This is a genomic window from Arthrobacter sp. BI5 (assembly GCF_056680065.1).
In genome coordinates this window covers 3,410,533-3,520,710 of the sequence record NZ_CM155264.1, presented here as the reverse complement: position 1 = coordinate 3,520,710, position 110,178 = coordinate 3,410,533, and the positions used below count along the sequence as shown (strand labels likewise).

Genomic DNA, 110,178 nt, shown 5'->3' with positions numbered 1-110,178 from the left:
CGGGTCATGGCCCGCGAATGGGCCTCCCACGGGGTCACGGTCAACGCCATCGCCCCCGGCTACGTGGACACGGAACTGACCAGGGCGCATCTGGACCGCCCCGGGGTGCGCGAGCACTACACCTCGATGGTCCCCGCCGGCCGGCTCGGTACGGTGGACGACCTTACCGGTCCTGTTCTCTACCTGGCTTCCCGCCAGGCGGAGTTTGTCACCGGCCATGTCCTGTACGTGGACGGGGGCAGGACCCTTGTCTGAACCCAGCCGGGGCGGCCGCTTTCCGCTCCTCGCCCCGCATGAACTCTCGGTTCAGCAGCGCGATCTGTATGACGCCATCGCCGGCCCGCCGAGGGGAAACGGGCCGTTTGCCCTTGCCGACGACGCCGGACGCCTCACCGGGCCCTTTAATGCGCTGCTGCACTCGCCTGCGATCGGAAACGCCGTACAGGCACTGGGCGCCGTCCTGCGTTTTGGCGGGTCGCTGCCGGCCCGCACGCGGGAACTGGTCATCTGCGCCGTCGCCGCGGAACTGGAGTCCGCCTACGAATGGTACGCGCACAGCCGGGTTGCCACGGGCGTCGGCATCACCGGCACCGAGCTGAAGCAGCTGCATGACGGCGGAGTCCCGGACACGCTGAGCACGGACGAAAGGGCGGCGCTGGGCCTGACGCGGGCGCTGCTGCGCGGCACCGCCGTTGGCGAGGACATCCACGCGGCCGCCCTCGAACACTTCGGACACGGCGGCATCACGGAGCTCTCCGTGCTGGTGGGCTACTACCGCCTGCTGGCAGGCATCCTCGCCGCCGGAGACGTTCCCGCCCCGCCGGCCGCCACCGGAGAACCCGTACGCCAGACCAATTAACACCCACCAACCCAGTCATCATCATGATCAAAAATAGGGAGAAACAACCATGACCGCTATGACCATCACTGCCCGGAGGCGTATGCAGCGCCTATGCGCAGCAGCAGTTCTTGTACCGGCAGTTTTCCTTTCCGCGTGTGGCAGCCCAGCTCCCAGCGGCGGTGGCGGCGGCGGTGCAGGCGGCCAGGGCGGCACGTTGTCCATCGCCACAGGCGGCACCGGCGGGGTCTACTATCCGCTGGGTGGTGGTTTTGCCACGGTGATCCGGGGCCACGTCAAGGGCTATGACGCCACCGTCCAGGAGACGAACGCATCCGTGGACAACATGCTGCTGCTCGGCAACGGCTCGGCACAACTCGCCTTCGCTGTGGGCGACGTGGTCTCCGATGCCGTCAAGGGCGAGGGTGAATTCAAGGGAAAGCCCCAGGAGATCTGCTCCCTTGGCAACATCTACAACAACTTCATGCAGGCCGTCACCGTCAACGACAAAGGGATCAAGAGCGTAAAGGACATGGCGGGCAAAGTCATCTCGGTCGGCGCGCCCAGCTCCGCCACCGAGGTAGGGGCCCTGCGCATCCTTGAGGCCGCCGGAATTGACCCGAAGTCGGGCATCCAGCGTCGCCAGCTTGGCGCGGCGGAGACCATCGCCGCGCTGCGCGACGGAACAATCGATGCAGGATTCTGGTCCGGCGGACTGCCCACCGGGGCGTTGATCGACCTTGCCGGCGACGGCGACATGAAGCTGCTTCCGATCGGGGAGTACGCGGAGCCGCTCGCGAAGAAGTACGGCGCGTACTACGAGAAGAAGGACATCCCGGCCAACACCTACGAAGGGCAGACCGAGGCCGTTCCGGCGATCGCTTCGCCGAATATCCTGGCCGCCAGCACAAAGATGGACAAGCAGCTTCAGCAGGACATCACCGCCGCCCTCTTTGACAACAAAGAGGCCTTGATTAAAGTCCATCCCGCAGCGCGCGAGATGGATAAGACCACCGCGGGGAAGGTTGCCTTCGTGGAGACCTGCCCAGGTTCGAAGGCTTACTTCGACAAGTCCGGAAGCTAGCACCGCATGCGTAAGCCAGCCGCCGTCGTCGTCGGCCTCGTTTGCCTCGGGATGCTGGGAATGGGCGGCATTGCTGCGGCCGACGGGCCGCCCGAGCCCCAGCGTGCACGCGCCATGGTGATCAGCAACGACGGCGGCGTGCTGGCCAGCGTGCCCTTTGCCGGAGACACCTTCTCGGTGAGTTACCGCAACTCCATCTACGGCACCCTTGCGGAGGAGCGATACACCGTCCAGCACGACGGAAGCTACCGCCTGGTGCAGTTGGCCGCCGACCAGCTGGCAGTGCTTGAAGAGTACTACGCCGTCCCCGGACCACCGTCCGTGGCCGCGGACTCGGACCGTAGGAAATGGGTGACCAACCCTGATCCCGGACACCCCGCGAAATTCAGCCGATTGTCGCTGGCTGCAACAGATCTCGGACGCCGCACCGTCTACATCCCCGGTGCCCCGCCGCTTGAACTATGGAAGTTAGTTGAAGACAGCGACCCGTTCGTTGTGCTATCCATCAAGGAGACCCCATGACTGAGACCCCCAACGGCAACGGAGCCGTTGACGCCCGCACCTCGCCTGAACACCCGGGGAGCACCACGCGGACGGGGAGCACCGTGCGGACGGCCTCGGACACCGCCGACGCCGCCAACCCCCTGAACCTCGCGGAAGATGGGGTGATTGACGAAGAGGCGTTGATCGCGGAGTTTGAGGCAGAGAAACCCGCCCGTCACCTGAGCGGGATGCCTGGCACCGCGGTGAAGATCATCGGTGTGGCTCTGTCCCTGTTCTCTTTGTACTGGGTCTTCAATCCAATGCCCACCCAGTTCTACCTGCCCGCGTTCCTGATGATCGCGCTGCCCATGACGTTCCTGGTGTATCGCGGATGGGGCCGCTCCGCCCTGGCTAAGGATTCAGGACGCAAAGACAACCCGCCCATCCTCGACTGGCTGCTCGCCGCGCTTGCCGTGGTTCCGTTCGCCTACATCATCTCCGATTGGGACGGCTTCTTCCGGCGCGCGATCACGCCGACCTACCTGGACCTGGCCATGGGCGTCATCGCCATCCTGGTCACCTTGGAAGCATCCCGCCGGACGGTCGGCATTCTCGTCCCGCTGGTTGTGCTGGCGTTCTTCGCCTACGCGGCGTTCGGGTCCTTCATCCCTGCCCCGTTCAACACGTCGTCCTTTAATTGGATTCGGCTGGTTGGACACAACGTCATGGGCACACAAGGACTTTTCGGAGTCCCCACGGAGGTCGCGGCCTCGTACATCATCTTGTTCACCATCTACGGGGCCGTCCTCGGCGCCTCGGGTGCAACCAAATTCTTTATCGACCTCTCGTTCGCCGCCTTCGGACAGTCAAAGTCGGGCCCCGGCCGGACCGTGACCCTGGCGGGCTTCCTGCTGGGCACCGTCTCGGGTTCCGGCGTCGCCACCACCGTGACCCTCGGCGGTATCTCCTGGCCCCTGCTGCGCAAGGCTGGCTACCCGAAGGAACACGGCGGCGCCATCCTGGCGGCTGCCGGCATCGGCGCCATCATGTCCCCGCCCACGCTCGGTGCCGCAGCCTTCATCATCGCCGCACTGTTGAACGTCTCATACCTGCAGGTGCTCATCTGGGCCACGATTCCCACCGTCCTCTACTACTTCGGCATCATCCTCGCCATCGAGATGGACGCCCGGCGGTTCAAGACCAGGGCGGTGGATTTCGACGTCAAACCGGTCGGCAAACTGCTGCTGCGGTTTGGGTACCACTTCAGTTCCCTCATCGCGATCGTGGTGTTCATGTCCATGGGCATGACACCGTTCCGGGCCGTGGTGTACGCCACCGGACTTGCGTTTGTGCTTAGTTTCCTGGACCGCCAGTCCTGGCTGACGCCCAAGCGCATCTGGGACGCGCTCGCCGTCGGAGCCATGGGGGCCCTGTCCGTGATCCCCGTCATGGCAGCCGCTGGCTTGATCGTCGGAATCATGACCCTCACGGGCCTGGGTCTGAAGCTTGCGAACATCATTGTGGATTTCGCCGGCGGCAACCTGCTCCTGACGGCCATCTTCTCCGCCATTTCCGTCACCCTCCTGGGACTTGCCGTGCCGGTAACGGCAAGCTTCATCATTTCGTGGGTGATCATCGGACCCGCATTGCAGGACGTCGGCGTTTCGGCATTCGCTGCCGCGATGTTCATCTTCTACTACTCGGTGCTCAGCGAGGTGTCGCCGCCGACGGCACTGTCGCCGTTCGCGGCGTCGGCCATCACCGGCGGCAAACCCATCAAGACGATGTGGTTGACCTGGCGGTACACGCTCTCGGCGTTCCTGGTGCCGTTCATCTTTGTGCTGTCCGAGGGCGGCGTCGGGCTGCTCCTGCAGGGCGACCCAGGGTCGATTGCTCTGGCGTTCACCGTCTCGCTCCTGGCTGTTGCCGCCCTGGCCGTGGCTACCGGGGCCTGGCTCATCGGCCCGGCCCGCTGGCCCGAACGGATTCTTCTCGGCGTCGGGTCACTGCCCATGCTGGTCATGGATCCCCTCTACATCGGCATCGGGGCAGCGATCATCGCCGTAGGCGTCCTGGTACATATCCTCGGGCTACGCCGGCATCGCCCGGACGCGGCGGGTGCAGCCGCGGCCGGATCCCCAACCGGGAAGAACAAGGCTTCCAAGGCTCTTGACCGAAAGGACAACGCACCACTATGACGACACAGATCCCGCACCTCGCCCCCGGGCTCTGGGGAGTCCTGGCCACACCGTTCAGCGGACCGCATTTTGCCGTGGACACCGACTCGCTGCGCCGCGAAGTTGAGCTTTACACCGCAATACCGGCCACCGGAATGGTGGTGCTCGGCGTCTTCGGCGAGGGCGCATCCCTGGATGCCGGGGAGCAGGCCCTCATTGTGCGCACGGTGGCCGAGGCGGGAAAGGGCGCGCCCCTTGTGGTGGGCCTTTCGGCCCGGTCAACGGCCGTGGCGCTGGAGCAAGCCGGGACCGCGGTTAAGGCGGCGGGCAGCACCCTTGCGGCACTCATGGTGCAGGCCAACAGCTCCGATCCGGAGGTGCTCGCCGCCCATCTGACCGCCGTGCACCGGGCCACCGGAGCGGGAATCGTGCTGCAGGACTACCCCGTGGCTTCCGGCGTGAACATCACTTCGGCGCAAATCCTCGAGGTCCTGGCGCAGTGCCCGTTCATCGTGGCCGTCAAGTCGGAGGCCCCGCCGACGGCCTCCGCCATTGCCCGACTGACGCGCGCCACTTCCGTGCCCGTCTACGGCGGACTTGGGGGAGTGGGGCTGCTGGATGAGCTGGCCGCCGGCGCGGCCGGCGCCATGACCGGATTCTCGCACCCCGAAGGACTCCAGGCCGCGTTGACCGCATGGGCCGACGGCGGCTTCCCCGCCGCCCGCGAGGCCTTCGCCCCGTGGCTGCCGCTGGTGAACTTCGAGGCCCAGCCCGGCGTCGGACTGGCCCTGCGCAAGGAAGTACTGCGCCGGCGCGGCATCATCGCCGAATCCATCGTGCGGCCCCCCGCGCCGAAGCTGCCGCAGGAACTGGCTGACCTGATCGATGCCCACCTCGACGCCGTCCGGGTGGTGACCTCCTGATGGAGACCGGTTTGAAGGGGAAAAACGTCCTGGTTCCGGGCGCAAGTTCGGGCATCGGCCTCGCCGTCGCCCGGGCGTTGGCCGCGGAAGGAGCCAACGTCGTGTTGGCGGCGCGGCGCGGGGACCTGGTCCGGGCGGAAGCTGCCCGGCTGGCTTCCGCCGTCGGCATCGGCATCGATCTTACGGACGACGGCGCCCCCTCAGCCCTGGTGGAGGCCGCGGTGGAGGCCTTTGGCCCCATCGACGTGCTCATCCTCAACAGCGGCGGACCGCCTCCCGGCGGTGCGGCGGACGTCTCCGCCGAACAGGCCCTTGACGCCGTACACCAGCTGATGTTGCAGCACATTCGGCTCACCTCCCTTGTGCTTCCGGGCATGCGGGAGCGCGGGTGGGGGCGCGTGGTGGCAGTCGGTTCGAGCGGGGTGCAGCAGCCGCTGCCCAACCTTGCGTTGTCCAACATCGGGCGGGCCGGGCTCGCCGGGTACATGAAGACCCTGGCGGCGGAGGTGGCAAAGGACGGCGTGACCGTCAACATGGTGCTCCCCGGCCGCATCGACACCGACCGCGTCGGCTCACTGGACGCAGCGGCGGCCAAACGCACCGGCCGCTCGCCGGAGGAAGCGAGGGCGGCCTCGGAGGCAACGATCCCCGCCGGCCGGTACGGCACGCCCGAAGAGTTTGCCGCTGTCGTCACCTTCCTCGCGAGCGGACCGGCCTCCTACGTGACCGGGGAGCAGATCCGCTGCGATGGCGGACTCGTCCGTTCCTACTAACCGAAAGAACAATTCCATGACTTCCCGCATCCTCCATCTCTGCACCATCCGCGACGGATCCACCCCTGATGGGGCCGACCCCGGGCAGGCCCGCGAAGAGGCGGCCGTCGTCCACCCGCGACGCGGAGCCGCGTTGGTCCGCGAACTGCTCCCGGGCTTTACCGGCGACATCCTCGATGTCCTGACCGGGGACCTGCTCGGGGAACTCGAAACGGCCGCAGCCAACGCCGATGACGCCGTCTTCCGCGACCCGGAGCACCTCAGCTACGGGGCCCCGTACCGCCGTCCCCGCATGCTGTGGGGGATCGGCCTGAACTACGTGGAGCACGCCTCCGACCTGACCGAAGCCGTGCCCGACGAGCCTGCGTCGTTCATCAAGGGGGACCATACCGTTATCGGCCCGGACGAGAACATTCCGATCCCGGAGCAGAGCCAGCGCACCACCACCGAAGCGGAGATCGCCGTCGTGATTGGTCGATACTGCCGCAATGTCGAGCCCGAGGAGGCGCTGTCCTATCTCGCCGGCGTCGTACCGGTCCTGGACCAGACCGCGGAAGATATCCTGCAGCGCAATCCGCGGTTCCTCACCCGCTCCAAGAACTTTCCGGGGTTCTTCTCCTTCGGACCCCGGATTGTGCCCCTCGCCGAGGTGGAGGAGGCCGCCGGTTCCCTGGGCGAGGTCACGGTATCCACCGTGGTCAACGGGGAGGTGCGCCGCAGCAACACAGTGTCGCATATGCGCTACGACCCGGCCTACCTGATCAGTTTCCACAGCAAGGTCATGCCACTCTTCCCCGGTGACATCATCTCCACAGGAACCCCCGGAGCCGTGCATATCGAACCCGGGGACGTCGCGGAATGCCGCGTGACGGGGCTCGGAACCCTCAGCAATCCCGTGACCGCCTCCAACTGAACCTGCACGACCACAACATAAGGAGGCTGACGCTCGTTGAGCAGCACCCACTCTTTCCCCCACGCCCCTCCCGCCGCCGCACCCCTGAACGGGATCAAGGTGGCGGACTTCTCCCGAGTCCTCGCCGGACCCTTTGCCACCATGATGCTCGCTGACTTTGGCGCCGATGTGATCAAGGTGGAGAGCCCGGGCGGTGACGACACCCGGGCCTGGGTGCCCCCCGTGGACGAACACGGCGCGGGCACGTACTTCTCCAGCGTCAACCGGAACAAACGCTCGGTGGTGTGCGACCTGCGCACCCAGGAAGGACTCGCGCAGGCGCGCGACATAGCGCTCGCGGCAGACGTCGTTGTTGAGAACTTCCGGCCCGGCGTCATGCAGCGTTTCGGCCTGGACTATGACGCCCTCCGTGCGGAGCGCCCGGACCTGGTCTACTGCTCCATCACCGGATTCGGCAGCAAGGGCGGCGCGCACCTGCCCGGATACGACCTCCTGGTCCAGGCCGTGGGGGGACTGATGAGCGTCACCGGATCCCCGGAGTCGGAACCGAGCAAGGTAGGGGTGGCGCTGGTGGATGTGGTGACCGGCCAAAACGCGGTGGTGGGCATCCTGGCCGCGCTGCGGAGCCGCGACCAGACCGGCAGGGGACAGCGGGTGGACGTCAACCTTCTCTCCTCGCTGCTTGCCGGCCTCGTCAACCAGGCCTCCAGCACCCTGGCCACCGGCGAATCCCCGCAACGAATGGGCAACGCCCACCCCAGCATTGCGCCGTACGAGACGCTGCAGACCGCGGACGGGCCGCTCGCCCTGGCGGTCGGAACGGACAAGCAGTTTGCCGCCCTGGCGCGGGTGCTCGGCGTTCCCGAACTGGCCGACGACAGCAGATTCCGCGGGAACTCGAACAGGGTGGCCCACCGGGTCGCGCTGAAGGCGCTGCTTGAGGAGCAGCTCCGGAAAAAGCCAGCGGTTGAATGGTCAGGCCTGCTCAGCGCGGCGGGCGTACCCGCCGGCAAGGTCAACTCGATCGTGGAAGCGATCCAGCTGGCCGCCGACCTGGGGCTGGAACCCGTGGTGGAAATCGCGGACGGATCCAGCCCCCGCACCTCCCGCCAGGTGGCCAACCCGATCCAGCTTTCGGAAACACCCGCCACCTATCGGCGGCTGCCGCCGCTGCTCGGCGAACACAGCGGTGCGAGCTTCCCGGAGCAGAACCGCCGGGCAGCCCTCCAGACCCACCCCACCGGAAAGTAGAACCATGACTGACACTTCAGACCTCATCGGCATCGACACACTGCTCACGGCGGAGGAAGTCGCCGTGCGGGAGAAAGTCCGCGGATTCGTGGACACGGCCATCAAACCCAATATCGCCGACTGGTACGAGCGCGCGGAGTTTCCGCTGGACATAGTCCCGCAGATGGCGGAACTCGGCCTGCTCGGCATGCACATCAAGGGCTACGGGTGCCCGGGCCGGACCTCGGTGGAGTACGGCCTGGCCGCCATGGAACTGGAGGCCGGCGACTCGGGTCTGCGGACGTTTGTCAGCGTCCAGGGTTCGCTGGCCATGAGCGCCATTGCCAAGCACGGATCGGAAGAGCAGAAGCAGGAGTGGCTTCCGCGGATGGCCGCCGGAACCGCCATTGGCTGCTTCGGACTCACCGAGCCTTCCGCCGGATCCGACCCCGGAAACATGCTGACCTTCGCCAAGCGCGACGGCGACGACTGGATCCTCAACGGCTCCAAGCGCTGGATCGGGCTGGCCTCGGTGGCGCAGGTGGCCATCATCTGGGCCATGACCGACGACGGCGTCCGCGGTTTCGTCGTCCCCACCGACACCCCCGGCTTCAAGGCCACCCCCATCCAGCAGAAACTCTCCATGCGCGCGTCCATCCAGTGCGACATCGAACTGACGGACATTCGGCTGCCAGCCAGCGCCATGCTGCCCAACGCCAAGGGCCTCCGCGGCCCGTTCGAGTGCCTCAACGAGGCCCGCTACGGCATCATCTGGGGCGCCATGGGGGCGGCGCGTGACAGCTACCTCACGGCCCGGGACTACTCGCAGCAGCGCATGCAGTTCGGCAAGCCGCTCGCTGGCTACCAGCTGACCCAGGAGAAACTCGTTAACATGGCACTGGAGATCAACAAGGGCACGCTCCTTGCCCTGCAGCTGGGCCGGCTGAAGGACGCCGGAGTGCTCCAGCCGCACCAGATCTCCGTGGGCAAGCTGAACAATTGCCGCGAGGCGATCCAGATCTGCCGCGATGCCCGGGCCATGCTCGGCGGGAACGGCATCACCCTGGACTATTCCCCGCTGCGCCACGCCAACAACCTGGAAAGCGTGCGCACCTACGAGGGTACGGACGAGGTGCACACGCTGATTCTGGGCAACCACATCACCGGTATCGCGGCCTTCCGCTGAGAAGGTCGTGACCCCGGGACCACCCGCGTGTGATCTCCTTTGACCAGGAAGTCCGTGCCTCCTTTTCGGAAAGCACGGACTTCCTGTCGTTGGGCGCCGTCGGTTACCGGGCCCCGGCCCGGCCGGGGACGGAGCGCCCGTCGAGCGCCTGGTTGACAATGTATTCGGCGATGGCCAGGGAGGAAGTGGCTCCCGGGGAGGGCGCGTTGCGGACAAGGACCAGATCCTGGCGGCGGGCAATCACAAAGTCATCCACGAGCGACCCGTCACCGTTCATTGCCTGGGCGCGGACACCCCGCGTGCCGGGAACGATGGACGCACCCTCGAGCGAGGGGACGAAACGCATTGCCTCGGCGATGAACTTGCGTTTGCTGACGACCGTGTGGAACTCCCGCGCCGCCGACGGCACGTTCTTGCGGGCGAAGTTCCAGAAACCCGGGAACAGCGCGTAGTCCAGGACGTCGCGCACATTGACGTCCTTCCAGGAGTACGATTCCCGGCCGAAGGAGATGAATGCGTTTGGTCCCAGCATCATTTCGCCGTCGATTCGCTTGGTGAGGTGCACACCAAGAAAAGGATGCTGCGGATCGGGAACCGGATAAATCAGTCCCTTGACCTGATTGCGTGCCTCCGGGCCGAGCAGAAAGTACTGCCCGAAGAACGGCACGATGCGCGGGGTGGACGGTTCCCCCGTCGACGCGGCCAGCCGGTCGGATTGGAGCCCGGTACAGGCGACCGCGAGGTCGTAATGTTCACTTCCGTCCTTGGTGTGGACCACAACGCCCTGCCCCTGCTGCGCAAGGGAGCTGACTTCCTGTCCCAGCCTGATCTGCCCGCCTGCGTGGCGGACGTCGTCGGCGAGGGCGTTGGTGACAGCGGCGTAGTCAACGATGGCCGTTTCAGGCGAGTGCAGTGCCGAGACCCCGACGGCGTTCGGCTCTACGTCCTTGATCTGCTCTGCGCTCAGCATCCTGGCACCGGGCACACCGTTAGCTTGTGCCCGGACGAAGATGTCTTCAAGCCGCCGGTTTTCTTCGGCAGTCTGAGCGATGACCAGCTTTCCGCACTGATCGTAGGGGAGGTTCTTGGCGGCGCAGTATTCCTTCAGCAAGTCGACTCCACGGCGGCACAGGGTGGCCTTGAGTCCGCCTGGCTCGTAGTAGAGACCGGCATGCACCACTCCGGAGTTGTGGCCCGTCTGGTGGTAGGCCAGTTTCTCCTCCTTCTCGTAGACCGTAACCGACGCGCCGTCGAGCTGGTTAATGAGCTCACGTGCAACGGCGACACCGATGATGCCACCGCCGATGACGGCACAGCGCAATGGCTTCGCGACCATGTAAATCCTCATAACTGGGAGGGAAGTTGTCCATGCGAGAATGTGCTCGTGGACAACCTCGAACGTGCAGACAATCTGACAGATCAGGCCATCACGAGGCTCAGAACTGCGATATTGGGCGGTGAGTTGAAGCCGGGCGAGCTGTACTCCGCCACCCAGCTGGGCGAATGGCTTGGAGTGTCCAGAACGCCAATACGGGAGGCGCTGCAACAGCTGGCGACGACCGGCCTCGTTGTGGTCGAGCGCAATAAAGGGATGAGGGTTCGCTCCACAACTCTCGAAGACCTCGTCGAGGTGTTCCAGGTCCGACTGATGCTCGAGGTACCAGTGGCCCGGCGAGCTGCTGCGGTCCGCACCGCCGCCGATATCTGCAGGGTCACAGAGGCGTTCGACGCTTTTCAGCAGAGCTCCGAAACCGGTGATGCCGCCGCCACCTTGCGAACCGACCGCGACTTCCACCTCGCGTTGCTCAGTACGTCAGGCAATCACAGGGTGGTGAAAATGCTGGAAGACCTCCGTAACGTCGTCCTGCTCACCGGAGTGGAAACAGTTCCCAGGTCGCGGTCCTCCCGTGAAGCCTTTGAAGACCACCGGGACGTCTATGAGGCCTTCGTGGCGGGGGAACCTGAGAAAGCCGGACAGGCCATGCGGCGCCATATTGTCAATACCGCCCGGTTGCTTGTCCCGCGCGAAGCGCAGGAACGCGGCATTTCCGCGGTCGACGTTGAGGCGCTTCTCAACTGGACCTGACTCGCCAAGTCAACGCTAGGAGGAGGGGGCCTGGGATCAGCTACTCTGCAGATCTTCATCAGCACAAGCTACTCCTGTTGCATGTTGCATGCAACAGGGGTCGGTTCCGGTCCGAGGCAAGGTCCCGGTGCTACAGCAGGGGCTTAGGTTGGTCCGTCGGACCCAGCAGTGGTGCGTTCGATGATCTCGTGGGCAATGGCGTGGACCTTGCGGTTTGTGTCCTGGCTCATCTTGTTCATCAGCTCGTACGCCCGGTCGGCGTCGATTCCGGTGCGTCCCATGAGGATGCCCTTGGCCTGCTCGATGGCCGCCCGATTGAGCGCTGACGCGGCGACCGCCTCGGTGGCGAGCTGGTGGCGGTCGGTATGGATGGACTGGGTGAGGTCCACGATCACGCCCCAGACGCCGACGGGCGTGGACCCGTCGAGGATGTAGTCCGCGGAGAAAAGCAACTTGTGCTGCTGGTCCTTGCGGTCGCGGATGGACACGTAGATGGACAACGGGCCGCCGACGGCAGCCACCCGCTCCCAGTAAGCCTGGACCTTGGGCCGGTCCTCAGGCTCGATGTGGGGCAGGGCCATCTCCATGGACGGCACCACGTCGCCCCGCTCGTACCCGTAAATGCGGTACAGACCATCCGACCAACGGAATGCACCGTCCGCGAAGTAATATTCGACCAGCCCGGTGGGGCAGTCGAGGAATTCATCATGGGGAATTCCTCGCGCCACGGATCCGGGATATTTGCTGTTGGGTGTCATTGACGGGGCCGTTCGAAGTGCTATTGCCCCGGCAACCCCTTGCCTGGGCTTGAAAAGACCAGAATATAGCAGGGAGTGGCCGGATGTGGACGTCCGGAATTGTCTGCCGTGAGGATGGATGTAGAGACGAAGAAGGGTGGAGGCGCCGGCATGTACGACCGTGAGCGCGACAGGCGGGATGATGCGGCCTACGCCGAACATAAGAAAGCCGTCGCGGAGGGTGAGAAGCGTGTCCTCCGACGGACAAGGTCCGGAGAGTTGCACAGCTACCCCGTGGAGGAGATCGGGTTCAGCCCGGGCAGGGGGCAGGCGCAGGTAAGCACCTGGCAGGGAATGGCATTGCTTGCCGCGTTTGCCGCTGGCGCAGTTGTCTTCTCGGTGGTGCTCTTTCTGGGGCCGCTCGGACACGGGGAAGCTCCGCTGTGGGGCGCCCTGGTTCTCACTCTTCTGGCAGGTGGTTTTACCTTCTACGCGTTCGGCCTGGCGCGGGACGAATTCAACGCGGCGAGGCTGCGGAAGCTTCGCGGCTCGCCAGCGCCTGGCAGCGGCACGGTCGACACCAGTCTGCTGGAACTGGGGCAGAAAGACTGAACCCAGGGAAACGGATCACCTCGGGATCATGAGGCTGGCTGTTAGTCCCGTTCCGGCCCTAGAGGTAATCCGGGGCCGGCTCCAGGCCGAAATATTGCTCAAGGGTGGGGAAGTCGTTCATCTCCTGGGCGACGACCTTGCCCACATAGCGCAGGTGCCACGGCTCGTAGGTGTAGCCCGTGACGTCTTCGGCACCCGCGGGGTAGCGGATGATGAATCCGTACGTCATGGCGTGCTGCGCCGCCCACTTGCCGGCCGGGGTGGTGGCGAAGCAGGCCTGCAGGGCACAGACTCCGCTGGCGTTGCCGATGTCCATCGCCAGGCCGGTCTGGTGCTCGCTGAAGCCGGGCCGGGCGGCCAACGTATCCGCCGTCGCCTGTCCGTACTGTCGCACGTAGCTGTCATAAAGGCTGGCCTGCTGGCTGTACGAACGGTAACCGCTGACCGGAATGATGTTCACACCGGCACCCTTGGCGGCTTTGGCCAACAGCTTGTAGGCGTCCGCGGCCTCTGACCGCAGCCGTTCCCCCTGGACCCTGACCAGCCGCGCCGGCACGTACGTGGCCGGGTCCAGCGGCCGGTGCTTGTTGACCACCACCTGCAGGCTGGAGGCGGAATCGATGTCGTAGCCCGCCGCCGTCAACGCCGTCACGGGCGGTGCGATCATGCCGAGCGCGAGCATCAGCCCCGCCACCGCGCCTGTCATCCTGCTGATTCTCTTGAGCACCGTTGCCTCCCAGAAATGTCCGGAACAGATGCGGGGAACCCTACAGGTCTGTCCGGCCGGCGTCGAGGGTGTTTGGCTTTGAAGATCCGGGACGAAATCCTCATGTGGTGGCTGCCCAACAGGCCCACCATGATCGTATGAACGCTGAAACCCCGAAGGCACCGGAGCTGAACCTTCCCCAGGCTTTCCTCCTGCTGGCAACGAACGACCAAAACGGCAAACCCGAAGTGCCGGTGTTTGCCCTCAGAACCACGTTGGCCGGGGCCATCCTGGCCGAGCTGGAGCTGGCCGGTGCCATCGGGCTACAGGGAAAGAACGTCCGTGCCACCGCCGCCGCCCCGCCCACCGAGTTCCAGCACGAACTGGGGCTGATCCGCGGCAAATCGCGGCCCCACACGCCCAAGCGCTGGGTCGCCATGCTGGAGGGCCGCGCCGAAGTGCAACGTGTCTACGAGGGGATGGCGTCTTTAGGCATCGTGGAACCCGTCGGCGAGAAACACCTTGGCCTGTTCAAGTCCACGCGGTACCCGGAGAAAGACCACGGCCCGGAAGCTGCGCTGCTGAAAAAGATCGAAGCCGCGCTCAGTGGCGCCCCGGCCGATGCCGGCGGGGCGGCCTCCACGGCAGCGCCCGACGCCGGGACGTCGGGTTCCGCGTCGGCGACCACCGCGGGGGCGCCCGAGGCGCGTGCCCCTGAAACAGGAAGCCCGGAAGCTGGCGCCCCCGACGCCGGCACCCCTGCGGCGAAGGCCCCCGAGGCCGGGAAACGCGTCGCCGCAGCGCCGGATCCCCGAACCACGGCACTGATCGCCCTGCTGCAGGCGGCCGGCCTGTTCGGCAAGCTCTTCCCGGCAGCAGATCGAAGCTACGCCGACGAGCTGGCAAAGGACTACTGGCCAGCCCGGGCCGTGGAGGACGAACTTCGGATGATCAGGCTGGCGCAGGAAGAAGCCGCCACCCTCTGATCCCGCCGGTCCGGGACAGAACACGACGACGGCGGGGGACTCCCGCCGTCGTCGTGCTGCCTGCTGAACTCAGCCCGCCCTCAGGCGCGGCCCTTCAGGATCAGGTTCCAGTACATAAACGGCAACCCGTAGCGCTTCAGCAGCCACATATCGGTGCGTTCCTTGGTGGTGTCGATGAACGGGATGCTGGGTGCGGGCTGGAGGCTGTAATCGAACTCCGCCAGCAGCATCTTCCCCCGCGCCGTCGTCAGCGGGCAGGAGGCGTAGCCTCCGTACTGGGCCGCCGGCACTGCGCCTTCGAGGGCGGCCAGCAGGTTCTTCACCAGCACCGGGGCCTGCTTGCGGATCGCCGCTCCGGTCTTCGAGTTCGGCGTGGACCCGGCGTCGCCCAGGGCGAAAATTTCCGGGTACCGCTTGTGCTGCATGGTGTGTTTGTCCACGTCCACGTAGCCTGCGGGGTTGGCCGGATCGGCCAGCGGGGTGCGCTTGAGCCAGTCCGGTGCCGACTGCGGCGGCACCACGTGGAGCAGGTCGTAGTGCAGCGACTCCTTGGTCCCCGCCGCGTTGTCGGTAATCTCTGCCATCCCGGCAGCGGGGTCCACCGAGGTCAGCTCGCTGTTGAAGCGGACTTCGATGCCGTACTTGGCCACCACCCGCTCAAGCTCGTCGGCGAACACCTTGACCCCGAACATGCCGGGCGTGGGCAGGACCATCACCACCCGGATCTTGTCCAGGATGCCCTGCTTCTGCCAGTAGTCGGCTGCCAGGTACGCGACCTTCTGCGGAGCTCCGGCACACTTGATGGGCCCCGAGGGCTGGGTGAAGATGGCCGTCCCGGACTTCAGGTTCCGGATCAGGTCCCAGGTCTTCGGCGCCAGGTCGAACCGGTAGTTGCTGGATGCCGTCGGGGAGTCCATGGCTTCTGCCATGCCGGGGATCTTGTCCCAGTCCAGCTGGATGCCGGGGCTGACCACCAGATAGTCGTACATGACGGTCCCGCCGGAGGCGAGCTCGACGCTGCGCCGGTCCGGGTCAATGTCGGCCGCGGCGTCCTTGATCCAGGCCACCCCTTGGGGCATGACGGAGGCCTGCGGCCGGACCGTTTCCGCCTGGCTGGCGGAACCTCCGCCGACCAGGGTCCACAAGGGCTGGTAGTAGTGCTGGTCGCTCGGCTCGATCACCCCGATGTCGGTCCGCCCCGCGCGGCGGAGCCGGGCTGCAACGCTCAGCCCCGCGTTGCCGCCTCCGATGATCAGGATCTCGTGGTGCATGCTCATGGATAAGACGCCTCTCTGGGAGCCTGGCGTCGCGTCGCCGCCGACGCCGGGTATATCGGGGGATTGAGCGGGCCGCGGAGGCCGGCGGGGCGGGGCCGGCAGCATCTTCGCCTGCGCGTCCGGACTCCGGGGTCTCCGTGCTTTTCAATCACTGTGATGTCACTCACTATATACCCCCGGGGGTATTTCCGCACACCCTACTCGTTCTTCACGATGTCGACCGAGATTTCCACCGCCGGAACGGTTCCCCTGTTCTCCAGCCAGTGGGTGGTCTCCCGGTCCTCGGGCCAGCCTGCACCCGGACCGTAGTCGGTAGCGACCCCGTTCCGGTGGTCGGAGATGGTTCCCTGCAGGATGTAAACCAGGCCCGGCCGGTCCCGGTGGTCGTGGAGCGGGCCGAAGACGCCTCCCGGCTCGATGGTCACCATCCGCATCCGGAGCTGGCGCCCCGCCATGCCCTCGATCTCGGCGCCAAGGTCGAGCGTTGCAAGTAGCTCCGCCGTCACACCTTTGGTCTGCTGTTTTCCCTGTTCTTCGCTCACCGTGCGCTCCTCTCCGTCGCTGTACCGCTTTCAGCCCGGTTTACTCCGCAGGCGGCTGCGGCATCAAGACCATGCCCGTGCAGGGGCCAGAAACGCCCCCGGCGGATGCCGGGGGCGCTTTCGTGGCTCAGTCGAGCTACTTCGGTGGGCTACTTCGCTGCGGTAACGGTGGCCTCGTAGGTGAGGATTTCGGTGCCATTGCCCTCCTCGCCGTTGTCGGGGGCCACCTTCAGGGTGAGGTGGCCGCCGTCGGCGGTCATTTTGAAGGGGTTGCGGGTGGCCACGTGCCCGGCGGTGGACCACTGCTGGAAGGGGACGTCGCGGATCACGCTGCGGGACTTGAGATCGATCATTGCCATACCGCCGAGTTCATAGGTGGCGCCGGTTCCGCCGGCGGCCGGCGTCTGCGGGAGGTTGGTGACCCCGCCGCACAGCATCTTCGAGTTGGGCACGTACTGGCAGTCCTGGTAATCGATGAAGTAGTTCGGGTTCTGCCAGGTGGAGAGCTGCTTGCCGCGCAGGTCCCATTCGGCAAAGCGCCGCGAGCCCCAGGTGTTGCCGACCAGATGGCCGGTCTGCTTGTCCATCACGATGCCGCCAAAGTGGTCCTTCACCTCGAACTGCTTGTGCACGTCGAGGGTGGTCGCGTCGACCCGGTAGATGATCGCGCTGCTGTCGGGCCGGTACTGGGCAACCGGGACCCAGACGTTGGTGCCGTCGAAGTCGATGCCGCCGGGGTGGTACATGTCGCCCTCGCCCAGGATGATGTCCTTCTGCAGTTTCCCGGCCTTGTCCATAACGAACAGGTGCCCGACTCCCTTGCCCGGCGTGCGGTCGAAACCGTCCTGCGGGGAGGGGAACTTGGTGGTCGGTTCGATGATCTGGACGGCTGAGAGGAAGATGTGGTCCCGGCTGAAGGCGATTCCTTCGGTGTGGTAAGTGGGGAAATCCAGCTTCAGTTTGCCGGTCTGCTGCCAGTTCGTGGCCCGGTCGACGCCGCCGAACGCCGCGGCCAGGGCGGTGTTCGTTTCGCGGTGGGCGCCGGAGCCGGCGTCGCTCCCGCCGTGCCGGGTGCTGGGGCCGGCGGCCTGGGCGGCGGCCGTTCCGCCGATTGCGGACGCTGCCAGGACGATGGCGGCGGCGGCCGTGAGGATGCCTCGGGTGCGAGTAGCGCTCATGGGGGGAGCCTCTCAAAAGTTGGATCTCAACAGGACCCCGCCACCGTACTGACCGGTAATGAACCGTTCGTGGAGTGCCGGTGAACGGCAAGAGGCATCACCGGCTCCTGCCTACCCGAATTTCCTCCATTGACCTTCCGAAACCACCTCGACGGAGCCGTCGACGACCTTGATAGCTGTCTGTTCGTCGATCGCATAGGACGGGACTCCGAGGTCGGCGGCCCACCGCTCTGCCTGCGCCAGGGTGTTGGTCGGGAAAGCGTCCAGATGCGGGAAGATCGAAAAGTCTACCGCCCCCAGGGTGCGATCGTCTTGCGCGGCCGGCCACGCTACGAAGGACTGCCCGATCCGGGGCGTCATCACCATGCTTCCGGCGCTCACCCCCACCCACACCGTGTCAGTCAGCGACGGCAATAGGTCGGCCAGCCCGGACTCCCGCATCCAATGGCAGAGGTACGTCGCGTCACCGCCGTCGACCAGGAGCACGTCGGCCTCCCGGAGCCAGGGGACCCAGCGCTCCGCCCCGATGGTGGGAAGCGCCGTGAGCTCGAGGACGCCGAGCGACGCCCAACCCAGGCCGGCCAAATGTCGCGAGCCAGGCCCGGCGGCCAGGAGGCCCCGGACGGATGCCGGTCCGCACATCGGGTGACCCCACTGCGCTGTCGGGACCACCAGGGCGTGGCTCTGGTCGATCGGCTTGCCGAGAAGCTGTACGAGCGCCGAGTGGATGCTCGGGTTCGTCACGCCGCCGGACGTAAGTAAGAGCTTCACGCGTGCCCCCTGTGGTCGCGATTGTGGATGCCGGGCCTGCCGGACTTCCGAAGAGATGCGGTCATCGGCCCAGTTTGCCAGCGGGGCGAGGCGGGGGCCAGATGCGGGCGCCGCGAGTTTCCCGCACCGTTCGATGACCAGTGTGATGCAGTTCACCCAAATCCGACCGTGAGGATTTCCGCTTGGGCCCCGTCTTACTTATGACGGCGCCTCGGTGCGCCTTCCCCAAACGATCAGGAGTGATAGCCATGACCACCCAGACGCACACCCCCGCAGCCGTCCCGGCCAAGACTGCCCCGTCCGCCGTGGCCAAAACGGCAGCCCAGACAGCCGCCCTGCCCGCCGGCAGCGACAGCCGCGGCGCCACCACGGTCGCCGACGGCGTCGTGGCCAAGATCGCTGGCATCGCCATCCAGGAAATCGAGGGCGTCTACGCCCTCGGCGGCGGAGCGGCCCGGGCGCTGGGCACCCTGAGGGAAAAGGTCGGCCAGAAGGACCTTACCCAGGGCGTCAGCGTTGAAGTCGGGCAGACGCAGGTGGCGGTGGACGTGACCCTCGTGGTCGAGTACCCGCACCCGCTGCAGCAGGTGGCGGACAACGCCCGCGACGCTGTCTACACCGCCGTCGAGGACCTTGTGGGCATGGAGGTGACGGAGGTCAACATCACCATCACCGACATTCACGTCGCCTCGGATGACATGCAGGACGAGGATGCCGACCGTGAGCCGAGGGTCGCGTGAGCCCCACAGTGGCCGGCATGGCCGCCGGCGCGGTACTGGCCGCCGTGGCCCTGGCCTTCGGTTTCTGGGGCTTCCTGCTGACCGCGCTGTTCATGGCAGTCGGGGCCGTGCTGGGCCGCAGTGCCGAAGGCCGGCTGGACCTCGGCGGAGTCATGGACGCCCTGCGCGGCAAGCGCTCCTCCTCATGACGCCCGCCGGCCACACCCGGATCACCCGGACGGCACTGCGGCACACCATCGAAACCGTCACGGCCCAGGCCTTTGGTGTGCCGCGGCGGGACGTCGCCGCCGAGTTGGAGGACGACGCCGGCCGGCTGGGCGCCGCGGTCACCGTCCGCCTCGCGCTCCCGCCCCTGCTGGGTCAGCGCAGCGAGTCCGCACCCGGCAGCCTCTTCGACCGGTCACGGGCCGCGCGGACAGCCATCCTTGCCCGCGGGCAGGAGCTCACCGGGATGACGCTCGGCCGGGTCGACATCAGGCTCAGCGGAGCCAGGCAGTCCGCTGCCGCCAGCCGGGTCGACGCGCCGGGCCGGCAGCCGGCCGCACCACCACGGAACCAACCCCGGGAAAGGAGGACCGCGTGAACCAGGAGCGAGAGATCCGGCGCCTCGTCCGCCGGGAAACCCATCCGTCCCGGGCCGCGGCGTCCATCCTGACAGCCGCCGTCCTGGCCGCCGTCTTCCTCTGGCTGGCACTCGAAACCGTGCTGGCGCTGCTGGGGGAAAACCCGCTGTTGGCCGGCCCCGGCCAGCTGGGGCGCTGGTTGACGGGCCTGCCGGCCACCACCGTCCCGGCCGGGCTGGTTGCCGCCGGCGCCGGCCTGGCGGTTCTGGGGCTCCTGCTGCTCGGCGCCGCACTGGCCGGCGGCCGCCGGCCCCGGCGCGCCCTGCACAGTGACCGCCTCGCCGTCGTGGTCGACGACGAAGTCATTGCCGCCGCGGTTTCGCGGCGGGCGCGGCTCGTCGCGGGCCTCACGCCCGGGCAGGTGACCACCACGGTGTCCGGGCGGGCCGTCCAGGTCCGGGTCCGCCCGACGTCCGGCGTCCCGGTGGACCGGGAGGCGGTCCACGCCGCCGTCGACGGTGAACTGCTCGCCTACCGACTGGACCGTCGCGCCTCACCCGCGGTCCGCGTCATGAATGAAGGAGCGCTGGGACAGTGAGCAACACCAACAGGGCACTCAACCGAATCCTGCTGGCCCTGGTCGGGCTGGTGCTGCTAGCGGCTGGGGCGGCAACCGCTGCTGCCGGGTGGACGCCGGGCGCCGCCGCGGGTTGGGCCGCCGCCGGCTCGTCGCTCATGGACCACGCCCGGGCCGCCCTCGCCACGGCAGCACTGCCCGGTCCGGCCCGCAGCTGGTGGGCCGTGGCTGGCGTCGCCGGCCTCCTCCTGGCCACGGGGCTCTGCATCGCGTGGCTGGTATCCCAGGGCGGCGGGCGGACACCCCGGCTGGCCCGGGAGACCGACGGGGACCGCGGCGTCACGACGGTCGACGCCGGGCTGGTGGCAGCAGCCGTCAGCGACGCCTTGGAAGGCAACAGCCTTGTGCTCGGGGCAACCGTCTCGGCCTGGGAAAGCCGGCGCGGCACCGCCCTGCGTCTGCGGCTGCAGGCACGGAAGGGAGCATCCCCCCGCGAGCTTGCCGATACCGCCGAGGAGCTCACCCGCGGCCTCGACGCCTGGCTGGGTCATCCGGTTCCGGTCCTGGTCCGAATCACCAGCGGAGCCAGGTCGAAGCTGGCAGGACCCGACCGTGCCCGGTAGCCGCCTTTCCGCTGTTCACAGACGAGCAGGCACCCACCCGTACACACCACCGCAGTAACCACAGGAAAGGAATCACCATCATGGGAATCGACGACAAGGTCAACAACACCGTCATCAACCACCTCGGTGCGGCCAAGGAAGGCGCCGGCAAAATGACCGGCAACGAAGAGCTGGAGCGCGAAGGCCAGCACGACCAGGCCCAGGCCAAATTGCAAGAGGCCGGGGAGAAGGTCAAGGACGCCGCTGCCGGCGTCGGCGAAAACCTCAAGGACGCCGCCCGGAAGCTCAAGGAAGGCTTCAGCAAGGACTAGGTCCGCGCGCAGCGCCGGTCCCGCCCCCGGGTGGGACCGGCGCGGCCGCGAGCCCGGCCCTACCCCCTGAACGCCCGCGATGAAAGCGACAGATACGTGACTGGTTCACCCCCGGCACCGCATCACCTGGACCTCGTTCCGGACGCGCTGCTGGCCGGACGGGCCGCCGACGGCGACACGGCCGCGTTTGAAGCCCTCGCCAGGCGCCACGGCCCGCTGATGCGGGCCAGCGCCCGCCGGCTCACCGGGTCCTTCGCCGACGCCGACGACGTCGTGCAGGAATCCCTGATGCAGGCCTGGCGGCAGTTGGACACCCTCCGCGATCCGGCTGCGGTCAAGGGCTGGTTGCTGCGGATCACCGGGAGCCGCAGCATTGACCACCTCCGCAAACGCCGCCTCCACGCGGATCTCAGCGCGGTAGAAAACGCCGTTGAGCCCGAATCCGGCCCGGGCCCGCGGGTGAAAGCAGATCCCGAGTCGGCCGCCGTCAGCGGATCCCGCGTCGAGGCGCTAAAAGCAGCGTTGGCCGCCCTCCCGGAGGAACAGCGGCGGTGCTGGGTGCTGAAGGAATTCAACGACCAAAGCTATGAGGACATTGCGCGAACCCTGAACATCAGCACCGCAAGCGTCCGCGGCCGGCTGGCCCGGGCGCGGATCACCCTGGCGCGCGAAATGGAGGCATGGCGATGAGCACACCCGGCAACACCCTCGACTGCGGGCACAGCCTTGCGGAGCTGAGCGACTACCTGGACACAGGACTGATCGGCGACCCCGAGCATCTCGCGCAATGCCCGGAATGCCAGGCTGGCCTGGCCTCACTGCGCCGGCTCTCCGCCCTGGGGCATGACCTGCTCGACGCCGACATCACCGAGGCCGGCAGCGGAACCGACGACTGGATGCAGGCCGTCCTGGGCAACCTGCGCCTGGAGCTCCGGCCCGGCAGGAGCATTCCGGTCCGCGCCGACAACCCCGCAGACATCCTCGCGCAGACCGAAGGCTCCATCTCCGCGCTCATCCGCTCCATTGCCGACGCCATGCCCGGAACGGCCGCCGGCAAGTGCCGCCTGCTCGGGGACGTCACCGAGCCCGGCGCGCCGGTCACCGTCGCCGTCGAACTGGCTGTCATCTACGGCCATCCGTTGGAGGACAGAGCCGCCGCGCTGCGCTGGCAACTGGCCGAGGCACTCGCCCGGCACACGGAACTGAATATCACCGCGATCGATGTCACAATCACCGATGTGCTGGAACCGCGCCCCGCCGCATCCCGTCCCGCGGCGGCCGCGGACGCACCGACTCCAGAGGAGACGCCATGACCGAGCCTATGGTTACCGGGGCGCTGGCGGCCGAACTGCACCAGGTCATCCTTGCGGTCAACGGGGTGACGGCCGTCTTCCCCGCCCAGCCGCTGTGGCAGACAATCGCCGGGGCCGCGTTCACCGCGGTGACGGCGGAGCCGGTGCCCCCGGTCGCCGTCGCCGTCTCCGGGGACGGCATCACGGCTAAAGCGCGGATCGGCGTGGACGCAACCCACCCCGGGCCGGACGTTGCCAGGGCCGTGGCCGGCGCCATCCGGCAGCACGCCGGTGGACGCCCGTGCGCCGTGGAGGTCGTCGTGGCCCGGCTGGGTTCTAACGGCTGATTCTTTTCAGCGCCCGGTGGGCTTCAGCAGCGGTAGGCCGGTTGGCGGGGTCCGCGTCGGTCATGGAGTGCAGCAGCATGGACCAGCGGCGGCGGACCGTGTCCGGCAGCCGGGGCGCGCGGAGGGTGCGGGCCACCATGGACTCCAGTGCGGGCCCGGGGAAGGCCTTGATGCCGGTGAGGCACTCGAAAGTGACCAGCCCCAGGGCATAAATGTCGCTGGCGCTGGTGGTGGTCGTTCCATGCACCGCCTCAGGACTCAGGTAGTGCGGCGTGCCGGAGCCGGCATGGTTCGGCCGGTGCCTCGAGCTGGTGGCAATACCGAAATCCGTCAGTTTTGCCCGCCCGGTGGGGTCTGTGCCGGCGGAACTGTCCACCAGGATGTTGGCCGGCTTGACGTCGTTGTGGACCACTCCCTTGCGGTGGACGTGGGCCAGCGCGCCCGCGACGTCGCTCATCCAGGCTGCCACGTGGGGCGTCCCCAGGTGCCCATCCTGCAGGACGGACCGCAGGTCGGCTCCGCGCACCAGCTCGGCAACCAGGTAGTCACGGCCGGAGCCGGGGCCTCCGTCTGCCGGCACCCTGCCATGGTCCTTGATCCGGACAATGTTCCGGTGGTGCAGCGGCGTGTGGAGGGCCTGCTCCCGGCTGAACGGCGACGCTGCGTCGCCGGATTCGGTCCGGAAAATCTTGATGGCCACCTCGGTGCCGTGGGTGGTGTCGGTTGCCTGGTAGACATTGGCTTCGGACCCCCTGCCCACCAAGGCGCCCAGCCGGTAGCGCCGGCCCAACAGACGGTCCTCCCGGACGGTTTCGTAGAGGGTGTCCCGGCCGGCTGGGTGGGCGGCGAAGCCGGCCGCACGAGCGGGGCTGGCCCGGGCCACGGCAGGCCGTCGGGTAATGATGGCGGTGAGTGTCACCGGAGGAGATCTTGCAGTTCAGCCGGGGTCAGCCCGGCTGCCAGGCCCAGGGCCGCGTGCTCTGCCCCGAGGTCCGACGCTGTCTTGAGCGCGGTCTCGAAGTGCTCCTGGGCCGCGTCCAGCTCCCATTGGAGGCTCTCGACCCGAGCCGAGGCCAGAAGTACGGCGGCCAGCGGATCGGCGGCAACATCGGCGTCGAGGCGGTAACCGCACCGGCAGGTCCACTCCGCGAAGCCTGACTGCAGCTGCGCCCACGGCAAGGACAACTCCTCTGCCGCCGCCATGTTCATGGCCGTGCCGCAGTGGACGGGAGTCCGGGGTGCAGGGGCGGGGGCTTCCGGGCCGGCGGGCAGAATGTGCCCCGATGTCTTACGATCAACTACGGCCGTCATCAAATCCACCATTCTAGTAACTAGATCACAATGTAGCTAGTCTAACTAGTATTTAGTGGTTGTCCAGTTCCGTCCGGAATTAGCCGCCGGCGACGTCGATGGCGTCCACGGCTTCGCGCATCCGCACCAGGAACTGCAGGACCGCCGTCGTCTCTTCGGGGGTGAGGGATTCGGCAATCTCGATCATCCGTCCGTGCATATTGCCCAGGGTATGACGGACTTCCTCGTCGGCCCCGCGGGTGGGCCGCAGGATGATGGCGCGGCGGTCGGAAGGGTGCGGCTCGCGCGTGATGTAGCCGCTGGAGGCCATGCGGTCCACCAGGGCGGTCATGGAGGCGGAGGTCATGCCCAGTCGAGCGGCGAGTTCTTTAGGCCGGACTTCCTGGCCGGCGGTCTCCGCCTCAAGCAGGTAGCGGAGCGCTAGGAGGTCTGTTTCCCCCATCGCCATGGACGTGCGGGTGCGCCGCCTCATGGCGGTCTCCGACGCCCGGTACTCCCGCAGTGCGTTCAAGACGTCCACAGCGGAGGGCTGCTCGTTTCGCTTGGGCGGGTACCAATAGCCTTCGCTTTCACCAAGGGGAGTCACGCGAATTCCTTCGATAGCCTAGTTGTAAGGTTTTCTAACCAACAGATACTAGCGCAGAATTCCATACGATTGGGCGACGATGCTCCTGTGAGGGTTTTATGCTGTGCCAGGCATCAACCGCTAAGGCCCAAGGCGGCACGCGCGTTGTTCTTGCGTTCAGCGAGTTCCTTGCGCGCGTCCAAGGCTTCGTCCATGCTGACGGCGACAAACCTGGTGGACGTGCCGGGCGCGGCGCGGGCCACCAAATCCATGTCGGCGCTGATGACTGTTCCCACCATGGCGTAGCCGCCGCCGGAAACGGCATCACGGTGCAGGATGATCGGCTGGGTGCCGCCCGGAATCTGGATGGACCCGACGGCGTAGCCGGCATCCACGATGTTGGACGGGTCGGAACCGGCCCCGAACGGCTGTTCCCGTTCCTTCCACTTAACGCCGGGACCGGAGTACCGCAGCCCCATCCGGTCGGCCACCGGAGTCACCTTCCACTCGCCGTTCAGTAGGTTGTCCAGTCCCTCGTCGGTGAGGCGGTGGTCGTAGAGCCCCAGCACAATCCGGACGGTCTGCTCCTTGCCGAAGGCGGGCCGGAACTCTTCCGGAACGGTATCGGCGTCGGGCACGGCTCCGTTGTTGAGCGGGCTGCCGACGGGTATCCGGTCGCCGGCCTCCAGCTTGCGGCCGTGGAATCCGCCGATTGCGCCCAGGCTGTAGGTGGAGCGGCTACCGAGCACCTCGGGGACGTCGATGCCGCCCTGGACCGCGATGTAATACCGGGTGCCGCCCTGGATGACGCCGAAGCTGAGTTCGTCGCCGGCCTTCAGCTGCAGCCGGGTCCACTGCGGCCGGGGTTCGCCGTTGACCTTAACCTCGACCGGTGCCCCGGTGACGGCAAGAACAACATCCTGGTCGGTGGTGAGCGCCGGGCCCAGGTAGGTGCATTCCAGGACCGCTTCCTTGGCGGTGTTGCCCACCAGCGCATTGCCCAGTTCGGCGGAGTACTGGTCCAGTGAACCGCTCTGCGGGATGCCGACGTTGTAGTGGCCGGTGCGTCCTTGGTCCTGGACCGTGGTGGCAAGCCCGGGGCTCTTGATATCAAATGCCATTGAGGGCCTCCATGAGTTCCTTGTTGTAGCCTTCGGGATTCGCCAGCGCTTTGGACAGATCGAACGTCACGGGCGCCTGCCGGTAGCGGAACGTCCCCGCCGCGATCTCGGCCTGGATGCTGTTGTACTCGGCCTCGGTCACGGGCTTGAACTTCACAATGTCGCCCGGCCGGAAGAACACCATAAAGTCCTTGAAATCGGCCAGGGCCTGCGCCGGATCGAAGATCGGAGCGGCAGCGACGCCGAACATCTGGTACCCGCCCGCGCCCCGCACCGAGTAGATGCAGCCGAAGCAGCCGCCGTGGCCCACGGTCAGGGCGGGAGTATCCGTTCGGGGGCTCAGGTATTTGGGGACTTCCAGCTGCTTCTCGCGCTCAACCAGCTGGAAGAGGAACGGCAGGCCGGCGACGAAGCCGACCATGGACACAAGCCAGGGCTGCTCGTGGTGCCGTTTGATGAACTCCGCGGCGTCCTTGAGGTTGTTGACTCTGGCGGCGTAGTCAATGTCGCTGCCGCCCGGCTCCTGGTGGAATCCTTCGCGGAAGCGCTCTGCCACTTCGGCCGTGAAGGGATCGTCGTACCAGACTGGCACCTCGATGATCCGGGTTTCGAGGGCCTGCTGCTGGTGGTGCGCCAGGTCTCCTTCAATGGCCTGGACGGTCTCTTCAAGGGTCGACGGCGGCAGGACGTCGGGATCGAACCTCACCAGCAGCGAGGCGTTGGCAGGGCAGACATCCACGATGCCGGGCAGCTCCAGCTCTGCAAGCTTCTCGGCGATCGACATGACCCTGAAATTGGCGGCCAGGCTCATGGACTCGGAGACCTCGACGAACAGGAACTCGTCTCCGCCCCAGGTGTAGCGGGCCTCCAGCTCGGCGGGTGCGGGGCTGCTCATGGTGCCTCCATCAGATTGTCGACGGTTTCTATGAACTTTGAGTGGTGCTTGACGGCGGCGAATTCGAGCCGGTCCAGGAGCTTCTTGAGCACCGGAATGGTTGTCTTGACCCCTTCGATCCGGGTCCCGTACAGGGCCTCCAGCGCCCCTTCGATGGCGGCTTCGCGGGTGTCCTTGTGGACAATGAGCTTCGCGAGCATGGAATCGTAGTACGGGCTGACCGTGGACCCTGCCTCCACGCCGGCGTCGATGCGGATCCCGTCGCCTGCAGGCCATTCCAGGGCCGTGATCAGGCCCGGGCTGGGGAAGAAGTTGTTGTGCGGGTCCTCGGCGTTGATGCGGCACTCGATGGCGTGGCCGCTGAATTTGATGTCCTCCTGCCGGACCGACATGGCGCCGGTGGAGGCGATGAGCAGCTGTTCACGGACCAGGTCGACGCCGGTGATTTCCTCGGTGATGGGATGCTCCACCTGGATCCGGGTGTTCATTTCGATAAACGCGGCCTCGTGGCCCGCCGGGTCGTAGAGGAACTCGACCGTTCCGGCGCCGCTGTAGCCGCACTCCCGGGCGAGTTCCACCGAGGATTCGCGGATGGTCCGGCGGACGGCGTCGGGAAGGTCCGGGGCCGGGGCTTCCTCAATGACTTTCTGGGAGCGCCGCTGCATGGAGCAGTCGCGGTCTCCGAGATGGATGAAGTTGGTACCGTCGCCAAGGACCTGTACCTCCACATGCCGGGCGTGCTTCACGAAGCGCTCCAGGTAGACGGTCGGATCTCCAAAGACCGATGCCGCTTCGCCGCGGGCCATCTCGATGGTCTCCAGCAGTTCGCCTTCGTTGTGCACAAAACGGATGCCGCGGCCCCCGCCGCCGGCGGAGGCCTTGACCACGAGCGGGTAACCGATGCCGCGGGCCTCTTCCACGGCGTCGGCGTCGGGGTCGAGCGGCCCGTCGGAGCCGCGGAGGATCGGGACTCCTGCCTTGCGGGCAGATTCGCGGGCCAGGGACTTGTTGCCCATCATCTCGATCGCGCCGGCGTCGGGCCCCACCCAGGTGAGGCCCGCTGCTGCGACCTTCCGCGCAAACTCGGCGTTCTCGGAGAGGAATCCGTAGCCGGGGTGGACGGCGTCGCAGCCGTTGTCCACGGCCGCGGCGATCACGGCGTCCTGGTTCAGGTAGCTGGCGGGGGCGGGGGCCGGCCCCACCACAACAAAGTTGTCCGCCGTGCGCGCGGCCAGGGAATCGGCGTCGGGCTCACTGACCACCAGGAGCGTCTCGATGCCCATTTCGCGGGCTGTACGGGCGATCCGCACGGCGATTTCACCGCGGTTCGCGATGAGCAGCTTCTTCATCATTAGCCTTCTCGGATGACGATAATGGTGTCGCCCGGATTGACCATGTCGCCCTCGTTGACCTGGAAGGATTCGAGGGTTCCGGCCACATCGGACTGGATTTCGGTGAACTGCTTCATGATTTCGATGATGCCGACGGTCTGGCCGACTTCGATGGTGTCGCCCTCGTTGGCGAAAGGCGGCTTGCCCGGGCCGGGCTTGCGGTAAAAGACTCCGGGGAGGGGGGAAACAATGTTTGCCATGGGGTGCTCGCTTTCAGATGGTTGGATGATTTGGCTCTAGCCCAGGACCGCACGCACGGCGCTGGCCACGGCAGTGGAATTGGGTGCGTCGGAGTGAACGCAGACGCTCCGGAAGGGGATGTCCAGTTCGGTGCCGTCCACGGCCAGTACCGGCTCGCCGGCCAGGGCACGGCTGACGCGCTCGGCGGCGGCTGCGGGATCGGTGGGAACCGGGCGGCGCTGGATCAGCAGCTCGCCGGCCGGACCGTAGTTGAGGTCGACATAGAGTTCCGGCACGAATTCCACGCCCATCGCCCGGCACACTTTTTCGTGGGCCGTGCCGGCGAGTCCGTAAAACGGGACTCCGTACTGCAGCGCCGCTCCGGCGGCGGCCTGCATCAGTTCCTCGTCGCCGGCCAGCATTCCGTACAGGGCGCCGTGCGGTTTGATGTGGTTCAGCGTGAGCCCGTGCTTGCCGAGGAACGCTGTCAAAGCCCCGGTCTGGTACAGGATGATCGACTCGACCTCGTCGGGGCTGAGTACCATCCGGCGGCGGCCGAAACCTACGACGTCGGGGAGGCCGGGGTGCGAACCGACAGCCACCCCGTGCTCGGCCGCGAGCGCCACCGTGCGGTTCATCACGTCGGGATCGCCCGCGTGGAACCCGCAGGCGACGTTGGCAACGTCGATGATGCGCATGAGTTCTTCGTCGTTGCCGAACTCGTGGAGGCCCAGGCCTTCACCCATGTCGGAGTTCAACAGCACGCGCCCTTGAGCGCGGGGAGCGGTGTCGGGGGTCACATTTGTTTGCATGGTGCAACGCTACTCAGCATCCGGGGCCGCCGATATTGTGCAGTGCGACGAATCGGACGGGCCGACTTATGATGACTGCACTATCTGAAGGGTTTTGCCCGCCGCTTATGGGAGGCTGCCGTGCGCATCTCGGACCTGATCGGCGACGCCGATCTCAACATCCGCCTTCGTGTTCCGGGCGCCGAGGGCCGCCTGAACCGGCCGATCACCTGGTGTGCTCCGACGGAACATATGGACCCCACGCCCTTCCTCAGTGTCAATGCCCTTGTGCTGACCAACGGCATGGGCCTGAACGTCAGGGACTTCAGGATCTGGGACGCCTATGTGGAACGGCTGGTCTCCGTGCCCGTCTCGGGACTCGCGTTTGGCCTGGGCGCCGCGCACCGCGAACTGCCGGAGGGCCTGTTACGGGCCTGCGAGGCGCACGGCCTGCCGCTGCTGGAGCTCCCGCCGGAGGTGCCCTTCGTGCTGGTCATGCGCCACGTGGAGCGGATCATTGCCACCGAGCGTTACGAGGAACTGCGGAAGGGCTGGGAGCTGGCAGACGAGTGCACCCGTCTGGCGGCCGACGGACGGTCCCTGGCGGAGGTGCTTGAGCGGGTGGCGGGCGCCGTCAACGCAAGGGTGGCCGTCATCGATCAGAATGCCTTCGAACTCGTTGCCGCAGGCACGGCCCACGGGGATACGGCGCGGACCACTTTGCGCCTGCCAAGCGGGGCCGCGGAGCAATTCAGGCTTGCCATCGAGGGGATTGGCAGTGACATCGTGCTGCAGCCCGTCCTGGGTCCCGTCGCCGCAGTGATCGGCCTGCAGCTGAGCTACACCCTAGGCTCCCGCTCGCCCCTGCATTCCCGGGAGGCGGCGCGCTTCATGGAGGCCCTCTACGCGGGCCACGGCGAGCCCTCCCGGCCGCTGCGACGCTATGCCCTCGAGTCCGGTTTCGATCCCGACGGAGACTGGAGCGCGGTACTCATCGGCAGTTCGGGGGAGATCGCGCCCGCCAAGCTGCGTGCCATAGCGTGGCGCGCGCGGGTGGGGCTGCAGGGCTCTTTCAGCACCGTGCGGTTCATGGAGGAAACCGGGCTCACCACCTTGTTGCTGCAGCGCCCGCACGGCACGGCCGACCTGCTTGACGCCGTCAGGGACTTCTTTCTGGATGCCCCGGAACTGTCTGTGATCGTCACCGAGACCGCGAACCTCGGCGAACTGCCGCTGGCGCTTCGGCTTGCACGGCGCCAGGTGGGGCGGCCCGGCGTGCACAAAGCGCCGCTGGCCGACCTCGCCGGCATTGTGCAGGGGCTGCCCAGCCCTGGTCTGGTGGCTATGTGCCAGCGCCTCCTGGCACCCTTGTCTTCCGACGGCGGCACTGCGCTGCGGGAGACGTTCGACGCGTACCTGCGGCACAGCGGGAATTCGGCGAAAATCTGCGACGAGCTCTTCATCCACCGCAACACCCTCAGCTACAGGCTGAGGAAGATCCAGGAGCTCCTGCAGCTGGACCTTACCGACGGCGAAGTCCGCGCCACCTACATGCTGGCGCTGGGCATCGTCGCAGCAGCGCATTGAGCAAGGTCAGCCTGCGTTATCCCAGGCGCTGCTTTCCCGCACACACAAGGTGGGTGTAAGCCGCACGGGTTCGACGTCTTCGCCGTCGAGCACACGCTTCAGCAGCTCCATCGCCGTCCGGCCGATATCCAGCATGGGGGAGCGGACCGAGGAGAGCGGGATGGGAAGCTCCGCGGCGACGGACGTGTCATTGAAGCCCACGACCGCGACGTCACTGCCCACGGTGAGGCCGTGGGAGCGCAGCACACCCATGGCGCCGATGGCCGCGAAGTCGTTGACCGCGAAGATGGCAGTGGGGTGCGGCTTTCTGCGCGCCAGGATCGTTTCGGTGGCTTCGCGGCCGCCCGCCGTGTCGAAGCGGGACCAGACGACGGCTTCCTCGGGAAGCGCGCCGCCCAGGGACTTCCACCGGTGCGCAAACCCGGCTGTCCGGTCCACAGCCGTGCTGGCGTACGGTTCGCCTGCAATGACGGCGACGTTCCGGTGGCCTTTACTCCACAGGTGGTCGGCCACCAGCTGGCCGCCCAGGAGATCGTCGCAGGTGGCCGAAGGGTAGCCGGTAACCCGCCGGTTCATAAGCACGAAGGGAATGTTGCGGGCGGTGAGCTCCCGGAGTTGGCTGCCGTCCAAGTGGGCATCGCCGATGATCAGCCCATCCACGCGGCGGGCCAGCATGGTGTCCGTCTTCCGGCGCTGCTCCTCCGGGTCATCGCGGGAATTCATGACAAAGGTGGAGTAGCCGAGCTCGGCCGCGGCCTCCTCAATCCCCTCGTACATGATGGCCAGCACAAGGTCCGAGAGCCGGGGGACAATCACGCCCATCAGGCGGGTCCGCCGCGTCCGCAGGCCGGCGGCCTGGGGATTGGGAGAGTAGCCCCGCTTCCGCGCCAACTCGCGAACCCGTTCAGCCGTCGCCACGGAGGCGGCGCCGCGGGCAACGTCGGATCCCGAATGCAGGATTCTGGACACGGTGGACGGGTGGATGCCGAGCTCGTTGGCGAGGTCCTTCAGCGTGACCGTGCGGCCATCGGCCGTGATTTCTTCCATTTGTTCCCCTGCCGCAGCTCAAGAAGGCGTCCTACAAGACTGCCCGATGCGGTGCGGATCTTCAGCCATAGGACCCTTGACGTGTCCCAAGTCACATTCTATAGTCACTTTAACCTCTTACCCAATCGATTGGGTAGCCCGGCGGGGCGGATTCGACACCAAAAGTGTTTACACCACTGAAACGCCGGGCAGCACGTGGGGGAAACATCGCGAAGATACTTTTTAGCCAAGAACCCAAACGATTGGGTAGGCATTCGCTGCGGCGGATGCAAGGAGCAACGGAGTCAACATGACCGTCACAGATTCGGGGAGCGCGCACGTGGTGCTGCTGGCCACAGGAGGCACCATCTCCTCCCGCGGCTCCGAGACCGGCGGAGCGGTGGCGTCGGACACGGGAGAGCAGGTTTTCGCCAGCGTGGGCGGCCGGGCCGCCCACCCGGTTCGCGTGGTGGACGTCTTCCGGAAGGGTTCGTACCTGCTGACCATCGACGACATGATCGCCATCTGCGCCAAGATCCGCGAGGCCCTGGCGGACCCGCAGGTCCTCGGGGTGGTCGTCACGCACGGCACGGACACGATGGAGGAAACGGCCTACCTGGCGGAACTCACGCACAATGATGCCCGACCGGTCGTCTTCACCGGCGCCCAGCAGGCGGCCGACTCCAGCACCCCTGACGGCCCGGGAAACCTCGCCCGGGCGATCGCCGTCGCCGGCTCTCCCGCAGCCCGTGGGAAGGGGGTGCTCCTGGCCTTTGCCGGGACCATCTTCCCTGCAGCCGGGGTGCGGAAGTGCCACACCACCAGAGCTGAAGCCTTCGCCAACCCGGACTTTGGAACGGCCGGAACGGTCAGCGAAGCGGGTGACGTCAGCCTCACGACGGTGCGGCCCACGGTTGATGCGCTGCCGCTGCCTGGTGCCGGGGCCGGTTCGCCCCGCGTGGACCTGATTGCCGCCTACCCCGGGGCGGACGCCACCCTGTTGCGAAGTTCCCGCCAGGCCGGGGCGGCGGGGATTGTCCTCCAGGGAACGGGTACGGGCAACGCCAACCGCGAGATCTGCCGGGAGGTCGCCGCGGCCACCGCGGCCGGCGTCGTGGTGGTGACCAGCACCCGGGTGGAAGCCGGCGCCGTCGTGCCGATCTACGGCGACGGCGGCGGCGACGATCTGCGCGCGGCGGGCGCCGTATCCTCCGGGCTGCTCCGGCCATCCCAGTCGCTGGTCCTGCTCAGCCTGCTGCTCCGCCTCGGCACCTCCGCCGACCACATCGCGGAAACCTTCGCCCTGCGTGGCAGGGTCCCGGACTCAAACCACCCCGAAGCCAGTACCCAACAACCCAACTCCAACAAAAAGCCCAGTGAAAGGTTGATCTCATGACTAAGGACATCCAAGTCGCGTTCGGCGTCGACGTGGACGCCGTGGCCGGAATGCTCGGCTCCTACGGAGGCGAAGACTCTCCGTGTGACATCTCCCGCGGTCTGTTCAGCGGCGAAGTAGGCGGCCCCCGCCTCATCCGCCTCTTCGAGAAGTACGGGCTGCCGGCAACCTGGTTCGTCCCGGGCCACTCGATCGAGACATTCCCGGACCTGACCCGGATGATCGTGGACGCCGGGCATGAAATCGGCGTGCACGGGTACTCGCACGAGAACCCCATCGCCATGACCCGGGAGCAGGAGACGGCCATACTTGACCGGTCGATCGAACTCATCGAGAAAGTCTCCGGCCGCCGCCCCACGGGCTACGTCGCCCCCTGGTGGGAATTCTCGCAGGTGACCAACGAGATCCTCCTCGAACGCGGGATCAAGTACGACCACTCCCTGATGCACCGCGACTTCGAGCCTTACTACGTCCGGGTCGGTGACAGCTGGAAGAAGATCGACTACACCAAGGACGCCGAAACCTGGATGGAGCCGCTGGTCCGGGGCAAGGAGACCGATCTGGTCGAGATTCCGGCCAACTGGTACCTCGATGACCTGCCTCCGATGATGTTCATCAAGGCGTCCCCGAACTCGCACGGCTTTGTCAGCCCCCGCGACATCGAGCAGATGTGGCGCGACCAGTTCGACTGGGTGTACCGGGAAATGGACCAGGCCGTCTTCACCATGACCATCCACCCCGACGTCTCGGGCCGGCCCCAGGTCCTGCTCATGCTCGAACGCCTGATCGAACACATCAACTCCCACGAAGGCGTCAGCTGGCTCAAGTTCGACCAGATCGCCGACTCCTTCCTCGCCCGCAGCCCCCGAAAGGAAAACCAGTCATGACCATCCAGCAGCCCGCCGTCGACCTGACGAACCCGGCACCCGACGAGAAACGCCGTTTCCCGGTCTTCTCCAAGCGCAATACGACCACCGCCACGGTGCTGGCCCTGCTGGCCTGGACCATTGCCGTTTTCGACTACGGACTTTTCGGCACCCTCCTGCCGGCCATGCAGGAAGAGTTCGGCTGGACCGCAACCGAGGCCTACGCCATCAACACCTGGATCGCCGTCGGTACCGCGATCGTCTGCTTCGGCATCGGCCCTGTCATTGACCGGCTCGGCCGGCGCAAGGGCATGATGACCACCATCGGCGGCACCGCAATCGTCTCCGGCCTGACGGCGCTGATTCCGACCGGAATCCCGTTCCTGAGCAACGGCCTGCTCGTGCTGGTCCGTTCCTTCGGCGGGCTCGGATTCTCGGAGCAGGCCGTCAACGCGACCTACATGAACGAGGTCTACCAGGTCACCGAGGTCGCCGATAAGCGCAAGCGCCCCGGTTTCCACTACTCCTTCATCCAGGGCGGCTGGCCGCTGGGCTTCCTGCTCGCCAGTGCCCTCGCCCTCGCGTTCCTGCCCTCCCTCGGCTGGCGCGCCCTGTACCTGATGGCCACCATCCCGGCAGCGATCATCGTGTGGGTCATTGCCAAGAAGCTCAAGGAGACTCCCCAGTTCGAACTGCACCACAAGCTGACCGAACTTGAGAAGAGCGGCCAGTCCGGGGACGCCCACGCCCTGGCCCACGCGTACGGCGTCGAACACTCGTCCGCAGCCCCGCTGAAGCGCATCTGGGAACCGCACCTGCGCCGGAACACGATCGTCTTCTCGCTGGCCTGGATCTTCAATTTCTTCGGGATCATGATCTTCAGCATCCTCGGCAGCTCGGTGCTCAAGAACGCCAAGGGTGTGGAGCTTTCGGATGCGTTCTGGATGCTCATTGTCATCAACATGCTGGCGTACTTCGGCTACGTCTTCCACGGATGGCTCGGGGACAAGATCGGCCGCAAACGGACCATCATCGGCGGCTGGATTCTCTCCGGCCTTTCCTTCACCGTCATGCTCAGCCCCATCGCCACGAGTCCCGTCATGATCATCGTGACCTACGGCGCCGGTCTGTTCTTCCTGGTTGGCCCGTATGCCGCAATCCAGTACTTCATGGCTGAGTGCTACCCCGTCAGCTGCCGTGCCACCGGCACCGCGTTCATCGGTGCCATGAGCCAGCCCGGCACCATCCTGGGCGGCGCACTGTTCACCGCGGCGGCAGCCAGTGCGGGTACCGGCGCAGCAGCCCTGTGGGTCGGTGCGGCCGGAACGCTGTTCTCCGGCCTCCTGATGATCGCTGCGAAGCCCCCGGCAGAGGCACTGCTCGAGGACCACCCGCACGAGGTCGACGCATGACCCGGGATATGAAGGTGGCCGTCATCACCGGGGCCGCCAGCGGGATTGGCCGCGCGCTCGCCGTGCACTACGCCAAGAATGGCGTGCGGTCGGTGATCGGCACCTTCCCCGGCGATCCCCACGACCCGGAGGAAACCCTGCGCCTGGTGAAGGATGCCGGGGGACAAGCGGTGATCCATGAAGTGGATGTCCGCAGCACCCCGTCGGTTGACGCGTTCGCCGAACGCGCCGTCCAGGAGTACGGCCGCCTGGATTACGCCGTGGCGAACGCCGGAGTCCTGCGCAACTCACCCCTGGGCGAGCTGACCGACGAACGCTGGGACGACATGCTCGACGTCGACCTCACCGGGGTGCTGCGGACCCTGCGGGCGGGGTCCGCGCGGATGACCGAGGGCGGTGCGATGGTTGCGGTGTCTTCAATTGCCGGCGGTGTCTACGGGTGGGAGGAGCATGCCCACTACGCGGCCGCCAAGGCCGGTGTGCTTGGGCTGATCCGCAGCGTGGCCGCTGAGCTGGGACCGCGTGGCATCCGTGCCAACGCCGTCATCCCCGGGCTCATTGAGACGCCGCAGTCCCTGGACCCGGTGAACTCGCTGGGGCCCGAGGGCCTGCAGCGCGCCGGGCGGGACATTCCGTGGGGCCGGGTGGGCCGGCCCGAGGAGGTTGCCAGCGTGATCGGCTTCCTGACCTCCGATGACGCCGCTTACGTCACCGGCCAGTCGCTGATAGTCGACGGCGGCCTCACCATCAAGATGCGCGCCTGAGAAGCCCTGGAAGGAACGAATGAACAACACTGACACCTCCCCTCACCGATCGGACCGGGCTGTGGTGGTCACGGGCGGCGCCAGCGGCATCGGCAAGGCCATCGCCGAGGCCTTCGCCGCCAACGGCGACAGAGTGGCAGTCCTGGACCGGTCCGGCGCGGCGGGAACCATCGCCGTCGACGTCTCCGATGAAGCGAGCGTGAAAGCGGCGTTCGCCACCGCACGCGAACAGCTGGGCAGGATCGACATCCTCGTCAACAGCGCGGGCCTGCTGACCGAATCGCGGCTGGAGGACATGACCCTGGCGATGTGGAACGAGACTATCTCCGTCGACCTGACGGGCGTTTTCCTCTGCTGCCGGGAGGTGGTGGGGGAGATGCGGCAACAGAAGTGGGGCCGCATCATCAACATCGCCTCCCAACTGGCGATCAAGGGCGGCACCGGGCTCAGCCACTACAGTGCCGCCAAGGCCGGCGTGGTGGGGCTGACCAAAGCCCTGGCCCTGGAAACCGCCGGCGACAATGTGCTGGTCAACAGCATCGCCCCGGGTCCGATAGAAACTCCGCTGGTGGACGGGATCTCGGAGGACTGGAAAGCGGCGAAACGGGCGGAGCTTCCGCTGGGGCGCTTCGGAAAACCGGCGGAGGTGGCACCCACGGCTCTCCTGCTGGCCAGCGACCCCGGAGGCAACCTCTTTGTGGGGCAAACCCTCGGACCCAACTCCGGCGACGTAATGCCCTAAGAAGGGAGGGCCACATGTGCGGCGCCTGCGGACGAACCGTTGTGCCCGATCCCGTCCTGGGACCGGTCAGAACCCTGCGGCAACACCTGATTGTCGCGGCCACGGTCAACAGTGTCTGCCAAGGTCTGCCGGGAGCCCCCAAGGTGACCGCGCTCAAGGAGGGCTGGATGATGACCGGCGCTTCCGGGGGCTCAAGGCAATGCCAGACCCTTGAAGAACTCTGGGCTGCTGTCCTCGACTGTTTTACTGACGCCTCGGTTCTTGGACGCCTGCGCAGGCGCCGGGAAGACTACGCGGCCGACCCGTCCAACGCAGGGCTGCCCGCGCGTGCGGCCGCCCTGCTCGAAGCATCTAGCCTAGGAGCTCTTCATGACTGACTTCACCCCGCTGTGGGCACCACTTCAGATCGGTTCCACCCACCTCGACAACCGGGTGGCGCTGGCTCCGATGACACGGATCAGTGCCACCGAAGACGGGCACGCCACGGAACGAATGGCGTCCTATTACCGGACGTTTGCCCGCGGCGGGTTCGGGCTGTTGATTACGGAAGGGATTTACCCGGACACGGCGCACAGCCAGGGCTATCACTTCCAGCCCGGCATCGCGACCGAGGAACAGGCGCGGTCCTGGGCCACCGTCGTTGACGGCGTCCACTCGGCCGGCGCACGGATGTTCGCCCAGCTCATGCATGCCGGATCGCAAAGCCAGGGAAACCGGTTTGTCACGTCCTCGATCGGACCATCGGCAGTGGCCCCCAAGGGGGAGCAACTGCCGTTTTACCGCGGTGAGGGCCCGTATCCCGTTCCCTCGGAAATCACTCCGGCGCAAATGGCCGATGTCCGGAAAGGCTTCGTCACGGCGGCGCTGAACGCCCAGCGGGCCGGTTTTGACGGCGTCGAAATCCACGGCGCCAACGGGTACCTGCTGGATCAATTCCTCACGGACTACCTGAACCAGCGCACGGACAGCTACGGTGGATCACCGGAGAACCGGGTGCGCTTCGCTGCGGAGATCTGCCGCGACGTCCGGGACGCCGTCGGCCCCGACATGACCGTGGGCATCCGGATCTCCCAGTCCAAAGTCAGCGACCATGACCACCGGTGGGGCGGAACCGCGGACGAAGCGAACGTTATCTTCTCCACGCTGGGGGCCACCGGCGTCGACTTCATCCACACCACGGAATACGAGGCGAGCGAGCCCGCCTTCGAGGATTCGGAGGAAACGTTGGCCGCGCTGGCCAAGGCGTATTCGGGAGTGACAGTGATCGCCAACGGCAAACTCGACGATCCCGAAACGGCCGTGTCCATGTTGCATGACGGCGCCGCCGACGTCGTCGCGCTCGGCAAGGCCGCCCTGGCCAACCGGAACTGGCCGCACCTGGTCCGGAACAACTTGGAATTCGACGAACTGGACCCCAGCGTGTTCGCTCCCCTCGCCGACGTCAAAGACTGGGAGCTGGAGGGGCCGGCCTAATCCTGCGCTTTCCGCCCCGTTGCACTGCATGACGTGCGGCGATGCGGCATCGGCCCGGTACCCCGCCGGGCTACGATGGGAGCCGACCAGTCGAAGAGCCGTGCCAGGCTAGCGGCTGAAGTGAAAAGGTTGGGTTGGCAGATGGCGTCTGGGGCAACAGCACGGAACAACGTGCACGTGTACGGGCCGGAAGCCGGCCCGGTCCTGGTGTTCGTCCATGGTTTCGGCACCGACCAGGGTATGTGGGGCAGGATCCTGCCCTGGTTCACCGACCGGTACCGGGTGGTCCTGCTGGACCACGTGGGGTCCGGGGGATCTGACCAGTCCGCCTACGATTCGGACACCTACTCCGGGCTCCACGCGTACGTCGATGACCTGATGGAAGTCTGCGCGGAACTCGGGGTGGAGGACGCCACCCTGGTTGGCCACAGCGTCGGGTCCATGATGGCGGTCAGTGCCGCCGCCCGGGACCAGGGCAGCCGCTTTCGCCGGCTCGTCCTGCTCACGGCATCGCCCAGCTACCTCGACCACCCCGAGGACGGCTACGTCGGAGGGTTCACCCGGGAGGACCTCGACGACGTCTTCGAATCCCTGGACGCCAATTACCTCGTCTGGGCCGAACAGATGGCACCGGTCTACATGAACGCGCCCCACGCCCCGGAACTGGACCGCGAAATCCAGGGCAGCTTCGGCCGGATCAGCCCGCGGATCGCACGTGATTTCGCCCGGGTGGCGTTCCTCTCCGACGTCCGGCACCTGCTGTCCGGCGTCACCATTCCCGTGCTGGTCCTGCAAAGCACCGACGACGTCGTCACGCCGGACCACGTGGGCACCTACCTGCACCGGGAACTGCCCGCCAGCACGCTGGTGCGGCTGGCCGCCACCGGCCACTTCCCACAAAGCAGCGCCCCGGAGGAAACCGCCACCGCCATCCTCGAATACCTGAAGCAGCCATGAGCCAGACGACCACCCGGGCCGTCGACTACAGGCAACTCTTCCACCAGGCACCCGCCGGCTACGTCGTGGCCGGCCCTGACGGGATCATCCTGGCTGCGAACGCCACCATGTGCGCCTGGACCGGCATCGACGTGCTCGAAGGCACGCGGCTGCTGGACCTGCTGCCGGCCGGCGACCGGCTGATGTACCGCACGCATGCCGGGCCGAAGCTGGAACGCGACGGCCACCTGGCCGAGCTGTCGATCGAACTGCTGGGGCCGGACGGGCAGCGCAAGCCGGTGCTGCTCTCGGTCACCCGGACATCTGACGGCGGCGAGCCGCAGGACCTGATGATCTTCTTCGCCGCGCCCGAGCGGCGGCGGTACGAGCGCGAACTGGCCGGCGCCCACCGGCAACTCGAGGACGCCGCGGCGGAGCGCGCCAAGCTCCTGAAGGAAGCGCGCCACCGGGCCCTGCACGACCCGCTGACCGGCCTGCCGAACCGGCGGCGGCTGCAGGAAAGCCTGCTGGCGGCCCTGGCCCGCGCCGGCGAGCAGCAGCACCGCGTAGGCCTGCTGTTCTGCGACATCGACAACTTCAAGCAGGTGAACGACACCCAGGGCCATCCGGCCGGGGACCAGGTCCTGGAACACGTCGCCCGGATGCTGACCGGGGCCGTGGGCGGCGCTGATACCGTGGCGCGCTACAGCGGTGACGAGTTCGTGGTGCTGGTTCCCGGGCTGGAGCATCCGGGGGAGCTGGAGACGGTGGCCGGCCGGGTCCGGGACTGTCTGGCGACGCCCGTCACCATTGAGGGGACCGTACTCCGGCTGGGCATGTCCGTCGGCCTGGCGGAAACGGCCGTGCCGGCGGACGCCGACTCGGCCGGGCACCGGGACCTGGCCAAAGCCCTGCTCTCCGGTGCCGACCAGGATATGTATCGGGTCAAGACCGCAATGCGCGTGGGCCGGCGGGAAGCTCCCGCCGTCGTCGTTTAACCCCTCGCCGGTGCCGCGACGGATCCCCGGCGGATCAGCTCGGCCGTAAACACCGGAGCGGCGGCGGGCGCCTTCCGGCCCTCCATCTGCCGGATCAGGGCTGCGGCTGCGGCTACGCCCATCTCATACACGGGCTGCGCGATGACGGTGAGCGGAGGCGTGGTGAGCCGCGTCCAGGCGAAGTCGTCATACATGAGGAAGGAGACATCCTCCGGAATCGACAGGCCGAGCTCCTGGATAGCCTCGACGACGCTCAGCCCGATCAACCCGTCGGAGGCGATGATCGCGGTCGCCGGGTCCGGGCGCTGCAGCAGCTCGCGGGTGATCTTCCGGATCGACTCGTCATCGCCGGCGTTGAGGCGGATCAGATCATCCGGCGGTTGCAGGCCGGCGTCAGCGAACGCACGTTGCAGCCCGGCGCGACGGTCCGAGATCTGGGACGAGTCCAGCGGCATGCCTTCACGGTACGGTTCGTCCGTCCGGAGCGTGGAGATGAAGGCGATTCTGCGGTGGCCGGCATGGATCAGGTAACTAGTGGACTCATGGGAGATGTCCTCCATGTCGACGGCGACGGTGTCGACGTCGAGCCCGGGCGCCTTGCGGTCCAGCAGGACCAGCGGGCGGCCGGACTCGTGAACGCGCCGTAGATGTTGCGTCTCGACCGAAGACGCCGGTGCCACGATCAACCCGTCCACACGCTTGTCCAGCAGCACCCTGACGGCATCGATTTCCGCAGCCGTGTCCTCGTCCGTGTTGATCAGGATGACGTTGTAGCCACTGCGCTTGGCGGTGTCCGTGATGCCCCGGGTGGCCAGCCCGAAATGGGGGTTTTCGATGTCGCCCACCACCACCCCGATGGTGTGCGATTTTCCCGTGTTCATGCTGCGGGCGAGCTCATTGGGCCGGTAGTCCAGCTCCTCGGCGGCGGCCAGCACCCGCTCGCGCACATCCTCGCTCACAGCGCCGTAGTTGCCCAGGGCGCGGGCGGCCTGGGCTTTGGAGACCTGGGCGGCGCGTGCGACGTCGGCGACGGTGACGTCGCGGCGCCGGGAAACATCACTCTTCATGACGGCCTTTCGTAGCGGACCCTTGACGCCCCATGTGGCTTCGATTACATTTCTAGCAATCGATGTGAGTCCGGTCTCAATCCTAGGGAGTGAGACCGGACTCAGCAAGACCCGCATCGGCCCTCACCCACTACGGGGCACACCGCCCACCTCCTCCGCTCCTCACCCCACGATTGGAAAAACGCTGTGAACACAGGAAACAAGTTGCGCCCCGGGGCGCTCATTGCCGCTGCTGTTGCCGCGGTTCTCGCACTGTCCGGCTGCGGCGGAACCTCTTCCGCCTCGTCGTCGCCGGCGGACAACCCCTTCGGCCTGATCGAGCCCGGCACCATCCGCGTGGCCAGCCTGGGTGACTCCAAGCCCTACACCTTCGCCGACGCTCAAGGGAACTTCACCGGCTTCGACGTCGAACTCTTCAAGGATGTCGCCCACCGGGCAGGTATCGACAAGGTCGTCTTTACCGGTCAGGACTTCTCCGGGCTGCTCGCCGCCGTCTCCAACGGCCAGTTCGACGCCGGCGTCGCGGCGATCGGCATCACAGACAAGCGAAAGCAAACCGTCGACTTCTCCGACGGCTACCTGGCCGGCTACCTGACCGTCATCACCACCAAGAACTCGGGCATCGCCAACGCCGACGCGCTCGCCGGAAAACGCCTCGGCGTCGTGCAGGGAACGCTTCAGGAGGCCTACGCCGTCAAGAACTTCACCTCGGCCAGCCTGGTGCGCTTCCCGGACAACAACACCGCTATCTCCGCCGTGAACAGCGGATCCGTGGACGCGCACTTCCTGGACTACGAGGCCGCCAAGGCCTACGAGGAGAAGTACGGACTGGTCAGCGCCGCGGACATCCCGTCCTTCGACGCCCCCGCCGGGTTCGCCGTGGCCAAGGGCAAGACGGCCTTCAAGGACGCCCTAAACAAGGGACTGGCCGCCGCCATGGAAGACGGCACCTGGAAGAAGCTGTACCAGAAGTGGTTCCCGGGATCGCCGATGCCCAAGCAGTACCTGCCGAAGGCCGAGCAGGCGGCAAGCCCCTCGCCCAGCCCCACGTCCAGCAAGTAAGCCGCCAGGCGGACACCTCCGGCAGCCACCGCGCTGCCACCTGACCGGGCGGGCCGCACGGCGCGGCCCGCCCGGGATCCACAAGCTACCTACGTCTGAGAGACACCATGGACTGGTTAAGCACCATCACCCGCACCTTCTTTGACTTCGGCGCAATGGCCGAAGTCCTGCCCCAGCTTCTGGGAGTCGGACTCCTCAATACCCTCATCATCTCCATTGCCGCCACCATCCTCGGCGTCGCCCTCGGCATGGTCGTCGCCGTGATGGGGATATCCCCGTCCGCCTGGCTCCGCGTTCCGGCCCGGATCTACACGGACCTGTTCCGCGGGCTTCCGGCCATCCTGACCATCCTGCTGATCGGCCAGGGATTTGCCCGCTTGAGCCAGTCGATCTTCGGTCCGTCCCCCTACCCCCTGGGGATCATCGCCCTGAGCCTAATTGCCAGTGCCTACATCGGCGAGATCTTCCGCGCCGGCATCCAGAGCGTGGACAGGGGCCAGGGCGAAGCCTGCAGGGCGCTGGGCATGAGCTACGCGAAATCGATGGCCCTGGTGGTTGTCCCGCAGGGTGTCCGCCGGGTCCTGCCCGCGCTGGTCAACCAGTTCATCGCCATCGTGAAGGACTCCTCGCTGGTCTACTTCCTGGGCATGCTGGTCTCCGAACGGGAACTGTTCCGCGTCGGCCAGGATGCCGCCGTCCTCTCCGGCAACCTCTCCCCGCTGGTCCTGGCCGGGATTTTCTACCTGGTGGTCACGGTGCCCCTGACCCACCTGGTCAATTACTTCGACAACCGCTTCCGCACCGGCCGACGCCGCCCCGCCGCCCCCAGCAGCGGCCTCAAGGAAGTCAACGAACTCGCCGCGGCTTCACCGCTGACCACCGGGAGCAACACATGAGCCTCGCAAGCAATACCGCCAGCAACACCGCGCCGGACATCGAGACCTTCCACGGGTCCAGCCTGGAACTGAGAAACCTGACCATGGCCTACGGGGATATCGAGGTGCTCCGGAATGTCAGCCTCAACGTCGCGCCGGGCACCACCACCTGCATCATCGGGCCCTCCGGCTCCGGCAAGTCCACCCTGCTCCGCGGGGTCAACCGGCTGCACGAACCCAAAAGCGGGGACGTGCTCCTGGCCGGCGAGAGTGCCCTCCAGGTTAAACCGGATCTGTTGCGGGCCCGCATCGGCATGGTCTTCCAGCACTTCAACCTCTTTCCGGACCACACCGCCCTTGAGAACGTCGCCCTGGCGCTGTGGAGCGTCAAGGGAATGCCGAAGGCCGAAGCGCGGGAACGTGCCCGCCGCCGTCTCGCCGAGGTGGGCCTCGCCGAGCGCGCCGACCACCGTCCCCGGGACCTATCAGGCGGACAACAGCAGCGTGTCGCAATTGCCCGCGCCCTGGCCATGGAACCGGAGGTCATGCTCTTCGACGAGGCCACCAGCGCGTTGGACCCGGAACTGGTCAAGGGCGTGCTGAACCTCATGGCAGGCCTGGGCCGCCGCGGCATGACCATGCTGGTGGTCACGCACGAGATGGGGTTCGCCCGCAAAGTCGCCGATCAGGTCGTCTTTATGGACGAGGGCGAAGTCGTCGAATCCGGCACCCCCGCCCAGCTCTTCGACAACCCCCAAAGCGAACGGCTCCAGCGGTTCCTCTCGGAGGTGCTCTGATGGGCAGCGAGGCACCGGAGCCCATCCGCACCGCCGTCGTCGGCTTCGGTGTCTCCGGCAAGGTCTTTCACGCCCCGCTGATCGCGGCGCATCCCGGCTATTCGCTGGACGCCATTGTCACGGCCGATCCGGCCCGCGCCGCGGAGGCCGCCCGGCTCTACCCGCACGCCCGGATCGTCCCGACGCCGGAGGCACTGTTCACGCTCGCCGGAAGCCTGGACCTGGTTGTTCTCGGGACGCCCCCGGAAACCCACTACGACCTCGCCGCAACGGCAATGGACCGCGGACTGCACCTCGTGGTGGACAAACCATTCGTCACCAGCCCGGCCCAGGGCGACGCTCTCATCTCCCGGGCGGCCGACGCCGGCGTGCAGCTCACGGTCTTTCAGAACCGGCGCTGGGACGCCGACTTCCTGACACTCCGGGAGCTGATTCGGGAAGGAGCGCTGGGCGAGGTCCGCAGCTTTGAGTCGCGCTTTGAGTGGTGGCGGCCGGACGGTTTCGGGAACTGGCGGGACACCGCCGCGGCGTCCGACGGCGGCGGCATCCTCAACGACCTGGGCGCCCACCTGATCGACCAGGCTGTCCAGCTGTTCGGTCCCATAGCGCAGAGCTACGGGGAGACCGCCAACCACGGACACCCGGACGGTGCCGACACCGAGGCCTTCGTGTCCCTGCTGCACGAATCCGGAGTCCGGTCACGGCTCTGGATGAACGGCATGGCGGCCCGGGTTGGCCCGCGCTTCCACGTCCTGGGCTCGGGGGCCGGTTACACCAAGTGGGGTCTGGACAGCCAGGAACCCGCGCTGGCGGGCGGCATGTCGCCGTCGGACCCGGCCTACGGCGTCGAGCCCGAGGACTCTTGGGGGGTCCTCGGCGTCGACGGAACCGCCGAGGCGGTTCCTGCCCGGCGCGGCGCCTACCCCGAGTTCTATACCCGGCTGGCCGCGGCGCTCCGGGGGGTCGGCCGGCTGCCGGTCGACGCCAGGGAGTCACTCGAGGTCCTGAGGGTTATCGAAAACCTCCGCGCTTTCGCCTAGCCATACCTCGCGCCGCCCCGACAGGGCCAGCGCGAAATTTCAAGCACCCCTTATGCATAGAAAGGAAGACCCATGTCCTCCACGCCCTCAACTAAACGCGTCGCTGTCATTGGCGGCGGCATCCTCGGTGTCTCCACCGCCGTCCACCTGCTCCGCGAAGGCGCCTCGGTGATCCTCCTGAGCGAACGCGGCCTGGCCAGCGAGGCCACCGGCCGCTCGCTGTCCTGGCTGAACTCCGCGGGAGAACGTTCCACCCCGTACCACCAGCTCCGGGTCGCCGGCGTGGACCGCTACCGGACCCTCTTCGCTGCGGATCCGGACCGGGACTGGCTGCAGTTCGGCGGCGGCCTCATGTGGCACGCCGCGGGACAACAGGCCGCCACCGACGCCCGCCATGACTACGAGACGTCCATTGGCTACAACTCCAAACTCCTGGCGCCCGAGCAGCTCCCTTCCGCCGTTCCCGGCATCGACCCGGATGCCGTGCCCGAGAGTGCCGTCTTCAACCCCGGCGAGGGGTGGGTCAGCCTGCCCGAACTGGTGGAGTTCCTGATGGAGGAGTTCCACGCCCTCGGCGGGGAACTGGTGCTCAATGCCGGCAAGGTCTCCGTCACGGTCGATGCCGGGCGGGCAAGCGGCGTGGAGACGGCCGCCGGCGACACCTACCCTGCGGACGCCGTCCTGGTGGCGTGCGGCGCCGCGACGCCCGCCGTCGTCGCACCCCTGGGCGTTGACATCCCCAACGGTTCCCCGGTCTCCATGCTGGTGCTAACCAAGCCCGTGGACCACGGACTGAAGGCTGTGCTGAACACCCCGCGGGCAGCCGTCCGGCCGAACCCCGGAAACACCCTGGCCCTGGACCACGACTGGTACGAAGAACACATCACCGAACACACCGACGGTTCCTTCAGCATCCCCGACGACGTGGTGCAGGAACTTGCTGATGAAGCGTCCAAGCTGATCGGCGGCCATCCCGAGCTGAAGCCGGCCTCGTGGAAGATCGGGTACAAGCCCATTCCGGGCGACGGCGAACCGGTCCTAGGTGAACTCGGCCAGGTGCCCGGCTGCTTCGTGGCCTTCACCCACTCGGGGGCAACGCTGGGCCTTATTGCCGGCGAACTCCTCGCGGGCGAGATCATGACCGGGAAGAAGCACCCCATGCTGGCCACCTTCCGGCCGGGCCGGTTCTCCTGACCGGTGGCCGGCTGAGCCGCCAGAACTGAGCTGGCGGCAGCCTTCCGGAGAGGCGACGACGACGGCGGGAAAGCTCCCGCCGTCGTCGTCATTCCTGCGTTGCAAGGGGTGCTGCTAGGCGGAGGCCGAATCCAGGTTGGCCGCGCCGTTCAGGCTGAGGGTGAAGGTGTTGGGGCCGCTGGCGTGGACCGCGATGTTGGACTTCGCGGTATTGTGCCGGACCGAGAGGTCGTGGACCAGGGCGTCCAGCTCGTGGTGCATCGTGGAGCGGTCCCAGAGCTTGTGGGTGACAGCGTTGGCAGTTTCAAACGTCATTGTTCAGTGCTTCCATTTCTGAATCCGGGTGTCCGGCTGCCGCACCGATGCGGAGCCGCCGTAGGCCAACCCAGGAACACCTGAGACCGTGGGCAGCTCTGCGAGCTCACCGGTTTGGCCTCATTGCGTCCACCAGGATGGTGCCCCTGCCCCGCTTCGGACGCGCGGCGTCAAAGCGGGGATCGGGGCTGTGCCGGCGGGGGAGTTGACGCCCCTGCCTGCCTTTTTATGATGCACAGCGCCGGGCGGCCCGCTCAAGCCAGACGGCGATTATTGCAGGTGAGACTCATCACAGAAGGGCGGGCGCCCCCGCAATCACACGTCGATGGTGACGACGGCGCGTTCCCCTGTTGCGTCCGCCCGCGCTCCGGTGTCGGAACTGACGGCCCGGGACACGCAGCAGCACATCTTCGCCGCGGCGTGCTGCTGGCGCTCGCTGTAGAACACGTCCCGGTGGTCGACGGTGCCCTGCAGGCCCAGCAGCCGGACTTCGCAGAGTCCGCATTCGCCCTTGCGGCAATCGAACATCATGTCCACGCCTGCGCCCTCGAGCGCTTCCAGCATGGACTCGCCGGGCCCGACGGTCGTCTCCACGCCCAGCCGGGGCACACGCACGACGAATTCCTCCGGGTCGAACCAGCCGCTGTTGCCGAACGTCTCGTACCGCAGGTTCGGCACGCTCAGCCCGCGTGCGTCCCAGCCGCGCTTCACGGCGTCCATCAGCCGGATCGGTCCGCACATATAGAGCTCCGTCTCCGGGTCGACCCCCTCCAGCAAGGCGTCGACCTTCAGCGCCGTGCCTTCGTCATCCACGTGCACCCGGAGCGCGTCGCCGTGCAGCGCTTCCAGCTGGGGCAGGTATGCCATGGCGGACCGGCTGCGGCCGGCGTAGACAACGGTGTAGTCCGCCTTGATGTTGCGCAGCACCCGGGCCATATTGACCATCGCGGTGATGCCGATGCCGCCGGCGAGGAGCACGTAGCGCGGGGCGCCCACCCGGAGCGGGAAGTTCTGCAGCGGCTGGGTGATCTCCAGCTGGTCTCCGGCCTCCAGGCCCTGCATAAAGACCGAACCGCCCCGGGACTGCGGTGCCCGGTAGACGCTGATGGCCACGAGCCGGCCGTCCTCGCTGCAGTCCACGACGGAGTAGGAACGCTTGTGCCGTTCGCCGTCGATGGTGACCATAACGTCGATGTGCGAGCCGGGCTCGGCCTTCTTTGGGAGCGACTGGGACAGGACCAGCCGGCGGGTTTCCGCGGTGACCGCCTCCGCCTCGACGACGGTGCCGGTCTGCCAGACCTCTGTGTTGCTTGCTGCCATGACTTTCTTCTAACTTCTCGCTGGGGCTTGGTGGCTCCGGGCTGGCCGCCCGCGGGCGGTCAGACGGTGGGGATGAGCCGGCCCTCGGCGGCGAGCTGGCGCTCGATCAGCCTCCGGACCCACATGCCGCCGGCGTCGATGTTGAGGTTGTAGAACTCGTAGTCCGGGTTGGCGTCGATCGCCTCCTGCTGGGCCTTGAGCATGGCCTCATCCTCGCCGAAGACGCCGTTGACGCCGTTGCGGAGCTGGGTGGTGATCAGCTGGCTCTCCAGCCGGTAGTTCCGCATGAAGGCCCAGAAGTAGTGGCAGGTCTTGGCGGTTTCGGGGGAGATGGTGTTCATGACGAAGCCGTTCACGCCCTGGCTGCGGTCACCTTCCGGCGCCCCCGTGCCGGCCTTGGCGACGCCGACGTCGATGTTGATGGTCGACGGCGACTGGAAGGTGATGATCTGCCAGCGGTCCACCTTGCCTTCAAAGCCCGGGAACTTGTCGCGCATGTTCTTGAGCCAGAACGGCGGCGCATCGATGTCCAGCATCCAGCGGGACACGGTGACGGTGTTGCCCTCCTGGGTGACCTTGAAATCGGACTCGCTCAGCTCGTCCTGCCCGATCGAGGAGGAGTGGACGAACTCCTCGTGGGTGAGGTCCATCAGGTTGTCCAGCACCAACTGGTAGTTGCAAGGGGCAAAAATGGTCTCGCCGTCACCGGCCCATTCCTCCGAGCTCATCTGGTGCATGTCCGGGACCAGGGTGGGGTCGGCCTGGGTGGGATCGCCCAGCCAGACCCAGACGTACCGGTACCGTTCGATCACCGGGAAGGATGGCACGGTGGCGCTCGGGTTGATGGTTTCCTGCGCCGGCATGGAGACGCAGCGGCCGGCGGAGTTGTAGACGATGCCGTGGTACGGGCACTGGATCGTATCGCCGGCGAGCGTCTTCCCCATGGAGAGCGGGGCCAGCCGGTGCCAGCAGGCGTCCGCGAGTGCCACCGCCTTGCCGTCCTCGGTGCGGTACAGGGCGAGCGGCCGGTCCGCGATCCGCCGGGACATCGGCTTCCGGGTCACCTCATGGTCCCAGGCGGCCACGTACCAGGCGTTCAGCGGATACCCCAGCACCTTGTTCGTGGTCGAACTAACGGACTGCATCATCGCGGTCATGTCATTCCTTCGCTATATCTATCTACATAGGTAGTGGTCTGCGTCACAGCATAACTATGTTGATAGATAGTGGCAAGGCCTAGGGGTTGAGCCTGTCGATCAGCTCCAGGCCGCGCTCGGCCCAGTGGACCTCGGCGTTGGCGCGCTCGATCATGCCCTCATAGGTGAAGATCTTGTAGCCGGCGATCTTGGCCCGGTCTGCATCCGGGGCCGTTTCGAGGCGGGCGGCCAGGATGGGATTCGTCCGGTCCTGCAGTGCGGCAATCATCTCCTGCCATTGCTGCGCGCGGGACGAGTGGTACGCAATGTGGGCGTGCAGCTGCGCCCGGGCTGCGTCCGGTTCGGCCCACTCCAGATAGGCCGCCTTGAGGTGGATCGGGTCGCGTTCGCGGGTGTAGTCCAGCGTGGTGTTGATCCAGGCGCGGAACGCCTCAACCCCCTCCGGGGTGATGTGGTAGCGCTTCTTTTTACCCTTCTTGCCCCAGGGCTCCTCGACGCCGCGCAGCAGGCCGTCCTTTTCCATCCGGCGCAGCTCGGGGTAAATCTGCGAGTCCGGGGCGTGCCAAACGTAGCCGACGGATTGTTCGAAGTGCTTGAAGACGTCGTAGCCCGTCAGGGGCTGGGACGTCAGAAGTGCCAGCAGGGCGTAGCGCAGGCTCACCTGCCACCGATCCTCTCCGGTAGGGTCCGCCGGCCGCGGTGCGGCCGCCGGGGTGCAGCTTTCTTGACACTCTTGTCAACTAACTATGTTCATAGTTAGGCTGTGTCTCACGCCACATCTAGCTATCAGTATAGATAGTTGTCCGGACGCCGGCCCTTCGACGACGAGGTCCGGCAGCGGGCATCGGCCCCCGAGCGGCGCACCCTGCCTCTCGGCACGCAACTTTGTACCCGCCCGGACTGTCCGCGGCCTCCAGAAAGTAGTCCCATGCAACTGCAAGAACGCATCGACGCGTCCCGCATGTCCCTGTACCAATGGCTGATCGTCGGACTGTGCATCATCCTCAACGCCCTCGACGGCTTCGACGTCCTGGCCATGGCCTTCACGGCCAACAGCGTCACCCGCGAGTTCGGCCTCAGCGGCGCCGAGCTGGGGGTCCTGCTCAGTTCCGGCCTGGTCGGCATGGCCATCGGATCCCTGGGCCTGGCGCCCTTCGCCGACGTGATCGGCCGCCGGCCGATGGTCCTGGTCTCGGTGGGCCTGGCGACCGCCGGCATGCTGCTCGCCTCCCTGGCGCACTCGGCGATGGAGCTGGGCATCTGGCGTGTTGTCACGGGCCTGGGCATCGGCGGCATCCTCGCCTGCACCAACGTGATTGCCAGCGAATACTCCTCCAAGCGGTGGCGCGGTCTGGCCATCAGCATCTACACGGCCGGCTACGGCATCGGCGCGACCCTGGGCGGCGCCGCCGCGGTGTCCCTGCAGGCAAACTTCGGTTGGCGCGCGGTCTTCGTCTTCGGCGGCATCTGCACCGGCGTCGTCCTGCTCCTGCTGGCGGTCCTGCTGCCGGAGTCGGTGGACTTCCTGACCAGCCGCCGCCCCCGCAACGTCCTCGAGCGCCTCAACAAGATTGCCCGCAAGATCGGGCAGCCCGAAGTGACGGAGATCCCCGCCCCCGCCGCGGTCGCGCAGCGCAGGAACAAACTCTCCGAGCTCTTCACCGCCGGCAACCGCCGCTCCACCTGGCTCGTCTGGCTGGCCTTCTTCGCCACCATGTTCGGGTTCTACTTCGTGAACAGCTGGACGCCGCGGCTGCTCGTCACCGCCGGCATGACCGAGAGCCAGGGCGTCATCGGCGGCCTCATGCTCACCCTCGGCGGCACCTTCGGGTCCCTGCTCTACGGCCTGCTCACCATCCGTTGGAACAGCCGCAAGGTGATGATCGTGTTCGCCGTCCTCTCGGCCGCCACCATGGTGATGTTCATTTCTACCGCCGGCATCCTTGCCCTGGCGTTCGTCGCGGGCGGCATCGTGGGCATGCTCATCAACGGCTGCATCGCCGGCATGTACACCATCACCCCGGCCCTCTACGGCGCGTCCGTCCGGAGCACCGGCGTCGGCTGGGCGATCGGAATCGGCCGCGTCGGCGCGATCGTTGCCCCGCTGATCACCGGCGCCCTGCTGGACGCCCACTGGACGGCGTCCATGCTCTACATGGGTGTGGGGGCTGTGGTCCTCGTGGCCGGCGGCGCCGTCGCGGCGATGCGCCCGGCCACGCCGGAGCCCGCCGCGCACGACGGCGCGGCCGAGGAAGTGCCGCTGTCCGTCTGACCCGGCGGCCGGACCGGCCCGCAACCGGCACGAAAACATGAGAGGACGACGGCGGGAAGCTCCCGCCGTCGTCCTCTTGCGTTCTACCCGGTCTCAGGGAACACGGCGAAAGACACCGTTGTTATTAACAACGGACCCAAAATGACCACGAAATACACAGCACTGATAATCCCGGCCCGGATCAGCGAACCTGTCCGGCTGGACGCCATCGAGACCGACCAGCGCACCCTACAGGGCCTGGTGGGCGGAGACCTTGAAACAGTCACCCGCGGGAACTGGCACGTCTACCTCAACGCTGAAGGCGTGACAGCCAACCTCCCGGCGAACCTGCGCGCCGCACAGTTGATGTACGACTGCGGGCTGGACTTGTCCGGCGTTGCGCGAGGCACCGCCGTCATCCTCGGCCACGGCGACCACGGCCAGGACGCCGACGTCCCGCAGCACCTGATCCGGCTGGCGGAGGAGTTCTTTGATACGCCGCTGGTCGCCTGACCGGTTGGGCTGTTCAGTAACAGCGGACTTCCCGTGACCGGACCTGCTGCGCGAAAGAGAATGTGCCTTCAACGAGGCTGAGCCTGCCGCGGGATCGCGACAGGCTCAGCCGTTCGAGGGTTGCAGTTCAGTACTACGGCTGCAGCACGCTCTTGGGCAGCCGGTGAACCGTGACTGCCCCCACCGGGGTGAACGGGTGAAGAGGATCCGGCGTCGAAGATCCGGTTGGGCCTCCGAGCCGGGAGTCGCCGACGGCACTCAGCACTGCGTAGGCGTCGTCCGGCTGCCAGCCGTGGTCCGTGAGGAGGAAGTGGAACATGTCCTCGTAGCCGCGGGTGATGCTTTCCTGCACCGGGTCGCCCAGGCCGACGAAGAACCAGTCTTCGCGAGTTTCAATCCTGGGGGCGCGAAGATTCATCTCTTTGACAAGTTCGATGCTGATGACGGCTGTACCCTCGGCCTCGATGGCCACGAAGGATGATTCCCCCTCCGCCATGAGGGCATGGATGTCTCCGATCGAAAGGTAGGCGCCCTCCACCATGACGGGAAGGTAGACCTTCGAACCCGGCCGGCACCCAGTGAGGTCCATGTTGCCGCCCCCGGCGAAGCTGGGCATGACCGTCGAGTTCTCCCCCTCGGCCGGGGCAGTGCCGATGCAGCCGATCATGGGCTGGGCGTCGAAGACGTGGCGATCGGTCACGTGCACGCCGGCTGCATCTATCGGGATCCGGCGGGTGAACATCTTTTCGCCCATCACGTGCCGCAGCGCTCCCGTTCCCGGCAGGCTAACGGACCAGCCGAAGTCTTTGAGCAAGATCTCGTGAATGGTGACGATCAGGGCGTCTCCCGGCTCGGCTCCGTCCACGAACACCGGTCCGGTGACCGGATTGATGCCGACGGTGAGCCGGTCCAAGTCGTGGTGTTCGTGCAGCTCCGCGTAGACGGCGTCGCTCGTCTCGAAAGCGATCCGCTCTCCAGTTCCGGGCGCGATCCGAAGCGCGGGCTCCTCCTTCGCGGAGAAGGAGAATTTCCCGTGGGATTTGTCGAGGAAATGATCGGCGATGACGCTCACAGCTGGGACTCCGTTCCGCTCATTGCAGGCTCGGGATTGGTGCCGTTGTTCTCTGCCAGGTCCGGGGTTCGGCCGGTGAATTTGTAATATGCGAAGACTGCAGCGCCCACGACCAGCCAGATGGCGCCGCCAATTTTCGCCTCGGGCGCCGCGTTCAGCAATACGTAGCCAATGATCAGGAAGCCCAGGATCGGCACCACGAGATGCAGCAGGTAGTTCTTCGATTTCTTGCGAACGACGTAGTGGACGATTACCGAAAGGTGCAGAAGCAGGAACCCGAACAGTGCGCCGAAGTTCACGAGAGCGGAAATGACGTCGATTTGCCCCACGAAGAACAGGACGAGAACCGCCGAGATGGCGGACACCAGGATGATGGCGTTCCGGGGCACCTGGCGGGTGTCGATCCGGGACAGGAACTTCGGCAGCTGACGGTCCCGGCTCATTGAATACAGCAGCCGCGAGGTAGCGGCCTGCGCTGCCATGGCGTTTGCAACACCGATCGCGAGCACGTTCACTACAAAGAATGCCGTCATCCAGCCACTGTTGGAGGCGGCCTCAACGACCGTGAAGAATGCATTGCCCACCTCGTCGTCGCTGAACGTGTCCCGGCCCGCGGCCAGTGCGCTGGCCAACCACGTCTGCAGGATGAACAGGAAAGCCACGAGGAACAGGGCCAGGATCATGGCCCGGCCAGCGGCGTTGCGGCCGCCCGTGGCCTCCTCTGCCATGGTGGAGATGCCGTCAAATCCGAGGAAACTCAGCACGGCGATGGACAGCGCGGAGGCGATCAGCGGCCCCGTGACTTTGCTCGCGTCCCAGATTGGGTTCATTGTTAGCTCGGCGCCGGGGACGGTGTGACCGGCCAATGCATTGACGGCGATGACGACGAAGATCACGACAAAAATCAGTTCAATTGCAAGGAAGATGCGGTTCATCCGTTTGATCGAGCTGATCCCGAGCAAGTTGACGACGGTGTTGATCGCGACAAAGATCAGCGCCCAGAGCCAGCGCGGTGAATCGGGGAAGATCCCCACCATCGACTCGGCAGCGAACACGTACAGCAGTGTAGGGACGAGAAGGTAGTCCAGCAGTATTGCCCAGCCGGCGAAGAACCCGGCCGTGGGATGGATTCCGCGTCCCACGTAGGAAAAAACGGAGCCGGCGAGGGGGATGGACTTTGCCATCTGCTGATAGGCGAGGGCGGTAAAGATCATGGCGACCAGGCCGATCACGTAAACGAGCGGGACCATGCCTCCCGCCGCGTTGTAGACGACGCCGAAGATTGCCCACGGTGCGATCGGCACCATAAAGACGAGCCCGTAGACGAGGAGGTCCGTGGTGGATACCGACCGTTTTAGTTCCTGCTTGTAGCCGAAGGCCTCGAGTTGCTGTTGGGCGCTGAGTTCAGGGGGGCTGGATGAGTTTGCCATCGAAATCTTTCTGGGAGTGAGGGAGTAGTAGTTGGTGCTAAGAGGGGACTTGGTGGTCGTGGCGGGCCAGGTGCGCGGCAATGACGCTCCGAAATGCCTCGGGCTGCTCGAGGTGCGAGCAGTGGCTCGCTCCGGGGAAGACGTGACTGGCGGCATCCGGAATATTGGCGATGAACGGCGCCCAGGTAGCGGGGGTTGCCTCGTCAAATTCGCCGGCTACTACCAACGTCGGGGCGGTTACCCGGTGGAGCCGGTCGATGATGCTCCAGTCGCGAAGCGTTCCGATGACGTGGAACTCGTTAGGGCCGTTCATCGTGTGGTAGACCGTCGGTTCGGCCTCCATTTGGGCCACGCTCTCCTCGAAATCTGCTGGAAAGGGCGTAATGCGGCAAACATGCCGATCGTAGAACGCGGAAGCCGCAGCAACGTATTCGGGTGTCGTCACCGTGCCCGCGTCCTCGTGGAACGTCAGCGCGTCCTGGACTTCCCGGGGCAGCTGCTCCCTGAGCTCCGTGGCGGCCTCAGCCCAGAGTCCCATCGAGGCGGGCGAGTTGCAGATGGAAAGGCTTGCCAGCCCCGGTGGCTGGCGCACGGCGATTTCCGCGCCCAGCATCCCTCCCCAGGACTGCCCGAGAAGATGAAAGTCGCCGAGACGGAAGTGCGCGAGGAGGTTGAGGAACTCGTCGACAAACAACTGCGGGACCCAGAAGTCCGCCGGAGCGTCGGGCAGATGCGAGCTGTTTCCACAGCCCAGCTGGTCGTACAGGATGACGGTGCGCCCGGTGGACGTCAATTCCTCAAGGTTTTTCAGGTAATTGTGGGCCATGCCCGGGCCGCCGTGAAGCACAACGAGGGGGAGCGCGCCCGGCACCGGGATGTCTGGGGTGAAGCACGCGGCCCAGGTCTCCCATTGGCGGAACGGAATGCGGTGGGTTGTGAGGGTTGTCACTCTGGATCCTTTGGTCGGACGTGAGGATCATCTTCGCGCACTAATGGTCTAATTCCAAGACCTTTTAGGAATATGTATAAGTTGGTGCCATGGGCAAGAGCAAAGACGACAGTCCCGAGGGGGCGCTGGACATGCCTCTGGCCGCTGTTAGCAGGGCCGATGAAATCACCGACCGCCTAATCACAGCGATCGCTGTGGGCGAGTACTTGCCCGGCGCGCGCTTGCCATCGGAGCGGGATCTGGCCAAATCCTTGCACGTTGGAAGAATGACGGTTCGAGCCGCCATCGGCCGGTTGGTTGATCAGGGACTGCTGTCTACCCAACGCGGCCGTGCCGGCGGGTCGTTCGTCCGGGAACAATGGACGGCGGTGTCCAACGCCTCCGTGCAGAGAACACTCTCGTCCCGCTGGGAATCATTGCGCGACACCTGCGAGGCCATGGTCCATCTACATGGCGCGATCGCCCGAGCAGCAGCGGAGAACCGAACCGATGCTGATACCGCTGTTCTGCGGGAACGGCTGGAATCCTACCGGGTGGCCGAATCGGGCAGCGCCTCGCAGAAGGCCGACGCGCGCCTCCACATGGCTATTGCAGAGGCCGCCCACAACGTGACCCTGACGCGGATTCTCTTGGAACTCGAGGCCCAGATCGGGCTCGCTGCGCCAGCCCATCTCTGGGGTTTCGCTGAGGGAATGCGTGAGATGGAGCTCCGCGCGCTGGCTGATCATGAGCGACTCGTTGATGCCATCTGTGCGCAGCGCCAGGCGGAAGCGGGAACGATAGGTCTTACGCATGCACGGATCGATATCGAGCTGCTGGAAGCTGCGCTGACCCGGGCCGGCTCCAACTAGGGGACCCAAATCGTGGCTGTTGACTGTCCGACCGCGGAAACGTCCCTACGCTTGGTGCGCAGCGTACTGCCCAACGTTGCGTCCAAGAGCAGGCACGAACAGCCTGTCATGGCCCCGGTGTCCCTCGTCCTGGCCGTGCTGGCGTTCAGTATCGCCCTGGGCTAGCGGCGCCTTCCACCTTGGCGCTCCCGCGCAGCGCCTACTTGCCCGTCGCCGTCGCCGTCGGCTTGGCCGTCGGCGTCGCGGACGCCGTCGCCGGCGGTGACTGGAGCTGGGTGGCGGTGAGTTTCATCCACGGGGAATCCGGGGCGCCCTCAAGCATGGCCTGCGGGCTGTCGGACTGTGTCCACCACTTGGCCTCGAAGGCGTAGCCGTCGAACAGGATCCGCGAGCCGCGCTGGTAGACCGTTTTGGCGGACCAATCCGGGTAGGTGCCGGCCGGAATGGTCGTCCGCGGGCTGGGCCGGTCTCCCGGCAGTACCGGGCCGATCAGCTTCCACGGGGCGGCGGCGCCCTGCACCACGGGGTTGTCCGGGCTGTCGCCCTGCGTCCACCATTTGGCTTCGTAGACGTTGGCGTGCCACACCGTACGGTCGCCGACGACGTAGCGCGCGGTCTCGTTCCAGACCGGGTAGGGGCTGGTCGAGGGGTCGTCCGTGGCTGTGGCGGTCGGGGTGGCGGAGGCGGACGGCGCCTGAGCCGCGGCCGAACCCGTGGGAATGACGTCGGCGCCCAGTACGGTGGCGAAGGAAGCGTCGCCCTGCTTGACGCCGCTGCAGCTGTCGGAAACCTTGGTGACGTCCGGGTAGTTGCTGCCGCAGGTCCGGTCGCGGTTGAGCGACCACATGGAGACCCGGCCCACGCCCTTGGATTTGGCATAGGCGTTGAGGGCAGCGGCGTCGTCCAGGGTAAAGATCTCCCCGGCGATGTCGTTCTGCCCGATCATCGGGGTGATGCCGAGCTTGCGCCAGGCCGTGTCCGTACCGAGGTCCTCGCCGTTTTTGCGGAAGAGCGACTGCAGTTGCGTGTGCGCTGCGTCGGCCGCGGAAGCGGACGCCTGGTACATGGTCTGGCCGGCGGCCTTGCTGCCGCCGAAGTCCATCGTCATGATGTTCACGCCGGCCAGTTCGACGCCGGCGCCCAGCGTGCGGGAGACGAGGTCCCGCCCCGCCTGCGTCAGTCCTGCCGGGTCAGCGGGGAGGGTCAGCCACACCTCGAGGCTCTTCCCGCTGCTCTTGCGGTCCTGTTGGAGGGCGGCCACGGCCTTGGCGCGCCGGTCGATGGACGCCGTGTCAGAGAGTGCTGCTCCCTCCACGTCAAGGTCGATCGAGCGCAGGTCGTAGCGTTCGACGACTTCGCGGTAGGCGCTGGTGAGCTTGTCGGCGTCGGTGCACCCGACGGCCAGTTCGTCGTTGCTCAGGCCGCCGAATGACACGGAGACGGTGCCGCCCACCTGGCGCAGCCTGGCGATCCGCCGGTCCAGGTCCAGATCCGTTTCGGCCTGGGCAAGGCTGTAGAAGGCTCCCCACGACGGCGCGCAGGGATCCTGCTTGTCCGAAACAATGAAGGACAGGACGGCACCCCTGGCCTCGGGGCTGGTCGGCGATTCGAACGCAAACCTGGGCGTGGCCGTCACATCGACGTAGCCGGAGAACACCGAGGGGATCGAGGACGCTGCATTGGCGTCCTGGAAGGAGCGGAGCCCCAGATACGACCCGCCCGTGAGGGCCACCAGCACCAATACGAGAATTCCGAGCCGCAGTTTAGAGAGACGGCGCCCGGGAAAGCGGTTCGACACAGATATACCCCAATGCTTGTCAAAGTGTGGTGCTCCAACCCCTCCACGCGGATTCGCGGCCAAATATTCTGCCGCTGGCCAGGTGATAAAGCCGGGGGACAAGTTATTTGGGGTCGTGCGCTTAGTATAAGGGCAGGCCGCACCCCGAATTGACGGGAAGGGCGGCCTGACGTGTGTCCGCTGGGGGTGCACATGATGTGGATGGGGATGCATGTCTGACCTCTTGACCGTTCCGCGGCCTGACGACACTACGGCCGACGAGCAGGCAACGAAGAGCCGTAAGCGCCAATGGGGCGCGGAGCGCCGCTCGGAACCGCTGGCGATCGTGCACCCGGAGCCCTCGCGCCGCAAAATCATTTGGGGCCGCATCGGCATCGTGGTGACGGTGCTGGCCTGGGCCGCCTACGTGGTGACCACGGTGCTCAGGGCGCTGATCAACGATCCGACGGCGGGCTTCCGGTTCCGGGCGGAGGCAGTGTCTTACGTCGTCGTCGTAACATTCCTGACTTTTTCGGCGCTGATGTACCTGCTGGCCCGGCAGGGCGCCCTGAACCGCTTCCGTGAGCACCGCCGGGTTCCCCGCGGGGAACTGGACCGCCACTTCGCCGATTACGAGGACGCGGTCACGGTCCTCGTCCCTTCCTATGCCGAAGAGCCGCAGGTGGTCCGGGCCACGCTCTGGTCCGCTGCGCTGCAGGAATTCCCCGATCTGTCCGTCGTCCTGCTGCTCGACGACCCGCCGTCCCCCACGGACCCGGACGACCAGGAACGGCTCCAAGCCACCCGCGACCTCGCGGCCAGCATCACCCGGACGCTCAAGGAGCCGTCCGAGCGCTTGAACGCCGCGAGCGACGCCTTCAACCGCCGGAGCGGCGAAGGGAAGGCCGGCGGGGAGCTGCCGGCGCTGATCGAGGAGTACGAGTACGCCGCCGGCTGGCTGGAGGGCATGGCCGAGGCGGAGCGGGTTGAAGACCACGTCGATGAATTCTTCGTGGATCTGGTGCTGATGGGCCTGGCCCGCGAGCTGCGGCTGGTCCTGACGGCCCTGTATGCGGCCAAGGCACAGGGCGCCGAGCCCGAGCCGGCACGCATGCGGGAGCTCTACGCGCGGCTGACCTGGATCTTCAACGCCCGCGTGTCGACTTTCGAGCGCAAGAAGTATGCGAGCCTGTCGCACGAGGCGAACAAGGCCATGAACCTGAACTCCTACCTGAGCCTCATGGGGCACCGGTGGCAGAAAGAACAGACGGCCGACGGGACGGTGCTGCGGCCGGCGGTTAAATCCGCCGCTGACGACCTCGTGATCGAGGACAGCACCTACGTCCTGACCCTCGACGCCGATTCGCTGCTGCTGCGGGACTACTGCCTGCGCCTGGTCCACTTCCTGGAATCGCCCGGCAACGAACGGGTCGCCGTCACGCAGACGCCGTACTCCTCGTTCCGCGGCGCGCCGACGCGCATCGAACGGGTCGCCGGAGCCACCACCGATCTGCAGCACATCCAGCACCAGGGGATGACCCGGTACGGCGCCACCTTCTGGGTGGGCGCCAACGCCGTGATTCGCAAAATCGCGCTTGAGGACATTGTGGAAGTCTCCTCCGAGGGCGGATTCGAGGTGCGGACCTACATCCAGGACCGGACCGTCATTGAAGACACCGAATCCAGTGTGGACCTGGGCCGCGAAGGCTGGGACCTGGTCAACTATCCCGAGCGGCTGAGCTACAGCGCCACACCCCCGGACTTCGGCTCCCTGGTAGTGCAGCGCCGCCGCTGGGCCAACGGCGGGCTGCTGATCCTGCCGAAGCTGTGGGACACCATCCGGCACCGCCGCGGCCTCGACAAGGATGTCCGGGCGCGTGAAATCATGCTGCGCGTCAACTACATGGCGTCCCTCACCTGGGCCAGCTTCGGCCTGCTTTTCCTGCTGGCCTACCCCTACGACAGCCGGCTCCTCAGCCCGCTGGTGTTCGCCGCGGCGCTGCCGTACTTCCTGGCCATGGGCAGCGACCTGCGCGAATGCGGCCACCGGTTCAGCGACATCTTCCGGATCTACGGGTTCAACCTGGTGCTGATGCCGGTGAACCTGGCCGGCGTGTTGAAATCGCTGCAGCAGGCGCTGACCGGGGACAAGATCCCGTTCGCGCGCACCCCGAAGGTCAAGGACCGCACGGCCGCCCCGGCGCTCTTCGTGATCGCGCCGTATGCGATCGTGGCGTTCTCCCTGTTCACCGTGTACCGCGATTTCATGCAGCAAAACTGGACCAACGCGGCCTTTGCGGCGTTCAATGCGGTCATGGCCGCGTACGCGATCCGCGCCTACATGGGGATCAGGAACTCGATCGTGGACATCTTCCTCGGGGTGCTGAACTGGCTCTACGTCAAGCCGAAGCGGGCCGCGCCGGCACCGCCGCAGATCATTCCGAAGTCCCCGGAGGAGGTCGACTGGGCGTCGATCCTGTACCACGGCGACCGCCGCCTCAACCGCGACCTGCGCGGCAAAAAGGACCGGCGCAAGCGGGCCGGTGTCCGCTGACTGCCGGTTTTCTGCCCGGGCCGTGCCGTGTTGCCGCCGTTCACGGCACGGCCGCGCCTAGACTTGGCCAGATGATGCCAGAACCAATGCTCGCTGCCGACGGGAAGAACTCCCTGCGCATCAGCGACGGCATCCTTGAGTCCGTCTGGACCCCCGGTTCGTTCGTGGACGTCGACGACGCCCGCGATGCCATGAGCGCCACCGAACGGATCAGCCAGGGCAGGCGGCTGCCGATGCTGTCCGTCATGACCGACGTGGAGATCAGCGCCGCCGCCCGGTACGAGTTCGCCAAGTCGGTCGACGTGGTTGCGATCGCGGTCCTGGGATCGAGCGCGGTGGACCGCGTGGTGGCCGCGGCGACCAGCCGGGACACCCGGTACCCGCACGAATTCTTCACCTCGCGGGTAGAGGCCGTGGCCTGGCTGAACAGCTTCGTGGACACCCCTGACGCAGAGGTGCTTCCGGAACAGCCCGCAACCATAACTCCCTAGGCCGACCCTTGCCGGGACTGCTACTGTCCGGGTAAGAGCGGCATCACAGCAACAGCTTCAGTTGTGAGCGAGGGAATCAGCATGACGGTTGCCGAAATCCAGGTCGACCAGCGCGTGATCGGCATCGATTCGCGGCGCTTCGCATCGGTGGAGAAGGCGCTGGTGGAGCTGATCACCAACAGCGACGACAGTTACGCCCGGCTCGAAAAGACCGGCGCCCACGTGAGCGGCCGGATCCTGGTGCGGTACGAGCGGCACCTTACCGGGGCCGTGCTGATGGTCAGCGACCAGGCCGAGGGCATGACCTTTGAGCAGGCCGGCCGGATCCTCAGCTACGGCGGCGCGCACAGCCCGCTCGCGCGCGGCGAGGGCGACGGCCGCGGCTTCTTCGGCCGCGGCCTCAAACAGGCGATCTTCGGCCTGGGCCACGGCTGGATCGAGACCATCCAGGCAGGGCGCTTCACCCGGATCGACGTCTTCCGCGGGCAGAACGGCGGCTACTTTTACGACGACGGCGGGGAGGACCGCCGCGCGTTCCCGGCCGACTACGCCCGGCTGGGCCTCGACGAGGCACCGGCCGCCAGCGGCACCCGGGTGAGCATCGTCGTCGACAATCCCCGCGTCCGCATCACCCAGTACAGCACCCTGCTGCAGTCCCTGTCCGACAATTTCTACCTGCGGGCGGTGCTGGACCGGCGGAACGTGGAGCTGGATCACGGGCAGCCTGGCTCCGGCGAGAACCGCCGCGACCCGGTCCGGTTCCAGGAACCCCCGGCGGACCTGCGGCTGGGGCCGGACCAGCCGGGAAGCGTCAGTTTCGAGGGTCAGGCGTACCCGTTCTCCCTCACGCTCAAACGCGCCACGGACACCGAGCTGACACTCAAAGGCGACGAACGCACCAACGGACTGGTGGTGCTCTCCGGGAAGGCGGCCCTGGATTGCCAGCTGTTCGCTTTCGAAAACCAGGTGGGCACCGAGTACCTTTTCGGCTCCGTCACCTGTGACGCCCTGACCGGGATGCTGGGCCGCGGCCGGGCGATCATCAGTGACGAGCGTGAGGGCCTGAACCCCCGGGACCCCTTTGTGGCCGCGTTCTCCCAGGCCGTCAGCCGGATGATCGCCGGGGCCGTGCAGGCCGAGAAGGAAAAGCTGACACACCTGGAGCGGGCCACCACCTCCGGCCGCACCGCCGAGATGATCGAGCAGCTGCTGCAGCACATGAGCGAGGCGGCCGTCGTCGACCTGGGGCTGGAAACGGCACCGGCGCCGAGCCGCGGCGACGGCCTGCCGGCAGGGGAGCAGCCGGCGGCGCTGCGCTTCACCACACCCTTCTACTACCGCCCGCCGGGGCACCCGTTCCACGTCGCACTGCTCGTGGACCCAGCGCAGTTGCCCGACGGCGGGACGCTCGCCTTCGAGCTGGAGCTGCCCGGCTCGCTGCGGATCGACCCGGCACCGGCCCCGGTCGCCGTCGGCGCGCTGGGGGACACGCGGCGGCTGGAATGGACCGTGACCGGGGAGCGGCCCGGCGACCGGGGCGAGCTCACCGTCCGGGCCGGCGACTACTGGGCGCTGTGTGAAATCGTCATCGCCGAGCACGCTTCGCAGCATAGCGCCGACCAGCCGCCGCACCCCGCGGTAGCCGCCGTCGACGCCGCGCCGGCGCCGCGCCGGGAAGCCCACCGCCCAAGCCGGGACCACGGCGTCGACCTCTTCACCGGCTACGAATTCCGCAGCCTGCATAACAGCGCGGACCGCGCCGTGTACAGTGCCGCGGACCGCAAGGTCATCATCAATACCGCCGCGCCGACCGTGCAGCTGTACGTCGACGGCCGCGGACGGTTCCGCGATTCGGCCCGGCTGCTGCTGGCCGAACTCTTCCTGGACGTGATCGCGGACGAGCTCGCCCGGCGCCGGGCCGAACAGCACGGCCACGCCGGAGACCTCGAGGCGTTCAAGAGCGCCAAGCGGGACATCATCCGCCGTTACGGCAGCGACATCCACCGGACGTTCCTGGGGTGAGTCGGAGGCCCATTGACACTCCCGAACGGAGGAGGCCCGCCTTCATCGCCGGCGTTCAGGCGGTTTCTCGCTGAACCACCCAGCCCGGAAATTCCGGCGCGGAAGTAGAGCTCCGGCCCTCTAAGGCGGCTAGCGCACTGTCCGCCCAAAAAAGTGCAACCTTGTCGAAATCGAAGCCGATCGTGGTGATTCCCAGCTTCGCGATGGGCCGGTCTCCCGTGCCGATGAGGCCGAATCCCTCGGGGGAGAACTTGATCGATGAAGCGTTGAGGACGAACGCAGCGAGCTCGTCTGTATGGGCTATTACACCTGTGATGGGGTCAGCAACTCGGAACCATGCCTCATCTAACTCGTGGACCGCTTCGATGCCGTATTCCAGTTTTGCTTCCAGAGGCGGCTCAAGGCCGTGCTCTGCGCAATACTGTTCTATACCCGCCCGGCGGTATTCGGTTATCTCGCGGGGGACGAAGTGGGCAGGCTGCAAGTACCCGAGCCGTCGGTGGCCCAGACGCCAGAGGTGCTCGGACTGAAGCTTGCTGATCCCGCTCAGGTACTCGAACATCCGCGCATCGGTATAGCTGATTCCGGCCGCCCGAAGCGCCCTCGAGTGCTGGTCCTTTAGGGTGCCGAAGACCATTACGATGGCTGGTCGCACCTCTGACCAGAGCGACGTTAGTGGCCGGACGGTATCTGAATGGCTGTGTATGACCAAGATGTATCCGCGGTCGGCTAGTAAACGATTCAGCGCCTCCATTCCAGCCGAAAATGTTGGCCCCATATCCCAGTCGGGCACTAGCGCGAGAACCAGCTGGTTCCTACCGGCCCGGAGTGCCTTTGCTGCCGCGTTTGGCGTGTAGCCAAGCTCTTCAGCGGCAGCCAGAACGCGGTCCCGTGTCGCTGAGCTGATGTGCCTGCCTGGGGCGTCGTTCAAAATGTAGCTCACAGTTGTTCGCGAGACATTGGATAGCCTCGCCACGTCTGCGCTAGTGGCCGGCTTGCCTACCCGGGCTGTCATGCGCCTCCTTCTTGCTCAGCTCTGTGTCATGCGGGGCCCCGCGGAGAAAGTTTGCTCAAATCCTTGCGGACCTGTTGAGACGATTGTACGGTAGTGACACGTGCCACTAGGTGACACGTGTCACCGTCTCTACGGATCGCCTTGCTCCCCCTCATCCTCGTTTTGGAAAGGTCAATGATGTCCTCCCCAACTGCCCACGCCGTGCCCGCGGCCAAGCGCTTGTCCCCCGGCGCCAAAAAGGCCATAATCGCTTCCTCTGCCGGCACGCTCATCGAATGGTACGACTATGCCCTGTACGGTGCGGCCGCCGGTCTAGTAATCGGACCGCTGTTTTTCCCCGGCGGTAACGCGACGACTGCCACACTTGCAGCTTTCGCTACCTTCGCCGTCGGTTTTGTTGTGCGACCGCTCGGCGGCATCTTCATTGCCCATTTGGGCGACACGATCGGCCGCAAGCCCGCCATGATCCTCACCATCATGCTCATGGGATTCGCCACGGTGGCTGTGGGCCTCCTTCCGCCTGCATCTGCCATCGGCATCTGGGCGCCGATATTGCTCGTGTTGTTCCGAGCACTTCAGGGATTCGGTGCTGGTGCAGAGCTTTCGGGCGCTTTGACGGTGGTGTCCGAATTTGTGTCGCCGAAGCGACGAGGCTTGGTCACCGGCCTCGTTAACGGCACTGCCGGTGGCGGCGTTCTGCTGGCTACCATCGCCTTCACGATCGTCATCGGCCTGCCTAAGGACGATCTCCTGGCATGGGGCTGGCGAATTCCATTCCTGCTATCGGCCGTACTGTTCTTCTTGGCCCTCTACATCCGCAAGAGCCTTGATGAAACCCCCGAATACCGCAAAGCAATGGAAAGCCAAGGAGGCGAGGGCAAAAAGCGCGTTCCATTCCTGGAGGTATTCCGGCTGTACCCCCGGAATACAATCGGCGCGATTCTGCTGTGGACCGGCCATAACTGCAACAATTACCTGGCGAACGCCTTCGCACTGAGCTATCTCACGGGCACCGTCGGAATGGACCGGGCTTCTGCCCTCATGGCAGTCATCATTGCCGCGCTGAGTACCGTGGTCATGACGCCGTTGATGGGAATGCTCGGAGACCGGATTGGCTACCGCAAGGTCTACCTGGGCTCAATGATCTTCTGCGTATTCTGGGCCGTCCCGTTCTTCCTAATGCTCTCCTCGGGTAACCTCGCCATCAGCATTCTGGCGCTGGTCATCGGCTACGGCGGCGTCACGGGCGCCACGAACGGCGTCGGCGGCGCCCTCAATGCCAACATGTTCCCGGCTAGGTACCGCTACACCGGGATCGCCGTTGGCAAGGAAATCAATGCCGCCCTGATCGCCGGCCCCACGCCATTTATTGCTACCGCTCTCATCGCCGCTAACGGCGGTCAAATCTGGCTCGTTTCACTGTTCAGCATCATTTGCAGCCTTGTCACGATTGTCGCAGTCATTGCCGTCGGCAAGTCCGTTGGCGATGCCCCGGTCCATGAGGGCGAAGAGGCCCCGGCAGCAGTCGACGCCCGCGTCTAAGCGATACATCCAGAAAGATTAAAGATGACCCACCTGAAGCGACAAGTCCCGAAGATCAAAGACTTCGCACCGCTGCTCAAATTCAAAATGCCGGAGGTAAACCCAACCACCCGGCGACTGTCTAACGCTCACACCATCGCTGACCTCCGTCGCATCGCCAAGCGACGGACTCCAGCCGGTCCGTTTGACTACACGGACGGGGCCGCCGACCACGAGGTCAGCATCGAACGGTCGAGGCAAGCCTTCCTTGATGTGGAGTTCCAACCCGGCATTCTCCGGGACGTAACCAACGTCGATATGACGACGACGGTCCTGGGCAAGGTTTCTGCTCTTCCTTTCGGGATGGCGCCCACCGGCTTCACCCGGATGATGCACTCTGCGGGCGAGCGGGCGGTGGCGTCGGCGGCGGCCAAGGCAGGAATCCCGTACTCCCTGTCTACGGTGGGAACGACCTCGATCGAAGACGTGGCCGCAGCAGCACCCGAAGGCAGACGATGGTTCCAGCTCTATCTCTGGAAGGATCGCGAACTCTCAATAGATTTGATCAACAGTGCGGCAAGGGCCGGCTACGACACCCTCATCATTACTGTTGACGTGCCCACCACGGGAAATCGGGTCCGCGATTTGCGAAATGGCATGAGCATTCCCCCGCAGTTGACTCTCAAGACGCTGCTGGACGCCTCGTATCGACCGGAATGGTGGATCAACTTCCTCACGACTGAGCCATACTCGTTCGCTTTCGACCGTACTGGCGGCGGATCACTGAGCGACTTGGTGTCCACGCTTTATGACTCCAGCGTCACCTTCGAGGATCTCCGGTGGATGCGTGAGATTTGGAAAGGCCAGCTGGTTGTCAAGGGCATCCAGACGGTCGGCGACGCCGAGCGAGCCTTTGAACACGGTGCCGACGGCATCGTGGTCTCCAACCACGGCGGCCGGCAACTGGACCGGGCGCCGGTGCCGTTCCACCTTTTACCGCAGATTGTTGACCGGGTCGGCGACCGCGGAACCATCATGCTCGACACTGGCATAACCAGTGGGGCAGACATTGTCGCTGCCATAGCTTTGGGCGCGGATTTCACTCTGATAGGCCGGGCATATCTCTACGGCTTGATGGCCGGAGGTGAAGCCGGCGTCAACCGCTGCATCGAGATCCTCTCGGCAGAGATCGAGCGCACCATGAAACTGCTTGGGGTCACATCGATTGGCGAGCTCAACCGCGACCATGTCCGTGCCCTTACGCGGTCCGTTCCGATTGCGATCGCCTGATGCGACAAAGGTTGCGTGAAGGCTCCTTATTGGGATCGTTTGTGAACATTCCACATCCGTCGGCGGTGGAGATTCTGGGCCGGGCGGGGTTCGAGGTTCTGTGCCTTGACTCCGAACACTCAAGCTTCGACATGAAGGACATTGCCGAGGGAATCAGGGCGGCTGAAGTCGCGGGCGCCTTCCCCCTTGTGAGGGTCGCTGGCATAGGACCCCAGATCAGCCAGGTGCTGGATGCTGGCGCCGTCGGCGTCGTAGTGCCTCGGGTCTCCTCGGCGGAGGACGCCCGGGCGGCCGCGGCACTCGCGTGCTTTCCTCCCCATGGCGAACGCGGGGTGGGGCTGGGGAGGGCAGGTGCCTACGGTCAAAACTCCCGCTATTGGACGGATCGTGATCGTGGAAGCTATGTCATTGTTCAAATCGAAACGGCAGCAGGACTTGCCTCCGTGGACTCGATTTGCGCCGTGGCTGGCCTCGACATGGTCATGGTCGGGCCCTTTGACCTTGCGGCGTCAATGAACGAGGAAGTCTGGTCCGAAACGCATTCTGAGGCAGTCGGGGAAATCCTAAGAACGGCGCGAAGCCACGGGCTGGCAACGTGCTTGTTTGTGACCTCGCCGGGACAACTCTCGGAATTCTCGTCACATAAAGTAGACCTTTTTCTCCTCAGCTCTGATGTCCTGATGCTCGCTCAGGGAGCGGCGCTAATGCTCAGGCAGTGAAAACGAGTTGAGCCACCCTGCCAAGAGCTGCGGCTCAACGCAACCACTCGAACCCCCAACCAAACTCACCAGACCGGAGACAGAAATATGCTCATAGGAAACGTCGACAACCGGGCCTTCCTGATCCTGAAAGCACATGACCAGATTCTTGGCCTCGACATAGAAGAGTCGAGCGGAGGGCGCTTCAGTTCCCTAACGTCGGAGCTGCTGGGCGATTGGGCTCAGCTCAAAGATTGGGCCGCTTCGGTGGATTTCCAGGGGGAAGACGCGCGAAGCCTGAGCGCCAACGAGCTTCAGGCCCCGATCGCTTCCCCGCAACAGATTTTTGCCATCGGTATGAACTACAGAGACCATGCAGAGGAGGTCAACTTAGCCCTGCCCACTACCCCCGCTGTCTTCACGAAGTACTTGTCGTCACTCACCGGCGCCGTGGACACCGTTGAGTTGCCCAGCGAATCTGTGGACTGGGAAGTCGAATTGGTAGCTGTGATAGGCACGGGCGGCCGAGACATTCCCGAAGGCTCTGCGCTAGAGCACGTGGCCGGCTACATGGTGGGCCAGGACCTCTCGGACCGGGAGCTGCAGTTCGCGGGTGGCGGCGCACCCCAGTTCTCCATCGCCAAGTCCTATAAGGGCTTCGCTCCCACTGGCCCCTGGATTACCTCGAGCGATGAGGTCGCTGACCCGGGCAGCTTGTCCATGTCATGCTCCCGCGGCAACCAGACACTTCAGCAGGGGAACACCAAGAACCTGGTGTTTGGCCTTCCCCACCTGATCCATCATCTTTCGTCAATTGTTGAGCTTCATCCGGGGGACCTCATCTTCACGGGTACACCCGACGGGGTTGGTTTTGGCCGTTCCCCCCAGCAGTATCTTGTCCCGGGTGATGAGCTTGTCAGCTCGATCGAGGGTTTGGGCGAGATCCGCCAACATTTCGTGGCGAGAAACGGAAACGTAGCCGGTCCGGCGGCCTAACTGAACTGGCCTGCGTAGCCCAGCATTTAAGTGCAGCCTGGGGCGGGAATGTGCCCGCCCCAGGCCTCATCTCATGGCCGCTCGGCCCCTCCCACTTTCCAAAGCTGACGTTTGTAGCTAGTTTTTCGCATCGGCCGAGAAGGTCTCGTTCACAGGTAGCTCCGGACACTCGCACGCAGGGCTTCTGTGTGCTCATAGATCTCTTCCAGGGAGCTGATCGGCACGCGGGTTTCCTCTTTGTCACTCCCGAAGAGGCCGATGTACTTCTGAGTCCTGTTGAAGTGGAGCCGCGCGATCGGCTTGCGGTTGTTGTCGTCGAGAAGCACTGCGAAGTACGACTTGGCGTCGCGCTGGGAAATGCGGGCCGGCTTCACCTCGCTGCAGACGATGGCGCGAACGATCTGGTAGCCCTCAATTTCCTCCAGAGTTGTTTCGATGCCATCCGCTGCTTCCAGATCGGCCTCGGCGACGGGGGCACTGGTAACCGTCGCCGCAGCGGTGGCCTCGTCGTTCTGCGGGAAGCCGGGTGCGCCGAGAGCCTTTTTCAGGCGTTCGTTCACCTGATCGTTGAGGAACTGTTTCGAGGCCTTCGCAACAAGGGCGGTGAACTGCTCCCGGACTTTTTGCGTGTAAGCGCCGGTGTATACGCGGCCGGTCAGGAACTTGACCCATTCATCTTCTGGCTCCTTGAACTGCGCAGCCAGCGTCCTCTTGAGCTCGCCGATGTATTTCAGTTCGCCGGCAGCATTGATGATCGAGTCGAGGTCGAAGACGTCCTTGGAGAGCTTCTGCAGTTCGGGGATGAGCGTCTCGTCGATGTCGTTCAGGTCGAGGACGAGGAACGGCTTAGCGTCCATGCGGTTCGGTGCGTCCAGATCTGTGAAGAACTGATAGACCTCGCCATTGGTCAGGATTGCAATCCGCGCGTTGGTGACTGCGAAGTATCGGAACAGCTGCGAAGCGTGCTCAATCTTCACGGGCTCCGTCGATTTTTTGCATTCAATCAGGATCTGGACTTCGCCGTCCTTGACGATTGCATAGTCAATCTTCTCGCCTTTTTTGAGGCCGACATCCGCGATGAACTCAGGAACGACCTCCATTGGATTGAAGACGTCGTAACCGAGAATCGTGGAGATGAAAGGCATCACGAACGCATTTTTCGTTGCCTCTTCGGTTTGAATTACCCCTCGCTGCTGGCGCACCTTTGCTGCCAATGCCGAGAGTTTTTCTGCGAATTCCATACGTCCCCCTGAAAGAAATGATTGTGCTCACAATCTAGCGCAGCCCACCGACAGACGACGGCATCTCCCTATTGGAGCTGAGGCCATGTGTTCCGGGCCTTATCTGGGCTGAGCCGCAGCCAACCCATTGACACCCCCGAACGGCCGGCCTATCCTACAACCAAATGGTTGTAGATCAGTTGAATGATGAAGCGGTGGACCGCCTGTTTCAGGCTCTTGCCGACGCCACCCGCCGGGACATTGTGCGGCGGGTGACCGCGGGGGAGTACTCGGTCTCCGGGCTCGCCGCGCTCTACGCCATGAGTTTCGCCGCCGTCCAAAAGCATGTGGCGGTGCTGGAACGCGCCTCCCTGGTGACCAAGGAGAAGCGCGGAAGGGAGCAGATTGTGCGGGCCAATCACGACGGGCTGCAGAAGGCCCGCGGCCTGCTCGACGAGTACGAGGTGATCTGGCGGCAACGGACCGAACGGATCGCCGACCTGCTGGCCGAAACGGATCCGCAGGCGGGCCAGCGAGCGGCCGACAGGGCAGAAACCAGCGAAACCGAAGGATAGGAAGGGTTGATCATGACAGTCATTAGTTCAGTCAAGAATCTTGAAGCACTCAGCCTCAGCGTCGTCGCGGAGTTCGATGCCGGCGTCGAGCGTGTCTGGCAGATCTGGGAAGACCCGCGCCAGCTCGAGCGCTGGTGGGGCCCGCCCACCTGGCCGGCCACTTTCGAGAAGCATGACTTCGTCCCGGGCGGGGCGGCCAGCTACTACATGACCGGACCTGATGGGGAGAAAGCCCGCGGCTGGTGGCGGTTCGTCACCATCGACGCCCCGCACAGCCTGGAGTTCGACGACGGATTCTCGGACGACAACGGCGACCCGGTCGCGGAGATGGGAGCGATCCACGGGATCGTTACGCTGGAACCGATCGGCGACCGGACCCGGATGACCGTGCTGTCCACCTTCGAGACGGAGGAGCAAATGGAGAAGATCGTCGCCATGGGTATGGAGGAAGGCCTGAAGGGGGCCTTGGGCCAGGTCGACGCGATCCTCGCCGAGCACGCCAACGCCTGACCGAAGGGCCATCGCGCCACAGCGTTAAGGCGAGAGGACGGGGCGGGAGGACGACGCCGGGGTGGGCCCCGCCGTCGTCCTCCCGACTGTTGCGGGCCGGTTGGCTGCCTGCTTAGTTGTTGACGGCCGCGTACAGGTTCAGGCTGGCCGAGAACACCAGCCACGAAACGTACGGCAGCATCAGCACCCCCGCCGTCGTGCTGATCGGTCCAAAGTGCAGCACGGCCACGGTCGCAAACACGGCATGGGCGGCGATCACCAGCAGAGCCAGCCACAGGGCCGCGGTGCCCATCATCGGGTACAGGCCGAAGAACATCAGCGGCCACGCCAGGTTCAGCAGCAGCAGGGCGCCGTAAACCTTGAGCGCATCCCGGCGCGGGAAGAGCCGCTGCCGCCACACCAGCCACGCCGCCACCGCCATGGCCGCGTACAGCACCAGCCAGGCCGAACCGAACATCCACCCGGGCGGGGTCCACGGTGCCGTGTCCGCGGACGCGTACCAGGCGCCGTTCATTCTGATCGGCAGGGAGCCCAGCAGCGATACGGCCCAGGAGGCCGCCAGAAAGCCGATCAGGGCCGCAATCTGGCGCCGCCGGGGGCCGCTGCCGGGGGCAAAGGTGCCCGGGGCGCTTTGTTCAACGTTCAAGAGCACTGAATCACTGTGGACAACCGCGGGCCCTCCCGTCAAACTACGACGTCGGAACCGTCCCCCGCCGCCCTGTCCGGAGGGCGCTGCCCCGGTTAGGCTGGCGCTGTCAGGATCGTTTTGCGTCTGGAAGGACATCATGGGCAACGAAGCTTCATGGCAGGAAACCATCACTCCGGGGCGTTTCGCCGGTAAGACCGTCATCGTCACCGGCGCCGGCTCCGGCATCGGCCTGGCCACTGCGCTGCGCGTCGCGAAGGAGGGCGGCAGGGTCATCGCGGCGGACATCAGCAAGCAGCGGTTGGACGACCTGGTGGCCGAGAACGCCGGCCTGGATATTGTGCCGGTGGCGGGCGACATCTCCACCGAGGAAACCGTCGCCGCAGTCGTCTCCGCAGCGGACGGCCGCGTGGACGCCCTCGCCAACGTCGCCGGCATCATGGACAACTTCGCCCCGATCCACGAGGTGGACGACGCCGTCTGGGAGCGGGTCTTCCGGATCAACGTCACCGCACTGATGCGCCTGACCCGGGCCGTGGTCCCGCTGATGCTCCAGGCGGGCACCGGGTCCGTGGTCAACGTCGCCTCCGAGGCCGGGCTGCGTGGATCCGCAGCCGGCGCTGCATACACCGCGTCCAAGCACGCCGTCGTCGGGCTGACCAAAAACTCCACGGTCATGTACGGGCCGAAGGGCCTGCGCTTCAACGCGGTGGCCCCCGGCGCCACGCTCACCAACATCGTGGCCGACTGGGGCTCCCAGCTCGCCGCCGAGCGCCTTGGCCCACTGATGGGCGCCAACATCCCCACCCCCGCCACCGCGGCGCAGCTGGCAGCCTCGATCACCTTCCTGCTCAGCGACGACGGCACCAACGTCAACGGCGCCATCCTCGCGTCCGACGGCGGTTGGTCCGCGCTGTAGGTTTCGTCCCGCCGCACTCTGGGGGACGCTCCCTCAGGTCCTGCGGAAATCTGGGGGACGCTCCCTCAGGTCCTGCGGAAATCTGGGGGACGCTCCCTCAGGTCCTGCGGAAATCTGGGGGACGCTCCCTCAGGCCCTGCGGGAATCTGGGGACGCTCCCTCACGTCAGCTGAGGGGGCGTTTGTCGATGCGGCGCCTCAGCTGAGGGAGCGTTTGTTGTTTGGCTGCCGGAGCTGAGGGAGCGTCGTGATTCGCTCCCACCCGAAGTTCGCGAAATGATGTGGGCATGGAGCACACTGACCAGCAGCCCTGGGTGAAGAACTACCAGCCGGGGGTCCCGGCCGAGATCGAACTGCCCACGGAGTCGCTCGTCGCGATGTTGGAGCGGTCCGTGGCCGAGGCCGGCAGCGCCCCCGCCCTCGAGTTCTTCGGCCGCCGGACCAGCTACACGGAGCTCGGCGAGCAGGTGGACCGGGCCGCCGAGGGCCTGCGCCGGCTCGGTGTCCGCGCCGGGGACCGGGTGGCCCTGATCCTGCCGAACTGCCCGCAGCACGTCGTCGCCTTCTACGCGGTGCTGCGCCTGGGCGCCGTCGTCGTCGAACACAACCCGCTGTACACCTCCCGCGAACTCCGCCACCAGTTCGAGGACCACCAGGCCCGCGTGGTGATCGCCTGGGACAAGGCTGCGGCCGCCATCCGCGAGTTCCCCGCGGACATCGAAATCGACCACGTGGTCTCCGTGAACCTGCTTGACGCGTTCCCCGCCATCAAGCGGCTCGCCCTGTCCGTGCCGTTCGGGAAGCTGCGCGAAACGCGGGCCTCGCTGACCGCCCCCGCACCGGGCACCATGCCGTGGAAGCACCTCCTGGGCCACGGCCGGATCGACCCCACCCACCCGCGCCCCGCGGTGCAGGACCTCGCCGCGATCCAGTACACTTCCGGGACCACCGGCCGGCCCAAGGGGGCGATGCTCACGCATTTCAACCTGTACTCCAACGCGCTGCAGGGCGAGGCTTGGATGGCCGGCGCGGAGTACCGCAAGGAAATCTTCTACGCGATCCTGCCGATGTTCCACGCCTTCGGCATGACCCTGTATCTGACCTATGGCATCCGCAAGCAGGGCCTGCTGGTCCTGTTCCCCAAGTTCGACCCGGACCTGGTGCTGGACGCGATGAAGAAGTCGCCCGCAACCGTGTACTGCGCGGTCCCGCCGATCTACGAGCGCACCGCGATGGCCGCGAAGGAGAGGGGCGTCTCGCTGCGGTCCTGCAAGTACTGCATCTCCGGCGCCATGAACCTGCCGGACCACGTGGTGGAGCTCTGGGAATCTGTCTCCGGCGGCCTGCTGGTGGAGGGTTACGGCATGACCGAATCCTCCCCGGTGGCGCTCGGCAACCCGTTCCACCCCACCCGCCGCACCGGCACCATCGGCGTGCCGTTCCCGTCGACCCTGATGAAGGTGGTCGACCTCGACGACCCGACCGTGGAGGTCCCGCAGGGCCAGCCGGGCGAGCTGTTGATCAAGGGCCCGCAGGTCTTCCAGGGCTACTGGAACAACCCGGAGGAAACCGCGAAAACCTTGACCGTCGACGGCTGGCTGCGCACCGGCGACGTGGTGACCGTGGACCCGGACGGCTTCACCACGGTGGTGGACCGGGCCAAGGAACTCATCATCACCGGTGGGTTCAACGTTTCGCCCACCGAGGTGGAGGCCGTGCTGCGACTGCACCCGGACGTCCGGGACGCCGCCGTCGTCGGCAAACCGTTGGAGCGCGGCGGCGAACTGGTGGTGGCCGCCGTCGAACTTGAACCCGGCACCGCCCTGGCCGAGGACGCCCTGCGTGCCTACTGCCGCGAGCACCTCGCCGGCTACAAGGTCCCGCGCCGGATCGTCCCGGTCCCGGACCTGCCGCGCTCCATGCTCGGCAAGATCCTGCGCAAGCAGGTCCGCGAACAGGTCCTGCCGGGGCTGTAGTGATGGGCAACCCTACAGCGATCGACTTCGCCGCCGGGGCGCCCCGGCCCGGTGACCTCAACGTGTCCTGGATCCACGGCTCGGAGTCGGCCAAGCACAACACGGACCCGGAGATCCAGGTCCATGCCTATGACGAGCACACCTTCGTGCTGCGCCAGAACATGGCCGTCAATTACGAGGCGCCGTTCATGTTCCTGCTATTCGGCAATACCCGGGCCGTGCTGATCGACACCGGCGCCACGGCCTCCGCGGAGTTCTTCCCGCTGCGCCGAGTGGTCGACGGCCTGGTGGACGAGTGGTTGGCGGCGAACCCGCGGGAGGGCTACGGGCTGCTGGTCCTGCACACCCATCCGCACGGCGACCACGTGGCCGGGGACGCCCAGTTTGCCGGCCGGCCGGACACCCTCGTGGTGGACGCGGGGCAGCGGTCCGCGTGGGAATTTTTCGGATTTGCGGACGACGGCGGCGCTCACGCCGGCGCCGACGCCGACGCCGTCGCCGGCAGCGGTGCCGATGACGACGCCGCCGGCCGGCTTGCGCGGGTGGACTTGGGCGGACGGGTCCTGCTGTGCTGGCCGAGCCCGGGCCACCACAACGCGGCCGTCACCTTCTACGACCCGTATACCGGCGTCCTGCTCACCGGGGACACCGTCTACCCGGGGCGTCTCTACATCCACGACTGGCCGGCGTTCGTCCGCACCGTCGACCGGCTCCTCGCGTTCTGCGCGGCGCATCCCGTCAGCCATGTCCTGGGCTGCCACATCGAGATGTCACGGGAGCCCGGCGTCGACTACCCGATCTACACCACCTACCAGCCGGACGAACCGCCGCTGCAGCTGACGGTGGAGCAGCTGCGGGAACTGCGCCGGGCCATCGACGTCGTGGGCGGATGCCCGGGCCGCCACGTCTTCCCCGGCTTCATACTCTGCCTCGACGACGCGTGAGGCGCCCGCGCGAGATGGCACTTCGCGGCAATGTTTGCGCAAAACACTGCCGCGACCTGCCATCTCGCGCGAAGGCTGAGGGCCCGCTGCCTAGTGGACCGCGATGGTTTCGGCCTCCTCGGGCCTGACAAAATCGCAGGCACCCTGGTGGCGCACGGGCAGGGTGCAGGTGCGGCCGGTCGGGAGGTGGACGTTGGCGCAGCAACCGGCCATGGCCACGTCCTCCCGGACATGCGTGACGTGGGTGCTGCTCAGGTCTGGGGGCGGTGCCGCGCCGGTGGCGGGCAGGGGGCTTTCGGACGGATGGGGCTCATGGCTGTTCACGGCGGCGACTCCTTGGGATCTGCTGGGCAGGAAGGATGCTGTGTTTATCCGACGGCTCCAGCCTTGCACGGGCGGGTTAACACCGCGTTACGGCGGTGTTAGGTTCCCGTCTCGCCCGGGCCGCGCCTTTTGCCGCCGCCCGGATGTGCGCATACTTGAAGGCAGATCCGCGACTCCGGGCAGCGGGAAGGATGGTCGCTTATGGGCGACGTGGGACGCTCGGCGTTCCGGCGCCGGGTGGAACGGGCCGCCGAGTTGCGCTCCATCCGGGCCAGCGGCAGCACGGTCCAGGAGAACGACGAGCTCAGCGCCGCCGAGGAGGAACTCCGGCAGAAGCGCGCGAAAGTAGACGACGCCGCGAAGGCCGAGTACCTGATCCGTGATGCCATGGCGCAGGGGAAGTTCGACAACCTGAAGTACGCCGGTAAGCCCATCCCCGGGCTCGGCGAGGTGTACGACCCGGACTGGTGGGTGAAGGGCCTGCTCCAGCGGGAAAACATCACCGGCCTGGGCCCGACGGCGATCCTGCTCCGCACCGAGGACGCCGGACTTGAGGCTCGCCTCGACGCCCAGTTCACCGAGAAGCAGGTCCGGGACATCCTGATGGACTTCAACGCCCGGGTGGTCGACGCCCGCCGCCAGCTCCAGGGCGGACCGCCGGTCATCACCAAGACCCGCGACGTCGACGCCGAGGTGGCCGCCTGGCGCGACCGGCGCGCCAGGGCAGCCGCCGCCGCTGCGGTACCGCCCGCGCCGGAACCCGCGCGGCCCTGGTGGCGCAGGTTCTGGAGGCGCCGGCTCCGGTGAGCTGACGCCGGCGGGCGGTTCCGCCGTCGTCGGACACCCGGCACAGGCCCGCGGCTGGAAGATGTGCGCGAGGTGGCACTTCGCGGCAGTGTGCGGCGCGGATACTGCCGCGAGCTGTCACCTCGGCGGGTCGATACGGCGCCCCAGCCGGGCCATTAGATGGTGCGGGGAGCCTTCGCGAGGTTCCCCTGCAGCTCGGCCGCGTTTTGGCGGGCGACGTAGGCCGGACGGTCCCGTTCCACCCGCCAGCTTTCCGAGAGCGGCCCGACGTTGACGGTGTCAAAGCCGAACTCATCGTAGAGGCGGGTGACGAGTTCGGCGGCTTCCGGGAAGTCGCTCGCCGTGGCCAGAGCGCGGCGGTTTTCCGTGCCGGCGGGCGTTCCGTCGGTGGTGATGTCTGTGTACATGATGTGGTTGAAGCCCTTGGCCACCTTGGATCCGGGCAGGTGCTCCTGCAACAGCCCGGAGGTGGTGGCTTCGCCGTTGTCCAGTGCCGGGAACCGCCCGTCGCGCTCCCAGTAGTAGTTGTTGGTGTCGATCACGATCTTGCCCGCCAGCGGCTCGACGGGGATCTCCTTGATGTTCTTCAGCGGGACGGTGACGACGGCGAAGTCGGCCGCCGCGGCTGCGTCTGCCGCGGTCGCCGCGCGGGCATGCGGCCCGAGTTCAGCCACGAGGTTCGCGAGCGTTTCGGGCCCGCGGGAGTTGCTGATCACGACGTCGTAGCCGAGCCGCACTGCCTTCCGGGCGACCTGGCTGCCAATGTGTCCTGCACCGATGATTCCGATTGTTGTCATGTCCGGGCTAACCGCATTGCTGCCCCAGTTATTTCAACGTTCGGCGGCGGTGTCGGACCGCAGCTCAGGGGTGCAGCCAGCCCTGCTCGAAGTCGGGGTGGTCGAAGTAGGGCAACGCCAGGGCCTGCAGGGAGCGCTCCATCCAGTCCAGCGACCGCGGCGCCCAGTGGGCCCCGGGGGGCGAATCGCTGACCATGGCGGCCAGTGCCGACTGCCGTGCCGCCTCGACGACGCCAATCAGCCTCCGTTTTGCCTCGCATTCGAGCAGCAGCCGTTGTTCGTACCATTCGCCGGATTTGGAGACGGTCCGGTCGCTGAGCAGTGTCCGGGCCGCGGCTTCGTCCTCGGAAATGCGCTCGGACAGGAACTCAACTATGTCCACAAACCGAGGGTACGCGCGGCGGACCGGCTTGGCATCACCCACCGGCTTGGCATCACCCCAGCAGGTCGTCCTCGTAGCACCAGCGCCAGTCCTCGCCCGGTTCGACGCTCCGCATCACGGGATGGCCGGTCGCCTCGAAGTGCCGGCTGGCGTGCGTCCCGGGGGAGGAATCGCAGCAGCCCACGTTCCCGCACGCCAGGCACATCCGGAGGTGCACCGGCGTCGTGCCTTCCCGGCGGCAGTCCGCGCAGAAGGGGTCCGGCGGAACCTCCGGATCCGGCGCGGACTCGAGGTGCCCGCATACCCCGCCGGGTCTCGCGAGCCCTTCGCCGCCGCCCTCGCCGGCCGTGTCCAGCTCGTCGAGCGAGACGTCCAGCATGGACTCCTCGACGTCCAGCCGCTCCAGAACCTCGCTGAGGACCTCATGGGCGTACTCGCCGCCGCGCCGCAGTTCCAGCACCTTGGCCCGTTCCGCGTCCAGCATGGCGAGGCGCAGCTGGGCGTAGCGCTGGCTGGGAGTCGCCGCCTCCGACGTCGGCCGGCCGAGCCGTTCCCAGGCCGCCAGCCCGCGCTCCTGGGTCCGCCGCTTGAGCATGGCCACGACTTCCGGCGGGTCGTTGTCGGTGCGCAGTTCCTGGAGCCGCTCCACCCCGGCCGCGGTGGCCAGCTGCATCAGGGAAGCCTGGTTCAGGGCATCCTCGCGTTGGTCCGGGCCCTGCACGCCGAGGACCCGGACCAGCGCCGGGAGGGTGAAGCCCTGCAGCGTCAGGGTCCCGCCCACAACCACCATGGCCGCCAGGATCAGCACGGAGCGGTGCTCCAGGTCCGCGGGCAGCACCAGCACCGCGGCCAGCGTCACCACCCCGCGCATCCCGGCCCAGGACACGATCGCGGCGAACTGCCACGGCGGCGCCGGGTCCGCCCGCCGGATGGACGGGATCAGCCGGGGCAGGTAGGTTGCCGGGAACACCCAGACCGGCCGGAGCAGCAGCACCGCCAGCAAAATCACTGCGCAGCCGGCCCAGATCCGGCCGGCGCCCAGCGAGTCGTCCTGCACGCCCTCGATGATGGTCCGGACCTGCAACCCGATCAGCAGGAAAACGGAGTCCTCCAGCAGGAACTGCACCGTGTTCCAGTTGCTGCGCTGGCTCAGCCGGGCCGCGCCGTTGGGCATGGACGGCGCCTTCATCCCCATGACGAGCCCGGTGACGACGACGGCGAGGACGCCGGAGGCGTGGATCGCCTCGGCCGGGAGGTACGCGACGAAGGGGGCCATCAGCGAGGTCGAGGTGTTGATCGCGACGTTGCGGATCCGCTTCCGGAGCTCGGTCAGCACATAGGCGGCGGCCAGGCCCACCACCAGTCCGCCGCCGGCCGCGAGCAGGAATCCGCCGGCGATTCCGGCTGCGGACACGGACCCGGCGATCGCCGCGATGGCGGCGCGGAGGCAGACCAGCGCGGTGGCGTCGTTGACTAAGGATTCGCCCTCGAGGATGGTGACGATCCGGCGGGGCATGCCCACCTTCCGGGCGATCGCGGTCGCGGCGACGGCGTCGGGCGGGGCGACGACGGCGCCGAGGGCTATCGCGGCGGCCAGCGGGATTTCCGGGAACAGCCACCAGACGACAAAGCCGACGGCGATGGTGCCGAAGATGACGTAGCCCACCGAGAGCAGCCCGATGGCGCGGCGGTTGGAGCCGAAGTCGAACAGCGAGGTCCGCAGTGCCGCAGCGTAGAGCAGCGGGGGCAGCAGCCCGACGAGGACCAGCTCCGGATTGAGCTCAATATCCGGGACAAAGGGGAGGAAGGACCCCGCGACGCCGGCCAGCACCAGCAGCAGGGGAACGGAAACGTTGAGCTTCCGGCCCAGTGCGCTGCCGGCGCAGACGACGGCCACGAGAACCAGCAGTCCGAGGGCGAGTTCCATGAGGCCATTCTGTCAGGCGGTGCGGCCGGGCTTCGTGCCGGCCGGGGCGTTACACGAAGCTGTCTGCCTTGGCGCGCTCCGGCTGTCCGTGCGGCGCAGCAGCCGCCTGCGCAGTAACGGCGGCAGGCGCGGCAGCGGCAGCGTGCCCGGCGGCGTCGTGGGCATGATGGTGGGCCTGGACGTGGTGGCCGAACGGGTTGAAGCGGCTGTGCGCCAGGCCGTCGAATTCGTAGGCGGTCTCGGCGTGCTCCGAGCGGTCCACGCCCGCCACCTCGGCCTCGTGGCTGACGCGGAAGCCCATGGTCTTGTGGATTGCGAGTCCGATCACCGCCGTGGCCAGGCCGGAGAGCGTGACCGTGATCAGCACGGCAACCGTCTGGGCGATCAGCTGGTGCAGACCGCCACCGTAGAAGAGGCCGCCGCCCTGTCCGTCGGCCGGCAGGGCAATGAAACCGAGCGCCAGCGTGCCGATCAGGCCGCCGCCCAGGTGGACGCCGACGACGTCGAGCGAGTCATCGAAGCCGAACTTGTATTTCAGGTCCACAAAGATGCAGCAGGCGGCGCCGGCCACCAGGCCGAGGCCGAGGGCGCCGAGCGGGCCGACGTTGGCGCAGGACGGCGTGATCGCAACCAGGCCGGCCACCACGCCGGACGCTGCGCCGAGCGAGGTGGGGTGGCCGTGGCGGAGCTTTTCGACCGCGAGCCAGCTCAGCATGGCGGCCGCGGGGGCTGCGAGCGTGTTGATCCAGATCAGGCCGGCCTGCTCCACCGTCGTCGCGGCGCCGGCGTTGAAGCCGAACCAGCCGAACCAGAGGATGCCCGCGCCGAGCATGACGAAGGGGATGTTGTGCGGGCGGTGTGCCGGATCCTTGCCGAAGCCGTGGCGGTTGCCCAGGATCAGGACCAGGACCAGGGCGGCGGTGCCGGAGCTGATTTCGACGACGGTGCCGCCGGCGAAGTCGATCACCTGGCCGAAGACGGAACTCACGGCACCGCCGGCGCTCATCAGGCCGCCGCCCCAGACCATGAAGGCCAGCGGGCAGTAAACCAAGGTGATCCAGACCGGGACGAAGAGCGACCAGGCGGCGAATTTGGCGCGGTCCGCGATGGCGCCGCTGATCAGCGCGACGGTGATGATCGCGAAGGTGGCGCTGAAGCCGGCCTTGATCAGATCGGGGGAGCCCATCAGCCGGGCCAGGCCGACGTCGGCAAAGGGGTTGCCGAAAATGCCCAGGACACCCGAGCCGGTGGTCATTGAGTAGCCCCAGAGCACCCAGACCACACCGACGATGCCGGCCGAGACAAAGCTCATCATGATCATGTTCAGCGAGGCCTTGGCCCTGGTCATGCCGCCGTAAAAGAGGCCGAGGGCCGGGGTCATCAGCAGCACGAGGGCCGCTGAGACCATGATCCAGACGTTTGCCGCGGTGAGTTCCACCTGCGTGTCCCTTCTCAACAATTCGCCGTACCGGGACACCTCGCCGCCGGTCCCCAACCGGGTTTAATCCTCGCGTCGCTGTGTTTCAGGCAGTCGGGAACTACGTTGCGGGGACGTTACAGGAATTGCGGTTTCGTGAAGCTCGCGTGTCAGCTGTGTTTCCGGCATGTAAACGACGGCTATCCGGCACGATCCAGTCGGGGCCGGGAGTGGGCCCGGCTGCTGAAGAACCGGGCGGGAACGTCCGGGGCCCTCAATCCACGACTGTCCGGAATCCCGGACAGAACCGTCGCCTGCCCCAGTGATGCAGGTCACGGGACGTGCTCAGATGGACGGACAATCCCAACCTGATCTTTAGTGAGGACCAGCATGCAAGCTTCGACACGAACGGATACCGCCGGGGAGCGCGTCGAGCGCCGCTCCATCGACTTCGTTCCGGAAAATGAACGGCACGGCTCTCCCGGGCAGCAGTTCACGCTGTGGTTCGGGGCGAACATGCAGATCACCGCAATCGTCGACGGCGCCCTGGCCGTGCTCTTCGGCGCCGACGCGCTCTGGGCAATCCTGGGGCTCCTGGTCGGCAACCTCCTTGGCGGCGCGGTGATGGCATTGCACGCGGCACAAGGGCCCAAGCTCGGCCTGCCCCAGATGATCTCCAGCCGCGCCCAGTTCGGCGTCTTCGGGGCGGTGATTCCGCTGGTGCTGGTCATCATCATGTACCTCGGCTTCGCGGCGACCGGGACCGTCCTCGCCGGCCAGGCCATCGACCAGATCACCCGCACCGGCACCCCGGCCGTGGGCATGGTGATCTTCGGCGCCCTCACGGTCCTCGTGGCGACCCTCGGCTACAAGTACATCCACCTGCTGGGCCGCATCTCCACCGTCGTCGGCGTCCTGGGCTTCACCTACCTGGGGATCCGGCTGTTCGCGAGCCAGGACGTGGGTGCGCTGCTGGCCTCGGGCACGTTCGAGTTCCCCACCTTCCTGCTCGCCATTTCGCTGGGCGCCGGCTGGCAGTTGACCTACGGCCCCTACGTCGCGGACTACTCGCGCTACCTGCCCTCAAAGACCCCGGCACGTAAGACCTTCCTGGCCGCGTTCCTCGGGACCGTGCTCGGCTCGCAGTGGTCCATGACGCTCGGTGCCCTGTTCGCGTCGCTGGCTCTGCCCAAGGGCCAGCGGTTCCTCGACGGACAGGTAGCCTTCCTGGGCAACCTCAGCGGCGGCGGACTGGTCGCCGTCGTCATCTACCTGGTGATCGTGACCGGGAAGCTGACGGTCAACACGCTGAACGCCTATGGCGGTTACATGACCATGCTGACGTCCGTCTCGGCCTTCACCCGCAGGTCCGCCGCCGCGTCGCGCACCCGGTTCGTCTATGTGATCGGCTTCATCGGACTCACCGTGCTGATCGCCATGCTGGCCTCCCCGGACTTCCTCGCCAACTTCAAGAACTTCGTGCTGCTGCTGCTGATGGTCTTCATCCCTTGGAGTTCCATCAACCTGGTGGACTACTACCTGATCTCCAAGGAGAAGGTGGACATCCCGGCCCTGTACGACCCGAACGGCCGCTACGGGCGGTGGAACAAGACGGCGCTGCTGTCCTACGCCGTTGGCATCGTCGCCCAGATCCCGTTCCTGGCACAGACGCTGTACACCGGCCCGATGACCGAGGTGCTGGGCGGATCGGACATCTCCTGGCTGGTGGGGCTGGTGGTCACCGCCCTGGTGTTCTACCCCCTCGCCAAGCGCAACTCCAACGCCCCGGCAGCAATGATCTACCCGCACGACGGCGGCCCGCTCACCGCGGAGCCGGAGCGGACACCGGAGGCCGGCCGGCTCACCGGCACCCCCACGGCCTGACCCGGCGCCCGCCGAGCACCGGCCGGGCACACCGGCCGCAGCGTGGACCCGCCGCAAAAGGGAGGTCCCGGCCGCACCCGCGGCCGGGACCTCCGTCATACCGGTAGACCGGGTCAGAGCCGGTTGATCTGGGTCAGGTAGCCGTAATACTTCGGACCGGACGGCCGGAGCGGATCTCCAACGAATCCGAAATCCTCATGCCGGTTGTTGTACGCCGCGGCGATATCCAGGAACTGCTCTCTGACTTCCGCGCCCGACCCCTGGCAGGCACCGTTGTTGATGCACAGTGCCACCGCACCTGCCACCGCGGGACTGGCGAAGCTGGTGCCGTTGTTGATGCCGTATCCGCCGGGCACGGTGGACAGGATGCACACCCCTGGTGCCGCGATCGTGTGCCGCTTGTCCTTGGCGTTGACCGCGAAGTTCGAGAAGAACGCCGGCCGGTCGTCCAGCTGGCCAAGTCGCCGCCAGTCGTCCTTGCCGCAAAGGCTGGGAGCCAGGCCCTTCGGTTTTCCGTCGAAGTCCGCCATGGCGGTCGCCGTCAGCACCTCGTGGTACGCCGCCGGCACGGTGCCGGCGAGGTCCGCGGCGGAGTTTCCGGCCGCCACCGCGTAGGTGACGCCGGCCCTGACCGAGCGGCAGATCGCGTAGTGCATCGGGTCCGTGCCCTTGCCGCAGTTGGCCGTGTCGGACCCCGAGCCGCCGATGCTGATGTTGGCGACGTCGATATCGTTGTCCTCGTTGTCGTCCTTATGGGTCGAGGTGACCCAGTCGATGGCGCAGATCAGGCTCTCTTCGGTGATGGAGCCGGTGTTGGACACGACGCGGACGGACCAGAGCGGGGTGCCGGGCGCCGTGCCGATGATGCCGGAGCCGTTATTGCGGGCTCCAATGACGCCGGCAACCGACGTGCCGTGGCCCATCACGTCAACAGGTGTCACTTCAACGGGTTTCCCGGACGTGCAGTCGATCCCGCCGACGACGTTGAGGTCCGGATGGCTGCCGTCGATGCCGCTGTCGATGACCGCGACGTTGACGCCGGAGCCGTGGTCATTGCCGGCGCCGGCGCGGACGGCGTCCCTGGCTTCCTCCGGATCGCCGCCGATCCGCTGCCACCACAAGGGAGCCACCTCGGTATTGGGCGTCTCGGGCTCCTCCGGCTCGTCGAAGTGCCGGCCGAGCGTCACGAAATCGACGCTCGGATCGGCCGCGAGCTTCCGGGCCTGGGTTGCCGTCATGGCGCCGGAGTAGCCGAGCACGGCGCTCCGGTAGACGTTGGCGGCCTTGAAGCCGAACTTGCCCTGCTGCGCGGCGGCCAGCGCGCCGGCATCCCCGGCACCGTCCTTGAGCACGACGATGTAGCTTTGAACCGGTTCGGCGGCGGCCGAAGGTTCGGCGGCGGCCGAGGGCGCGGCGGCGACGATGCCCCCGCCGGTAGCCAGCGCGAGCGCGGCCAGTCCGCCCACCCAGCTCCGTCTCCGTCTGCGGAGCGGCGGGGGAGCGGCGGTGCCGGGCCGGGGCCGGCCGGGATCCACGAATGTTTTCTGCACGTGCGGAAAGAGTTTGCGGACAGTGGTAAACATCGTGGCCTCCCAGTAAGCATGGTGCTTTTCGAGTGCCCCCCGTCCATATGGTAGGCCCTGTGGCGCGGAAAGATCAGGGGCAATCGGACCCCGGCGCCGGCCGCGGGCCACAGCGCGGCTAGTCCAGCGGAATTTCCAGGCCCTTTACGCCGGCGTTCCAGGTGCTGCCGGTGCCCAGGCCCGTGCAGAGCCGGGACATCCGGGCCGCGATGTCCCGGGCACTCAGGCCTGCCATCCGGGCCTGGAAATCGGCGATGACGGTGGGAAACAGGCGCAGCCGCCGCGGCGCCCCGCCGTCGGTCTCCAACAGAAAGATAAAGGAATGGTCGTTGCGCTCCTGGGGGTCCACGGCGTAGTCGTCGATGAAATCCCCGGCGCCGTAAATCACCGGACGGTTGCGGTACACCTCCACGCCGCGGAAGATGTGCGGCGAATGCCCGAATATGACGTCGGCGCCCGCATCGATCAGGCGCTGCGCCATGGCCCGGTGTTCCGGCGGGGCGTCGGAGCCCCAGTTGCCGCCCCAGTGCGCCGACACGATGAGCAGCTGAACGCGGGACTTGGTCCGCCGCAGCAGCTCCAGCAGCTCCTCGACGCGCTCGCCGTGCTCCGCCGCGGGGACGTAGTAGACGCCGGGGGAACCGGGCGCCGCCTCCCAGTCCGGCTGGTTGTCCGTGAACGCCACAAAGCCGACGGCAATGCCGCCCACCCGCCGGACTGCGGGCCGCCGCGCCGCAAGCCGGTCCATACCCGCGCCCGCATGCAGGATCCCGTGCCGGTCCAGCGCGCCGAGCATCTCCCGCAGCGCGTCCGGCCCGTAATCGAGCACGTGGTTGTTGGCCAGGGACACCAGCCCGAGCTGCGCTTCGACGAGGCTGCGCACGTTGGCCAGGTCGGTCCGGAACGTGAAGACCTTCCCGGGTTCGGGCGCTCCGCCGTCGGCAATGACGCATTCCAGATTGGCGATCCGCAGGTCCGCCCGCTGCAGGACCGGCAGGGTGTCGCCCCACGGATACGCTGGCCCGGCGGTCTTCAGCTGCTCGTTCACCAGCCGGCCGAGCATGACATCGCCCAGGAATGCGATCTGCATGGCACCAGCATGGACCGCCCGGCCGGGCAACGGAAGGACGACGGCGGTACGCTCCGCCGTCGTCCTCTGCCGTGCTGCCCTAACCCCGGAGCCGGCCGCCCAGGTTCCGGAACTTCTCCAGCCGGCGGGGCAACAGTTCGCCGATTCCGGCGGCCGAAACCAGCGACAGCTCGTATTCGATGGCCTGTCCCATCCGCTGGCAAAATGCCCGGGCCTCCAGGGCCGCATCGTCGCGTTCGTCAACGATGTGGTCGATCAGCCCGTTGGCGTGCAGCGCCGCCACGTTGACGCCCTGGGCGTCCGACATGGCCGGAGCGAAGTCGGTGGTCCGGTGCACGATAGCACTGGCGCCCTCGGGCGGCAACGGCGACAGCCAGGCGTGCTGGGCGGCCACGGTCCGGTCGGCCGGCAGCAGCGCCAGCGCCCCGCCGCCGGCGCCCTGGCCCAGCAGCACCGAGACGGACGGCGACTGCAATCCGATCAAGTCGTGCAGGGACCGGGCGATTTCACCGGCCAGGCCGCCTTCTTCGGCCTCCTTGGACAACGCGGCGCCACCGGTGTCGATCACCGTCAGCAGCGGCAGGCCCAGCTCTTCGGCCAGCCGCATGCCGCGCCGCGCCTCGCGGAGCGAGGCTGGCCCCATGGCGGTCTGCTGCGACGGCCGCGGCCGGGTGTGGCCGAGCACGACGCAGGATTTCCCGCCGAAACGGGCCAGTGCCAGCAGCAGCCCGGGATCCTTCTCGCCCTGGCCGGTGCCGTTGAGGGGCAGCACGTCCCGGGCGCCGTGGACCAGGAGCTGGCGGAGGTCCGGCCGCCGGGGATTCCGCGAGATCTCGATCGACGCCCACGCACTGGCGTCCGACGGTGCCACGGCCAAGGACGGCGGGGGACCCACCGGTGCCGGTGCGCCGGCGCTGAGGATATCCAATGCCCGGCTGACGATATCGGGCAGCTGCCCGGGCGGGACCACCGCGTCCACGAGCCCCTTGTCGAAGAGGTTCTCCGCGACCTGGACGTTCTCCGGGAAGGGTGTACCGTGCAGCGCCTCGTAGACCCGCGGGCCCAGGAATCCCAGGAGCGCGGCCGGTTCGGCGACGGTGATGTGGCCCAGGGAGCCCCAGGACGCCATCACCCCGCCTGTGGTGGGATGGCGCAGATACACGAGGTAAGGAAGTCCGGCCTGCCGGTGCGCCCGGACCGCGGCGGTGATCTTGACCATCGACAGGAACGCCAGCGTCCCCTCCTGCATCCGGGTACCGCCCGACGCCGGCCCCGCCAGCAGGGGCAGGCCTTCCGCGGTGGCCCGTTCGACGGCGCTGACGATCCGTTCGGCGGCGGCGGCCCCGATGGAGCCCGCCAGGAACCGGAATTCGCTGACAATCACCGCCACCCGGCGCCCGCGGATCAGCCCCTCGCCGGTCAGGACGGACTCGTCCACGCCGGATTTCCCGCGCGCCGCCGCCAGCTCGGCTTGGTACGCCGGGCTGGGGTCCGGGTCCTTCACCGGCCGGTCCCAGCTCCGGTAGGAGCCCGCGTCCAGCACCGTGGCTACGAGCTCGGTGGCATCCAGGTGCCGGACCTTTTGCTCCGCCAGCATGTCAGCGGCCGCCCTGGGCCGCAGCGCCGGCCGCCGACGGAACGCCGGTGGCGCTATCCAGCCAGCGGCGGATCTGTTCCCCGTCCTGGTCCAGCAGCGGCGGCGCGGTGTGCGAGGTCAGGGTGGTCTCCTGCGCGTCGCCCTGGTCGAAGAACCGCAGCGGGGGACCGGGCAGGCTGATCTTTCCCAGCACCTTGTGCTCGACGTCGACCACCAGGCCCTGGGAGTGGACCTGCTCCCACTGGTAGACCTCGTCCAGGGTCCGGACCTTGCCGGCCGGGATGCCCGCCTCGTTGAGCTTGGCCAGCAGCGGTTCGGCTTCGTACCCGGCGAAGGCGTCCTCCACCGCCTCGATGACTTTTTCGCGGTTCCGTACCCGGTCCGCGTTGGTGGCGAACTCGGGCCGGGCCGTGTCGATGCCGAACGTGGTGGCGAAGGTATTCCACAGCTTCTCGCTGCCGACGCTGATCTGGACCCTGCCCTGCCGGCAGTGGAACAGCCCGTACGGGGCGATCGAGGGATGGTGGTTGCCCTGGGCGCGCGGCACCTCGCCTGCCACGGTCTGCCGGGTGCCCTGGAAAGCGTGCACCCCGATCAAGGCCGAGAGCAGGGAGGTCCGGACGATCTGGCCCTTGCCGGTCCGTTCGCGCTGCAGCAGCGCGGCGAGAGTGCCGAACGCGCCGTACATCCCGGAGAGCAGGTCAGCGATCGGCACCCCCACCCGCTGAGGGTCGTCCGGGCCGGATCCGGTGAGTGACATCAGCCCGGCTTCCCCCTGCAGGATCTGGTCGTAGCCGCTGCGCGATGCTTCCGGACCGTCGTGCCCGAACCCGGTGATGGACAGGATCACGAGCTGCGGGTTTACCGCATGCATGTCCGCCGTCGAGAATCCGAGCCGGTCCAGCACGCCGGGGCGGAAGTTTTCCACCACGACGTCGGCCCTGCCGATCAGTTCGCGCAGGACCTGCCGCCCGTCGTCGCTCTTCAGGTCCAGTGCGATGGACTCCTTGTTGCGGTTGCAGGACAGGAAGTACGTGGCCTGCAGGTCGTCCTCGGGGCCCACGAAAGGCGGTCCCCAGCCGCGGGTGTCATCCCCGGTCCCGGGGTTCTCTACCTTGATCACGCGGGCCCCCAGGTCGGCCAGCATCATGCCGGCGTGCGGCCCGGCGAGGGCTCGGCTGAGGTCCACCACGAGGTAGCCGGACAGCGGTCCCTCGGCGGGGTGGTCGGATTCCATGCTCATAATCGGTCCTTTGTTTTGCAGTTCCAGCTGGGCAGTGTCGGCGCCGGCGGCCGGTCGGGGGACGGCTACATCCAGCCCGGGACGACCATCACCAGCCACGCGATGGCGGGCCCGGCGACGACGACGATGCCGCTGTAGGCGAGGATCTGCTTGTAGAACTTGTCCTTGTCCACGTCCTCCGGTGCGTTGGCCAGCACCAGGGCGCCGTTGGTGGAGAACGGCGAGACGTCCACGATGGTGGAGGAAACGGCGAGTGCGGCGATGACACCGATGGCGCCGATTTCACCGCTGGCCAGGAACGGCACCGCCAGCGGGATGAGGGCGGCCAGGATGGCGGTGGAGGAAGCGAAGGCGGAGACGATGCCGCCGACGTAGCAGATCAGCAGTGCAGCCAGCAGCGGCATGCCGAGCTGGGCGACGCCGTTGGAGACGAACTTGATGGTGCCGGCCTCTTCGAGGACGCCGACGAAGGTCAGCATGCCGCAGATGAGCAGCACGGTGGACCAGCTGATCTTGTTGACCGCACCCTTCTGGGCCTCGGGGGAGACCAGGGCCAGGATGATGGCGATGGTGATGGAGACGAATCCGATGTCGATCCCGAAGCCGAGGGAGATGACGGCCAGGGCGATCAGGCCGGCGACGGTGACGAGCTGCGGGAGGGTCGCCCGGGCGCCGGCGGAGGCGCCGGCGGAGGTGGCGACGGTACTGTCGGCGGACGAATCCGCGCTGCTGCCCTTGGCGGAGACGCTGGCGGGGGAGATGTCAGAACCGGAGCCCTGCAGGGTGACGCCGGCCGCGCGGGCGCCGACGCTGACCTTCATGCGGGTCTCGGCCGCCTGCTCGATGAGCTGGCCGGTCTTGGAGGAGAGCAGCTTGTTGCCGCCAAGGACAATGAACAGCACGAGCGCGATGACGAGGTTGAAGAAGAAGCTGGCCAGGAAGATGGCCATCGGGCTCGCCGCGAGGTCCGTCTTGGCGATGATGCCGTTGACCGTGACGCCGTAGACGGCGATCGGGGAGAAGCCGCCTGCCTGGGCGCCGTGGATCACCATCATGCCCATCATCAGGGGGTTGATCTTGTGCTTTGCGGCGAAGCTCAGCGCGATCGGCGCGATGATGGCGACGGCGGCCGGGGAGAGTGCGCCCACGGCGGTGATCAGCGCGGTGATGGCGAACATGACCCATGGAATGAGGGCGACCTTGCTGCCCACCATCCGCACGGCCCCCCGGACCAGAAGGTCAATGGTGCCGTTGTTCTGCGCGATGGCGAAGAGGTAGGTCACCCCGACGATCGTCAGGAACAGCCCGCCGGGGAAATTGGACAGGATCTCGCTGGTGGACATGCCGAGGAAAACCGAGCCAAGCAGGAAGGCGCCGACGAAGGCCAGCGCACCCATGTTGAGGGGCAGCACCGTGGCCAGCAGGAACATCACCGCCAGAATGATGATGGAAAGCACGGGAGCGGACATCTTTGTTCCTCCGGGGACTAGTGTGATGTGGATTACAGGACTACTGGCCTAGCCTCTTAGACAGTAGGTGAGTTTGTCAATACGCCTCCGGGATAGAATGGTCATGTCGCTATGACGGGAGGATGTTGAAGATGGCAAAGAAGTCTGAGGTCCCGGAGATTTCCCGTGTGTCCAGGCCGCGTCTCTACGAACAGCTCGTGGCCCAGCTCCTGGACTTTATTGAATCGGCCCAGCTTGGCCCCGGCGACCTCCTGCCGGCCGAGCGGGATCTGGCGGAACGGCTTGGCGTCTCCCGGGCAACGCTGGCGCAGGCGCTCGTGGCGCTGGAGGTACTTGGCGTGATTGACGTCCAGCACGGCACCGGTGCCGTTCTGGTCTACCGCCCTAATGTGCCCGCGGTGATCAAAGGTCTGCGTGAGCACCGCAGCAGGCTTCCGGAGATCGTCGAGGCCCGCAGCACCCTGGAGGTCAAGCTCGCCGAACTCGCGGCCGCGCGGCGGACGGACCAGGACATGCAGGCGATTGACGCGGCGATCGACGCGATGGCCGAGGAGGTGGCCGCCGGCTCAAAGGGGGCGCGCGGCGATGAGCTGTTCCATCAGGCCGTCACGGCCGCCGCGCACTCCGCAGTGCTGGGCCAGTTGATGGCCTTCATCGCGGAAATGATCCTGGAAACGCGGCTCGAATCCCTGGGGCAGCCAGGGCGCCCCGAGCAGTCCATCGCCTCGCACCGGAAAATTGCCGACGCGATCCGGGCGCAGGATGCCGCCGGCGCTGCCGCGGCCATGATGGCCCACATCGACATGGTGTCCGACGTCGACCTGCTCAAATAGTTTGCCGCCTAGGCCCGGGCGGCTACGGGCTTAGCCGTTGTAGCCCTCGACCTGAGTCACGGGACGCGCCTCCGCGTCGTCCGGGTTCTCGCCGTACTGCCGCTTGGCCCGGCGCTGCCGCAGCAGGTCCCAGCACTGGTCCAGGTCCTCCTCAAGCTGCCGGAGCCGCAGCCGGTCCGGGACGTGGTCATGGTCGGGGGTCGCGGATTCGGCCCGCTCCCGGAGCTCGCGCTCCTCGTCCACCAGGGAGGTGATGCGCTGGAGGATGTCACGTTCGTCCATGGTGTCCTACTTCCTGCGGTCCTGAGCTGTGCGTACCCGCCAGCGTAATCACGGGCGGTCGCCGTGACCAGAGGGCGGCGGTGCGCGGACGCATGCATCCCACGACATAGTCAGCTTGCTTATTATTTTCCGGCTTCCTAGAGTTGAGCTTGTAAGGCACCAATCTCTCCGCGTGGGACATGAGCGGCCGCACGGCCGCCAGACCCTCGCGCTGGCCAGAGGAGGACACATGTCGGAACACAACATTGCAGGCAAGAAGGTCGCGTTTCTGCTGACGGATGGCGTCGAGCAGATTGAGCTGACCAGCCCGTGGAACGCGGTCAAGGACGCCGGCGGCGAACCCACCCTCGTGGCGCCCAAAAGCGGAAAGCTGCAGGGCTATGACGGGACGGACAAGGGCGAGACGTTCGACGTCGACCTGACCGTCGACCAGGCCAACGCCTCCGACTTCCACGCGCTGGTGATTCCCGGCGGCGTCGTGAACGCGGACCACCTGCGTGCGGACAAGGACGCCCAGGCCTTCGCCCGCGGCTTCTTTGAGCAGCACAAGCCGGTGGCCTCGATCTGCCACGGCCCGTGGCTGCTGATCGACGCCGGCGTGGTGAACGGGCGGAACCTGACCTCCTACTACACGCTGGAGACCGACCTTAAAAACGCGGGCGCCAACTGGACCGACGAGGAAGTGGTGGTCGATCAGGGCCTCGTCACCAGCCGGAACCCGGACGATCTGCCGGCCTTCAACAACAAGCTGCTGGAGGAGATCGCCGAGGGCGAGCACGCCGGCCAGACCGCGTAGGGGCCGCCGCAGCCCGCCGTCCGGGTCAGCTGCCCTGGCGGCGGGAAAGCCCTATGAAGCGGGCCCGCTTTCGGGCAGGATATGCCTGTAAGCTGCGCCGGTTCGGGCGTTGCCGTTTGTCAGTCCCGCCGCCACCCGCTACCAAGGAGTCCCGGATATGACCACGCTCAACCCCTACCTTGGCTTCCGCGACAACGCGAGGGAGGCCATGACCTTCTACCAGTCCGTGTTCGGCGGAGAGCTGAACATGAGCACTTTCGCCGAGTTCCAGGCCAGTGAAGACCCCGCCGAGCAGGACAAGATCATGCACGCCATGCTGACCGGTGAAAAGGGGCTGGTGCTGATGGGGGCCGACACTCCCAACAGCATGGACTACACGCCCGGCAACAACTTTTCGGTATCCCTCAGCGGAGCCGACGAGGCTGAACTCCGCGGCTATTGGGACAAGCTGTCCGACGGCGGCACTGTGACCGTGCCGTTGGAGCGGGCACCGTGGGGCGATACCTTCGGCATGTGCAAGGACAAGTTCGGGGTGGACTGGCTGGTCAACATCGCCCCGGCGGCCGGCTAAGGCCGCCGGGGCGGGGGCTCAGTCCGGCGTGGTGTCGGTGGTGAGGCCGCGGTCGTCGGCTGTCTTTTCGTCGTCTTCTTCAGCGGGCCCGGGCACCTTCTGCGCGTCGCCCTCGCCGGGGGCGTGACCTTCCGATGTGCCGGGCGGGGGCGCCGCCCCTTCTGCCGGGCCGCCAGCTTCGCGCGGGACGGGCTTGGCGCCCTCTTCCACCCCGTCGCTGACGATGTCTTCGGGATCGATTGGCTTGTTGCTCATGCATTCCTCCGATGTTGGCCTGCGGGGACTTCGACCCGCGATGTCCCCTCCAAGCTACAGCGGGCGCCGCACCCGAGTACAGGCCGCTGTCGGTGGGCTCTGGCCCCCCGCGCCGGCCGGGTCTAGAGTCACGCCATGGACCAGGATCCCGTGGCGACAAACCCCGAGCTGTACCGGGTGCTCTTCGAAAACGAACGCGTTCGCGTGCTTGAGTACAGGGACCGCCCGGGGGAAAAGACGGTGGCCCATTCGCACCCGGACAGCGTGATGGTGACTCTGAGCAGTTTCCGCCGCCGGCTCTCGTCCCACGGCCGGGAGGTCGACGTCGAACTCCCCTCCGGGCTGGCGCGCTGGCTGCCCGCGCAGTCCCACTCGGGTGAGAACACCGGCGACACCGAGACGCACACCATCTTCGTTGAGCTCAAGGAGCCTGCCCCGGAGCCGAAAGCCGGGGACGAGCCTCTCGGTCCCGCGCCAAGCTAGCACCACCAGCCTGCCCGGCCAGCACCCAGCGTCTGTCAGTATGCTTACTAGACACTGACCAGAGGCGTTGACAGAAACGAGATCCACCATGAGCAGCCCCGCGCGCATTGAGGTCGAGGCCGCAGGCCACCTGGGCCACGTCTTTGCCTCCCGGCGGCCCGCCGGGGCGGCCGTGGGAGCGCCGGCCGTCGTGCTGATCCACGGGATCGGGGTCTCGCACCGCTACCTGCAACGGCTGCACGGGCAGTTGTCCGAGTCGGTCGACACTTACTCGATCGATCTGCCGGGATTCGGGGCCACCCCCACGCCGGAGCACACACTCACCGCTGCGGAACAGGCTACCTACATCCTCGGCGCACTGGAACAGCTGGGAGTCCTGGAGTTCGTCGCCGTGGGGCACTCGATGGGCGTGCAGTTCGCCGTCGAAGCCCAACGGCAGCAACCCTCGCGGATTCCGTACCTGGTGCTGATGGGCCCGGTGGTCAATGACCAGCGGCGCACTGTGGCGCAACAGGCCCTGGCCTTGGGCCGCGACTGCCTGTTCTTCGAGAGCCCGTCCTCCAACGCCCTGGTGCTGACCGACTATTTCCGCTGCGGGCTGAGCTGGTACCTGAAGAATCTGCGGATCATGATGGACTACCGCCTCGAGGAGCGGATCGACGGCGTGGATGCCCCCGTCCTCGTGCTGCGCGGCGCGAACGACCCCGTTGCGCCGGCGGACTGGTGCCGGCGCCTCGTGGACCGGGGAGCCAGGTCACAGTTCCTGGAGATCGACGGTACCGGGCACGTGGTCCAGCACAACCGCGCCGCCGAGGTTGCCGCCTCCATCCTCGCCTTCGCCGGCATTGCAGCCGACGAAAGCGAAGCGCCCCAAGGGTTCACCGCGTGAGCACGCTGGCCCAGATCGCCGGCTGGTGGGTCCGGGACTACGCCTACGCCGCCGGCCGGCAGGTCCGCAGTGCGGTGTCCCGCGTCAGCCCCGACGAGTTCCTCAGCGGCACCGGACGGCCCGTCGTCGTCATCCCCGGCATCTACGAGGACTGGCGCTTTATGCTGCCGCTGATCCGGGAACTGCACGCCGCGGGGCATCCCGTGCATGTGGTGACCGTGCTGCAGCGCAACCGGCTGGCCGTGCCCGACGCTGCGGCGCTGATCGCCGACTACCTCCACCGGAGGGACCTGAGGGACACGATGATCGTCGCGCACAGCAAGGGCGGCCTGATCGGCAAGTACACCATGATGACGCTGGACCAGACACGGCGCATCACCCGGATGGTAGCGGTGTGCTCCCCGTTCCTGGGGTCCCGCTACGCCAGCTACATGCTGCTGCCGAGCCTGCGGGCGTTGTCGCCGCGCAACGCCGTGACCCTCCAGTTGTCCCGCGAACAGAGCGTCAACGAACGCATCACCTCTGTCTACGGACTGTTCGATCCGCACATTCCTGAGGGCAGCGTGCTTCCCGGAGCGCGGAACGTCCAGCTGGATACCGGCGGCCATTTCCGAATCCTGGCCGACGAGGACACCATCCGTACCGTGCTGGAAGAAGCGGCCGCGCCGGCCTCGGTGTGAGGCTAGTCCTCGAAGTGGGTCCGCGCCGGGCCCCGGCCCAGGCCGTCCACGATCGCGGAGGCGACCGCGTGCAGCTTGACGTTGCGGGTGCTGGAGGCGGTCCTGAGCAGGTCGAAGGCCTCCGCCTGGCTGCAGCGGTTCTGCGCCATGATGATGCCCACCGCGACGTCGATCGCGGTGCGGGTCTCCAGGGTCGCCTTGAGGTTCTCCGCCGTGTCGCTGAAGTTCGCGAAACGCACGGCCAGCCCGAGCGCCATGGTCGTCTGGCTTACGAAAATACTGGCCAGCTCCTGGGCACGTTCGTCGAAGCGGTGTGGCCGGTGCGAATAGAGGTTCAGCGCGGCACGGGTTTCGCCGTCGAGCAGGAACGGCACGGCGAGAATGGAGCGCATACCGTGCTCGCGGACCCGCGCCGCACACTGGGGCCAGCGCGTGTCCTCGTCCAGGTCGGCAATGTGCACCGTCTCCTGTTCCCGGGAAGCCGTCACGCAGGGGCCGTCGTTGAAGCCGTACTGGATTTCGTCCATGGCCTGCGCGGCCGGGCTGCTGCTGGCCACGGTGGCCGCCTTGCGCTGCCGGAGTAAGGTGATCCCGCACAGGATTTCGTCGCCCGGTTCGGAAAGGATGCGCGCCGAAACCCGGGCCAATTCGCCGAGGAATTCCTCCACATCGGCGCTATTCAACACCAGCTGCTGCAGGTGCTGGTTGATCGATGTTGCCGTTGACTCGCTTACCACTATTCCTTGATGCCGTTTCGCTCGGGTCGAATCGACCAGGCGGGGCGGCGCCCCACAGCACGGAATATGGCGGTGGTAGCGGCAGCAAAGCCGGATCGAAGAACTATCCAACGGCCTTCTGCTAAACCGTACCGAAAAAAATTATATACAGGACTTTGCCCGCCTTTTGCCGCGGGATTCGCCAGCCCGCCGGCCGGGTTTTCCGGCCGGCGGACCGGCACCGTGCGCCGGCCGGCCGAGCCCCCAATGACTCGCCACGGCTCCCGACGTAGTGTTAGCCGTATCGCGAGGTAATCGGACGGATTCTGTATGCCACAGCTCGAAACGCGGGAGTCCGCCTCCCCGCCGCTGACCATTGCCGACGCCGCCCGTGCCGACGGTGCCACGGTGCTCGGCCGGCTGGGTTCCGGCCCCGGCGGCCTGGCGGACGCCGAGGCCGGCGAACGGCTCGCCGTGCTGGGGCCGAACGCGGTCCGGACGCACGCGGCAAGCGGCTGGTCCGTGCTGGGCCGGCAGTTCCGCAGCCCCATCCTGATCCTGCTGCTCGTCACCGCGGGGCTCTCGCTCTCCCTCGGGGACGCCACCAACTCGATCGTGATCGGCGTGATCCTGCTGGTCAGCGTGGGCCTGGGGTTCAGCAACGAATTCCGGGCCGAACGCGCGGCCGAGGCACTGCATTCGCGCGTCACGCACACCGCCGTCGTGCTCCGCGACGGGACCGCCCGCGAGGTGGACGTCACCGCCCTGGTGCCCGGCGACGTCGTCCAGCTGGGACTCGGCGCGATCGTCCCGGCCGACCTGCGCCTGCTGGCGGTCAAGGACCTGCTCTGCGACGAAAGCATCCTGACCGGGGAATCGTTGCCGGTCGGCAAGGATCCCGCGCCCGTGGCCGGCGGCGCGGCGCTGGGGGACCTGACGTCCTGCCTGTTCATGGGCACCGTGATCCAGTCCGGCAGCTGCACCGGGGTGGTGGTGGCGACCGGCGGCCGGGCGGAATTCGGCCGGATCGCCCTTGGCCTGGGCGAACGTCAGCCGCAGACCGAATTCCAGCTCGGTCTCAAGCGCTTCTCCTTCCTGCTGCTGCAGGTGGCGGTCGTCCTGACCTCGCTCATCTTCATCGCCAACCTGCTGCTCCAGCGCCCGGTCATCGATTCGTTGCTCTTCTCCCTGGCCATCGCCGTCGGAATCACCCCGCAGCTGCTGCCCGCCGTCGTCAGCACCAGCCTGGCCACGGGCACCCGGCAGCTGGCCAACCGCAAGGTGCTGGTCAAACGGCTGGTCTGCATCGAGGACCTCGGCGACATGGACATCCTGGTCACGGACAAGACCGGCACGCTCACGGAGGGCCGAATCAGCTTCACGGCCGCCTTGCCCGTGGCCGCCGGCCTGTCTGCGGATCAGTTGTTCACCCTGGGGCTGCTCGCCACCGAGGCGGACTACGCGGAGGCGAAGCGCTCCGTCGTCGGGCAGAACCCGCTGGACGCCGCGCTCTGGGAGTCGCCGGGCGCCGCGGCGTTCGAGCCGTCGCGCTTCGACCGGCTCGACGTGATCGATTTTGACCACCAGCGACGGCGGACCAGCGTGCTGGTCCGCGACGCCGGCGGCCCCGCCCGGATCATCACCAAGGGCTCGCCGGAGGACGTCCTGGCGCTGTGCGGCGCCACGCCGGCCAGCGTGCAGGCCCTGCTGGATGAACAGTTCGACGCCGGCTCCCGCGTGGTGGCGGTGGCCACCCGGGCCGCCGCGGGCATGGAGGACATGGCGCCGGCCGACGAGAAGGAGCTGGTCCTGGCCGGGTTCCTGGTCTTCCTCGACCGGCCCAAGGCCAACGCGCGCGAGTCCCTGGACCGGCTGGAGGCACTCGGCATCATGGTCAAGATCGCCACCGGGGACAACGCCAAGGTGGCCGAGAAGGTCTGCGACGAACTCGGCGTGCTCTCCGGCGGGACCATCACCGGCGCCGAGGCGGAGGCCATGTCAGACCCGGAACTGAGCGCCGCCGCCCGCGAGGCCAGCATCTTCGCCCGCGTCTCGCCGGAGCAGAAGGCCCGGATCATCCGGCTGCTGCGGCAGAGCGGCGGAGCGGTCGGGTTCATGGGCGACGGCGTCAACGATGCGCTCGCGCTGCACCAGGCCGACATCGGCGTCTCCGTCGACAGCGCCACCGACGTCGCCAAGGACGCCGCCGACGTCGTGCTGCTGGACAAGGACCTGGGCGTGCTGGCCGACGGTGTTATGGAAGGCCGCCGGATCTTCGCCAACACCATCAAGTACGTCCTGATGGGCACCTCCAGCAACTTCGGCAACATGTTCAGCGCCGCAACGGCGTCCGTGGTGCTGAGCTTCCTGCCGATGCTGCCGGGGCAGATCCTGCTCAACAACCTGCTGTACGACACCGGCCAGCTGGCCATCCCCGGCGACCGGGTGGACAAGGAGCAGCTGCTGGCACCGGCCCACTGGAACATCGCCTTCATCCGGCGCTTTATGTTCCTCTTCGGCCCGATCAGCTCGGTCTTCGACTTCGCGACGTTTGCCCTGATGCTGTTTGTCTTCGACGCCGTGCCGGGGGAGTTCCGGGCCGGGTGGTTCATCGAGTCGATCGCGACGCAGACGCTGATCATCTTTGCGATCCGGACCCGCCGGGTGCCCTTCCTGCGCAGCCGCCCGTCCCTGGGGCTGCTGGGGGCCTCGCTGGGGGTAGTCGCCCTGGGTGTGTACCTTCCGCTGTCCCCGCTCGCGGCAGTGCTGGGCTTCGATCCGTTGCCGGTCCCCTTCTTCCTGGCCCTGCTGGGCATGACCGTGGTGTACCTGGTGCTGGTGGAACTGGCGAAGCAATGGTTCTTCTCCCGGGCGGCCCAGCAGCCCGCCGCGCCCGTGCTGCCCAGGGTCCGGCGCCGGGGCAAGGACCACCACGTTGCCCGCCGCGCCGCGCGCTTCAGCACCACGGCGGCGGCCACCCGGCACGCCCGCCGGTCCCCGCTGGCGCCCCGGCGGGGCAGGCCCGTCCGGCGCAAACGAAACCGGGTACAAGGGCCCTCACATCCCCGGAACTCCTGACGGATAGTGAAGGAAGCGGGCCACCTGGTCCGATGCCCGGCTTGGGGGGCGCATCACAGGACGAGTCCGACTGCCGGCGCCCGATTGGAAAGCCAAGACAATGAGCATTTTTGAAGACCGGGTCGACGCCGGGCGGCAACTGGGGCGGCGCCTGTCGGACCTGCGCGGCCAGGACATTGTGGTCCTCGGCCTTCCCCGCGGCGGCGTCCCGGTCGCGTTCGAGGTTGCTGCCGCCCTGGACGCGCCGCTGGATGTGATTGTGGTGCGGAAACTGGGGCTGCCGTACCAGCCCGAACTGGCCATGGGGGCGATCGGCGAGGGCGGCGCCAGGGTGCTGGAAGAGCACGTGCTGGCTCAGTCGCGGATTAGCGAGCGGGAGCTGCAGGCCGTCGAGGAGCGCGAGCGGGCCGTGCTCGAGGACCGGGTGGCGCGGTTCCGGAAAGGCCGCGGCCGCCAGGACCTGACCGGCCGCATCGCGGTGATCGTCGACGACGGCATCGCCACCGGGTCCACCGCCCGGGTTGCCTGCCGGATCGCCCGGAAGCTTGGCGCCGCGCGCGTGATCCTGGCTGTGCCGGTGGCGCCGGCCGACACCCTCGCCAGTCTGAGCGAACCCGACGAGGTGGTCTGCTTGGCCACGCCCCGGCACTTTTCCGCCGTCGGCTACCACTACCGTGATTTCTCGCCCACCGAGGACGACGAGGTGGTCCAATTGCTCGACGCCGCCGCCCGGCGGCTGCAGGATTCCCCCCGGTCGGCTGCCGGGACGGCGAAGGGTTCCGATGAGCCTGTGGAATTCGACGAAGAAGTGGAAATCCCGTCCCGGGGCGTCCGGCTCCAGGGCCAGCTGCACCTTCCCGTGCCGGCCCGCGGAGTGGTGGTTTTCGCGCACGGCAGCGGCAGCAGTCGGCACAGCCCGCGCAACCGCTTTGTGGCCAGCTTGCTCCAGCGCGCCGGCCTGGGCACCCTGCTGCTGGACCTGTTGACTCCGGCGGAGGAACGCAACCGCGCCAACGTCTTCGACATCGAACTGCTGGCGCGTAGGCTGTCCTCGGCGACGGACTGGCTGGGCACCCGCGAGGACACCGCTTCCTGCGCCATCGGGTATTTCGGCGCAAGCACCGGGGCAGGAGCTGCGCTGTGGTCCGCGTCCGAACCCTCCGCGCGGATCGCCGCCGTCGTTTCCCGCGGCGGACGCCCCGACCTGGCCGGACCGCGGCTTTCCGCCGTCCGCGCGCCCACGCTGCTGATTGTGGGCAGCTTCGACTACGAGGTGCTGGAGCTCAACCGCAAGGCCAAGGCCATGATGCGGTGCCCCAACCAGCTGGCCGTGGTGCAGGGCGCGACCCACCTGTTCGAGGAACCCGGTACGCTGGCCGCGGCAGCCATCCTCGCCAGGGACTGGTTCGCCAAGTACCTGCTGACCGTGACCGAACCGACAAGCCAGGAGTGATCCATGAGCTACACCTACACCACCGTCGTCCCGCTGGGCTGGGCAGACGCCGTCGAGAAGACCCGCGCCGCCCTGGCGGAGCAGGGTTTCGGCATACTCTCCGAAATCAACGTCCGCGACACGTTCGCGGCCAAACTCGGAGGCGACGCCGCGCAGGCCCTGGGCGACTACGTGATCCTGGGCGCCTGCAACCCGCAGCTGGCGAGCCGCGCCCTTGCCGCCGAGCCGGAAATGGGTGCCCTGCTGCCGTGCAACGTGGTCGTCCGCCGCGGCCCGGGTGCGGCCGAAACGACGGTGCACGCGATCGATCCGCAGACCATGGTGCAACTCAGCGACAGCCCGGCGGTCCGCGAGGTGGCGGACGACGCCGGCACCCGGCTCCGCGCGGCCATGGCCCAGTTGGCTGCAGACTTCTAGGGCCGGTGCCCATCCAAGCCACAGTTGTTGCCGTTTTCGGGGCTCAGAACGGCCACAACTGTTAGCTAGTCCGGTGCGGTCCGGCGTTCCTGGGGCCGCCGGGACGTTCCCGCCCAGTTCTTCCGCTCCGGGGCCGCGGACAGCCGCGGCCCCGCGCCGCAACCGAGGCGCCCGTGGGCCCCGGCCGCCAACAACTGGGCGGGAACGTTCGGGGCGGGGGGTGTTACTCGCTGTGCCCCTGATCGCGGCTCATCTGGCCCTCGGCCGGCGGCGTCTCGCCCGGCGGGACACCACCGCCTGGCTCCAGCCCGGTAATCTTGCCGCTGAGCGGATCCGGATTGGGCGAAGCTCCCTGGTCCGCAGGCTGGGAGTCCTGATCGCCACGCTGGGTGGCACCCGGCACGCTCTGCGGACGCGCGGAGCCGCCGCCGGGCTTGGGCGGATCCGGGTTGGCCGGGTCATTTTCCGGATGGTACGTGCTCATGGTGATGCCTTCCCTAGTTTCGGTAACTCTGGACGCTTAATAAGCATGCTGATTATCCTAGCCGTCCGGCACGGATCCGGCCATGAACGTGAGACAGAGGCAGCAGATGGGAGTTCCTAGGCGCCGTGCGCCTTGTGCTGCCCATCGTGGCGGGCGCGGTAGGCGTACACCAGCAACGCAATCCCGGCCAGGATCATGACGGCGGGGACAGCGAACTCGGCAGCAAAGAGCAGCGCCGTGGCCTGGAGCGCAAAGATTGCCCCCAGCACGGCAAGGACCGCGGCCGGGATCAGCGGCCACTTCATCCGGACCGGATGACCGCCCGTCCGGACCGGGACGAGCGAAATGAGCGCGAAGGTGGCCGCCAGGCCCAGGAACAGGACAGCGGCGACGGGTGTGCCCTGCAACTCTTGCGGGAGCGCAACAATGGCTGCCAGCGTGAGCATCACCCCGGCGGGGATCAACGCCCACCAGTTGGCCCGTTCACGCAGGTAGACCGCGGCGAATCCGGCCGCCATAAACAGGAACAGGAAGGCTGCGCCCGCACCTCCGTCCAGAAACTGCGTGGCGGTGATGACCGCGGCCAGGCCGAGGAACACCGAGCCGGGGATCGCCGCCCACCAGTTCTCCCGGCCGCGGATGAAGAGGGACAGGAACACCACCCCGACCGCCGCAAAGATCAGGGCCGGCAGGTAGACGGCGCTCCCGACTATGCCGAGCAGGTCCAGCAGCAACAGCAGTCCGACCGCCATCAGGACAACGCCGGCGATGATGCTCGCCTGTGCCGATTTCACCGGGCGCCTCCCGGCCGGTGGCGGCGCCTGCCGCGGGGGTGCCGGCGTTCCACCCGGGAACGGATGCCCAGCAACATGCGGCGCTCCATCAGAAACTGCAGCGGTTCTAGCACCACGCGCAGCGCAACGCCCAGCGGCAGCGGTGCATAGTCGTAGCGGGTCCGGGACAGCAGCCGGGTGCTGCGGGCACCCAGCGGCTGCAGCACAAAGGTCCAGCCCACTTCCAGCCGCGGCCCGGCCGCCCGCGCACCGTCGCCCGCGCCGGTGATCCGCCCGGTGCGGGGGTCTATGGTGCCGCCCAGCGCCAGCACCGCCGGCGGCTCGAGCCGCCGGACCGGGATGCCGCCGCCGGGGGACAACGGAATGGTGTCACCGACGGCGAGGTGCTGGAATTCGGGCAGGATCCGGTCGGCGCTGTGCATGCCGAGACCGGCGGCATTCTCCAAAGCGTCGTAGCTGTACATGCCGCCGCGGCCCGCCCCGAGCTGCACGAGCCACGGCCATACAACGGCCGGCGGGGCGGCGATGCTGACGGCCCGGGTGCTTTGCAGCCGCGGGGTCGGCACGAGTTCGTCGCCCGGCAGGGGACCGGCGGCCTCCTGCGTCGTGGCGCCCCAGCGCAGCAGGCGCGGCCGGACGGCGAGGACGTAGCCTGCCGCCGCGGCGGCGGCAGCCAGCGCCGCGAGCGGCCCTTTCAGCCCGGCCGCAAACGGCGGGCGGGCCGCGGCCTGCGCCGATCGCCCGCTCATTCGCCGGGCTTGCCTTCGCCGGCCTCCTGGCCGACCACCAGCACCGGGCAGTGGGCGTGCGCTGCGCAGGCGCTGCTGACCGAGCCCATCACCTGGGCAAGGAAGCCGCCCTGGCCGCGCCGTCCGACGACGAGCAGCTGCGCGTCCCGGCTCTCGTCCACCAACACCTTCGCCGGCGGCCCGAACTTGACCTGCCGCGTGAGCCGTTCGGGGCGGGCATCACCGAAAGCCCGCTCCAGTGACTGCTCCACCAGGCGTTTGGCGGTCTCCTCAAGTTCGCCGGTGGAGGCGGTGCGCTCCTCTGGCAGGTGGGACGCGAGGAAGAAATCCGAGGTACCAAGGCACGTGATCACCTCCAGCGGGGCGTTCAGGCTGGCGGCCATCCGCCCGGCGAGCCGGAGTGCCGTCGTTGAAAACTCGGAGCCGTCCACGCCCACGACTATCCGCTGATCTCCGCTCATGGCCCCCACCCTGCCCCCTCCTTCCGGCAGTGCCTAGGGCCAAAGGTCACCGCGCCGGCGCGGCCCCCGGCGGGCGCGGGGATGCACCCGGGCGCGGTCCGTTCTAGGGTGGTGGGACGGCAGCCGCCCCCAGCACCGAGGAGAGCCTGATGAGAATTGCAGTTACCGGAGGAAGCGGAAAGCTCGGCAGGAACGTGGTCCGCAGGCTTACCGACGACGGCCACCAGGTCACCAACCTGGACCAGGCCGGCGAGCGGGAGCACGGATTCACCCGGGTGGATCTGCGGAACTACGGGCAGGTGGTCGACGTCATCCTCGGCCTGGATGACCGGCATGAGGGCTTCGACGCGATCGTGCACCTGGCGGCCATCCCGGCCCCCGGTCTCGCCCCTGACGCCACGACCTTCGAGAACAACATGCAGTCGACCTACAACGTGTTCCAGGCCGCGCGCCGCGCCGGCATTAAAAAGATCGTCTACGCCTCCAGCGAGACGGTGCTGGGACTGCCGTTCGACGTCGACCCTCCCTACATCCCGGTGGACGAGGAATATCCGGCCCGCCCGGAAAGCACCTACTCGCTGGTCAAGCACCTCGAAGAGCAGATGGCGATCCAGCTGACCCGCTGGGACCCCACGCTGAGCATCACCGGGCTGCGGTTCTCCAACGTGATGGACCCGGAGGACTACGAGGAGTTCCCGTCGTTCGACGCCGATGCCCGGCTGCGGAAGTGGAACCTCTGGGGCTACATTGACGGCCGCGACGGCGCCCAGGCTGTGGCACGCGCGCTGGAACACGGCAAACCGGGCTTCAAGGCCTTCATCATCGCCAACGAGGACACCGTGATGAGCCGCCCCAGCAGCGAACTGGCCGCCGAGGTGTTCCCGAACGTCAGGGTGGTCAAGGAACTCGGCGAGCACGAGACGATGCTCTCGATCGACAAGGCCAAACGGCTGCTGGGCTACGCCCCGGAACACAGCTGGCGGAACTACCACTCGCTGCGCACCACGCCCACCGAAGACTGAACGGGAGTTCCATGGAATACCGCACCCTGGGCGCCAGCGGCGCCGTCGTCTCCAACTATGCCCTGGGCACCATGACCTTCGGCGCCGAGGCCACCGAGGAACAGTCCCACGCGATCCTGGACGGCTACCTCGACGCCGGCGGCAACTTCATCGACACCGCCGATGTCTACAGCTCCGGGGTTTCCGAGGAAATCATCGGCCGCTGGCTGGCCGCGCGGCCGGAGGCCCGGGACCGGGTGGTGCTCGCCACCAAGGGCCGCTTCCCGATGGGACAGTCCCCGAACGACGTCGGCACCTCCCGCCGGCACTTGAACCGCGCGCTGGACGATTCGCTCCGGCGCCTCGGGGTGGAGCAGATCGACCTCTACCAGCTGCATGCCTGGGACCCCATCACGCCCCTGGAAGAGTCCCTGCGCTTCCTGCACGACGCCGTCAGCAGCGGGAAAATCGCGTACTACGGCTTCTCCAACTTCCTGGGCTGGCAGCTGACCAAGGCCGTCCACCTGGCCAGGGCCCACGGCTGGAGCGCACCGGTGACGCTGCAGCCGCAGTACAGCCTGCTGGTCCGCGAGATCGAGTCGGAGATCGTTCCGGCATCGCTCGACGCCGGCATTGGCCTGCTGCCTTGGTCGCCGCTGGGCGGCGGCTGGCTCTCCGGCAAATACACCCGGGACCAGCCGCCCACCGGAGCCACCCGGCTGGGCGAGAATCCCGAGCGCGGCATGGAGGCCTGGGAGGCCAGGAACGCGGACCCGCGCACGTGGGAGATCGTCGACGCGGTGCATGAGATCGCCGGCCGGCACGGGGCGGGCGATGCCCAGGTGGCCTTGGCCTGGCTGGCGGAGCAGCCGGCGGTGACCTCGGTGATCCTGGGGGTCCGCAGCCCGGAGCAACTGGCCGACAACCTCGCCGCCGCGGACCTGGCGCTGACCGGGGCGGAGCTGAGCCGGCTGAGCGAGGTGAGCCGTCCGCGCGTCGGGGTCTACCCCTACGGTCCGATGGCCCAGGAGCAGCGGAGCCGGAAGATCGCCGGCGGCCGCTAAACGCCCTGGTGGCTGGACCAGATGTCGCCGATTTCCTCGGTGGACTGCTCCACGATCCGGCGCATGGACGCGTGGGCGGCGTCCGTCTCGCCGCGCTGGATGGCGCTGGCCACGTCCACGTGCAGCTGCAGCGCCTCGTGCTGCGGCAGGTGCGGCATCAGGCCGTGCTCGGTGCGGCCGGTGAGGACCTCGGCGACCAGGTTGTGCAGCTGGGAAAACATCGGGTTGCCGGAGGCCTGCAGCACGGCGGCATGGAACTCGATGTCCAGACGCAGGAACTCGTCCTGGTTGCCCCGCTGGCCGGCGGCCCAGAGCCGTGCGGCCTGGGCGACGAGATCGCTGCCGGTGTCCCATGAGGCCCGCTCGGCGGCGAGCCGGGCGGCCTGCGGCTCGATCGCGCCGCGGAGTTCGTTCAGGGCGCGCAGCTGGTCCACCCGCCGGGACGACGCCAGCCGCCAGCGGATCACCTGCGGATCGTAGAGGTTCCACGATTCCTCGGGTTGCACCACGGTCCCCAGCCGGCGCCGTGATGCCAGCATGCCCATGGAGGAGAGCACCCGGGTGGCTTCGCGCACGACGGAACGCGACACGCCGTGCTGCGCCTCTAGCTCATCCAGCCGCAGGATCGAGTGCGGCGCCAGGCTCCCCTCGGCAATGGCGAGCCCCAGCGTCTGGACGAGCACGGAGTGCAGGTCAGCTGAAGACTCCGCCTTTGGGGTTTGCATGAATAAATCATACGGGTGGACGCAAGGGGTTGTTTAAGTCTGCTTTATTTCTCTAAGATCGCTCCAGAGCAGATGTAAAGATGCATCCGCGGATGGCTGGAACTGATCCGGCCCTGAAGACAAGGGAGTCGTAATGAAGCGACGTTCAATTGTGAAGTACGCGGCCGTTGCCGCGGCGCTGTCGCTCGGGCTGACCGCTTGCGGCGGCGGTGGTGGCGATGCCAAGGCCGGCGGCACGGTCCGGGTCACGCTGGCCAACCACGTGTGGACCGAGGGCATCAAGGCAGCCATTCCGGAGTTCGAAAAGTCCACCGGCCTCAAGGTCGAACTCACCCAGCTCGGCGAGGACCAGCTGTCGGACCAGTACAACGTCAAGCTCAACGCCGGCAGCGATGAAATCGACGTCATGATGTACCGCCCCCTCCAGGAGGGCAAGGCGTTCGCCAAGAACGGCTACCTCGCCGACCTGACCAGCAAGGTCTCCGGCGACGCGAACTGGGACTGGAAGGACTACCAGGAGGGCCCGGTCAAGGCCAGCACCGTCGACGGCAAGGTCGTCGGCGTGCCGATCATCACCGAACGCGAAGTCCTCTACTACCGCAAGGACCTGCTGCAGGCCGCCGGCGTCGAGGTTCCCAAGACCATGGACGAGCTCCAGGCCGCCGCGAAGAAGATCGCGGCAGCCAACCCCGACACTGCCGGCTTCGTGGCACGCACCGCCAAGTCCGCCGCCGTCACCCAGTTCTCCAGCTTCCTCTACAGCTTCGGCGGCGACTTCACCGACGGAAACGGCAAGTCCACCGTCGGCAGCGAGGAGGCCAAGAAGGCCTACTCCTTCTACGGCGGCCTGATCAAGAACTACGGCCCCAAGAACGTCAGCACCGACATGAGCTGGCCCGAAGCGATGGCCATCTTCACCCAGGGCAAGGCGGCCTTCTACACCGAGGCCGATTCGCTCTACAAGAACGCCACCGATCCGGCCAAGTCCAAGGTCGCGGACAAGGTCGGCTTCGCCGCACTGCCTGCCGGTCCGGCCGGTTCCAAGCCGTACAACATTCCGTCCTGGGGCCTCGCCATCAACCAGGCCTCCGGCAACCAGGACAACGCGTGGAAGTTCATCCAGTGGGCCACCAGCAAGGAACGCACCCTCGCGGCGCAGAAGGCCGGCGTCCCCGGTCCCCGCGCCTCGGTCTGGGCTGACCCGGCCGGAACCTCCACCTACCCGAAGGACCTGGCCGAGGCCATCGCCACGAGCGCCAAGAACGGTGTGGGCCACGACCGGCCCGAGGTCATCACGGTGGGCAAGGCCCGCGAAATCGTCGGCGCCCCGATCGTGGCCTCGATCACCGGAGCCGACGCCTCGGCTGCGGCCGACGCGGCCAACGAGGACTTCCAGAAGTTCCTCGACAGCGAAAAGAAGTAGCGCCCCGGCGCCCGGCGCCCACTGCTACACGCGCACTGTTTGACGCATCAAGCCCGGCGGGACGGCTGCCCAGCCGCCATCCCGCCGGGCCATGCTCTTCCCTTCACCCCCAACTCCTTAGGTGAACCATGTCTGTACTGAACACCTCCCGCGGTGACACCACCCGCGTCGGCGGCCGCGCCGCGGCCCGCACGCCCGGCCCGCGGCAAAACTTCTCCGCCTGGGCCAACCGGCACCGCAAGTGGCTCTTCGCCGCGCCGGCCATGATTTTCGTGGGCGTCCTGATCGTCTTCCCGCTGGCCTGGACCCTGTACCTGAGCCTCACCGACTCGCAGGGCTCGGTCCGCGCCGCCTCCGAATTCGTCGGCCTGGAGAACTACCTGACGGTGCTCTCCGACGTCGACCGCTTCTGGCCCGCCGTCGGCCGCACCATGTCGTTCACCGGTGTCGCCCTGGTCTGCGAGGTTGTTCTGGGCATGGGCATCGCGCTGCTGTTGTGGCGCCCCTTCCGCGGCGAAAAGTGGGTGCGGGTCGCCATCCTGCTGCCGCTCGTCGCCACCCCCGTGGCCGTCGGCATGATGTGGCGGCTGATCTTCGACCCCAACATCGGCTTCGTCAACCAGCTGCTCAGCATGGTCGGCATCCCGGCGCAGCCGTGGCTGGCCGGACAGGACACCGCGCTGGGCACCACCATCTTCATCGACGTTTGGCAGTGGACCCCGATGGTCGTGCTGATCCTGCTCGCCGGCCTGACCTCGCTCTCCGAAGAGCCCGACGAGGCCGCCCGGATGGACGGCGCCAACGCGTTCCAGCGCTTCTTCTTCATCACCCTGCCGCTCATGATGCCGACCGTGATCGTCGCCATCCTGCTGCGTGGCATCGACGCCCTGAAGACCTTCGACATCCTCTACGCCACCAAGGGCAAGGGTGGCGGCTCCTTCCACGAGGTGGAGACCCTCAATGTTTACGCCTACGGCCTGAGCTTCGACTACAACCAGTACGGGCTCTCCTCCGCGGTGCTGATCCTGTTCTTCATGATCATCATCGGCACCATGTGGCTGCTGACCATGCGCAAGAAAGCGGTAAGCAAATGACCGTCCAGACCCAAAACACCCCCTCCCAGACCGCCGCCGCGGCGACGGCGACGGCCCCGCGCCGCCGCAAGCCGCTGGCCACCCGCGCCTACAAGGTCTTCCGGGTCGTCGCGCTGGTCGCGGTGGTGCTGTTCCTGATCGCCCCGCTGTTCTGGATGCTGCTGGCCTCCTTCAAGACCAACGTGGACATCTACGACACGGCCAAGTCGTTCCTCTTCACCCCCACGGGCGAGAACTACGCCAACGTGCTGCAGCGGAACAACTACTTCATCTTCATCTTCAACAGCTTCTGGGTGGCGTTCGTCTCCACCGCCCTGTCGCTGGTCCTCGGCGTCCCCGCGGCTTACGCGATGAGCCGCTTCACCATGCACCGCTCGGCCCTAGTGGTCCTGATGGCCCGCGTCATCCCGGGTGTGTCGCTGCTGGTGCCCTGGTACTACGTCTTCTCCAACCTGAAGATGGTGGGCGGCTTCGAGGTGCTGATCCTCAGCCACATGTTCGTCGCGCTACCGTTGATCGTCTACATCATGATGAGCTACTTCGACTCGCTGCCGCTGGAGCTGGAGGAATCGGCCCAGGTGGACGGCCTCACCCCGATCGGCGCGTTCCGCCGCATCACGCTGCCGCTGTCCGTCTCCGGCATCGCCACCGCCGGGATCCTGTCCTTCATCTTCTCGTGGAACAACTTCATGTTCGCCCTGGTGCTCTCCGGCTCCAAGACCAAGACCCTGCCGGTGGCGATCTTCGACTTCGTCTCCTATGCCAGCATCGACTGGGGCGGACTGATGGCGGCCGCCACCGTGGTTACTATCCCGATCATGATCATTGCGCTCTTCACGCAGAAGTACATCGTGTCCGGCCTGACCGCCGGCGCGACCAAGGGCTAGGCAGCAGATGACAAGCATCAGCAGGATTGAAACCTTCCTCGTCGCGCCGCGCTGGCTCTTCGTCCGGATCGAAACCGACAGCGGGATTGTCGGCTGGGGCGAGGCCAGCTGCGAGGGCCGCAGCGAGACGGTGCGCACCGCCGTCGACCAGCTCTCCGAGCTGCTGATCGGCAACGACGCACTCCGGATCGAGGACCACTGGCAGGTCATGACCAAGGGCTCCTTCTACCGCGGCGGGCCCATCCTCGCCAGCGCCGTCTCCGGCCTGGACCAGGCCCTATGGGACATCGCGGGCAAGCACTTCAACACCCCCGTGCACCAGCTCCTGGGCGGCCACGTCCGGGACCGGATCCGGATGTACGGCTGGGTGGGCGGGGACGAACCCAACGAGGTGGCGGACCAGATCAGCGCGCAGCTGGAGGTCGGACTCACCGCGGTGAAGATGAACGCCAGCGGCCGGATGAGCCCCGTCGCCTCGGTGGCGGAACTCGACGGCGTCGTCCGCCGGGTCGCCGCCGCCCGCGAAGTCCTGGGCGACCACCGCGACGTCGCCGTCGACTTCCACGGCCGCTTCAGCCTGGCCAACGCCCGGCGGGTGGCGCCGCTGCTGGAACCGTACCGGCCGTTCTTCCTCGAAGAACCCGTGGTTCCGGAAAACACCCACCTGCTCCGGGAGTTCACCTCCTCCACCACGACGCCGGTCTCCACCGGTGAACGGCTCTACAGCCGGCAGGAATTCCTGCCCGCGCTGCAGGCCGGCATCGCCGTGGCCCAGCCCGACCTCTCACACGCCGGCGGCATCACCGAGGTCCGCAAGATCGCCTCGCTCGCCGAAATCTACGAGGTCCAGCTGGCCCCGCACTGCCCGCTGGGTCCGCTGGCGCTCGCAGCCTGCCTGCAGGTGGGCTTCGCCACGCCCAACTTCCTGATCCAGGAACAAAGCATCGGCATCCACTACAACCAGGGCGCCGAAGTCCTGGACTATGTGGTGGACAAGTCCCCGCTGAAGTTCGTGGACGGCCACATCGAACGGCTGACCGGCCCGGGCCTGGGCATCGAGATCGACGA

At 66.9% G+C, this 110,178-nt stretch carries 115 protein-coding genes (2 of these 115 cut by a window edge); 69 read left to right on the top strand and 46 right to left on the bottom strand.

All coding sequences use genetic code 11. From position 1 onward, the window contains the following. The 10 genes in view from AC1MED_RS16315 to AC1MED_RS16270 are tightly spaced (at most 58 nt apart) and all read left to right on the top strand, a layout consistent with a single transcriptional unit that may run on beyond the window. On the top strand, positions 1-255 hold the 3' end of the coding sequence (locus AC1MED_RS16315; protein WP_479784360.1) for an SDR family NAD(P)-dependent oxidoreductase. It extends 558 nt beyond the left edge of the window; 255 of the gene's 813 nt are visible here — the last part of the coding sequence; the start codon falls outside the window, past its left edge; its stop codon occupies positions 253-255. Continuing rightward, the gene (locus AC1MED_RS16310; RefSeq protein ID WP_346957966.1) at positions 248-859 is read left to right on the top strand and encodes a carboxymuconolactone decarboxylase family protein; all 612 of its coding nucleotides are present in this window, start codon (positions 248-250) and stop codon (positions 857-859) included. Before AC1MED_RS16315 ends, AC1MED_RS16310 begins: the two co-directional genes overlap by 8 nt. A 58-nt stretch (positions 860-917) precedes the next feature. Next, complete coding sequence (locus AC1MED_RS16305) at positions 918-1,922, top strand: TAXI family TRAP transporter solute-binding subunit (RefSeq protein WP_479784359.1); 1,005 nt, start codon at positions 918-920, stop codon at positions 1,920-1,922. A 6-nt stretch (positions 1,923-1,928) separates the two neighbouring features. Continuing rightward, a complete protein-coding gene (locus AC1MED_RS16300; RefSeq protein WP_479784358.1) occupies positions 1,929-2,444 on the top strand; it encodes a hypothetical protein in 516 nt (171 codons plus the stop codon). Next, on the top strand, positions 2,441-4,603 hold the full coding sequence (locus tag AC1MED_RS16295; RefSeq protein WP_479784356.1) for a TRAP transporter permease: 2,163 nt from the start codon (positions 2,441-2,443) through the stop codon (positions 4,601-4,603). The genes AC1MED_RS16300 and AC1MED_RS16295 overlap by 4 nt, the downstream gene beginning before the upstream one ends. Then, positions 4,600-5,505, top strand: coding sequence for a dihydrodipicolinate synthase family protein (locus AC1MED_RS16290; RefSeq protein ID WP_479784354.1), 906 nt, complete (start codon positions 4,600-4,602; stop codon positions 5,503-5,505). The genes AC1MED_RS16295 and AC1MED_RS16290 overlap by 4 nt, the downstream gene beginning before the upstream one ends. An 11-nt stretch (positions 5,506-5,516) precedes the next feature. Then, a complete protein-coding gene (locus tag AC1MED_RS16285) occupies positions 5,517-6,278 on the top strand; it encodes an SDR family oxidoreductase (protein WP_479784353.1) in 762 nt (253 codons plus the stop codon). 16 nt (positions 6,279-6,294) lie between these two features. Continuing rightward, on the top strand, positions 6,295-7,191 hold the full coding sequence (locus tag AC1MED_RS16280) for a fumarylacetoacetate hydrolase family protein (RefSeq protein ID WP_479784351.1): 897 nt from the start codon (positions 6,295-6,297) through the stop codon (positions 7,189-7,191). A gap of 36 nt (positions 7,192-7,227) precedes the next feature. Beyond that, complete coding sequence (locus tag AC1MED_RS16275; protein ID WP_479784349.1) at positions 7,228-8,442, top strand: CaiB/BaiF CoA transferase family protein; 1,215 nt, start codon at positions 7,228-7,230, stop codon at positions 8,440-8,442. 4 nt (positions 8,443-8,446) lie between these two features. Further along, positions 8,447-9,607 (top strand): acyl-CoA dehydrogenase family protein, encoded by a 1,161-nt coding sequence (locus tag AC1MED_RS16270; protein WP_346957958.1) that lies wholly within the window; start codon positions 8,447-8,449, stop codon positions 9,605-9,607. Between the two features lie 103 nt (positions 9,608-9,710). On the opposite strand, the gene lhgO is transcribed toward AC1MED_RS16270, so the two are convergent. Further along, the gene (gene lhgO, locus AC1MED_RS16265) at positions 9,711-10,943 is read right to left on the bottom strand and encodes an L-2-hydroxyglutarate oxidase (RefSeq protein WP_346957957.1); all 1,233 of its coding nucleotides are present in this window, start codon (positions 10,941-10,943) and stop codon (positions 9,711-9,713) included. A 48-nt stretch (positions 10,944-10,991) separates the two neighbouring features. On the opposite strand from lhgO, the gene AC1MED_RS16260 reads away from it, so the two are divergent. Continuing rightward, positions 10,992-11,693: a GntR family transcriptional regulator gene (locus AC1MED_RS16260; RefSeq protein ID WP_346957956.1), complete on the top strand. Its 702-nt coding sequence runs from the start codon at positions 10,992-10,994 to the stop codon at positions 11,691-11,693. 143 nt (positions 11,694-11,836) lie between these two features. Here the strand turns inward: AC1MED_RS16260 and AC1MED_RS16255 are convergent, their stop codons facing one another. Next, positions 11,837-12,421 carry a PAS and ANTAR domain-containing protein gene (locus AC1MED_RS16255; protein WP_479784346.1) on the bottom strand — a complete coding sequence of 195 codons (585 nt, stop codon included), beginning with the start codon at positions 12,419-12,421 and terminating at the stop codon, positions 11,837-11,839. 180 nt (positions 12,422-12,601) lie between these two features. Between AC1MED_RS16255 and AC1MED_RS16250 the strand changes: the two genes are divergently transcribed. Further along, on the top strand, positions 12,602-13,042 hold the full coding sequence (locus tag AC1MED_RS16250) for a hypothetical protein (RefSeq protein WP_479784344.1): 441 nt from the start codon (positions 12,602-12,604) through the stop codon (positions 13,040-13,042). A 58-nt stretch (positions 13,043-13,100) separates the two neighbouring features. Here the strand turns inward: AC1MED_RS16250 and AC1MED_RS16245 are convergent, their stop codons facing one another. Beyond that, entirely contained in the window at positions 13,101-13,748 is a 648-nt protein-coding gene (locus AC1MED_RS16245) for a M15 family metallopeptidase (RefSeq protein WP_479784342.1), read from the bottom strand. Positions 13,749-13,906: 158 nt separating this feature from the next. Between AC1MED_RS16245 and AC1MED_RS16240 the strand changes: the two genes are divergently transcribed. Further along, the gene (locus AC1MED_RS16240; RefSeq protein WP_479784341.1) at positions 13,907-14,734 is read left to right on the top strand and encodes a GOLPH3/VPS74 family protein; all 828 of its coding nucleotides are present in this window, start codon (positions 13,907-13,909) and stop codon (positions 14,732-14,734) included. Positions 14,735-14,814: 80 nt separating this feature from the next. Here the strand turns inward: AC1MED_RS16240 and AC1MED_RS16235 are convergent, their stop codons facing one another. The 4 genes from AC1MED_RS16235 to AC1MED_RS16220 form a co-directional block, all read right to left on the bottom strand. Beyond that, on the bottom strand, positions 14,815-16,011 hold the full coding sequence (locus AC1MED_RS16235; RefSeq protein ID WP_479784339.1) for an NAD(P)/FAD-dependent oxidoreductase: 1,197 nt from the start codon (positions 16,009-16,011) through the stop codon (positions 14,815-14,817). Positions 16,012-16,208: 197 nt separating this feature from the next. Next, a complete protein-coding gene (locus tag AC1MED_RS16230; protein WP_479784337.1) occupies positions 16,209-16,553 on the bottom strand; it encodes a cupin domain-containing protein in 345 nt (114 codons plus the stop codon). Between the two features lie 149 nt (positions 16,554-16,702). Next, positions 16,703-17,731, bottom strand: coding sequence for a DUF6454 family protein (locus tag AC1MED_RS16225; protein ID WP_479784335.1), 1,029 nt, complete (start codon positions 17,729-17,731; stop codon positions 16,703-16,705). Between the two features lie 111 nt (positions 17,732-17,842). After that, complete coding sequence (locus AC1MED_RS16220; RefSeq protein ID WP_479784333.1) at positions 17,843-18,502, bottom strand: Type 1 glutamine amidotransferase-like domain-containing protein; 660 nt, start codon at positions 18,500-18,502, stop codon at positions 17,843-17,845. A 248-nt stretch (positions 18,503-18,750) separates the two neighbouring features. On the opposite strand from AC1MED_RS16220, the gene AC1MED_RS16215 reads away from it, so the two are divergent. From AC1MED_RS16215 to AC1MED_RS16175, 9 genes are all read left to right on the top strand, one after another. Continuing rightward, positions 18,751-19,242 carry an Asp23/Gls24 family envelope stress response protein gene (locus tag AC1MED_RS16215; RefSeq protein WP_479784332.1) on the top strand — a complete coding sequence of 164 codons (492 nt, stop codon included), beginning with the start codon at positions 18,751-18,753 and terminating at the stop codon, positions 19,240-19,242. Then, a complete protein-coding gene (locus tag AC1MED_RS16210; RefSeq protein ID WP_479784330.1) occupies positions 19,239-19,430 on the top strand; it encodes a DUF2273 domain-containing protein in 192 nt (63 codons plus the stop codon). Before AC1MED_RS16215 ends, AC1MED_RS16210 begins: the two co-directional genes overlap by 4 nt. Further along, a complete protein-coding gene (locus tag AC1MED_RS16205; protein ID WP_479784328.1) occupies positions 19,427-19,825 on the top strand; it encodes a hypothetical protein in 399 nt (132 codons plus the stop codon). Before AC1MED_RS16210 ends, AC1MED_RS16205 begins: the two co-directional genes overlap by 4 nt. Beyond that, complete coding sequence (locus tag AC1MED_RS16200) at positions 19,822-20,403, top strand: hypothetical protein (RefSeq protein ID WP_479784326.1); 582 nt, start codon at positions 19,822-19,824, stop codon at positions 20,401-20,403. Before AC1MED_RS16205 ends, AC1MED_RS16200 begins: the two co-directional genes overlap by 4 nt. Further along, on the top strand, positions 20,400-21,005 hold the full coding sequence (locus AC1MED_RS16195; RefSeq protein WP_479784324.1) for a hypothetical protein: 606 nt from the start codon (positions 20,400-20,402) through the stop codon (positions 21,003-21,005). Before AC1MED_RS16200 ends, AC1MED_RS16195 begins: the two co-directional genes overlap by 4 nt. Before the next feature lie 80 nt (positions 21,006-21,085). Further along, entirely contained in the window at positions 21,086-21,316 is a 231-nt protein-coding gene (locus AC1MED_RS16190; protein ID WP_479784323.1) for a CsbD family protein, read from the top strand. A gap of 96 nt (positions 21,317-21,412) precedes the next feature. Continuing rightward, positions 21,413-22,006, top strand: coding sequence for an RNA polymerase sigma factor (locus AC1MED_RS16185; protein ID WP_479784321.1), 594 nt, complete (start codon positions 21,413-21,415; stop codon positions 22,004-22,006). Next, positions 22,003-22,629: an Asp23/Gls24 family envelope stress response protein gene (locus AC1MED_RS16180; protein ID WP_479784320.1), complete on the top strand. Its 627-nt coding sequence runs from the start codon at positions 22,003-22,005 to the stop codon at positions 22,627-22,629. The genes AC1MED_RS16185 and AC1MED_RS16180 overlap by 4 nt, the downstream gene beginning before the upstream one ends. Next, positions 22,626-22,955 carry a hypothetical protein gene (locus AC1MED_RS16175; RefSeq protein ID WP_479784318.1) on the top strand — a complete coding sequence of 110 codons (330 nt, stop codon included), beginning with the start codon at positions 22,626-22,628 and terminating at the stop codon, positions 22,953-22,955. Before AC1MED_RS16180 ends, AC1MED_RS16175 begins: the two co-directional genes overlap by 4 nt. On the opposite strand, the gene AC1MED_RS16170 is transcribed toward AC1MED_RS16175, so the two are convergent. From AC1MED_RS16170 to pxpA, 8 genes are all read right to left on the bottom strand, one after another. After that, positions 22,945-23,874 (bottom strand): serine/threonine-protein kinase, encoded by a 930-nt coding sequence (locus tag AC1MED_RS16170; RefSeq protein WP_479784317.1) that lies wholly within the window; start codon positions 23,872-23,874, stop codon positions 22,945-22,947. The two genes, AC1MED_RS16175 and AC1MED_RS16170, sit on opposite strands and share 11 nt — an antisense overlap. Next, positions 23,871-24,266, bottom strand: a complete 396-nt coding sequence (locus tag AC1MED_RS16165; protein WP_479784316.1) for a hypothetical protein — start codon at positions 24,264-24,266, stop codon at positions 23,871-23,873. Before AC1MED_RS16165 ends, AC1MED_RS16170 begins: the two co-directional genes overlap by 4 nt. A 79-nt stretch (positions 24,267-24,345) precedes the next feature. Further along, a complete protein-coding gene (locus AC1MED_RS16160) occupies positions 24,346-24,852 on the bottom strand; it encodes a MarR family winged helix-turn-helix transcriptional regulator (protein WP_479784314.1) in 507 nt (168 codons plus the stop codon). A 113-nt stretch (positions 24,853-24,965) separates the two neighbouring features. Beyond that, entirely contained in the window at positions 24,966-25,952 is a 987-nt protein-coding gene (locus tag AC1MED_RS16155) for a 5-oxoprolinase subunit C family protein (protein WP_479784312.1), read from the bottom strand. Then, a complete protein-coding gene (locus tag AC1MED_RS16150) occupies positions 25,942-26,847 on the bottom strand; it encodes a 5-oxoprolinase subunit B family protein (protein ID WP_479784311.1) in 906 nt (301 codons plus the stop codon). Before AC1MED_RS16150 ends, AC1MED_RS16155 begins: the two co-directional genes overlap by 11 nt. Next, on the bottom strand, positions 26,844-28,199 hold the full coding sequence (locus AC1MED_RS16145; protein WP_479784309.1) for an acetyl-CoA carboxylase biotin carboxylase subunit: 1,356 nt from the start codon (positions 28,197-28,199) through the stop codon (positions 26,844-26,846). Before AC1MED_RS16145 ends, AC1MED_RS16150 begins: the two co-directional genes overlap by 4 nt. Further along, complete coding sequence (locus AC1MED_RS16140) at positions 28,199-28,438, bottom strand: acetyl-CoA carboxylase (RefSeq protein WP_346957941.1); 240 nt, start codon at positions 28,436-28,438, stop codon at positions 28,199-28,201. Before AC1MED_RS16140 ends, AC1MED_RS16145 begins: the two co-directional genes overlap by 1 nt. Positions 28,439-28,474: 36 nt before the next feature. Beyond that, complete coding sequence (gene pxpA, locus AC1MED_RS16135; protein WP_479784307.1) at positions 28,475-29,230, bottom strand: 5-oxoprolinase subunit PxpA; 756 nt, start codon at positions 29,228-29,230, stop codon at positions 28,475-28,477. Between the two features lie 120 nt (positions 29,231-29,350). Here pxpA and AC1MED_RS16130 point away from each other — a divergent pair, with 120 nt between their 5' ends. Further along, positions 29,351-30,796, top strand: a complete 1,446-nt coding sequence (locus tag AC1MED_RS16130; protein WP_479784305.1) for a PucR family transcriptional regulator — start codon at positions 29,351-29,353, stop codon at positions 30,794-30,796. A 6-nt stretch (positions 30,797-30,802) separates the two neighbouring features. Here the strand turns inward: AC1MED_RS16130 and AC1MED_RS16125 are convergent, their stop codons facing one another. Further along, positions 30,803-31,843 (bottom strand): LacI family DNA-binding transcriptional regulator, encoded by a 1,041-nt coding sequence (locus AC1MED_RS16125; protein ID WP_479784303.1) that lies wholly within the window; start codon positions 31,841-31,843, stop codon positions 30,803-30,805. A 289-nt stretch (positions 31,844-32,132) separates the two neighbouring features. On the opposite strand from AC1MED_RS16125, the gene AC1MED_RS16120 reads away from it, so the two are divergent. The 8 genes from AC1MED_RS16120 to AC1MED_RS16085 all read left to right on the top strand — a co-directional run bounded on the left by AC1MED_RS16120 (position 32,133) and on the right by AC1MED_RS16085 (position 40,409). Next, a complete protein-coding gene (locus AC1MED_RS16120; RefSeq protein ID WP_479784301.1) occupies positions 32,133-33,218 on the top strand; it encodes an asparaginase in 1,086 nt (361 codons plus the stop codon). Further along, the gene (locus tag AC1MED_RS16115) at positions 33,215-34,105 is read left to right on the top strand and encodes a polysaccharide deacetylase family protein (RefSeq protein WP_146336574.1); all 891 of its coding nucleotides are present in this window, start codon (positions 33,215-33,217) and stop codon (positions 34,103-34,105) included. Before AC1MED_RS16120 ends, AC1MED_RS16115 begins: the two co-directional genes overlap by 4 nt. Continuing rightward, a complete protein-coding gene (locus tag AC1MED_RS16110) occupies positions 34,102-35,496 on the top strand; it encodes an MFS transporter (protein WP_479784299.1) in 1,395 nt (464 codons plus the stop codon). Before AC1MED_RS16115 ends, AC1MED_RS16110 begins: the two co-directional genes overlap by 4 nt. Then, positions 35,493-36,260 (top strand): SDR family NAD(P)-dependent oxidoreductase, encoded by a 768-nt coding sequence (locus AC1MED_RS16105; RefSeq protein ID WP_346957935.1) that lies wholly within the window; start codon positions 35,493-35,495, stop codon positions 36,258-36,260. Before AC1MED_RS16110 ends, AC1MED_RS16105 begins: the two co-directional genes overlap by 4 nt. A gap of 19 nt (positions 36,261-36,279) precedes the next feature. Beyond that, positions 36,280-37,002 (top strand): SDR family NAD(P)-dependent oxidoreductase, encoded by a 723-nt coding sequence (locus AC1MED_RS16100; RefSeq protein WP_479784297.1) that lies wholly within the window; start codon positions 36,280-36,282, stop codon positions 37,000-37,002. A 369-nt stretch (positions 37,003-37,371) separates the two neighbouring features. Continuing rightward, positions 37,372-38,475 carry an oxidoreductase gene (locus tag AC1MED_RS16095; protein ID WP_479784296.1) on the top strand — a complete coding sequence of 368 codons (1,104 nt, stop codon included), beginning with the start codon at positions 37,372-37,374 and terminating at the stop codon, positions 38,473-38,475. Positions 38,476-38,616: 141 nt separating this feature from the next. Then, positions 38,617-39,432: an alpha/beta fold hydrolase gene (locus tag AC1MED_RS16090; RefSeq protein ID WP_479784294.1), complete on the top strand. Its 816-nt coding sequence runs from the start codon at positions 38,617-38,619 to the stop codon at positions 39,430-39,432. Beyond that, positions 39,429-40,409, top strand: a complete 981-nt coding sequence (locus AC1MED_RS16085; RefSeq protein WP_479784293.1) for a sensor domain-containing protein — start codon at positions 39,429-39,431, stop codon at positions 40,407-40,409. Before AC1MED_RS16090 ends, AC1MED_RS16085 begins: the two co-directional genes overlap by 4 nt. On the opposite strand, the gene AC1MED_RS16080 is transcribed toward AC1MED_RS16085, so the two are convergent. Further along, positions 40,406-41,476 (bottom strand): LacI family DNA-binding transcriptional regulator, encoded by a 1,071-nt coding sequence (locus AC1MED_RS16080; RefSeq protein ID WP_479784291.1) that lies wholly within the window; start codon positions 41,474-41,476, stop codon positions 40,406-40,408. The two genes, AC1MED_RS16085 and AC1MED_RS16080, sit on opposite strands and share 4 nt — an antisense overlap. 204 nt (positions 41,477-41,680) lie before the next feature. Here AC1MED_RS16080 and AC1MED_RS16075 point away from each other — a divergent pair, with 204 nt between their 5' ends. From AC1MED_RS16075 to AC1MED_RS16055, 5 genes are all read left to right on the top strand, one after another. After that, positions 41,681-42,538, top strand: a complete 858-nt coding sequence (locus tag AC1MED_RS16075) for an ABC transporter substrate-binding protein (RefSeq protein ID WP_479786711.1) — start codon at positions 41,681-41,683, stop codon at positions 42,536-42,538. Between the two features lie 107 nt (positions 42,539-42,645). After that, positions 42,646-43,434, top strand: coding sequence for an amino acid ABC transporter permease (locus AC1MED_RS16070; RefSeq protein WP_346957929.1), 789 nt, complete (start codon positions 42,646-42,648; stop codon positions 43,432-43,434). Beyond that, positions 43,431-44,210: an amino acid ABC transporter ATP-binding protein gene (locus tag AC1MED_RS16065; RefSeq protein WP_346957928.1), complete on the top strand. Its 780-nt coding sequence runs from the start codon at positions 43,431-43,433 to the stop codon at positions 44,208-44,210. Before AC1MED_RS16070 ends, AC1MED_RS16065 begins: the two co-directional genes overlap by 4 nt. Further along, the gene (locus tag AC1MED_RS16060; protein WP_479784290.1) at positions 44,210-45,250 is read left to right on the top strand and encodes a Gfo/Idh/MocA family protein; all 1,041 of its coding nucleotides are present in this window, start codon (positions 44,210-44,212) and stop codon (positions 45,248-45,250) included. The genes AC1MED_RS16065 and AC1MED_RS16060 overlap by 1 nt, the downstream gene beginning before the upstream one ends. Before the next feature lie 72 nt (positions 45,251-45,322). Further along, positions 45,323-46,444, top strand: coding sequence for an NAD(P)/FAD-dependent oxidoreductase (locus AC1MED_RS16055; RefSeq protein ID WP_479784288.1), 1,122 nt, complete (start codon positions 45,323-45,325; stop codon positions 46,442-46,444). Positions 46,445-46,558: 114 nt separating this feature from the next. On the opposite strand, the gene AC1MED_RS16050 is transcribed toward AC1MED_RS16055, so the two are convergent. The 4 genes from AC1MED_RS16050 to AC1MED_RS16035 form a co-directional block, all read right to left on the bottom strand. Continuing rightward, positions 46,559-46,759 carry a hypothetical protein gene (locus tag AC1MED_RS16050; protein ID WP_346957925.1) on the bottom strand — a complete coding sequence of 67 codons (201 nt, stop codon included), beginning with the start codon at positions 46,757-46,759 and terminating at the stop codon, positions 46,559-46,561. Positions 46,760-47,074: 315 nt separating this feature from the next. After that, on the bottom strand, positions 47,075-48,079 hold the full coding sequence (locus AC1MED_RS16045; RefSeq protein ID WP_479784286.1) for a PDR/VanB family oxidoreductase: 1,005 nt from the start codon (positions 48,077-48,079) through the stop codon (positions 47,075-47,077). 59 nt (positions 48,080-48,138) lie between these two features. Beyond that, positions 48,139-49,236, bottom strand: coding sequence for an aromatic ring-hydroxylating oxygenase subunit alpha (locus AC1MED_RS16040; RefSeq protein ID WP_479784284.1), 1,098 nt, complete (start codon positions 49,234-49,236; stop codon positions 48,139-48,141). A gap of 79 nt (positions 49,237-49,315) precedes the next feature. Beyond that, on the bottom strand, positions 49,316-49,897 hold the full coding sequence (locus AC1MED_RS16035; RefSeq protein WP_346957923.1) for a PadR family transcriptional regulator: 582 nt from the start codon (positions 49,895-49,897) through the stop codon (positions 49,316-49,318). Positions 49,898-50,164: 267 nt separating this feature from the next. Between AC1MED_RS16035 and AC1MED_RS16030 the strand changes: the two genes are divergently transcribed. Next, positions 50,165-51,508, top strand: a complete 1,344-nt coding sequence (locus AC1MED_RS16030; protein ID WP_479784282.1) for an MFS transporter — start codon at positions 50,165-50,167, stop codon at positions 51,506-51,508. 141 nt (positions 51,509-51,649) lie between these two features. Beyond that, positions 51,650-52,000, top strand: coding sequence for a DUF3846 domain-containing protein (locus AC1MED_RS16025; RefSeq protein ID WP_346957921.1), 351 nt, complete (start codon positions 51,650-51,652; stop codon positions 51,998-52,000). Between the two features lie 133 nt (positions 52,001-52,133). Here the strand turns inward: AC1MED_RS16025 and AC1MED_RS16020 are convergent, their stop codons facing one another. Genes AC1MED_RS16020 through AC1MED_RS16010 form a run of 3 tightly spaced genes read right to left on the bottom strand, consistent with a single transcriptional unit; the run spans position 52,134 to position 55,451 of the window. Further along, positions 52,134-53,072 (bottom strand): acetamidase/formamidase family protein, encoded by a 939-nt coding sequence (locus AC1MED_RS16020; protein WP_479784281.1) that lies wholly within the window; start codon positions 53,070-53,072, stop codon positions 52,134-52,136. Then, a complete protein-coding gene (locus AC1MED_RS16015) occupies positions 53,069-54,502 on the bottom strand; it encodes an APC family permease (protein WP_479784279.1) in 1,434 nt (477 codons plus the stop codon). The genes AC1MED_RS16020 and AC1MED_RS16015 overlap by 4 nt, the downstream gene beginning before the upstream one ends. A 37-nt stretch (positions 54,503-54,539) precedes the next feature. Beyond that, positions 54,540-55,451: a proline iminopeptidase-family hydrolase gene (locus AC1MED_RS16010; RefSeq protein WP_479784278.1), complete on the bottom strand. Its 912-nt coding sequence runs from the start codon at positions 55,449-55,451 to the stop codon at positions 54,540-54,542. Positions 55,452-55,540: 89 nt separating this feature from the next. On the opposite strand from AC1MED_RS16010, the gene AC1MED_RS16005 reads away from it, so the two are divergent. Both AC1MED_RS16005 and AC1MED_RS16000 read left to right on the top strand, forming a co-directional pair. Then, positions 55,541-56,302 carry a FadR/GntR family transcriptional regulator gene (locus AC1MED_RS16005; protein WP_479784277.1) on the top strand — a complete coding sequence of 254 codons (762 nt, stop codon included), beginning with the start codon at positions 55,541-55,543 and terminating at the stop codon, positions 56,300-56,302. A 12-nt stretch (positions 56,303-56,314) separates the two neighbouring features. Then, on the top strand, positions 56,315-56,467 hold the full coding sequence (locus tag AC1MED_RS16000; protein WP_479784276.1) for a hypothetical protein: 153 nt from the start codon (positions 56,315-56,317) through the stop codon (positions 56,465-56,467). A gap of 34 nt (positions 56,468-56,501) precedes the next feature. Here the strand turns inward: AC1MED_RS16000 and AC1MED_RS15995 are convergent, their stop codons facing one another. Further along, the gene (locus AC1MED_RS15995) at positions 56,502-58,040 is read right to left on the bottom strand and encodes a chitinase (RefSeq protein ID WP_346957916.1); all 1,539 of its coding nucleotides are present in this window, start codon (positions 58,038-58,040) and stop codon (positions 56,502-56,504) included. A 271-nt stretch (positions 58,041-58,311) separates the two neighbouring features. Here AC1MED_RS15995 and AC1MED_RS15990 point away from each other — a divergent pair, with 271 nt between their 5' ends. The 3 genes from AC1MED_RS15990 (at position 58,312) to AC1MED_RS15980 (ending at position 63,146) form a co-directional block, all read left to right on the top strand. Then, entirely contained in the window at positions 58,312-60,633 is a 2,322-nt protein-coding gene (locus AC1MED_RS15990) for a glycosyltransferase family 2 protein (RefSeq protein ID WP_346957915.1), read from the top strand. Between the two features lie 71 nt (positions 60,634-60,704). Further along, a complete protein-coding gene (locus AC1MED_RS15985; RefSeq protein WP_479784275.1) occupies positions 60,705-61,124 on the top strand; it encodes a DUF7793 family protein in 420 nt (139 codons plus the stop codon). Positions 61,125-61,205: 81 nt separating this feature from the next. Next, positions 61,206-63,146, top strand: coding sequence for an ATP-binding protein (locus tag AC1MED_RS15980; protein WP_479784273.1), 1,941 nt, complete (start codon positions 61,206-61,208; stop codon positions 63,144-63,146). A 55-nt stretch (positions 63,147-63,201) separates the two neighbouring features. On the opposite strand, the gene AC1MED_RS15975 is transcribed toward AC1MED_RS15980, so the two are convergent. Then, positions 63,202-64,161 carry a LacI family DNA-binding transcriptional regulator gene (locus AC1MED_RS15975; RefSeq protein ID WP_479784271.1) on the bottom strand — a complete coding sequence of 320 codons (960 nt, stop codon included), beginning with the start codon at positions 64,159-64,161 and terminating at the stop codon, positions 63,202-63,204. A 141-nt stretch (positions 64,162-64,302) separates the two neighbouring features. Between AC1MED_RS15975 and AC1MED_RS15970 the strand changes: the two genes are divergently transcribed. The 4 genes from AC1MED_RS15970 to AC1MED_RS15955 all read left to right on the top strand — a co-directional run bounded on the left by AC1MED_RS15970 (position 64,303) and on the right by AC1MED_RS15955 (position 68,666). Beyond that, on the top strand, positions 64,303-65,703 hold the full coding sequence (locus AC1MED_RS15970) for an MFS transporter (protein ID WP_479784269.1): 1,401 nt from the start codon (positions 64,303-64,305) through the stop codon (positions 65,701-65,703). A gap of 24 nt (positions 65,704-65,727) precedes the next feature. Further along, positions 65,728-66,972, top strand: coding sequence for an alpha-hydroxy acid oxidase (locus tag AC1MED_RS15965; RefSeq protein WP_479784267.1), 1,245 nt, complete (start codon positions 65,728-65,730; stop codon positions 66,970-66,972). Between the two features lie 41 nt (positions 66,973-67,013). After that, entirely contained in the window at positions 67,014-67,691 is a 678-nt protein-coding gene (locus tag AC1MED_RS15960) for an HpcH/HpaI aldolase family protein (RefSeq protein WP_479784265.1), read from the top strand. Between the two features lie 87 nt (positions 67,692-67,778). Then, positions 67,779-68,666, top strand: a complete 888-nt coding sequence (locus AC1MED_RS15955) for a fumarylacetoacetate hydrolase family protein (protein ID WP_479784263.1) — start codon at positions 67,779-67,781, stop codon at positions 68,664-68,666. Between the two features lie 149 nt (positions 68,667-68,815). Here AC1MED_RS15955 and AC1MED_RS15950 read toward each other — a convergent pair whose 3' ends face one another. Continuing rightward, complete coding sequence (locus tag AC1MED_RS15950; RefSeq protein ID WP_479784262.1) at positions 68,816-69,907, bottom strand: type I restriction endonuclease; 1,092 nt, start codon at positions 69,905-69,907, stop codon at positions 68,816-68,818. Between the two features lie 164 nt (positions 69,908-70,071). On the opposite strand from AC1MED_RS15950, the gene AC1MED_RS15945 reads away from it, so the two are divergent. Together AC1MED_RS15945 and AC1MED_RS15940 are read left to right on the top strand one after the other, a co-directional pair. Continuing rightward, a complete protein-coding gene (locus tag AC1MED_RS15945) occupies positions 70,072-70,461 on the top strand; it encodes an ArsR/SmtB family transcription factor (protein WP_479784261.1) in 390 nt (129 codons plus the stop codon). Positions 70,462-70,473: 12 nt separating this feature from the next. Next, on the top strand, positions 70,474-70,971 hold the full coding sequence (locus AC1MED_RS15940; RefSeq protein WP_479784259.1) for an SRPBCC family protein: 498 nt from the start codon (positions 70,474-70,476) through the stop codon (positions 70,969-70,971). A 112-nt stretch (positions 70,972-71,083) separates the two neighbouring features. Here AC1MED_RS15940 and AC1MED_RS15935 read toward each other — a convergent pair whose 3' ends face one another. Continuing rightward, complete coding sequence (locus tag AC1MED_RS15935) at positions 71,084-71,623, bottom strand: TspO/MBR family protein (RefSeq protein WP_479784257.1); 540 nt, start codon at positions 71,621-71,623, stop codon at positions 71,084-71,086. A 133-nt stretch (positions 71,624-71,756) separates the two neighbouring features. Here AC1MED_RS15935 and AC1MED_RS15930 point away from each other — a divergent pair, with 133 nt between their 5' ends. From AC1MED_RS15930 to AC1MED_RS15920, 3 genes are all read left to right on the top strand, one after another. Further along, positions 71,757-72,536, top strand: coding sequence for an SDR family NAD(P)-dependent oxidoreductase (locus AC1MED_RS15930; protein WP_479784255.1), 780 nt, complete (start codon positions 71,757-71,759; stop codon positions 72,534-72,536). Positions 72,537-72,822: 286 nt separating this feature from the next. Continuing rightward, positions 72,823-74,511: a long-chain-fatty-acid--CoA ligase gene (locus tag AC1MED_RS15925; protein ID WP_479784254.1), complete on the top strand. Its 1,689-nt coding sequence runs from the start codon at positions 72,823-72,825 to the stop codon at positions 74,509-74,511. A gap of 2 nt (positions 74,512-74,513) precedes the next feature. After that, positions 74,514-75,455, top strand: a complete 942-nt coding sequence (locus AC1MED_RS15920) for an MBL fold metallo-hydrolase (protein WP_479784252.1) — start codon at positions 74,514-74,516, stop codon at positions 75,453-75,455. A gap of 90 nt (positions 75,456-75,545) precedes the next feature. Here AC1MED_RS15920 and AC1MED_RS15915 read toward each other — a convergent pair whose 3' ends face one another. Continuing rightward, positions 75,546-75,779 carry a hypothetical protein gene (locus tag AC1MED_RS15915; RefSeq protein ID WP_346957905.1) on the bottom strand — a complete coding sequence of 78 codons (234 nt, stop codon included), beginning with the start codon at positions 75,777-75,779 and terminating at the stop codon, positions 75,546-75,548. 201 nt (positions 75,780-75,980) lie between these two features. Here AC1MED_RS15915 and AC1MED_RS15910 point away from each other — a divergent pair, with 201 nt between their 5' ends. Next, positions 75,981-76,586, top strand: coding sequence for a DnaJ family domain-containing protein (locus AC1MED_RS15910; protein WP_346957904.1), 606 nt, complete (start codon positions 75,981-75,983; stop codon positions 76,584-76,586). A 155-nt stretch (positions 76,587-76,741) separates the two neighbouring features. Here the strand turns inward: AC1MED_RS15910 and AC1MED_RS15905 are convergent, their stop codons facing one another. From AC1MED_RS15905 to AC1MED_RS15890, 4 genes are all read right to left on the bottom strand, one after another. Further along, positions 76,742-77,383, bottom strand: coding sequence for an NADPH-dependent F420 reductase (locus AC1MED_RS15905; RefSeq protein ID WP_479784250.1), 642 nt, complete (start codon positions 77,381-77,383; stop codon positions 76,742-76,744). Positions 77,384-77,447: 64 nt separating this feature from the next. Further along, entirely contained in the window at positions 77,448-77,765 is a 318-nt protein-coding gene (locus AC1MED_RS15900) for a DUF6221 family protein (protein WP_479784248.1), read from the bottom strand. A 52-nt stretch (positions 77,766-77,817) separates the two neighbouring features. Next, positions 77,818-79,692: a Na+/H+ antiporter gene (locus AC1MED_RS15895; protein ID WP_479784246.1), complete on the bottom strand. Its 1,875-nt coding sequence runs from the start codon at positions 79,690-79,692 to the stop codon at positions 77,818-77,820. A 49-nt stretch (positions 79,693-79,741) separates the two neighbouring features. Continuing rightward, on the bottom strand, positions 79,742-81,130 hold the full coding sequence (locus AC1MED_RS15890) for an ammonium transporter (RefSeq protein ID WP_479784245.1): 1,389 nt from the start codon (positions 81,128-81,130) through the stop codon (positions 79,742-79,744). Between the two features lie 369 nt (positions 81,131-81,499). Between AC1MED_RS15890 and AC1MED_RS15885 the strand changes: the two genes are divergently transcribed. Then, positions 81,500-82,993, top strand: coding sequence for a purine-cytosine permease family protein (locus tag AC1MED_RS15885; RefSeq protein WP_479784244.1), 1,494 nt, complete (start codon positions 81,500-81,502; stop codon positions 82,991-82,993). Positions 82,994-83,106: 113 nt separating this feature from the next. Here AC1MED_RS15885 and AC1MED_RS15880 read toward each other — a convergent pair whose 3' ends face one another. The 5 genes from AC1MED_RS15880 to AC1MED_RS15860 all read right to left on the bottom strand — a co-directional run bounded on the left by AC1MED_RS15880 (position 83,107) and on the right by AC1MED_RS15860 (position 89,975). Continuing rightward, positions 83,107-84,576 (bottom strand): S8 family peptidase, encoded by a 1,470-nt coding sequence (locus tag AC1MED_RS15880; protein WP_479784242.1) that lies wholly within the window; start codon positions 84,574-84,576, stop codon positions 83,107-83,109. A gap of 118 nt (positions 84,577-84,694) precedes the next feature. Then, positions 84,695-85,666 (bottom strand): CapA family protein, encoded by a 972-nt coding sequence (locus AC1MED_RS15875; RefSeq protein ID WP_479784241.1) that lies wholly within the window; start codon positions 85,664-85,666, stop codon positions 84,695-84,697. Positions 85,667-85,745: 79 nt separating this feature from the next. Beyond that, entirely contained in the window at positions 85,746-87,263 is a 1,518-nt protein-coding gene (locus tag AC1MED_RS15870) for a carboxyl transferase domain-containing protein (RefSeq protein WP_479784239.1), read from the bottom strand. A 1-nt stretch (position 87,264) separates the two neighbouring features. Then, a complete protein-coding gene (locus AC1MED_RS15865; RefSeq protein WP_479784238.1) occupies positions 87,265-88,506 on the bottom strand; it encodes a CaiB/BaiF CoA transferase family protein in 1,242 nt (413 codons plus the stop codon). Positions 88,507-88,571: 65 nt separating this feature from the next. Next, positions 88,572-89,975: an SLC13 family permease gene (locus tag AC1MED_RS15860; RefSeq protein WP_479784236.1), complete on the bottom strand. Its 1,404-nt coding sequence runs from the start codon at positions 89,973-89,975 to the stop codon at positions 88,572-88,574. Positions 89,976-90,106: 131 nt separating this feature from the next. On the opposite strand from AC1MED_RS15860, the gene AC1MED_RS15855 reads away from it, so the two are divergent. Further along, a complete protein-coding gene (locus tag AC1MED_RS15855; RefSeq protein ID WP_479784235.1) occupies positions 90,107-90,808 on the top strand; it encodes a FadR/GntR family transcriptional regulator in 702 nt (233 codons plus the stop codon). A gap of 30 nt (positions 90,809-90,838) precedes the next feature. Here AC1MED_RS15855 and AC1MED_RS15850 read toward each other — a convergent pair whose 3' ends face one another. Next, positions 90,839-91,090 (bottom strand): DUF2630 family protein, encoded by a 252-nt coding sequence (locus AC1MED_RS15850; RefSeq protein ID WP_346957892.1) that lies wholly within the window; start codon positions 91,088-91,090, stop codon positions 90,839-90,841. 229 nt (positions 91,091-91,319) lie between these two features. Here AC1MED_RS15850 and AC1MED_RS15845 point away from each other — a divergent pair, with 229 nt between their 5' ends. After that, positions 91,320-91,886: a type 1 glutamine amidotransferase domain-containing protein gene (locus AC1MED_RS15845; RefSeq protein WP_346957891.1), complete on the top strand. Its 567-nt coding sequence runs from the start codon at positions 91,320-91,322 to the stop codon at positions 91,884-91,886. 157 nt (positions 91,887-92,043) lie between these two features. Beyond that, positions 92,044-92,457, top strand: coding sequence for a VOC family protein (locus AC1MED_RS15840; RefSeq protein WP_346957890.1), 414 nt, complete (start codon positions 92,044-92,046; stop codon positions 92,455-92,457). An 18-nt stretch (positions 92,458-92,475) separates the two neighbouring features. On the opposite strand, the gene AC1MED_RS15835 is transcribed toward AC1MED_RS15840, so the two are convergent. Continuing rightward, positions 92,476-92,712: a hypothetical protein gene (locus tag AC1MED_RS15835; protein WP_479784233.1), complete on the bottom strand. Its 237-nt coding sequence runs from the start codon at positions 92,710-92,712 to the stop codon at positions 92,476-92,478. Positions 92,713-92,847: 135 nt separating this feature from the next. On the opposite strand from AC1MED_RS15835, the gene AC1MED_RS15830 reads away from it, so the two are divergent. The 3 genes from AC1MED_RS15830 (at position 92,848) to AC1MED_RS15820 (ending at position 94,764) form a co-directional block, all read left to right on the top strand. Further along, the gene (locus AC1MED_RS15830; protein WP_346957888.1) at positions 92,848-93,195 is read left to right on the top strand and encodes a cytoplasmic protein; all 348 of its coding nucleotides are present in this window, start codon (positions 92,848-92,850) and stop codon (positions 93,193-93,195) included. Positions 93,196-93,283: 88 nt separating this feature from the next. Beyond that, on the top strand, positions 93,284-94,084 hold the full coding sequence (locus AC1MED_RS15825) for an alpha/beta fold hydrolase (RefSeq protein WP_479784231.1): 801 nt from the start codon (positions 93,284-93,286) through the stop codon (positions 94,082-94,084). Beyond that, on the top strand, positions 94,081-94,764 hold the full coding sequence (locus tag AC1MED_RS15820) for an esterase/lipase family protein (RefSeq protein ID WP_479784229.1): 684 nt from the start codon (positions 94,081-94,083) through the stop codon (positions 94,762-94,764). Before AC1MED_RS15825 ends, AC1MED_RS15820 begins: the two co-directional genes overlap by 4 nt. A 2-nt stretch (positions 94,765-94,766) precedes the next feature. Here the strand turns inward: AC1MED_RS15820 and AC1MED_RS15815 are convergent, their stop codons facing one another. Continuing rightward, entirely contained in the window at positions 94,767-95,501 is a 735-nt protein-coding gene (locus tag AC1MED_RS15815; protein WP_479784228.1) for a GAF and ANTAR domain-containing protein, read from the bottom strand. A 309-nt stretch (positions 95,502-95,810) separates the two neighbouring features. Between AC1MED_RS15815 and mgtA the strand changes: the two genes are divergently transcribed. The 3 genes from mgtA to AC1MED_RS15800 all read left to right on the top strand — a co-directional run bounded on the left by mgtA (position 95,811) and on the right by AC1MED_RS15800 (position 100,428). Then, positions 95,811-98,558: a magnesium-translocating P-type ATPase gene (mgtA, locus tag AC1MED_RS15810; RefSeq protein WP_479784226.1), complete on the top strand. Its 2,748-nt coding sequence runs from the start codon at positions 95,811-95,813 to the stop codon at positions 98,556-98,558. Between the two features lie 100 nt (positions 98,559-98,658). After that, positions 98,659-100,011, top strand: coding sequence for a phosphoribosyltransferase family protein (locus tag AC1MED_RS15805; protein ID WP_479784225.1), 1,353 nt, complete (start codon positions 98,659-98,661; stop codon positions 100,009-100,011). A gap of 3 nt (positions 100,012-100,014) precedes the next feature. Next, complete coding sequence (locus AC1MED_RS15800; protein ID WP_479784223.1) at positions 100,015-100,428, top strand: DUF302 domain-containing protein; 414 nt, start codon at positions 100,015-100,017, stop codon at positions 100,426-100,428. Positions 100,429-100,651: 223 nt separating this feature from the next. Here the strand turns inward: AC1MED_RS15800 and AC1MED_RS15795 are convergent, their stop codons facing one another. From AC1MED_RS15795 to AC1MED_RS15780, 4 genes are all read right to left on the bottom strand, one after another. After that, positions 100,652-100,912: a DUF6480 family protein gene (locus AC1MED_RS15795; protein WP_479784221.1), complete on the bottom strand. Its 261-nt coding sequence runs from the start codon at positions 100,910-100,912 to the stop codon at positions 100,652-100,654. A 116-nt stretch (positions 100,913-101,028) separates the two neighbouring features. Beyond that, on the bottom strand, positions 101,029-101,706 hold the full coding sequence (locus AC1MED_RS15790) for a hypothetical protein (RefSeq protein ID WP_346957880.1): 678 nt from the start codon (positions 101,704-101,706) through the stop codon (positions 101,029-101,031). Further along, a complete protein-coding gene (locus AC1MED_RS15785; protein ID WP_479784219.1) occupies positions 101,703-102,455 on the bottom strand; it encodes a hypothetical protein in 753 nt (250 codons plus the stop codon). The genes AC1MED_RS15790 and AC1MED_RS15785 overlap by 4 nt, the downstream gene beginning before the upstream one ends. After that, positions 102,452-102,916 carry a universal stress protein gene (locus AC1MED_RS15780; RefSeq protein WP_479784218.1) on the bottom strand — a complete coding sequence of 155 codons (465 nt, stop codon included), beginning with the start codon at positions 102,914-102,916 and terminating at the stop codon, positions 102,452-102,454. The genes AC1MED_RS15785 and AC1MED_RS15780 overlap by 4 nt, the downstream gene beginning before the upstream one ends. A 149-nt stretch (positions 102,917-103,065) precedes the next feature. On the opposite strand from AC1MED_RS15780, the gene AC1MED_RS15775 reads away from it, so the two are divergent. Next, positions 103,066-103,938: an NAD-dependent epimerase/dehydratase family protein gene (locus AC1MED_RS15775; protein WP_479784217.1), complete on the top strand. Its 873-nt coding sequence runs from the start codon at positions 103,066-103,068 to the stop codon at positions 103,936-103,938. Positions 103,939-103,949: 11 nt separating this feature from the next. Further along, complete coding sequence (locus AC1MED_RS15770; RefSeq protein WP_479784215.1) at positions 103,950-104,981, top strand: aldo/keto reductase; 1,032 nt, start codon at positions 103,950-103,952, stop codon at positions 104,979-104,981. Here AC1MED_RS15770 and AC1MED_RS15765 read toward each other — a convergent pair. Next, entirely contained in the window at positions 104,978-105,706 is a 729-nt protein-coding gene (locus AC1MED_RS15765) for a FadR/GntR family transcriptional regulator (protein ID WP_479784213.1), read from the bottom strand. The two genes, AC1MED_RS15770 and AC1MED_RS15765, sit on opposite strands and share 4 nt — an antisense overlap. Before the next feature lie 133 nt (positions 105,707-105,839). Between AC1MED_RS15765 and AC1MED_RS15760 the strand changes: the two genes are divergently transcribed. The 4 genes from AC1MED_RS15760 to dgoD form a co-directional block, all read left to right on the top strand. After that, positions 105,840-107,129, top strand: coding sequence for an ABC transporter substrate-binding protein (locus tag AC1MED_RS15760; RefSeq protein WP_346957874.1), 1,290 nt, complete (start codon positions 105,840-105,842; stop codon positions 107,127-107,129). A 128-nt stretch (positions 107,130-107,257) separates the two neighbouring features. Further along, the gene (locus AC1MED_RS15755) at positions 107,258-108,223 is read left to right on the top strand and encodes a carbohydrate ABC transporter permease (RefSeq protein WP_479784211.1); all 966 of its coding nucleotides are present in this window, start codon (positions 107,258-107,260) and stop codon (positions 108,221-108,223) included. After that, positions 108,220-109,110 carry a carbohydrate ABC transporter permease gene (locus AC1MED_RS15750; protein WP_346957872.1) on the top strand — a complete coding sequence of 297 codons (891 nt, stop codon included), beginning with the start codon at positions 108,220-108,222 and terminating at the stop codon, positions 109,108-109,110. The genes AC1MED_RS15755 and AC1MED_RS15750 overlap by 4 nt, the downstream gene beginning before the upstream one ends. Positions 109,111-109,117: 7 nt before the next feature. Further along, on the top strand, positions 109,118-110,178 hold the 5' portion of the coding sequence (gene dgoD / locus AC1MED_RS15745) for a galactonate dehydratase (protein WP_479784209.1). 88 nt of this gene lie beyond the right edge of the window; only the first 1,061 of its 1,149 coding nucleotides appear in the window; its start codon is at positions 109,118-109,120; its stop codon lies off the right edge, out of view.

What these genes read in the sequence shown, in the direction of transcription:
- AC1MED_RS16305 (WP_479784359.1), top strand. Translation starts at nt 918, where the DNA reads ATGACCATCACTGCCCGGAGGCGTATGCAGCGCCTATGCGCAGCAGCA.
- AC1MED_RS16300 (WP_479784358.1), top strand. Translation starts at nt 1,929, where the DNA reads ATGCGTAAGCCAGCCGCCGTCGTCGTCGGCCTCGTTTGCCTCGGGATG.
- AC1MED_RS16295 (WP_479784356.1), top strand. Translation starts at nt 2,441, where the DNA reads ATGACTGAGACCCCCAACGGCAACGGAGCCGTTGACGCCCGCACCTCG.
- AC1MED_RS16290 (WP_479784354.1), top strand. Translation starts at nt 4,600, where the DNA reads ATGACGACACAGATCCCGCACCTCGCCCCCGGGCTCTGGGGAGTCCTG.
- AC1MED_RS16280 (WP_479784351.1), top strand. Translation starts at nt 6,295, where the DNA reads ATGACTTCCCGCATCCTCCATCTCTGCACCATCCGCGACGGATCCACC.
- AC1MED_RS16270 (WP_346957958.1), top strand. Translation starts at nt 8,447, where the DNA reads ATGACTGACACTTCAGACCTCATCGGCATCGACACACTGCTCACGGCG.
- lhgO (WP_346957957.1), bottom strand. Translation starts at nt 10,943, where the DNA reads ATGGTCGCGAAGCCATTGCGCTGTGCCGTCATCGGCGGTGGCATCATC.
- AC1MED_RS16250 (WP_479784344.1), top strand. Translation starts at nt 12,602, where the DNA reads ATGTACGACCGTGAGCGCGACAGGCGGGATGATGCGGCCTACGCCGAA.
- AC1MED_RS16245 (WP_479784342.1), bottom strand. Translation starts at nt 13,748, where the DNA reads ATGACAGGCGCGGTGGCGGGGCTGATGCTCGCGCTCGGCATGATCGCA.
- AC1MED_RS16240 (WP_479784341.1), top strand. Translation starts at nt 13,907, where the DNA reads ATGAACGCTGAAACCCCGAAGGCACCGGAGCTGAACCTTCCCCAGGCT.
- AC1MED_RS16235 (WP_479784339.1), bottom strand. Translation starts at nt 16,011, where the DNA reads ATGAGCATGCACCACGAGATCCTGATCATCGGAGGCGGCAACGCGGGG.
- AC1MED_RS16225 (WP_479784335.1), bottom strand. Translation starts at nt 17,731, where the DNA reads ATGAGCGCTACTCGCACCCGAGGCATCCTCACGGCCGCCGCCGCCATC.
- AC1MED_RS16215 (WP_479784332.1), top strand. Translation starts at nt 18,751, where the DNA reads ATGACCACCCAGACGCACACCCCCGCAGCCGTCCCGGCCAAGACTGCC.
- AC1MED_RS16205 (WP_479784328.1), top strand. Translation starts at nt 19,427, where the DNA reads ATGACGCCCGCCGGCCACACCCGGATCACCCGGACGGCACTGCGGCAC.
- AC1MED_RS16190 (WP_479784323.1), top strand. Translation starts at nt 21,086, where the DNA reads ATGGGAATCGACGACAAGGTCAACAACACCGTCATCAACCACCTCGGT.
- AC1MED_RS16180 (WP_479784320.1), top strand. Translation starts at nt 22,003, where the DNA reads ATGAGCACACCCGGCAACACCCTCGACTGCGGGCACAGCCTTGCGGAG.
- AC1MED_RS16175 (WP_479784318.1), top strand. Translation starts at nt 22,626, where the DNA reads ATGACCGAGCCTATGGTTACCGGGGCGCTGGCGGCCGAACTGCACCAG.
- AC1MED_RS16165 (WP_479784316.1), bottom strand. Translation starts at nt 24,266, where the DNA reads ATGACGGCCGTAGTTGATCGTAAGACATCGGGGCACATTCTGCCCGCC.
- AC1MED_RS16155 (WP_479784312.1), bottom strand. Translation starts at nt 25,952, where the DNA reads ATGGCATTTGATATCAAGAGCCCCGGGCTTGCCACCACGGTCCAGGAC.
- AC1MED_RS16150 (WP_479784311.1), bottom strand. Translation starts at nt 26,847, where the DNA reads ATGAGCAGCCCCGCACCCGCCGAGCTGGAGGCCCGCTACACCTGGGGC.
- AC1MED_RS16145 (WP_479784309.1), bottom strand. Translation starts at nt 28,199, where the DNA reads ATGATGAAGAAGCTGCTCATCGCGAACCGCGGTGAAATCGCCGTGCGG.
- AC1MED_RS16140 (WP_346957941.1), bottom strand. Translation starts at nt 28,438, where the DNA reads ATGGCAAACATTGTTTCCCCCCTCCCCGGAGTCTTTTACCGCAAGCCC.
- pxpA (WP_479784307.1), bottom strand. Translation starts at nt 29,230, where the DNA reads ATGCAAACAAATGTGACCCCCGACACCGCTCCCCGCGCTCAAGGGCGC.
- AC1MED_RS16125 (WP_479784303.1), bottom strand. Translation starts at nt 31,843, where the DNA reads ATGGAAGAAATCACGGCCGATGGCCGCACGGTCACGCTGAAGGACCTC.
- AC1MED_RS16120 (WP_479784301.1), top strand. Translation starts at nt 32,133, where the DNA reads ATGACCGTCACAGATTCGGGGAGCGCGCACGTGGTGCTGCTGGCCACA.
- AC1MED_RS16115 (WP_146336574.1), top strand. Translation starts at nt 33,215, where the DNA reads ATGACTAAGGACATCCAAGTCGCGTTCGGCGTCGACGTGGACGCCGTG.
- AC1MED_RS16110 (WP_479784299.1), top strand. Translation starts at nt 34,102, where the DNA reads ATGACCATCCAGCAGCCCGCCGTCGACCTGACGAACCCGGCACCCGAC.
- AC1MED_RS16105 (WP_346957935.1), top strand. Translation starts at nt 35,493, where the DNA reads ATGACCCGGGATATGAAGGTGGCCGTCATCACCGGGGCCGCCAGCGGG.
- AC1MED_RS16100 (WP_479784297.1), top strand. Translation starts at nt 36,280, where the DNA reads ATGAACAACACTGACACCTCCCCTCACCGATCGGACCGGGCTGTGGTG.
- AC1MED_RS16095 (WP_479784296.1), top strand. Translation starts at nt 37,372, where the DNA reads ATGACTGACTTCACCCCGCTGTGGGCACCACTTCAGATCGGTTCCACC.
- AC1MED_RS16090 (WP_479784294.1), top strand. Translation starts at nt 38,617, where the DNA reads ATGGCGTCTGGGGCAACAGCACGGAACAACGTGCACGTGTACGGGCCG.
- AC1MED_RS16085 (WP_479784293.1), top strand. Translation starts at nt 39,429, where the DNA reads ATGAGCCAGACGACCACCCGGGCCGTCGACTACAGGCAACTCTTCCAC.
- AC1MED_RS16080 (WP_479784291.1), bottom strand. Translation starts at nt 41,476, where the DNA reads ATGAAGAGTGATGTTTCCCGGCGCCGCGACGTCACCGTCGCCGACGTC.
- AC1MED_RS16070 (WP_346957929.1), top strand. Translation starts at nt 42,646, where the DNA reads ATGGACTGGTTAAGCACCATCACCCGCACCTTCTTTGACTTCGGCGCA.
- AC1MED_RS16065 (WP_346957928.1), top strand. Translation starts at nt 43,431, where the DNA reads ATGAGCCTCGCAAGCAATACCGCCAGCAACACCGCGCCGGACATCGAG.
- AC1MED_RS16060 (WP_479784290.1), top strand. Translation starts at nt 44,210, where the DNA reads ATGGGCAGCGAGGCACCGGAGCCCATCCGCACCGCCGTCGTCGGCTTC.
- AC1MED_RS16055 (WP_479784288.1), top strand. Translation starts at nt 45,323, where the DNA reads ATGTCCTCCACGCCCTCAACTAAACGCGTCGCTGTCATTGGCGGCGGC.
- AC1MED_RS16050 (WP_346957925.1), bottom strand. Translation starts at nt 46,759, where the DNA reads ATGACGTTTGAAACTGCCAACGCTGTCACCCACAAGCTCTGGGACCGC.
- AC1MED_RS16045 (WP_479784286.1), bottom strand. Translation starts at nt 48,079, where the DNA reads ATGGCAGCAAGCAACACAGAGGTCTGGCAGACCGGCACCGTCGTCGAG.
- AC1MED_RS16040 (WP_479784284.1), bottom strand. Translation starts at nt 49,236, where the DNA reads ATGACCGCGATGATGCAGTCCGTTAGTTCGACCACGAACAAGGTGCTG.
- AC1MED_RS16030 (WP_479784282.1), top strand. Translation starts at nt 50,165, where the DNA reads ATGCAACTGCAAGAACGCATCGACGCGTCCCGCATGTCCCTGTACCAA.
- AC1MED_RS16025 (WP_346957921.1), top strand. Translation starts at nt 51,650, where the DNA reads ATGACCACGAAATACACAGCACTGATAATCCCGGCCCGGATCAGCGAA.
- AC1MED_RS16015 (WP_479784279.1), bottom strand. Translation starts at nt 54,502, where the DNA reads ATGGCAAACTCATCCAGCCCCCCTGAACTCAGCGCCCAACAGCAACTC.
- AC1MED_RS16005 (WP_479784277.1), top strand. Translation starts at nt 55,541, where the DNA reads ATGGGCAAGAGCAAAGACGACAGTCCCGAGGGGGCGCTGGACATGCCT.
- AC1MED_RS15990 (WP_346957915.1), top strand. Translation starts at nt 58,312, where the DNA reads ATGTCTGACCTCTTGACCGTTCCGCGGCCTGACGACACTACGGCCGAC.
- AC1MED_RS15985 (WP_479784275.1), top strand. Translation starts at nt 60,705, where the DNA reads ATGATGCCAGAACCAATGCTCGCTGCCGACGGGAAGAACTCCCTGCGC.
- AC1MED_RS15980 (WP_479784273.1), top strand. Translation starts at nt 61,206, where the DNA reads ATGACGGTTGCCGAAATCCAGGTCGACCAGCGCGTGATCGGCATCGAT.
- AC1MED_RS15975 (WP_479784271.1), bottom strand. Translation starts at nt 64,161, where the DNA reads ATGACAGCCCGGGTAGGCAAGCCGGCCACTAGCGCAGACGTGGCGAGG.
- AC1MED_RS15965 (WP_479784267.1), top strand. Translation starts at nt 65,728, where the DNA reads ATGACCCACCTGAAGCGACAAGTCCCGAAGATCAAAGACTTCGCACCG.
- AC1MED_RS15955 (WP_479784263.1), top strand. Translation starts at nt 67,779, where the DNA reads ATGCTCATAGGAAACGTCGACAACCGGGCCTTCCTGATCCTGAAAGCA.
- AC1MED_RS15950 (WP_479784262.1), bottom strand. Translation starts at nt 69,907, where the DNA reads ATGGAATTCGCAGAAAAACTCTCGGCATTGGCAGCAAAGGTGCGCCAG.
- AC1MED_RS15945 (WP_479784261.1), top strand. Translation starts at nt 70,072, where the DNA reads ATGGTTGTAGATCAGTTGAATGATGAAGCGGTGGACCGCCTGTTTCAG.
- AC1MED_RS15940 (WP_479784259.1), top strand. Translation starts at nt 70,474, where the DNA reads ATGACAGTCATTAGTTCAGTCAAGAATCTTGAAGCACTCAGCCTCAGC.
- AC1MED_RS15930 (WP_479784255.1), top strand. Translation starts at nt 71,757, where the DNA reads ATGGGCAACGAAGCTTCATGGCAGGAAACCATCACTCCGGGGCGTTTC.
- AC1MED_RS15925 (WP_479784254.1), top strand. Translation starts at nt 72,823, where the DNA reads ATGGAGCACACTGACCAGCAGCCCTGGGTGAAGAACTACCAGCCGGGG.
- AC1MED_RS15920 (WP_479784252.1), top strand. Translation starts at nt 74,514, where the DNA reads ATGGGCAACCCTACAGCGATCGACTTCGCCGCCGGGGCGCCCCGGCCC.
- AC1MED_RS15910 (WP_346957904.1), top strand. Translation starts at nt 75,981, where the DNA reads ATGGGCGACGTGGGACGCTCGGCGTTCCGGCGCCGGGTGGAACGGGCC.
- AC1MED_RS15905 (WP_479784250.1), bottom strand. Translation starts at nt 77,383, where the DNA reads ATGACAACAATCGGAATCATCGGTGCAGGACACATTGGCAGCCAGGTC.
- AC1MED_RS15895 (WP_479784246.1), bottom strand. Translation starts at nt 79,692, where the DNA reads ATGGAACTCGCCCTCGGACTGCTGGTTCTCGTGGCCGTCGTCTGCGCC.
- AC1MED_RS15885 (WP_479784244.1), top strand. Translation starts at nt 81,500, where the DNA reads ATGCAAGCTTCGACACGAACGGATACCGCCGGGGAGCGCGTCGAGCGC.
- AC1MED_RS15880 (WP_479784242.1), bottom strand. Translation starts at nt 84,576, where the DNA reads ATGTTTACCACTGTCCGCAAACTCTTTCCGCACGTGCAGAAAACATTC.
- AC1MED_RS15875 (WP_479784241.1), bottom strand. Translation starts at nt 85,666, where the DNA reads ATGCAGATCGCATTCCTGGGCGATGTCATGCTCGGCCGGCTGGTGAAC.
- AC1MED_RS15870 (WP_479784239.1), bottom strand. Translation starts at nt 87,263, where the DNA reads ATGCTGGCGGAGCAAAAGGTCCGGCACCTGGATGCCACCGAGCTCGTA.
- AC1MED_RS15865 (WP_479784238.1), bottom strand. Translation starts at nt 88,506, where the DNA reads ATGAGCATGGAATCCGACCACCCCGCCGAGGGACCGCTGTCCGGCTAC.
- AC1MED_RS15860 (WP_479784236.1), bottom strand. Translation starts at nt 89,975, where the DNA reads ATGTCCGCTCCCGTGCTTTCCATCATCATTCTGGCGGTGATGTTCCTG.
- AC1MED_RS15855 (WP_479784235.1), top strand. Translation starts at nt 90,107, where the DNA reads ATGGCAAAGAAGTCTGAGGTCCCGGAGATTTCCCGTGTGTCCAGGCCG.
- AC1MED_RS15850 (WP_346957892.1), bottom strand. Translation starts at nt 91,090, where the DNA reads ATGGACGAACGTGACATCCTCCAGCGCATCACCTCCCTGGTGGACGAG.
- AC1MED_RS15845 (WP_346957891.1), top strand. Translation starts at nt 91,320, where the DNA reads ATGTCGGAACACAACATTGCAGGCAAGAAGGTCGCGTTTCTGCTGACG.
- AC1MED_RS15840 (WP_346957890.1), top strand. Translation starts at nt 92,044, where the DNA reads ATGACCACGCTCAACCCCTACCTTGGCTTCCGCGACAACGCGAGGGAG.
- AC1MED_RS15835 (WP_479784233.1), bottom strand. Translation starts at nt 92,712, where the DNA reads ATGAGCAACAAGCCAATCGATCCCGAAGACATCGTCAGCGACGGGGTG.
- AC1MED_RS15830 (WP_346957888.1), top strand. Translation starts at nt 92,848, where the DNA reads ATGGACCAGGATCCCGTGGCGACAAACCCCGAGCTGTACCGGGTGCTC.
- AC1MED_RS15825 (WP_479784231.1), top strand. Translation starts at nt 93,284, where the DNA reads ATGAGCAGCCCCGCGCGCATTGAGGTCGAGGCCGCAGGCCACCTGGGC.
- mgtA (WP_479784226.1), top strand. Translation starts at nt 95,811, where the DNA reads ATGCCACAGCTCGAAACGCGGGAGTCCGCCTCCCCGCCGCTGACCATT.
- AC1MED_RS15805 (WP_479784225.1), top strand. Translation starts at nt 98,659, where the DNA reads ATGAGCATTTTTGAAGACCGGGTCGACGCCGGGCGGCAACTGGGGCGG.
- AC1MED_RS15800 (WP_479784223.1), top strand. Translation starts at nt 100,015, where the DNA reads ATGAGCTACACCTACACCACCGTCGTCCCGCTGGGCTGGGCAGACGCC.
- AC1MED_RS15795 (WP_479784221.1), bottom strand. Translation starts at nt 100,912, where the DNA reads ATGAGCACGTACCATCCGGAAAATGACCCGGCCAACCCGGATCCGCCC.
- AC1MED_RS15785 (WP_479784219.1), bottom strand. Translation starts at nt 102,455, where the DNA reads ATGAGCGGGCGATCGGCGCAGGCCGCGGCCCGCCCGCCGTTTGCGGCC.
- AC1MED_RS15780 (WP_479784218.1), bottom strand. Translation starts at nt 102,916, where the DNA reads ATGAGCGGAGATCAGCGGATAGTCGTGGGCGTGGACGGCTCCGAGTTT.
- AC1MED_RS15775 (WP_479784217.1), top strand. Translation starts at nt 103,066, where the DNA reads ATGAGAATTGCAGTTACCGGAGGAAGCGGAAAGCTCGGCAGGAACGTG.
- AC1MED_RS15770 (WP_479784215.1), top strand. Translation starts at nt 103,950, where the DNA reads ATGGAATACCGCACCCTGGGCGCCAGCGGCGCCGTCGTCTCCAACTAT.
- AC1MED_RS15765 (WP_479784213.1), bottom strand. Translation starts at nt 105,706, where the DNA reads ATGCAAACCCCAAAGGCGGAGTCTTCAGCTGACCTGCACTCCGTGCTC.
- AC1MED_RS15760 (WP_346957874.1), top strand. Translation starts at nt 105,840, where the DNA reads ATGAAGCGACGTTCAATTGTGAAGTACGCGGCCGTTGCCGCGGCGCTG.
- AC1MED_RS15755 (WP_479784211.1), top strand. Translation starts at nt 107,258, where the DNA reads ATGTCTGTACTGAACACCTCCCGCGGTGACACCACCCGCGTCGGCGGC.
- AC1MED_RS15750 (WP_346957872.1), top strand. Translation starts at nt 108,220, where the DNA reads ATGACCGTCCAGACCCAAAACACCCCCTCCCAGACCGCCGCCGCGGCG.